Annotated in this window: 83 protein-coding genes, 5 tRNA genes and 1 pseudogene; 48 read left to right on the forward strand and 41 right to left on the reverse strand. The window is 35.8% G+C overall.

From position 1 onward, the window contains the following. Nucleotides 1–3,627: pseudogene (locus tag PXC01_RS17490) on the reverse strand (hypothetical protein); the annotation flags it as partial. A gap of 368 nt (nt 3,628–3,995) precedes the next feature. On the opposite strand from PXC01_RS17490, the gene PXC01_RS17495 reads away from it, so the two are divergent. Then, nucleotides 3,996–5,585: a peptide chain release factor 3 gene (locus PXC01_RS17495; RefSeq protein ID WP_276473577.1), complete on the forward strand. Its 1,590-nt coding sequence runs from the start codon at nt 3,996–3,998 to the stop codon at nt 5,583–5,585. Nucleotides 5,586–5,617: 32 nt separating this feature from the next. Here the strand turns inward: PXC01_RS17495 and PXC01_RS17500 are convergent, their stop codons facing one another. The 25 genes from PXC01_RS17500 to PXC01_RS17620 form a co-directional block, all read right to left on the reverse strand. Next, entirely contained in the window at nt 5,618–5,932 is a 315-nt protein-coding gene (locus PXC01_RS17500) for a DUF3467 domain-containing protein (protein WP_073247363.1), read from the reverse strand. 56 nt (nt 5,933–5,988) lie between these two features. Further along, on the reverse strand, nt 5,989–10,287 hold the full coding sequence (gene rpoC, locus PXC01_RS17505; protein WP_276473578.1) for a DNA-directed RNA polymerase subunit beta': 4,299 nt from the start codon (nt 10,285–10,287) through the stop codon (nt 5,989–5,991). Nucleotides 10,288–10,349: 62 nt separating this feature from the next. Further along, entirely contained in the window at nt 10,350–14,159 is a 3,810-nt protein-coding gene (gene rpoB, locus PXC01_RS17510; RefSeq protein ID WP_276473579.1) for a DNA-directed RNA polymerase subunit beta, read from the reverse strand. A gap of 132 nt (nt 14,160–14,291) precedes the next feature. Then, nucleotides 14,292–14,669 (reverse strand): 50S ribosomal protein L7/L12, encoded by a 378-nt coding sequence (gene rplL, locus PXC01_RS17515; protein WP_276473580.1) that lies wholly within the window; start codon nt 14,667–14,669, stop codon nt 14,292–14,294. Nucleotides 14,670–14,720: 51 nt separating this feature from the next. Beyond that, nucleotides 14,721–15,236, reverse strand: a complete 516-nt coding sequence (gene rplJ / locus PXC01_RS17520; RefSeq protein ID WP_276473581.1) for a 50S ribosomal protein L10 — start codon at nt 15,234–15,236, stop codon at nt 14,721–14,723. A gap of 25 nt (nt 15,237–15,261) precedes the next feature. Beyond that, complete coding sequence (rplA, locus tag PXC01_RS17525; protein WP_276473582.1) at nt 15,262–15,951, reverse strand: 50S ribosomal protein L1; 690 nt, start codon at nt 15,949–15,951, stop codon at nt 15,262–15,264. A gap of 18 nt (nt 15,952–15,969) precedes the next feature. Further along, entirely contained in the window at nt 15,970–16,407 is a 438-nt protein-coding gene (gene rplK, locus PXC01_RS17530; RefSeq protein WP_133688828.1) for a 50S ribosomal protein L11, read from the reverse strand. Nucleotides 16,408–16,486: 79 nt separating this feature from the next. Then, nucleotides 16,487–17,038: a transcription termination/antitermination protein NusG gene (gene nusG, locus PXC01_RS17535; RefSeq protein WP_276473583.1), complete on the reverse strand. Its 552-nt coding sequence runs from the start codon at nt 17,036–17,038 to the stop codon at nt 16,487–16,489. A gap of 7 nt (nt 17,039–17,045) precedes the next feature. Further along, nucleotides 17,046–17,234, reverse strand: coding sequence for a preprotein translocase subunit SecE (secE, locus tag PXC01_RS17540; protein ID WP_276473584.1), 189 nt, complete (start codon nt 17,232–17,234; stop codon nt 17,046–17,048). Between the two features lie 55 nt (nt 17,235–17,289). Further along, a tRNA-Trp gene (locus tag PXC01_RS17545) sits at nt 17,290–17,365 on the reverse strand. 100 nt (nt 17,366–17,465) lie between these two features. Further along, the gene (tuf, locus tag PXC01_RS17550) at nt 17,466–18,653 is read right to left on the reverse strand and encodes an elongation factor Tu (RefSeq protein ID WP_276473585.1); all 1,188 of its coding nucleotides are present in this window, start codon (nt 18,651–18,653) and stop codon (nt 17,466–17,468) included. Between the two features lie 55 nt (nt 18,654–18,708). Further along, nucleotides 18,709–18,780, reverse strand: a tRNA-Thr gene (locus tag PXC01_RS17555). Nucleotides 18,781–18,851: 71 nt separating this feature from the next. Continuing rightward, nucleotides 18,852–18,924 (reverse strand) — tRNA-Gly (locus PXC01_RS17560). 47 nt (nt 18,925–18,971) lie between these two features. Then, nucleotides 18,972–19,053 (reverse strand) — tRNA-Tyr (locus tag PXC01_RS17565). Nucleotides 19,054–19,080: 27 nt separating this feature from the next. Beyond that, a tRNA-Thr gene (locus tag PXC01_RS17570) sits at nt 19,081–19,154 on the reverse strand. 103 nt (nt 19,155–19,257) lie between these two features. Beyond that, a complete protein-coding gene (hpf, locus tag PXC01_RS17575) occupies nt 19,258–19,560 on the reverse strand; it encodes a ribosome hibernation-promoting factor, HPF/YfiA family (RefSeq protein ID WP_276473586.1) in 303 nt (100 codons plus the stop codon). Between the two features lie 45 nt (nt 19,561–19,605). Then, nucleotides 19,606–20,499, reverse strand: a complete 894-nt coding sequence (locus PXC01_RS17580) for a tyrosine-type recombinase/integrase (RefSeq protein WP_276473587.1) — start codon at nt 20,497–20,499, stop codon at nt 19,606–19,608. 88 nt (nt 20,500–20,587) lie between these two features. Then, nucleotides 20,588–20,782 carry a 30S ribosomal protein S21 gene (rpsU, locus tag PXC01_RS17585; protein WP_036155953.1) on the reverse strand — a complete coding sequence of 65 codons (195 nt, stop codon included), beginning with the start codon at nt 20,780–20,782 and terminating at the stop codon, nt 20,588–20,590. A gap of 99 nt (nt 20,783–20,881) precedes the next feature. Further along, a complete protein-coding gene (locus tag PXC01_RS17590; protein ID WP_276473588.1) occupies nt 20,882–22,051 on the reverse strand; it encodes an acyl-CoA dehydrogenase family protein in 1,170 nt (389 codons plus the stop codon). Nucleotides 22,052–22,061: 10 nt separating this feature from the next. Beyond that, nucleotides 22,062–22,931 carry a ComEA family DNA-binding protein gene (locus tag PXC01_RS17595; protein ID WP_276473589.1) on the reverse strand — a complete coding sequence of 290 codons (870 nt, stop codon included), beginning with the start codon at nt 22,929–22,931 and terminating at the stop codon, nt 22,062–22,064. Between the two features lie 8 nt (nt 22,932–22,939). Next, the gene (locus tag PXC01_RS17600) at nt 22,940–24,628 is read right to left on the reverse strand and encodes an alanine/glycine:cation symporter family protein (RefSeq protein ID WP_276473590.1); all 1,689 of its coding nucleotides are present in this window, start codon (nt 24,626–24,628) and stop codon (nt 22,940–22,942) included. Between the two features lie 86 nt (nt 24,629–24,714). Next, nucleotides 24,715–25,722 (reverse strand): potassium channel family protein, encoded by a 1,008-nt coding sequence (locus PXC01_RS17605; protein WP_276473591.1) that lies wholly within the window; start codon nt 25,720–25,722, stop codon nt 24,715–24,717. A gap of 3 nt (nt 25,723–25,725) precedes the next feature. Continuing rightward, a complete protein-coding gene (locus PXC01_RS17610; protein ID WP_276473592.1) occupies nt 25,726–25,953 on the reverse strand; it encodes a PspC domain-containing protein in 228 nt (75 codons plus the stop codon). 10 nt (nt 25,954–25,963) lie between these two features. Beyond that, nucleotides 25,964–27,238 (reverse strand): DUF2851 family protein, encoded by a 1,275-nt coding sequence (locus tag PXC01_RS17615; RefSeq protein ID WP_276473593.1) that lies wholly within the window; start codon nt 27,236–27,238, stop codon nt 25,964–25,966. Between the two features lie 57 nt (nt 27,239–27,295). Beyond that, nucleotides 27,296–27,604, reverse strand: a complete 309-nt coding sequence (locus PXC01_RS17620) for a rhodanese-like domain-containing protein (RefSeq protein WP_276473594.1) — start codon at nt 27,602–27,604, stop codon at nt 27,296–27,298. Nucleotides 27,605–27,746: 142 nt separating this feature from the next. On the opposite strand from PXC01_RS17620, the gene PXC01_RS17625 reads away from it, so the two are divergent. The 14 genes from PXC01_RS17625 (at nt 27,747) to PXC01_RS17690 (ending at nt 41,260) form a co-directional block, all read left to right on the forward strand. Then, a complete protein-coding gene (locus tag PXC01_RS17625) occupies nt 27,747–28,193 on the forward strand; it encodes a MarR family winged helix-turn-helix transcriptional regulator (protein WP_276473595.1) in 447 nt (148 codons plus the stop codon). Nucleotides 28,194–28,203: 10 nt separating this feature from the next. Next, the gene (locus PXC01_RS17630; protein WP_276473596.1) at nt 28,204–28,839 is read left to right on the forward strand and encodes a nitroreductase family protein; all 636 of its coding nucleotides are present in this window, start codon (nt 28,204–28,206) and stop codon (nt 28,837–28,839) included. A 25-nt stretch (nt 28,840–28,864) separates the two neighbouring features. Then, nucleotides 28,865–29,446 (forward strand): YceI family protein, encoded by a 582-nt coding sequence (locus tag PXC01_RS17635; protein WP_276473597.1) that lies wholly within the window; start codon nt 28,865–28,867, stop codon nt 29,444–29,446. A gap of 262 nt (nt 29,447–29,708) precedes the next feature. Next, nucleotides 29,709–31,106 (forward strand): anthranilate synthase component I family protein, encoded by a 1,398-nt coding sequence (locus PXC01_RS17640; RefSeq protein WP_276473598.1) that lies wholly within the window; start codon nt 29,709–29,711, stop codon nt 31,104–31,106. Nucleotides 31,107–31,149: 43 nt separating this feature from the next. Next, the gene (locus PXC01_RS17645) at nt 31,150–31,773 is read left to right on the forward strand and encodes an anthranilate synthase component II (RefSeq protein WP_276473599.1); all 624 of its coding nucleotides are present in this window, start codon (nt 31,150–31,152) and stop codon (nt 31,771–31,773) included. 101 nt (nt 31,774–31,874) lie between these two features. Next, entirely contained in the window at nt 31,875–32,870 is a 996-nt protein-coding gene (gene trpD, locus PXC01_RS17650) for an anthranilate phosphoribosyltransferase (protein ID WP_276473600.1), read from the forward strand. A gap of 51 nt (nt 32,871–32,921) precedes the next feature. Continuing rightward, a complete protein-coding gene (gene trpC, locus PXC01_RS17655; protein WP_276473601.1) occupies nt 32,922–33,701 on the forward strand; it encodes an indole-3-glycerol phosphate synthase TrpC in 780 nt (259 codons plus the stop codon). Nucleotides 33,702–33,706: 5 nt separating this feature from the next. Then, complete coding sequence (locus PXC01_RS17660) at nt 33,707–34,333, forward strand: phosphoribosylanthranilate isomerase (protein ID WP_420828598.1); 627 nt, start codon at nt 33,707–33,709, stop codon at nt 34,331–34,333. Further along, nucleotides 34,330–35,514, forward strand: a complete 1,185-nt coding sequence (gene trpB, locus PXC01_RS17665; RefSeq protein ID WP_276473603.1) for a tryptophan synthase subunit beta — start codon at nt 34,330–34,332, stop codon at nt 35,512–35,514. Before PXC01_RS17660 ends, trpB begins: the two co-directional genes overlap by 4 nt. Nucleotides 35,515–35,521: 7 nt before the next feature. Beyond that, nucleotides 35,522–36,286, forward strand: coding sequence for a tryptophan synthase subunit alpha (gene trpA / locus PXC01_RS17670; RefSeq protein WP_276473604.1), 765 nt, complete (start codon nt 35,522–35,524; stop codon nt 36,284–36,286). Between the two features lies 1 nt (nt 36,287). Next, on the forward strand, nt 36,288–36,518 hold the full coding sequence (locus PXC01_RS17675; RefSeq protein ID WP_276473605.1) for a hypothetical protein: 231 nt from the start codon (nt 36,288–36,290) through the stop codon (nt 36,516–36,518). A gap of 279 nt (nt 36,519–36,797) precedes the next feature. Then, nucleotides 36,798–38,291 (forward strand): M20/M25/M40 family metallo-hydrolase, encoded by a 1,494-nt coding sequence (locus tag PXC01_RS17680; RefSeq protein ID WP_276473606.1) that lies wholly within the window; start codon nt 36,798–36,800, stop codon nt 38,289–38,291. 103 nt (nt 38,292–38,394) lie between these two features. Next, the gene (locus PXC01_RS17685; RefSeq protein ID WP_276473607.1) at nt 38,395–38,832 is read left to right on the forward strand and encodes a hypothetical protein; all 438 of its coding nucleotides are present in this window, start codon (nt 38,395–38,397) and stop codon (nt 38,830–38,832) included. A 388-nt stretch (nt 38,833–39,220) separates the two neighbouring features. Further along, a complete protein-coding gene (locus PXC01_RS17690; RefSeq protein ID WP_276473608.1) occupies nt 39,221–41,260 on the forward strand; it encodes a hypothetical protein in 2,040 nt (679 codons plus the stop codon). 71 nt (nt 41,261–41,331) lie between these two features. On the opposite strand, the gene PXC01_RS17695 is transcribed toward PXC01_RS17690, so the two are convergent. After that, nucleotides 41,332–43,878, reverse strand: a complete 2,547-nt coding sequence (locus tag PXC01_RS17695) for a phosphoenolpyruvate carboxylase (RefSeq protein WP_276473609.1) — start codon at nt 43,876–43,878, stop codon at nt 41,332–41,334. A gap of 297 nt (nt 43,879–44,175) precedes the next feature. After that, entirely contained in the window at nt 44,176–44,844 is a 669-nt protein-coding gene (locus PXC01_RS17700; protein WP_276473610.1) for a uracil-DNA glycosylase family protein, read from the reverse strand. Between the two features lie 83 nt (nt 44,845–44,927). Between PXC01_RS17700 and PXC01_RS17705 the strand changes: the two genes are divergently transcribed. After that, entirely contained in the window at nt 44,928–45,056 is a 129-nt protein-coding gene (locus tag PXC01_RS17705; protein WP_276473611.1) for a 30S ribosomal protein THX, read from the forward strand. Between the two features lie 2 nt (nt 45,057–45,058). Here PXC01_RS17705 and PXC01_RS17710 read toward each other — a convergent pair whose 3' ends face one another. The 4 genes from PXC01_RS17710 to PXC01_RS17725 form a co-directional block, all read right to left on the reverse strand. Then, entirely contained in the window at nt 45,059–45,424 is a 366-nt protein-coding gene (locus PXC01_RS17710; RefSeq protein WP_276473612.1) for a hypothetical protein, read from the reverse strand. Nucleotides 45,425–45,470: 46 nt separating this feature from the next. Further along, nucleotides 45,471–46,232 (reverse strand): peroxide stress protein YaaA, encoded by a 762-nt coding sequence (gene yaaA / locus PXC01_RS17715; protein WP_276473613.1) that lies wholly within the window; start codon nt 46,230–46,232, stop codon nt 45,471–45,473. Between the two features lie 91 nt (nt 46,233–46,323). Then, nucleotides 46,324–47,355: an RluA family pseudouridine synthase gene (locus PXC01_RS17720; RefSeq protein WP_276473614.1), complete on the reverse strand. Its 1,032-nt coding sequence runs from the start codon at nt 47,353–47,355 to the stop codon at nt 46,324–46,326. After that, a complete protein-coding gene (locus tag PXC01_RS17725) occupies nt 47,356–47,946 on the reverse strand; it encodes a PASTA domain-containing protein (RefSeq protein WP_276473615.1) in 591 nt (196 codons plus the stop codon). 174 nt (nt 47,947–48,120) lie between these two features. Between PXC01_RS17725 and PXC01_RS17730 the strand changes: the two genes are divergently transcribed. The 6 genes from PXC01_RS17730 to PXC01_RS17755 all read left to right on the forward strand — a co-directional run bounded on the left by PXC01_RS17730 (nt 48,121) and on the right by PXC01_RS17755 (nt 55,814). After that, nucleotides 48,121–49,095 (forward strand): D-alanine--D-alanine ligase, encoded by a 975-nt coding sequence (locus PXC01_RS17730; protein WP_276473616.1) that lies wholly within the window; start codon nt 48,121–48,123, stop codon nt 49,093–49,095. Nucleotides 49,096–49,220: 125 nt separating this feature from the next. Further along, a complete protein-coding gene (gene coaD / locus PXC01_RS17735) occupies nt 49,221–49,673 on the forward strand; it encodes a pantetheine-phosphate adenylyltransferase (protein ID WP_276473617.1) in 453 nt (150 codons plus the stop codon). Nucleotides 49,674–49,796: 123 nt separating this feature from the next. Beyond that, nucleotides 49,797–51,644, forward strand: coding sequence for a PAS domain S-box protein (locus PXC01_RS17740; RefSeq protein ID WP_276473618.1), 1,848 nt, complete (start codon nt 49,797–49,799; stop codon nt 51,642–51,644). 27 nt (nt 51,645–51,671) lie between these two features. Next, nucleotides 51,672–53,612, forward strand: a complete 1,941-nt coding sequence (locus PXC01_RS17745; RefSeq protein WP_276473619.1) for a PAS domain S-box protein — start codon at nt 51,672–51,674, stop codon at nt 53,610–53,612. Then, the gene (locus PXC01_RS17750; protein WP_276473620.1) at nt 53,599–54,003 is read left to right on the forward strand and encodes a response regulator; all 405 of its coding nucleotides are present in this window, start codon (nt 53,599–53,601) and stop codon (nt 54,001–54,003) included. Before PXC01_RS17745 ends, PXC01_RS17750 begins: the two co-directional genes overlap by 14 nt. Nucleotides 54,004–54,071: 68 nt before the next feature. Further along, a complete protein-coding gene (locus tag PXC01_RS17755; protein WP_276473621.1) occupies nt 54,072–55,814 on the forward strand; it encodes a M14 family metallopeptidase in 1,743 nt (580 codons plus the stop codon). A 3-nt stretch (nt 55,815–55,817) separates the two neighbouring features. Here PXC01_RS17755 and PXC01_RS17760 read toward each other — a convergent pair whose 3' ends face one another. Continuing rightward, a complete protein-coding gene (locus tag PXC01_RS17760) occupies nt 55,818–56,408 on the reverse strand; it encodes an NUDIX hydrolase (protein ID WP_276473622.1) in 591 nt (196 codons plus the stop codon). A gap of 7 nt (nt 56,409–56,415) precedes the next feature. Between PXC01_RS17760 and pyrE the strand changes: the two genes are divergently transcribed. Beyond that, nucleotides 56,416–57,060, forward strand: coding sequence for an orotate phosphoribosyltransferase (pyrE, locus tag PXC01_RS17765; RefSeq protein ID WP_276473623.1), 645 nt, complete (start codon nt 56,416–56,418; stop codon nt 57,058–57,060). 2 nt (nt 57,061–57,062) lie between these two features. Next, the gene (locus PXC01_RS17770; protein ID WP_276473624.1) at nt 57,063–57,455 is read left to right on the forward strand and encodes an SRPBCC family protein; all 393 of its coding nucleotides are present in this window, start codon (nt 57,063–57,065) and stop codon (nt 57,453–57,455) included. Here the strand turns inward: PXC01_RS17770 and PXC01_RS17775 are convergent. Then, nucleotides 57,452–58,183 carry a biotin--[acetyl-CoA-carboxylase] ligase gene (locus PXC01_RS17775; RefSeq protein WP_276473625.1) on the reverse strand — a complete coding sequence of 244 codons (732 nt, stop codon included), beginning with the start codon at nt 58,181–58,183 and terminating at the stop codon, nt 57,452–57,454. The genes PXC01_RS17770 and PXC01_RS17775 overlap by 4 nt on opposite strands. Nucleotides 58,184–58,276: 93 nt before the next feature. On the opposite strand from PXC01_RS17775, the gene rsfS reads away from it, so the two are divergent. The 6 genes from rsfS to PXC01_RS17805 are packed head-to-tail and all read left to right on the forward strand — an operon-like array spanning nt 58,277 to nt 63,033. Then, nucleotides 58,277–58,651, forward strand: coding sequence for a ribosome silencing factor (rsfS, locus tag PXC01_RS17780; protein WP_276473626.1), 375 nt, complete (start codon nt 58,277–58,279; stop codon nt 58,649–58,651). A gap of 12 nt (nt 58,652–58,663) precedes the next feature. Further along, the gene (gene ftsH / locus PXC01_RS17785) at nt 58,664–60,667 is read left to right on the forward strand and encodes an ATP-dependent zinc metalloprotease FtsH (protein WP_276473627.1); all 2,004 of its coding nucleotides are present in this window, start codon (nt 58,664–58,666) and stop codon (nt 60,665–60,667) included. 41 nt (nt 60,668–60,708) lie between these two features. After that, on the forward strand, nt 60,709–61,320 hold the full coding sequence (locus PXC01_RS17790; RefSeq protein ID WP_276473628.1) for an LUD domain-containing protein: 612 nt from the start codon (nt 60,709–60,711) through the stop codon (nt 61,318–61,320). 1 nt (nt 61,321) lies between these two features. Beyond that, nucleotides 61,322–62,125, forward strand: a complete 804-nt coding sequence (locus PXC01_RS17795) for a phosphatidate cytidylyltransferase (protein ID WP_276473629.1) — start codon at nt 61,322–61,324, stop codon at nt 62,123–62,125. Next, the gene (locus tag PXC01_RS17800) at nt 62,115–62,798 is read left to right on the forward strand and encodes a phosphatidylserine decarboxylase family protein (protein WP_276473630.1); all 684 of its coding nucleotides are present in this window, start codon (nt 62,115–62,117) and stop codon (nt 62,796–62,798) included. Before PXC01_RS17795 ends, PXC01_RS17800 begins: the two co-directional genes overlap by 11 nt. Next, entirely contained in the window at nt 62,779–63,033 is a 255-nt protein-coding gene (locus PXC01_RS17805; protein ID WP_276473631.1) for an acyl-CoA-binding protein, read from the forward strand. Before PXC01_RS17800 ends, PXC01_RS17805 begins: the two co-directional genes overlap by 20 nt. Nucleotides 63,034–63,233: 200 nt before the next feature. Here PXC01_RS17805 and PXC01_RS17810 read toward each other — a convergent pair whose 3' ends face one another. From PXC01_RS17810 to PXC01_RS17825, 4 genes are all read right to left on the reverse strand, one after another. Continuing rightward, complete coding sequence (locus PXC01_RS17810; protein ID WP_276473632.1) at nt 63,234–63,998, reverse strand: creatininase family protein; 765 nt, start codon at nt 63,996–63,998, stop codon at nt 63,234–63,236. Between the two features lie 82 nt (nt 63,999–64,080). Continuing rightward, entirely contained in the window at nt 64,081–64,248 is a 168-nt protein-coding gene (locus PXC01_RS17815; protein WP_027067903.1) for a lmo0937 family membrane protein, read from the reverse strand. 140 nt (nt 64,249–64,388) lie between these two features. Further along, the gene (locus PXC01_RS17820; protein WP_276473633.1) at nt 64,389–65,273 is read right to left on the reverse strand and encodes a dienelactone hydrolase family protein; all 885 of its coding nucleotides are present in this window, start codon (nt 65,271–65,273) and stop codon (nt 64,389–64,391) included. A 124-nt stretch (nt 65,274–65,397) separates the two neighbouring features. After that, nucleotides 65,398–68,028 (reverse strand): valine--tRNA ligase, encoded by a 2,631-nt coding sequence (locus PXC01_RS17825; RefSeq protein WP_276473634.1) that lies wholly within the window; start codon nt 68,026–68,028, stop codon nt 65,398–65,400. 193 nt (nt 68,029–68,221) lie between these two features. Here PXC01_RS17825 and PXC01_RS17830 point away from each other — a divergent pair, with 193 nt between their 5' ends. Further along, nucleotides 68,222–68,614, forward strand: a complete 393-nt coding sequence (locus PXC01_RS17830; protein WP_082643031.1) for a DUF1573 domain-containing protein — start codon at nt 68,222–68,224, stop codon at nt 68,612–68,614. 57 nt (nt 68,615–68,671) lie between these two features. Here the strand turns inward: PXC01_RS17830 and PXC01_RS17835 are convergent, their stop codons facing one another. After that, entirely contained in the window at nt 68,672–70,006 is a 1,335-nt protein-coding gene (locus PXC01_RS17835; RefSeq protein WP_276473635.1) for an aspartyl protease family protein, read from the reverse strand. 146 nt (nt 70,007–70,152) lie between these two features. On the opposite strand from PXC01_RS17835, the gene PXC01_RS17840 reads away from it, so the two are divergent. From PXC01_RS17840 to PXC01_RS17880, 9 genes are all read left to right on the forward strand, one after another. Continuing rightward, nucleotides 70,153–71,343, forward strand: coding sequence for a pyridoxal phosphate-dependent aminotransferase (locus PXC01_RS17840; RefSeq protein WP_276473636.1), 1,191 nt, complete (start codon nt 70,153–70,155; stop codon nt 71,341–71,343). Then, nucleotides 71,343–72,359: a UDP-N-acetylmuramate dehydrogenase gene (gene murB, locus PXC01_RS17845; RefSeq protein ID WP_276473637.1), complete on the forward strand. Its 1,017-nt coding sequence runs from the start codon at nt 71,343–71,345 to the stop codon at nt 72,357–72,359. The genes PXC01_RS17840 and murB overlap by 1 nt, the downstream gene beginning before the upstream one ends. Before the next feature lie 204 nt (nt 72,360–72,563). After that, the gene (locus tag PXC01_RS17850) at nt 72,564–73,127 is read left to right on the forward strand and encodes an RNA polymerase sigma factor (protein ID WP_276473638.1); all 564 of its coding nucleotides are present in this window, start codon (nt 72,564–72,566) and stop codon (nt 73,125–73,127) included. Next, the gene (locus PXC01_RS17855) at nt 73,124–73,882 is read left to right on the forward strand and encodes an anti-sigma factor domain-containing protein (protein ID WP_276473639.1); all 759 of its coding nucleotides are present in this window, start codon (nt 73,124–73,126) and stop codon (nt 73,880–73,882) included. Before PXC01_RS17850 ends, PXC01_RS17855 begins: the two co-directional genes overlap by 4 nt. Nucleotides 73,883–73,956: 74 nt before the next feature. After that, entirely contained in the window at nt 73,957–74,160 is a 204-nt protein-coding gene (locus PXC01_RS17860) for a membrane or secreted protein (protein ID WP_276473640.1), read from the forward strand. Between the two features lie 42 nt (nt 74,161–74,202). Continuing rightward, complete coding sequence (locus PXC01_RS17865) at nt 74,203–74,760, forward strand: RNA polymerase sigma factor (RefSeq protein ID WP_276473641.1); 558 nt, start codon at nt 74,203–74,205, stop codon at nt 74,758–74,760. Nucleotides 74,761–74,868: 108 nt separating this feature from the next. Then, nucleotides 74,869–75,744: a lipoyl synthase gene (gene lipA, locus PXC01_RS17870; RefSeq protein ID WP_036156039.1), complete on the forward strand. Its 876-nt coding sequence runs from the start codon at nt 74,869–74,871 to the stop codon at nt 75,742–75,744. Nucleotides 75,745–75,845: 101 nt separating this feature from the next. After that, nucleotides 75,846–76,856, forward strand: a complete 1,011-nt coding sequence (gap, locus tag PXC01_RS17875; RefSeq protein WP_276473642.1) for a type I glyceraldehyde-3-phosphate dehydrogenase — start codon at nt 75,846–75,848, stop codon at nt 76,854–76,856. After that, nucleotides 76,853–79,072, forward strand: coding sequence for a hybrid sensor histidine kinase/response regulator (locus tag PXC01_RS17880; RefSeq protein ID WP_276473643.1), 2,220 nt, complete (start codon nt 76,853–76,855; stop codon nt 79,070–79,072). The genes gap and PXC01_RS17880 overlap by 4 nt, the downstream gene beginning before the upstream one ends. Here PXC01_RS17880 and lpxK read toward each other — a convergent pair. Beyond that, complete coding sequence (lpxK, locus tag PXC01_RS17885; RefSeq protein ID WP_276473644.1) at nt 79,053–80,054, reverse strand: tetraacyldisaccharide 4'-kinase; 1,002 nt, start codon at nt 80,052–80,054, stop codon at nt 79,053–79,055. The two genes, PXC01_RS17880 and lpxK, sit on opposite strands and share 20 nt — an antisense overlap. Nucleotides 80,055–80,104: 50 nt before the next feature. Here lpxK and PXC01_RS17890 point away from each other — a divergent pair, with 50 nt between their 5' ends. From PXC01_RS17890 to PXC01_RS17900, 3 genes are all read left to right on the forward strand, one after another. Continuing rightward, a complete protein-coding gene (locus PXC01_RS17890; RefSeq protein WP_276473653.1) occupies nt 80,105–81,199 on the forward strand; it encodes a Nif3-like dinuclear metal center hexameric protein in 1,095 nt (364 codons plus the stop codon). Between the two features lies 1 nt (nt 81,200). Next, nucleotides 81,201–81,980, forward strand: coding sequence for a zinc ribbon domain-containing protein (locus tag PXC01_RS17895; protein ID WP_276473645.1), 780 nt, complete (start codon nt 81,201–81,203; stop codon nt 81,978–81,980). A gap of 70 nt (nt 81,981–82,050) precedes the next feature. Beyond that, a complete protein-coding gene (locus PXC01_RS17900; RefSeq protein ID WP_276473646.1) occupies nt 82,051–82,464 on the forward strand; it encodes a DUF4174 domain-containing protein in 414 nt (137 codons plus the stop codon). Here PXC01_RS17900 and PXC01_RS17905 read toward each other — a convergent pair whose 3' ends face one another. Continuing rightward, nucleotides 82,465–83,808 carry an FAD-dependent oxidoreductase gene (locus PXC01_RS17905; protein WP_276473647.1) on the reverse strand — a complete coding sequence of 448 codons (1,344 nt, stop codon included), beginning with the start codon at nt 83,806–83,808 and terminating at the stop codon, nt 82,465–82,467. It abuts the gene before it with no gap. Nucleotides 83,809–83,964: 156 nt separating this feature from the next. Between PXC01_RS17905 and PXC01_RS17910 the strand changes: the two genes are divergently transcribed. The 5 genes from PXC01_RS17910 to PXC01_RS17930 form a co-directional block, all read left to right on the forward strand. Further along, the gene (locus tag PXC01_RS17910) at nt 83,965–84,600 is read left to right on the forward strand and encodes a flavin reductase family protein (protein WP_276473648.1); all 636 of its coding nucleotides are present in this window, start codon (nt 83,965–83,967) and stop codon (nt 84,598–84,600) included. Then, a complete protein-coding gene (locus tag PXC01_RS17915) occupies nt 84,600–84,743 on the forward strand; it encodes a DUF2256 domain-containing protein (protein WP_276473649.1) in 144 nt (47 codons plus the stop codon). The genes PXC01_RS17910 and PXC01_RS17915 overlap by 1 nt, the downstream gene beginning before the upstream one ends. 3 nt (nt 84,744–84,746) lie before the next feature. Continuing rightward, nucleotides 84,747–86,045 (forward strand): DASH family cryptochrome, encoded by a 1,299-nt coding sequence (locus PXC01_RS17920; RefSeq protein WP_276473650.1) that lies wholly within the window; start codon nt 84,747–84,749, stop codon nt 86,043–86,045. 25 nt (nt 86,046–86,070) lie between these two features. Continuing rightward, entirely contained in the window at nt 86,071–87,603 is a 1,533-nt protein-coding gene (locus PXC01_RS17925) for a cryptochrome/photolyase family protein (RefSeq protein WP_276473651.1), read from the forward strand. Between the two features lie 982 nt (nt 87,604–88,585). After that, a partial coding sequence (locus PXC01_RS17930) for a Calx-beta domain-containing protein (RefSeq protein ID WP_276473652.1) occupies nt 88,586–100,919 on the forward strand: 12,334 nt, incomplete at its 3' end.

Here is a 100,919-nt window from a genome sequence, read left to right on the forward strand (position 1 = left end):
GGGCGTACCCCCATCATTGATTTCAACCGTTCCATTTGATGGATCCGTTACCGTCAACGTACCATCACTAGGAATACCTAAATCATTATTTAAAATATCTATTTCAATCGGGGTATCCACCGGTGTCGAAACCATATCATCAATGGCATCTAAGTCTTCCATTGGCATTGTATCCGGATCAAGGTAATCAGGAACACCATCGTTATCGCTATCATCATTGGTAGGGTCACCGTCATTGTTGGCGTCCTCGTCCGGGGTGTCTATCCCGTCACCATCATCATCAAGGTCACGATAGTTTACGTCCTCTGTACCATCCGTATCAGGTAGGTCGCTTGCCGGGTCGTCTATCTCATCGTTCACATCGAAACCATCGTTCACATCTGAACCTTCGTAACCGTCGTCAAGCCCGTCACCATCCGTATCAACACCGGTGAAGGCCTGATCAGGAATCCCGTCGAAATTGAAATCGTTGCCTTCGTTGTTATCGAAAACCAGATCGTTGTCACTATCCAAATCTATATAATCCTCCGTATCGGTACCATCAGTATTCACAGGGGTTAGCCCATCGGGATAAGCACTATTGACCCCATCATTAGAAGCATACGTTGCGGCATCGTCATCGTTAGGGGCAATATAACCATCGGTGGTCTGTGCCTCTACGTTATCAGGAATACCATCGTCATCGCTATCGATATCAAGACGATTAGGTATGCCATCTCCATCAGTATCATTTTCTTCACATCCGATCCTAAAATCAGCCAGCCCGTAATACTCTCCATTGTCACAGTTCCATCCCGCAGAAAACTCCCTACCGTTTATAGACTCTATCTGTAGCTCGATTTTATCCAAATCTTGTAAAACCTGGACCAAATCGCTTTCACTTCCGCTCCATACATTATCAATCAACTCAAGTTCAATCAATTCCCACTGACCAGAATTGCTAAGACCCTCGACATTAAACGTGCTTTCAACTGAAATACCCGAACCGTGAAGTATTATCTGCATAGAACCGGCAACAGCTTGTTGTGGACCATTTCCGTCAGGTGTCCCATCTATCCAATAAAAGGACAATTTCTTCCCTAAAGGATCAGAAACTTGCAAGTTAAGGTTGTCAGGGCTTTCTACGAACATATCCCCTCCTACAGGATCACTCATTATTATAAAGTTACCATTGAAAAACCTTGGCACAATGTCCATTGAACATCCCTCGTTTGTAAATGCCTCCGAAGAATGGACCATTGAAGGGCCCAGGCTCGTACCATTATTAAGATTATCTCCTATCCACCCTTCGTTATCAGCTTCGAAACTTATTCTGACACCAGTGTCACAGCTATCTTCCAAAACATCCAAAATACCGTCATTGTCATCATCAAGATCTACACTGTCAGGAACTCCGTCACCATCGGTATCCAATTCACTATCAGGTCCAGAACTATCTGGATCAAGGTAATCGGGAACACCATCGTTATCGCTATCATCATTGGTAGGGTCACCGTCATTGTCGGCGTCCTCGTCTGGGGTGTCTATCCCGTCACCATCGTCATCAAGGTCACGGTAGTTTACGTCCTCCGTACCATCCGTATCAGGTAGGTCGCTCGCCGGGTCGTCTATCTCATCGTTCACATCGAAACCATCGTTCACATCTGAACCTTCATAACCGTCGTCAAGCCCGTCACCATCTGTATCAGCACCGGTGAAGGCCTGATCAGGGATCCCGTCGAAATTGAAATCGTTGCCCTCGTTGTTATCAAAAACCAGATCGTTGTCACTATCCAAATCTATATAATCCTCTGTATCGGTACCATCAGTATCCACAGGCGTTAGCCCATCAGGATAAGCACTATTGACCCCATCATTAGAAGCATATGTTGCGGCATCGTCATCGTTAGGGGCAATATAACCATCGGTAGTCTGTGCCTCTACGTTATCAGGAATACCATCGTCATCACTATCGATATCCAAATGGTTAGGAAGTCCATCATTGTCGGTATCCAAAGAATCGGTCAAGGGATCGTTGTCCCCATCTAAATTTGGATCCTCAACACTGTCCAAAATTCCATCGTTATCATCATCAAGGTCTGCACTATCAGGAACTCCATCTCCATCGGTGTCAGGTCCAGAACTATCTGGATCTAAATAATTGGGAATGCCGTCATTATCGCTATCATCATTGGTAGGGTCACCGTCAGTGTTGGCGTCCTCGTTCGGAGTATCTATACCGTCACCATCGTCATCAAGGTCACGGTAGTTTACGTCCTCTGTACCGTCCGTATCAGGTAGGTCGCTCGCTGGGTCGTCTATCTCATCGTTAACATCGAAACCATCATTCACATCTGAACCTTCATAACCGTCGTCAAGACCATCACCATCCGTATCAACACCGGTGAAGGCCTGATCAGGAATCCCGTCGAAATTGAAATCGTTGCCCTCGTTGTTATCCGGTACAGAATCATTGTCGCTATCTAAATCCCTATAATCAGGCTCCGCGTCACCATCTGTATTAATCATATCAATACCTTGATTCCCAGAACCTTCATATGCATCATCAAGACCATCTTTATCACTATCCAAACCAGAAGGAGGAATATAATCATCAGTTAACTGACCTTCTACATTATCCGGAATACCATCATTATCAGAATCTATATCGCGATAATCTGGTTTTGTATCTCCATCAGCACTATACTGAGGTTCTATACCTCCTTGCCCATAGACTTCGTCTAGTCCATCTCGAGTACTATCAATTCCATCAGGAGCAATATAACCAGCTGTAGATTGTGCTTCATAATTGTCTAGAATACCGTCATTGTCAGAATCTATATCATGAAAATCAGGAATACCATCGCCATCAGTATCAATTGGACTTAAACCATTTTCATAAGAATCGTCAATTCCGTTATTATCATTATCACCAACGGGGGGAATATAACCTTCGGAAGTCTGAGCTTCAACCTTATCTTTAATTCCATCATTGTCTGAATCAAAATCCCTATAATCAGGATATGAATCTGAATCTGAATTAATTGGAATTATTCCAAAACCAAAACTGCCTTCGTAAGCATCGTCCAAACCATTTTGATTTGCATCAACACCTGAAGGAGCAACATATTCTAAATAAGGTTGTGATTCTATATTATCTCTAATACCATCAATATCAGAATCAAAATCCAAAAAATCCACAATTGCAGCTTTATCAGAATTTATAGGTATAATTCCAAACCCATAAGACCCTTCATAAGCATCATCAAGACCATTATTGTTATTATCTATCCCTGACGGCGCAACATAGCTTGAAGTACGTTGACCTTCATAGTTATCAAGAATACCATCTCCGTCAGAGTCTATATCCAAATAATTTGGAATACCATCCCCATCCCTATCCGAAGGATTGGTCAAATAGTTACCATCTCCATCTTCGTTCTGGTCTTCAACTGTATCTAAAATACCATCATTATCTTTATCAACATCTTCAACAGACTGCTGAAAAATTTCTAAAGTTGTAGTATTCAATTTGGACCCAAACGCAAAAGACTGAGTTCCGCAAAGAAAAATGATAGATATACTAAATAGAAAAGTAAGCTTTACGGTACGAAAACCGTTAATTTTTAAAAAAGTAATTTTACCCATAAGTGTTAGTGTTTTACTAAGCACCATGGCATTTGGTAGTGTTTTTGCTTGTTCGTTATAAGAAAGTGGGGCTGTCTTATTTAACGATGCTAAGATATATTATTAATGAATGAACTCAAATTCTTTTTCGATTAACCATGTAAATAAAGGGGTAATCGGAATAGAAAGCGCTATATTATATTAAGAATATTTAACATTTCAATAGTATCTACGAGCAATTCTTAATAAAAGACTATCAAATTTAAATTATATGTGGACACAATTTACCCAATAATTCACAATGCTCATAAAATCAGCATTATACACCTTAAAGAATCAACATAAATATTAAGAATCGAATTTGTATTACTTTTGCACAAATTTTAAATATGACCTTTAAGCAAGAAATAGCACGCAGAAGAACTTTCGGCATAATTTCTCACCCCGATGCAGGTAAAACTACATTAACTGAAAAATTATTATTATTTGGAGGAGCGATCCAAGAAGCAGGAGCTGTTAAAAATAATAAGATCAAAAAAACTGCTACCAGTGATTTTATGGAGATTGAAAGGCAAAGAGGAATTTCTGTGGCCACTTCTGTTCTTGCTTTTAATTATAAGGATAAAAAAATTAATATTCTAGACACACCTGGTCATAAAGATTTTGCCGAAGATACTTTCAGAACTTTAACTGCTGTCGATAGTGTTATAGTTGTAATAGATGTTGCTAAAGGTGTTGAAGAGCAAACCGTTAAATTGGTAGAAGTTTGTAGAATGAGAAAAATACCAATGCTGGTATTTATTAACAAGTTAGACAGAGAAGGGCAAGATGCTTTTGACCTTCTTGATGAATTAGAACAAAAATTAGGACTTTCAGTTACTCCTTTGAGCTTTCCTATTGGTATGGGTTACGACTTCAAAGGCATTTACAATATTTATGAAAAAAATATAAACCTCTTTAGTGGCGATAGTAAAAAAAACATTGAAGAAACTATTGCTTTTGACGATGTAACCAATCCAGAATTAGATAAAATTATAGGAAGCAAAGCAGCCGGTGACCTTAGAGATAATTTAGAATTAGTTTGGGGAGTTTACCCTGGTTTTGACAAAGAACTTTACCTTAAAGGCGATCAACAGCCCGTATTCTTTGGATCTGCTCTTAACAATTTTGGTGTACGGGAGTTATTGGATTGTTTTGTACAAATTGCCCCAACACCCCGCTCCAAACATGCCGAAGAACGATTAGTTGAAGCCAATGAAAAAGATATGACAGGGTTTGTCTTTAAAATTCACGCAAATATGGATCCTAAACACAGAGACAGATTAGCTTTTATTAAAATTGTATCTGGCACATTTGAAAGGAACAAACCTTATTTGCATGTAAGAAATGGCAAAAAGTTAAAATTTTCAAGTCCAAACGCATTCTTTGCCGAAAAAAAAGAGATTGTAGACATTTCCTATCCTGGTGATATTGTAGGGTTACACGATACCGGCAACTTTAAAATTGGTGATACACTAACAGAGGGTGAAAGCTTACATTATAAAGGTATTCCAAGCTTCTCTCCTGAGCATTTTAGATATATAAACAATGCAGACCCAATGAAGTCTAAACAGCTCTACAAGGGTATTGACCAATTAATGGACGAAGGTGTTGCTCAATTATTTACTCTAGAATTAAATGGAAGAAAAGTTATTGGTACAGTAGGTGCATTACAATTTGAAGTTATTCAATATAGACTTGAACATGAATATGGGGCTAAATGTAGTTATGAAAACTTTAATGTATATAAGGCTTGCTGGGTAGGAACGGAAAACAGAAAATCCGATGAGTTTAAAGAATTTGAACGTGTGAAACAAAAGTTCTTGGCCAAGGATAAAAAAGGGCAATTGGTATTTCTAGCAGACTCTCAATTTTCTCTACAAATGACCCAACAAAAATACCCTTCGGTAAAACTACATTTTACTTCTGAATTTGAATAAAAAAAAAGCCCACCTAGAAAGGTGGGCTTTTTTTATGCTTCTCCGGTCGGACCAAAATTCATGGGTATCGAAGGTTGCTCATAATCTTTGATAGTTCCATTGGCTTTTTCAAACCTCTGAACGTTATCGTTTAAAGCCTTTAAAAACTTTTTTGCATGTTGCGGGGTTAGTATTATTCTACTTTTAACCTTTGCTTTTGGCGCCCCTGGCATCATACTAATAAAATCAACTACAAATTCTGAAACTGAATGATTTATAATAGCCAAATTGGAATAAATTCCCTCTGCCATCTTCTCATCCAATTCGATATTTATTTGCTTTTGATTCGGATTTTTATTGTCACTCATACTTAAATATTATTGAAAAAATAACCCCCAAATAAAATTTGAGGGTTATTATAATTTTAGAATCTTAATGCCTCTTTTCTGGCCATTATTTCATCATATTCTTCTTTTGATCCAACTATAATGCTATCATAGTCTCTCATACCGGTACCTGCCGGAATCTTATGACCAACAATAACATTCTCCTTAAGACCTTCTAACGTGTCAATTTTACCGCTAACAGCAGCTTCATTTAATACTTTAGTTGTTTCTTGGAACGATGCAGCAGAAATAAACGATTTCGTCTGCAATGAAGCTCTAGTAATACCTTGTAGTATTGGAGTTGCGGTTGCCGAAACAGCATCCCTAGCTTCGACCAAAGTTTTATCTCCACGTCTCAATAGAGAATTTTCATCCCTTAACTCCCTAGGAGTTACGATCTGACCTGGTTTAAGATTCTCAGAATCTCCTGCTTCCATTACCACTTTCTTGCCAAAGATTTCATCATTCTCCCTAATAAAATCATCTTTGTGAATCAATTGATTCTCTAAGAAAATAGTATCACCTGGATCTTGAATTCTTACTTTACGCATCATCTGTCTAACAACGACCTCAAAGTGCTTATCATTGATTTTCACCCCTTGCAGTCTATAAACTTCCTGAACTTCATTTACCAAGTATTGCTGAACAGCAGATGGACCTTTAATAGCCAAGATATCTTCTGGAGTAATAGAACCATCTGACAATGGCATACCCGCCCTAACATAATCGTTTTCTTGTACTAAGATTTGATTAGAAAGTTTTACTAGATATTTCTTCACTTCACCTAATTTAGATTCAATGATGATTTCTCTATTACCTCTCTTGATCTTTCCAAAAGAAACTACACCGTCAATTTCAGACACTACAGCAGGGTTTGATGGATTTCTTGCCTCGAACAACTCAGTAACTCTTGGTAGACCACCAGTAATATCTCCTGCCTTAGCAGATTTACGTGGAATCTTAACCAATGTTTTACCTTCCTTAATTTTATCACCGTCGTCTACCATGATATGTGAACCTACCGGTAAATTGTATGAACGTAGCGTCTCGCCCTTTGCATCTTGAATCAATAATGTTGGTATCAACTTCTTGTTTCTAGACTCAGAAATCACTTTCTCCTGGAAACCAGTCTGCTCATCAATCTCTACTTGATAAGTTACACCTTGCTCAATATTTTCATAAGCTATCTTACCCGGGAATTCTGAAACAATAACACCATTATAAGGATCCCAAGAACAAATAACATCTCCTTTGGTCACCTTTGCCCCGTTTTCAACGAATAATTGTGAACCGTAAGGTATATTGTTTGTACTTAACGTAATTCCTGTTTTGGCATCTACAACTTTTATTTCACTTGTTCTAGATATTACAATTTCAGCAGGATTACCGTCTGAACCTTCTCCAGTTACCGTTCTTAAATCTTCAATCTCGGCAATACCAGAGAAACGAACCTCTAATTTGTTATCCTCAGAAATGTTACCTGCAATACCCCCTACGTGAAATGTTCTAAGCGTAAGTTGCGTACCTGGCTCACCAATTGATTGAGCTGCAACAACACCAACTGCTTCACCCCTTTGTACCATCTTATTAGTAGAAAGATTTCTACCGTAACATTTAGCACAAATTCCTTTTTCGGCTTCACAAGTAAGTGCAGAACGAACCTCGATTTTTTCAATCGGAGACGCTTCAACTCTCTTAACATCGGATTCCATAATTTGCTGTCCCGCCTCAAGAACTAATTCTTCGGTCATTGGGTTGTATACGTCATGTAAAGAAACACGACCTAATATTCTTTCACCTAAGCTTTCAACAATCTCTTCATTCTTCTTAAGCGCCTGAACTTCTACACCTCTAAGTGTTTCACAATCTTCAGTGTTGATAATAACATCTTGTGAAACATCTACCAATCTTCGTGTTAAGTAACCTGCATCAGCCGTTTTTAAAGCGGTATCCGCAAGACCCTTACGCGCACCGTGAGTAGAAATAAAGTACTCAAGGATAGAAAGACCTTCTTTAAAGTTAGAAAGAATTGGGTTTTCAATAATTTCACCACCACCGGCAGTAGATTTTTTAGGCTTAGCCATCAAACCACGCATACCTGTCAACTGACGAATTTGCTCTTTAGAACCCCTTGCACCAGAATCAAGCATCATATATACCGAGTTGAAACCTTGCTGATCCTCACGGATACGTTTCATAGCCAACTCCGTCAATTGAGCGTTAGTAGATGTCCAAACATCAATAACTTGATTATATCTTTCATTGTTAGTAATAAGGCCCATATTATAATTGGCCATAATACCATCAACTTGAACATTGGCTTCGCCAATCATGTCCATTTTTTCTGCAGGAATAATAATATCTCCCAAACTAAAGGATAATCCACCTTTGAAAGCGAATTCATAACCCATAGTCTTAATCTTATCCAAGAATGCAGCTGTTACAGGTACACTTGTTACGGCCAAAATATCCCCAATAATATTTCTTAGAGCTTTCTTATTCAATACTTGGTTTATATAACCTGCTTCCTCAGGTACGTGATTATTAAATAATACACGACCTACGGTTGTAGGTATAATTTTATAAACCAATTCACCTTCTTCATTGAAATCTTTGGCCCTAACTTTAATACCGGCATTAAGGTTTACCTTACCTTCATTAAAGGCAATCTCAACCTCTTCAGCAGAGTAGAATGTTAAACCTTCACCAATAATTGGAACTTCTGGTGTTGATTTACGCTCTTTGGTCATATAGTAAAGACCCAAGACCATATCCTGCGATGGTACCGTAATAGGAGAACCATTAGCTGGGTTTAATATATTTTGAGAAGCAAGCATCAATAATTGCGCTTCTAAAATTGCCTCTGGTCCTAATGGCAAGTGAACTGCCATTTGATCCCCATCAAAATCCGCATTAAATGCAGTACAAGCCAATGGGTGAAGACGAATTGCTTTACCTTCTATTAATTTAGGCTGGAATGCTTGAATACCTAAACGGTGTAAGGTAGGTGCCCTGTTCAATAATACCGGGTGACCTTTCAATACATTTTCTAAAATATCCCAAACAACAGGCTCTTTTTTGTCTATTATTTTCTTAGCGGACTTCACTGTCTTAACAATCCCTCTTTCAATTAGCTTTCTAATTACAAAAGGTTTGTATAATTCAGCAGCCATATCTTTTGGTAGACCACATTCAAATAAGTTCAATTCTGGTCCAACAACAATTACCGAACGTGCAGAATAATCAACACGTTTCCCTAGTAAGTTTTGACGGAAACGACCTTGCTTTCCTTTCAAAGAATCTGAAAGTGATTTCAATGGTCTATTAGATTCTGTCTTTACTGCAGATGCCTTTCTAGTGTTGTCAAACAAAGAATCTACCGCCTCTTGAAGCATACGTTTTTCATTACGTAATATTACTTCTGGCGCTTTTATCTCTACCAATCTTTTCAAACGGTTGTTACGTATAATAACCCTTCTATAAAGATCATTTAAATCTGAAGTTGCAAAACGACCACCATCTAATGGCACTAACGGACGTAATTCTGGCGGTATAACCGGAATTACCTTCATTATCATCCATTCTGGCTCGTTTTCTCTATTTTCTTGAGACTCCCTTAAAGCTTCTACTACTTGCAAACGCTTTAACGCTTCTGTTTTACGTTGCTTAGAAGTTTCCGTATTCGCCTTATGCCTAAGCTCAAAAGAAAGTTCTTTTAGATTAATTCTTCCAAGTAAATCAATCAAACACTCTGCACCCATTTTGGCAATGAACTTATTTGGGTCAGAATCTTCTAAGTATTGATTTTCTTGAGGAATAGTATCAATAATATTTAAATACTCTTCTTCGGTCAAGAAATCCATCTTCTGAATTTCCTCTCCTTCAGGACCTTTAGCTATACCTGGTTGAATTACTACATAACGCTCGTAGTAAATAATCATATCCAATTTCTTGGAAGGTAAACCTAATAAATATCCTATTTTGTTCGGTAAAGAACGGAAATACCATATATGAGCAACCGGTACTACCAAGTTAATATGACCTACACGGTCTCTACGAACTTTTTTCTCCGTAACCTCTACACCACAACGGTCACAAACGATCCCACGGTAACGAATACGCTTATATTTACCACAAGCACACTCATAATCCTTAACAGGACCAAAAATACGCTCACAAAATAAACCGTCACGTTCTGGTTTGTGAGTTCTATAGTTAATTGTTTCAGGCTTTAAAACTTCCCCTCTAGACTCTGCCAAAATAGACTCTGGCGAAGCTAATCCTATTGAAATTTTATCGAACCTTTTTACTGGGTTATTATCTTTTATTCTAGCCATAATAGCGTGCTGATAATGTTTTAATTTGTTTTACTTAATAGTCTTCAATATAAAATATTGAACTATTCCTCAAGTCTAATATCCAAACCTAATCCCTTAAGTTCGTGCATTAAAACGTTGAAAGATTCTGGTAAACCAGGCTCTGGCATTGTCTCTCCTTTTACAATAGATTCATAAGTTTTGGCCCTTCCGATTACATCATCAGACTTAACTGTTAAAATCTCACGTAATGTGGCAGATGCACCATATGCTTCTAACGCCCAAACTTCCATTTCTCCAAAACGTTGACCACCAAATTGAGCTTTACCACCCAACGGTTGTTGCGTAATTAGAGAGTATGGTCCTATTGAACGAGCATGCATTTTATCATCTACCATGTGACCAAGTTTCAACATGTAGATTACACCTACAGTTGCAGGTTGATCAAAACGCTGGCCAGTTCCACCATCATATAAGTAAGTATGCCCAAATCTAGGAATACCTGCCTCATCAGTATAAGTATTGATTTGATCCAAAGTAGCACCATCAAAAATTGGTGTTGCGTACTTTCTACCAAGTTTAAGACCTGCCCAACCTAATACAGTTTCATAAATTTGACCAATGTTCATACGCGAAGGTACACCCAGTGGATTAAGAACTATATCAACAGGAGTTCCATCTTCCAAGAATGGCATATCTTCATGACGTACAATTCTAGATACAATACCTTTGTTACCGTGTCTACCTGCCATCTTATCACCAACTTTAAGCTTACGCTTTTTAGCAATATAGACTTTAGCCAACTTCATAATACCAGCTGGTAGTTCATCACCAACAGATATTGTAAACTTATCTCTTCTTAAGTTACCTTGTAAATCGTTAAGTTTAATTTTATAGTTATGAAGTAAATCAGCTACTAATGAATTAGTATCACTATCGGTTGTCCAACTTCCACCCACTAAGTGAGCAAAATCGTCAACAGAATTTAACATTTTCATGCTATACTTCTTTCCTTTAGGTAATACCTCTTCTCCTAAATCATTAAGAACACCTTGAGAAGTTTTACCATTGACTATGGTAAATAATTTCTCAACAAGAATATCTTTCAATTCTTGGAATTTTACTTCGTATTCCAATTCTAATTTAGAAAGTTCCTCTTTATCCTCTGAACGTTTTCTCTTATCCTTTACAGATCTAGAGAACAACTTCTTATCGATTACCACACCTCTTAATGAAGGTGAAGCTTTCAATGAAGCATCTTTTACATCACCAGCCTTGTCACCAAAAATAGCGCGTAATAATTTTTCTTCTGGAGTTGGATCAGATTCTCCCTTAGGAGTAATTTTACCAATTAGAATATCACCAGGTTTTACCTCGGCACCAATTCTAATCATACCATTTTCGTCAAGATCTTTTGTAGCCTCTTCTGATACATTAGGTATGTCATGTGTTAGCTCTTCAGCACCCAACTTAGTATCCCTTACATCCAAAGAATATTCATCTACATGAATAGAGGTAAAAATATCATCACGTACAACTTTTTCAGAAATTACGATCGCATCTTCAAAGTTGTATCCTTTCCATGGCATAAATGCCACTGTCAAGTTTCTACCTAAAGCTAATTCTCCTTTTTCAGTTGCATAACCTTCACAAAGAACTTGACCTTTTTTAACTCTATCACCAACTTTTACAATTGGTTTCAAGTTAATATTTGTTCCTTGGTTCGTTTTTCTAAACTTAACCAAGAAATATGTTTTACTATCTTCTTCAAAACTGATCAATCTTTCTTCATCAGTTCTATCGTATTTAATAGTTACTTTTTGAGCATCTACATATTCAATTACACCATCACCTTCAGCATTGATCAATACTCTAGAATCTGAAGCTACTTGACGCTCTAAACCTGTCCCCACAATTGGAGATTGAGGTTTTAATAAAGGTACCGCTTGGCGCATCATGTTTGACCCCATCAAAGCCCTGTTCGCATCATCATGTTCCAAGAAAGGAATTAGAGATGCAGATATAGATGCAATTTGATTAGGAGCAACATCTGTATATTGAATTTCTGATGGATCAACAACCGGAAAATCACCTTCTTCTCTTGCAATAACCTTTTCAGCATCAATAGTACCGTCTTCTTTCATTGGAATGTTTGCTTGAGCAATCTTCATTCCTTCTTCCTCCTCAGCACTTAAATATGCGAAATTCTTATAGTCAACTACAGAATCCGTAACTTTTCTATACGGTGTCTCCAAGAAGCCCATCGGATTTACTTTCGCAAATACGGACAATGAAGAAATCAAACCAATATTTGGACCTTCAGGAGTTTCAATAGGACATAAACGACCGTAGTGCGTATAGTGAACATCACGTACTTCAAAACCTGCACGTTCTCTAGATAAACCTCCAGGCCCTAGCGCCGACAATCTTCTTTTGTGCGTAATCTCCGCTAATGGATTCGTTTGATCCATAAACTGAGATAACTGATTTGTACCAAAGAAAGAATTAATAACTGAAGACAATGTCTTAGCGTTAATCAAATCTATAGGTGTAAACACCTCATTATCACGAACGTTCATACGCTCACGGATCGTTCTCGCCATACGTGCTAGACCAACACCGAACTGAGAAGACAATTGCTCACCTACCGTTCTAACACGACGGTTAGATAAGTGATCAATATCATCAATCTCTGCTTTTGAGTTAATTAACTCAATTAAATATTTAATAATAGTTATGATATCTTCTTTGGTCAAGACCTGCTTGTCCATTCCAATATCCAACTGTAATTTTTTGTTCATTCTATAACGACCAACTTCACCTAAGTTGTAACGTTGATCCGAGAAGAATAACTTATCTATAATACCACGCGCTGTTTCCTCATCTGGCGGCTCAGCATTACGTAATTGACGATAAATATGTTCAACTGCCTCTTTTTCAGAGTTCGTTGGATCTTTTTGTAATGTATTATGAATAATAGCATAATCAGACTGTGCATTATTCTCTTTGTGCAAAAGAATAGTTTTAACATCTGCATCTATAATTTCAGCTATATGCTCTTTTTCAAGAATAGTATCCCTATCAAGAACGATTTCATTACGTTCTATCGATACAACCTCACCAGTATCCTCATCAACAAAATCCTCGTGCCAAGTGTTCAATACTCTTGCCGCTAATTTACGGCCAAGTACTTTTTTAAGACCGGCATTAGAAACTTTAACTTCTTCCGATAGGTCGAAAATCTCTAATATATCCTTATCACGCTCAAAGCCGATAGCTCTAAACAAGGTAGTAACCGGTAATTTTTTCTTTCTATCAATATAAGCATACATAACGCCATTTATATCGGTAGCAAATTCTATCCAAGATCCTTTAAAAGGAATTACCCTAGCAGAATATAATTTTGTTCCATTTGCATGGAAAGACTGTCCAAAGAATACACCAGGAGAACGGTGTAACTGAGAAACAACAACCCTTTCAGCACCATTGATAACAAAAGTACCACTAGGAGTCATGTAAGGAATGGTACCTAAGTACACATCTTGTACAATTGTTTCGAAATCCTCATGCTCGGGATCGGTACAATATAATTTTAAACGTGCTTTTAAAGGAACGCTATAAGTAAGACCACGCTCTATACATTCTTGAATAGAATATCTTGGCGGATCTATGAAATAATCCAAAAACTCCAATACGAACTGATTTCTTGTATCAGTAATCGGAAAGTTTTCCATGAAGGTGTTATATAGCCCTTCATTACCTCTTTCATCTGATTTAGTCTCTAGTTGAAAAAAGTCTTGGAAAGATTTAATCTGAATATCTAAGAAATCCGGGTAATCCGGTGTGTTTCTTGCGGAAGCAAAGCTTATTCTTTCAGTATTATTTGTGAACATCTACGGACAGTGTTTTGATCGTGAGTACTAAATGAGTAGTATACCTCTTAATATACCTAATTCTATAAAATGGCTTAGGTCTAAACGCAAAAAGCGCAAAGACCTAAACCAAAAGTAATATGGTTGTTGCTATTATTTAAGCTCAACTTCTGCTCCAGCTTCTTCCAATGATTTTTTGATACCTTCTGCCTCATCTTTAGTAACTGCTTCTTTAACAGCTTTTGGTGCGCTATCAACGATATCTTTCGCATCTTTCAAACCTAAACCAGTTAATTCCTTAACCAATTTAACTACTGCTAATTTAGAAGCACCTGCTGCTTTCAATATTACATCGAATTCAGTTTTCTCGTCTGCTGCTTCACCAGCTTCACCACCACCACCGGCAGCTACTGCTACTGCTGCTGCTGCAGGCTCAATACCGTATTCATCTTTTAATATATCAGCTAACTCGTTTACTTCTTTAACTGTTAAGTTAACCAATTGTTCTGCGAAATCTTTTAAATCTGCCATTTTCTATCGTTTAATAAAATTTTTAAAATATACTTAGTTTATTGTGCGTACTTATCTTTCAGATAATGTTTTAAGGATACCAGCGATTTTTCCACCACCAGATTTAAGTCCAGAAATAACATTTTTGGCAGGAGATTGTAACAATCCAATTATTTCTCCAATCATTTCTTCTTTAGACTTAATGCTAACTAAAGCATCCAAGTTTTCATCACCTATATAAATTGCTTCTTCTACAAAAGCGCCTTTTAACAAAGGCTTATCTGACTTCTTTCTGAAGTTCTTAATTAATTTTGCAGGAGCATTGGCTACCTCAGAAAACATAAGAGAAGTATTTCCCTTAAGTGTTTCAGGTAATTCACCAAACTCTTTTTCAGAAGCTTCCATTGCCTTTGCAAGCAATGTATTCTTAACCACAGCTAGCTTAATATTAGCCTTGAAACAAGCCCTTCTTAAATCAGAAGTTGTACCTGCATCTAAACCTGAGATATCAGCCACATATATTGTGTTGCTATCTGCCAACTGCGTAGTCAAATCTTTTATAACCGTTGCTTTTTCTTCTCTTGTCATACTTTTAATTTTTAACTACCAGTTGTTAAACTGACTTTGGATCTAATTGCAAACTAGGACTCATTGTGCTAGACATGAAAATTGTTTTCATATAAACACCTTTTGCCGCAGTTGGCTTCAACTTATTTAAAGTATCTAACAACTCTTTTGCATTATCCGCTATTTTATCAGCAGAAAAAGATGCCTTACCTATCGCAGCGTGTACGATACCGGTTTTATCAACTTTAAAATCTATTTTACCTGCCTTAACTTCAGATACAGCTTTAGCCACATCCATAGTAACAGTTCCAGTTTTTGGATTAGGCATTAAACCTCTTGGCCCTAATACTCGACCTAAAGGACCCAATTTACCCATAACACTTGGCATTGTGATAATTACATCAACATCTGTCCAACCGCTTTTAATTTTCTCCAAATACTCATCTAAACCAACGAAATCAGCACCAGCTTCCTGAGCCTCTGCTTCTTTATCTGGTGTTACCAAAGCCAAAACCTTTACATCTTTACCGGTACCGTGAGGTAATGTTACAACACCACGAACCATTTGATTTGCTTTTCTTGGATCTACACCCAAACGTACAGCCAAATCTACAGATGCATCAAATTTTGTATTGGTTATCTCTTTAATTAAAGCCGAAGCATCCGAAATAGAGTACAATTTATCTTTCTCTATCTTGGAATGTGCTTCCTTTTGCTTCTTAGTTAACTTTGCCATTTAATTACTTTTAAGATTTTAAAAAGGTTTTTTTCCTGCAACCTTCATACCCATAGAACGTGCAGTACCCGCTATCATACTCATAGCAGATTCTACTGTAAATGCGTTAAGGTCAACCATTTTATCTTCGGCTATTGCCTTGATTTGGTCCCAGGTAACACTACCTAATTTTACTCTGTTAGGTTCGCCAGATCCTTTTTTAATCTTAGCCGCTTCCAATAGCTGAATTGCCGCCGGTGGAGTTTTTACAACGAAGTCAAACGACTTATCCTTGTAAACGGTGATAACAACTGGTAATACTTTACCTGGTTTATCCTGTGTACGAGCATTAAACTGTTTACAGAATTCCATAATGTTAACACCAGCAGCTCCTAAGGCAGGTCCAACCGGTGGCGATGGATTCGCTGCACCTCCCTTAACTTGTAGTTTAACTACTTTACCTATTTCTTTTGCCATTGTTTAAAATTAAATTGAAAGTGTGTTTACGGAAGCAACACTACTTTAATTATATGTATGTAACACTTACTTTAAATACTTATATTTTTTCTACTTGCATGTAACTAAGCTCAAGCGGTGTTTTTCTGCCGAAAATTTTAACCATAACCTCTAGCTTTCGTTTTTCTTCATTTATTTTCTCCACAGTACCATTGAAACCATTAAATGGACCATCAATTACTTTTACCGTCTCGCCAAAAACAAATGGGATTGCAACACTATCTGTATTCACTGTCAACTCGTCTACCTTTCCAAGCATTCTATTGACCTCATTTTTCCTTAAAGGGACCGGATCACCGCCTTTAGTCTCACCCAAAAAGCCAATTACATTAGTAATAGATCTTATAATATGAACCATTTCACCACCTAAATTGGCTTTGATCATAATATACCCAGGAAAATAAACTCTTTCTTTATTTATTTTCTTACCATTTCTAATTTGAACGACCTTTTCAGTAGGGACAAGAACATCTTCCAAATAGTCGGAAAAACCATGACGTTCTACTTCGCTTTCAATGTATCCCTTGATTTTATTCTCCTGACCACTTACAGCTCTAACAACGTACCACTTTTTATCCAATACCTCTGACATAGTCCTATTAGTTTAATACGAAGTTGAAATAAGATTTAATCACTTTACTAAAGACCGTATCTACCCCCCAAGTCGCCAAAGCAAAAAGGATTGAAAACACAGCTACAACAACCATCAAATTAGATGATTCTGCACGTGATGGAAGAGTAACATTATTCCTCAACTCTTCAACGGATTCTTTTATATATGTGAACATTTAAATTCTTTTTACAATTTCAATAAATAGGATACCTCTATTCCAAATTCTATTGTGGCACGGGAGGAGAGACTCGAACTCCCGACACCTGGTTTTGGAGACCAGTGCTCTACCAACTGAGCTACACCCGTATAAATGATGATTTTACAATCACCTATTCTATTATTTGCATGTAAAGGTGTCCTGCTCAAGCGGGACACCCTTATATACAATACTTATTCTAGATTGAAATTAATCTATAATCTTAGTTACCTGACCAGCACCAACTGTTCTACCACCTTCACGGATAGCGAAACGTAAACCTACGCTCAATGCGATTGGCTGAATCAATTCAACTGTAATCGTTAAGTTATCACCAGGCATAACCATTTCAACTCCTGAAGGAAGTGCAATGTTACCTGTTACATCCGTTGTTCTTACGTAGAACTGTGGACGGTAGTTATTATGGAACGGTGTATGACGACCACCTTCTTCTTTTTTCAACACATAAACCTCAGCCTCAAACTTAGCATGTGGCTTAACGGAACCTGGCTTACAGATTACCATACCACGGCTAATTTGTGATTTCTCAATACCTCTCAACAAGATACCTACGTTATCACCAGCTTCACCTCTATCCAATATCTTACGGAACATTTCAACCCCTGTAATAGTAGAGTTCAATTTTTCAGCACCCATACCAATGATCTCAACAGGATCTCCAGTGTTGGCAATACCAGTTTCTATACGACCTGTAGCAACAGTACCACGACCAGTAATAGTGAATACATCTTCAACAGGCATCAAGAAATCCTTATCAACATCTCTTTTAGGAAGCTCGATCCAATCATCAACAGCAGCCATCAATTCCATAACAGTATCAACCCACTTTTGCTCACCGTTCAATGCACCTAATGCAGAACCAGCAATTACAGGCCCGTTATCTCCATCATACTCATAAAAAGAAAGTAATTCTCTTACTTCCATTTCAACTAGCTCGATCAACTCCTCATCATCAACCATATCCACCTTGTTCATGAATACAACGATTCTTGGAATACCAACCTGACGACCTAAAAGGATATGCTCACGTGTTTGTGGCATAGGACCATCCGTAGCAGCAACAACTAATATAGCACCATCCATTTGAGCAGCACCAGTAACCATGTTCTTCACATAATCCGCGTGACCAGGACAGTCAACGTGTGCATAGTGACGATTAGCTGTAGAATACTCTACGTGAGAAGTGTTAATTGTAATACCTCTTTCTTTTTCCTCAGGAGCGTTATCGATAGAATCGAAACTTCTCAATTCAGAAAGACCTGCATTTGCCAAAACAGTAGTAATAGCAGCAGTCAATGTAGTTTTACCGTGATCCACGTGTCCAATAGTACCTATATTTAAGTGCGGTTTGGAACGATCGAAAGTTTCCTTTGCCATGTTTAATGTATTTTATTCTTAGTTTATATTAGTGTACAAATTTATACCTTAATTGAGCCAATGACGAGAATTGAACTCGTGACCTCTTCCTTACCAAGGAAACGCTCTACCCCTGAGCTACACCGGCGTAAAGTGTCGAACCCACCCAAAAGATAGATTCCTGCCTTCGCAGGATGACATTACTGTCAAAATTTATAGAGCGGGAGACCGGGTTCGAACCGGCGACATTCAGCTTGGAAGGCTGACGCTCTACCAACTGAGCTACTCCCGCTTATAATATTACAATATTTCAATAAAAATTCCTTAAAAAAAGTTTAGTGGGGAGAGCAGGATTCGAACCTGCGAAGACGTAGTCAGCAGATTTACAGTCTGCCCTCGTTGGCCGCTTGAGTATCTCCCCTCAAACTAATATTTTAAAGAACTTAAGAGCCGATGGAGGGACTCGAACCCACGACCTGCTGATTACAAATCAGCTGCTCTAGCCAGCTGAGCTACATCGGCTTATTTTACAACTTTTTCTGTCATAAAAAAGCCCGCTATTTCTAACGGACTGCAAATGTATAGTATTTTTTGTTTATTCAAAACAAATTTTAAAAAATTTTTATCAAGCTTGTAATCTTATTTTTTCTTTTTGCTTTATTAGTCTGCGTTCCAGAGAACTACAGGCAGAGTCTACAGCCTCTTCAAAAGATTTACATTGCTTTTTTACTACAAATTTATCTTTAGGAACAGAAATTTTAATTTCCACTATCTTATTCTCCTTTGCACTGGTATTCTCAACTTTCATATAAACATCTGAGCTAATTACCTTAGAATAAAAGGTTTCCACTTTATCAAGTCTATTTTGAAGAAAATTGATCAACTTTTGGTCTGCATTAAAATTTACCGATTGCGCATTTACTTTCATAGTCAGAAATTTTATGGCCTAATGAGATTTAGCCAGATTAAACATTTATTTTTTATTTCCCCGCGGATGGGCTTTAGCATGCACTTTCTTTAACTCGGCAATACTATTATGCGTATAAACTTGAGTAGAAGCCAAACTAGAATGACCCAACAACTCTTTTACCGCATTTAAATCTGCACCTTTGTTTAAAAGATGAGTAGCAAAGGTGTGCCTAAGAATATGCGGACTAGTCTTCACCTTTGAGGAAACCTCTCTAAAATACTTTTTTATTAATCTATAAACAAGTGTTTCATACATTTTATTGCCTGATTTAGTTAAGAACATAGTTTCAACATCTACCACTTCATTAAGGTGTGAGCGAACTTCTAAATACTCCTTAAACTTATCTCTAGTCTCCGTAAACATAGGAATTAGCCTTTCTTTATTTCGTTTGCCCAAAACCTTAATGGTCATTGTTTCAAAATCAACATCTGATACCTTTAACGTAATAACCTCTGCCCTACGCATACCCGTAACATACAACACATGAATTAACAGCTCATCTCTTTTACCTTCAAAATCTTCTTTATAATCTATTTGAGACAGAACATTTTTCATCTCAATTTCAGAAAAAGGAATTCCCACTTTTTTCGCAGTCTTCAATGCCTTGTGCTTATTTAAAGGATTAACATCTGTCACCCCTATTTTCTGAAGAAATTTGAAATATGCTTTTAACGATGCTATTTTTCTATTGATAGACCTATTATTGATTTTATTTTCCGATAAATCAACTATCCAGAAACGAACAATATTGTATTCTACAGTATCAATATCCCCTACATCATAATTAGACAAGCAAAATCTGCCAAATTCAAGTATATCGTTCTCATACGCTTTAATGGTATGTAAAGAATAATTTTTCTCTAACGAGAGATAAGAAATAAATTCGCTTAAATACATTACCTAAAGGTATTAAAGTTTAGAGTCTGTCAAAATTTGAGCAAAAAAAATCCCGCAAATTGCGGGATTTAATATTTATCTTAAAAAACTAAACTTCTTCTTGATCTCTTAGACCTTGAATGTATTCTGCTTTTTGTATCTGTGCTCTACGAACAACTGACGGCTTGTTGAACTGTTGACGCTTACGTAACTGTCTCATTGTACCTGTTTTGTCGAACTTACGTTTAAAACGCTTTAAAGCTCTATCGATGTTTTCTCCTTCTTTTACTGGTATTATTAACATGGGCTAAACCTCCTCTCTTTTGTGATTAAGGCTGCAAATATACTAACTATATTTAAATAGACAACCAATTATATACTTTTTAAACCAATATCCGCTTAACTATACCGTAGCAGGCTTGTATTCTTTTTTATCGATTATGATTTTGGAAATTATTTCACGCAATATTTCTGAAGTACCACCACCGATCGGTCCTAATCTACTATCCCTAAAATTGCGAGCCATAGGATAATCTTCAATATAACCATAACCCCCTAAAAATTGCAAACATTCATAGGCCACTTCATCGGCTACTTTTGTAGATTTTAATTTAGAGATTGTCGCTTCTTTAACTACATACTGACCTTTATCCAAACGATAGGCGACCGAATAATTATATTCTTTGCACATGTCAATATCCGCATGTAAATCTACTACACGATGCCTTAGTGCCTGAAACTTATTAATAGACCTTCCAAAAGCTTCCCTTTCAGACATATATTTTAATGCATAATCCAAAACATGCTCTGACCTTGCATGAGCATTCACACCCATTATCAATCGTTCAAGCGCAAAATGTTCCATTATATATGAAAAACCCATGTTTTCAACGCCCATTAAGTTCTCTACCGGGATCTTAACATTGTCAAAGGCTAGTTCTGCGGTATCGGAAGCTCTCCAACCTAATTTGTTCAATTTATTTGCAGTAACTCCTTCACTACTTCTATCTACAGCAAAAATGCTAATTCCTTTATTACCCAATTCAGGATTGGTTTTTGCAGCCACTATCATGTAATCTGCATAAACACCATTTGTAATAAACGTTTTAGAACCATTTAGTACATAATGATCACCTTGCTTAACCGCAGTTGTCCTCATAGCAGCTACATCACTACCCCCAAAAGGCTCTGATATACAAAGACAACCAATCTTATCTCCATTTACACTTGGTCGTAAGTACTTTTCCTTTAAAAAAGAATCTGCTTCTTTATTTAAATGAGTCATTGCCAAATAAGCGTGCGCCCACATTGCCGCTGCGAATCCACCGGAATTTATCTTTTGTAATTCCTCTAAAAAAATAATAGTATAAAATAAATCTAGACCTAGACCACCATCTTCTTCAGGAGTTGCCAGACCAAAATAGCCCATATCCCCAAATTTTTTCCATATAAACCTTTCTATAGTTCCAGTTTCTTCCCATTTATCTATATGTGGGACTACTTCTTTATGTAAAAAATCTTTTAGACTTTCCCTAAATAATTGATGTTCTTCTGTGAAGTACATACTTTGCATAGCGTTTTTTTTATAATGACAAATATAATGCAATTCTGTTAATACGCTCTGCCGGAAATTTATCAATTTCTACTAATTCGTTCAAAGATTTGATACTTCCGTTGAGATTACGATAATTTACAATGCCCTCAGCAACGTATTTTTGCAGATATATCAATTTAGACAATTCTTCTACCGTTGCAGTATTTACGTTAATTTTTATAACATTTGGCTTCGTTAAAACTTTAAACCGCTCTAAGGCTCTTTCTACAACCTCAGGCTCAAGACCATAAACATCATTTAATTGATCATCAATTAAAAAACCACCCAAGCGATCTCTAAATTTTATAATTCTAGCGGACAACTTCTCCCCTATTCCATTTATCGTTTTTAAATCTTCAGCTGTTGCTGTATTCAGATCTTTCCAAATTATTTCGTCTACTTTATTATTAGATGTAGATGTATTAAAAGTTTTCCCCCTCTTACCTTGAGTCCATTCTGGAAATTTAAAAAACGGAGCAAGAGCTTTAAGCAATGAATCTGAAATTTTTGTAACATCCTGAAATTCTTTTGCCGAGTTTACATATTTATCTTTCTTTCTAAACTTGTGTAATCTATCTATTTCCTCTACAGACATACCAATTGTATAGCCTTTAAAGTCAGTAATAAAATTTGGATTAAAAGGATATATACGAACGGAATCTTTTATTGAAGCTAAAATCTTTAAGGAATCAATTTCTGCCTGTAAACCACTTTCAAACTGTAAAGGAGCAGCTTGACTTAACGTATTTTTATTATAGAAATAATAACCTAATTGCACAGCAATGAGAAAAAATAAGAAAAAGAAAATCCCACTTCGTTCTTCTTTATTGAACTTAAAGTGGGATTTAAATGAATTCATGATGTTTCTTAATCTTCTATAGCATCATACTTTAACTTAATTGCGCCCAAGTATCTATTCAATTGTTTTTTAACAATTGGGAACAAGAAGAATAGACCAACCATATTAGGGAATACCATTGCAAATATCATTGCATCAGAGAAATCCCAAATAGATTTCATACTTGCCGCAGCACCGATAACGATGAATGTACAGAACAATAATTTATAAACAATATCAGCCGTTCTACCACGTCCGAATAAATATTTCCAAGATTGTAATCCGTAATAAGACCATGATATCATTGTTGACACAGCAAATAATACCACTGCAATAGTTAAAAATACATTAGAATAAGGAATATATTCAGCAAATGCTACAGCAGTAATACCAGCACCTTCATAAGCAACACCGTCAATTAAAACTGATCCGGAACCATCACCACCATAAGTAAACGCGCCACCAAAATTGAAAATAATTATTACTATTGCCGTCATTGTACATATAACAACGGTATCAATAAAAGGTTCCAGTAAAGCTACCAAACCTTCAGATGCAGAATATTTTGTTCTTACCGCAGAGTGCGCAATAGATGCCGAACCTGCACCGGCTTCATTTGAGAATGCCGCTCTTTTAAATCCTACCAACAGAACTCCAATAAGACTTCCTACACCAATGGCAGTTGGCTTAAATGCTTCTGCAACTATTAAAGAAATTGCATCATCTACAAGTGTAATGTTGCTAAGTATAATATACAAACATGCAACAATATACATTACCGCCATAAACGGCACCACTTTTTCCGTTACCTGTGCAATACGCTTAATACCGCCAATAATAATTACCCCAACAAGGATTGCAAGTACCAGACCTACAATAGCACCTGCAGCAGTACTCTGCCAGTTAAAAAGTTCTTTTATTACAATTGTAGCCTGGTTTGACTGAGCAGCGTTACCACCCCCAAATGAACCACCAATACAAAAAATTGCAAAAATTACCGCAGCAACTTTACCTACGGTTTCAAAACCTCTTTCTTTAAGACCTTTACTTATATAATACATTGGCCCACCATAAACGGTACCATCTTCACCAACATCTCTATATTGAACCCCTAAAGTACATTCAACGAATTTTGAAGACATACCCAAAAGACCGCAAACGATCATCCAAAAAGTAGCACCAGGACCACCCAAGGCAATAGCCAAGGCTACACCTGCAATATTACCGTTACCTACCGTACCGGATACGGCAGTAGCCAATGCCTGAAAATGACTTACCTCTCCTTCTGAACTTTCATCTCTAATAGTATCTATAATATCGCCATCAACGGCCAAATCATTTTCTAAACTAACAAGATGATCCTCAATATCAACATTTGTTAAATCTTGACCTTGTGCAATACCATCTTCTCCATAAAGATTTTGTGCACCATGCTTTTCAATATCCTCATATTTACCACGAACGGTATTGATAGCCTTTCCAAAAAACCTTATGTTAGGGAAACCAAAATAGACCGTAAAAAACAGTGCACTACCTACCAACAGTACCAATACAAAAGGTATGTCCGGATCGTGCCAAATATTAAAGAAAATTACCGCTGAGAAGAAATCTGAAATAGGCTTGAACGCTTGATCTATTTGCTGATCTAAACCTTGTTCTTGAGAATAAATTAAAAATGGAAATAAAAAGGTAAACAGGGTTAGAAGTTTATACTTCATAAGTTTGTATTTATTTTTTGAGTTAGTTTGTCTAGCAATATCCTAAAAATAATGGATGCAATCAAATATATATGGTAGAAAGATGATTATTCTATATTAAACATTTCGTTCAATTTCTTAATTTGTTCTGGTCTACCCAATACAATAACCTTACTTTTAGGCTGTAATTCCATATCGGCTTCGGGGTTGATGGTATACTGGCCATCAGGTGAAATGTAACCTATTATCGTACAACCCGTTTTTCTTCTTAAATCTAAATCTCTTAACGAATTACATTCGATCTGATCAGCAAAATCCTCTATGGCGACCTCTTCTAGATTTGTTGTATGCTCACCTTCCATAGAAAGCTTGTCCATAAATGTGATAAGATCTGGCATAACAACCAAGGACGCCATGTGATCGCCTCCGATCTTATCCGGCATGATTACCTTATTGGCCCCTGCCAAAAATAATTTCTTTTGAGAATTTACCAAGGAAGCCCTACTGATAATAAATAGATCCTTTTTCATTTGTCTTGCCGACAAAACGACAAAAAGGTTAGCGGCATCATCTGGCAATGTTGCAATTAAATAACGTGCCTTTTCAATTCCTGCCTCAAGCAATACATCATCATCATTGGCATCACCTTCAATAAACAAAATATCATCCTCATAGCGTTCTATCACCTCTTTTTCTTTCTCTATAACCACAAACGGTCTTTTATACGCTTTTAGCCTTTCAGCAGCTTGCATACCATTTCGCCCAAAACCACAGACGATAACATGCTGATTTAAATTTGCGATTGCATTTTTCATTTTCTTCTTTTTTAGCAGTTCTACTGAATTTCTGGAAAGTAGATAGTCTGTAACTATTGTTATAGCGAAACCAACTATAAATACACTCGTGACTATTAAGATTATTGTAAAGATTTTACCTTCGGGGCCCATAGGTCTCACCTCTGAAAAACCAACAGTGGTTACCGTTATAATGGTCATATAGAAAGCATCTACCCAAGAATAATCTGCCACCAAGCGATATCCTAAAACCCCAAAAGCCAAAACCATTAGCATTAAGGTCAATGCTAAATATATTTTAGACTTAAATAATTTCATCATATCCTAAAGATCAAAAACTGAATTACGTTTCGTATAAATCAAATCTTTTATTCTAAGCCAAAATGCCAGGAACAAATAAAGTGCAAATCCAAAACCTACGGTGACAAAGGTGAGATAAATAAACGATGTTCTTACAATCCTAGCCCTTATACCCAATCGTTCTGCTATTCGACCACATACTTCATACCCTCTTTTCTGAAAATAATGCAGTAATTTGTAAAATACGCTCATGGGTATAAAATTAGACTTTTATATTCATTAATAAAGCTCCCACAGCACAATCCAAACATTTATCCTTTGCACAATAATTGGAATATAACTGTAAATATGCCTGAGAGTCCTTAGCATTATCAAGTGTTTCGCCCAGCTTACCAAAGTTAGCTATAATACTATTTTCTTCCTTTTTTATTTCTGACATCATTTTTAAAAAACTCTCATTTACAAGCCCACCTTTATAACGACTGTAAGCAAATTTTAAAGGAATAATAGTATTAATCATCAATAAGTTTAAAAATGAAGATGAAATTCTCTTTTTGCTCTTTTTTGAAATTTTTCCGAAATTAAAATGGGTCTCCCAATATTCAGAGGTTGTTATTGTTAGAATTTTAGCAAAATCAGCCCGTTCGTTTTCTATCAATAAATGAAAAAGGTTATTGTTTTCAGTATAAAGAGCACTCAATTGCGCTAACCTTACGGTTGGAAAATTTGATGGTCTAAGGCGAAAAAATTCTGGCGATTTAAATATTGGGGTTAAGCTAAATTTATGTTTTAAAAAGGCATATTCGGCTTTCAACTTATTAAAATAAGCATCATCATTTGTATTATTCAACAAATTTGCCTGACCTAACAACAGGCTTTCCATTAAAAGAGGTTTATGGTATAATTTTCTTATAATTGAAAAGTCAATTGATTTTCCCAATTCAACAAAAGATTCTCCATTTATTTTAGACCCAAAGGTTTTCAATAGCATTAAGAACAATACATGTTCCCAATCATTATTGGTTTCTTTTAATAGTTTTTCAATAAAAATCGATTTTTGCTCTAACCGTTCTATAAATAAACGATCTAGCCAATTATTCTTTATAAAATCATTGACTGTATTAAATTCATTTTCACAATTAATGAACTTATAATTTTTACTATCAAACAATTGTTGATAGGTATGCAAAATTTGTAAGGGTATAAATTCTTTTAAGGATAAGGTAGGGATTTCAGTGCCGTTTTTTCTAAAAACGGCTACATCATCTTCCCAGACCACATGTAAAATTACATTATTATAATTTTCATCTTCTTGATGATTATGCGCATACCAATCAGAAGATTTTAAATGAATTTCTACATTGCCCGCCCACAATTGTCCACTCAACTCTATCTGGGCATTAAAAAAATCAGGACCACTAAAATGATTATGCATACCTACGGATACCACATGCACTACTTCACCAGATGTAGATACGAGACCGTTCAAGGGATACTTTTTATACTTCCAAATAAAATGAAGCAGATCTTCCTTCATTTTATAAAAATAAAAAACCCGCCGTTAAGCGGGTCAATTTTCTCAAAAGAAATTATATTATGCCGTTTCCCCTTCCCAATTCATGAATCCTCCTTGAAGGTTATATGTCTTATCAAAGCCTAAATTGTTCATAATTGCACATGCTTGACCACTTCTGGCACCTGATCTACAATACACATAATAATTTTTTGTTTTATCAAGCTTCTCAAGCTCAGCTACAAATTCTTGACCTTTATATATATCAATATTAATTGCATTCGGTATAATCCCGTCCTCTACTTCTTCCTCTGTTCTTACATCTAGTATTACTGCATTAGAATCTTTCTCTAATTGCTCTTCCCAATCTTGTTGTGATAAATCTGCCATTGTCTATATAAATTTATGAAACAAAAATACTTGTTTTTTATTTATTTGGATAACTCTCAAGGATTTAACAAATAATTAATCTAAGGGACATCGTAGTCATTAAAAATAACCATACATTTGTATATACAATTATTGTATCAACATGAATGTAGAAGAAATCATTAAAACAAACCAAAAGATGCCGTTAGAAAAACGGACGCTTATTCATTTGGCATTGGTTATCAATAAAATTGACGAAGAAATAGCAACTGTTCTAAAACCTTTTGATATATCTATTCAACAATTTAATGTTTTAAGAATTCTAAGGGGGCAGAATGGAAAACCAGCTAATCTCTCTACTATTAATGATAGAATGGTTAAAAAAAGGAGCAATACAACCCGCTTGGTCGATAAACTAATTCTTAAGGGTTTTGCTCAAAGAACCATCTGCTTAAATAACAGACGTAAGGTTGAAATTGTAATTACGGAAGGTGGTTTACATATCTTAAATGAAATTGATGGAATACTTTTTGAAGCCGAGAAGAGAATACTTAAAGAATTTGACGAAATAGAGTTACACCAGCTCAATGAACTTCTAAATAAATTTTAAACTATTTTTAATGAAAACTATATTAGACAATTTAAACTGGCGCTACGCCACCAAAAAATTCGATAGCACCAAAAAATTAAGCAATGAGAATTTAAACACATTATTAGAAGCCGCAAGGTTAACAGCTTCTTCATACGGTCTTCAGCCTTATCATATTTATGTTATTGAAAATGAGGAAATCAGAACTCGCCTAAGGAAAGTATCTTATGACCAACCTCAAATAACGGATGCGTCCCATCTTATTGTTTTGGCCAACAAACCTACATTTAACGATACTTTGATAGATGATTATATAGAAAACATCATGGTAGTAAGGGGTTTATCCAAAGATGACCTCAAAGAATTTTCACAAACCATGAAATCTACATTATTAGACTTACCGGACGCACAAAAAGGTGCATGGACTTCAAATCAAGCATACATTGTATTGGGTAATTTAATGACCGTAGCGGCAAATATGCAAATAGACGCTTGCCCTATGGAAGGTTTTGACAATGAACAGTACAATGAAATTTTAGGCCTCTCTGACATAGGTTTGAACGCTGCGGTAGTTTTAGCTGTAGGCTATAGATCTAAAGAGGACGAAACACAAAATTACCGCAAGGTAAGATACTCTAAAGAGCAAATTATTACACATATAAATTAAACACAATCATTTTAAAATTAGACACATGAAAAAATCATTATTAAGTTTAGTATTCGTTGCCGTTTTCGGATTTACAGCAACAGCTTCAACCCCTATCGACTCTGAAAAAAAAGAGGTAAAGGTTAGCGAAAGTAAAGTAACTTGGAAAGGTTATAAGGTTACAGGATCTCACGAAGGTACCATCAATTTAAAATCCGGTCATTTGGAAATGAAAGGTAAAAAATTGATAGGAGGTGAATTTGTTATAGACATGACCTCTATTTCTTGCTCTGACCTACAGGCCGGGCAAGGTAAAGAGAAGTTAGAAGGTCATTTACAATCCGCAGATTTCTTTGGTGTTGAAAACAACCCGACTTCTAAATTGGTTTTCACATCCGTTAAGGCAATGAACGACAGCTCATATACGGTTACAGGAGATTTGACCATTAAAGGAATTACAAAACCCGTTACACTTGTTGTATCAATGTTTGAAAACAAAGCTTCAGCAACCATGAAGGTAGATAGAACCAAATTTGATATTAAATATGGTTCAGGAAGCTTTTTTGACAACCTAGGCGATAAAGCCATCTATGATGACTTTGACTTAGTGGTAGATTTAGCTCTATAATAGTATTAAATGGCATTTTAATATTGCTATTACAACAATTTAAAATCCCTTTGAGATATTTTCAAAGGGATTTTAATTTTTGATTAAGTAAAGTTTGAAAGTTTAAATTTCCTTTTTATATTTGAGCTCAATGAAAAATTTAAACGTGAATACTTGGTGGTGGAGCAACTTACGAAAAACATCGTGAGCACAGCATCATTGTAGTAAAACTATATAAAGGCTTGTCATCACGACAAGCCTTCTTTATTTTATAAAAGTATCTATGACCTATCAATTTAAGACCTATCATAAAAAAATTCTTGCCGATACGGTTACCCCGGTAAGTGTTTATCTAAAAATAAGAGACCGTTTTCCCAATAGTATACTTTTGGAAAGCAGCGACTACCATGCAAACAACAACAGTTTCTCATATATCTGTTGTAATCCTATTGCCTCTATTAAAGTAGAAAACGAAGTTATAACCAAGCAATATCCAGATGGTGTCAATGAAGAAATAAAAATTACACCACAAACAAACGTGGTAGATATTATAGATTCTTTTAGTAAAGCATTTAAAGCGGATGATAATGACTATAAGTTTATTAACAATGGATTGTTTGGCTATATGGCCTATGACGCTGTTCGCTATTTTGAAGATATAGACATTTCCGTAAAAGATGACTCTGTTCAAATTCCAGATATTTACTATGCGGTTTATCAAAATATCATTGCTATCAATCATTATAAAAATGAAGCCTATCTATTTGCGCATTGTTACAATACCGAGAATAACATACCAGAATTAGAGCAACTTTTAAGTACCAGAAACTTCGCTACCTATAATTTTAAAATAGAAGGTGAAAGAAAATCAAATCTTGCAGATGCAGAATATAGGGAGCATGTAAAATTAGCTAAAAAGCATTGCCAACGTGGCGATGTATTTCAACTGGTACTGAGCCGTCGTTTTTCACAAGGTTTTAAGGGCGACGAGTTCAATGTGTATAGAGCATTACGTTCTGTAAATCCATCACCCTATTTGTTCTATTTTGATTATGGCGACTTTAAAATTTTTGGTAGTTCTCCAGAAGCACAATTAATCGTTAGCGATGGTAAAGCTGAAATTCACCCAATTGCCGGCACTTTCAAAAGAACAGGTAATGATGAGCAAGATGCACAACTTGCAAAAGAATTGAAGACAGACGATAAGGAGAACAGTGAGCATGTAATGTTAGTAGATCTTGCCCGTAACGATCTTAGTAGAAACGGTAGTGTGGTACAGGTAGAAAATTATAGAGAAGTGCAATTTTTCTCTCATGTAATTCACTTGGTCTCCAAGGTTACCGGAATGAAAAAAAGTGATATCCCTACCATGAAAGTGGTAGCCGACACTTTCCCTGCCGGTACCCTAAGTGGTGCACCTAAACACATGGCCATGCAACTTATTGAAAGATACGAGAAAACAAGTAGAGGATATTACGGCGGGGCTATCGGTTTTATGGATTTTTCAGGCAACTTCAATCATGCCATTATGATTAGAACTTTTTTGAGCAAGAACCACCAATTACATTATCAGGCCGGTGCAGGATTGGTAGCTGCATCGAACCCAGAAAATGAATTACAAGAAACATACAATAAATTAGGTGCTTTGACCAAGGCACTGGAAATAGCTGAAGACATATAAAGCCTCCCCAACCCCTCCAAAAGAGGGGCTTTAAAATGATATTATGATTAAAAATATAAAAATTGAAGAGCAACAAAATTCCTCCCCTTCGGGAAGGTCAGGTGGAGCTACTGTTTTGGTTATAGACAATTACGATAGTTTCACTTATAATCTAGTACATTATTTAGAGGAATTAGGTTGTGAAGTTATCGTAAAACGTAATGACCAACTTAAGTTAGAAGAGGTAGCTACTTTTAATAAAATTGTTCTATCCCCAGGACCTGGCATTCCTGATGAAGCCGGCCTGCTAAAACAAATTATCAAAGAATACGCACCTACCAAAAGTATTTTTGGCGTCTGCCTAGGGCAACAGGCCATTGCCGAAGTATTTGGTGGTTACTTAATAAACCTGGACAAAGTCTATCACGGTATTGCCACAAGCATTAAAATAATTAAAGAGGATATCATTTTTGAAGGAATCCCAAATGAGATAGAGGTAGGCAGATACCATTCATGGGTAGTTGATTCTGATTTACCGGAAGTTTTGGAAGCAACTTCAGTAGATGAAAACGGACAGGTAATGTCTTTACGTCATAAAACCTATGATGTACGTGCCGTACAGTTTCATCCAGAATCTGTTCTTACACCAAATGGAAAAAAAATGTTAGAGAATTGGCTACGCCCCTAGCCCACAAAGGGAGAATCTAAAACAAATGACTGAAATTAATACGAATAAAATTAAATAAGGAGACCTTTATTCTTCCCCTTTGGGGAGGTTAGGTGGGGCCTATGAAAGAGACATTAAATAAACTTATAAATCACGAAATACTTTCTAAGGAAGATGCTAAACGTATTCTCGTGAATATTGCAAAAGGTGATTACAACACTAGTCAGATTGCGGCATTTTTAACCGTTTACATGATGCGTAGCATTACTATTGAAGAACTTGAAGGGTTTAGAGACGCACTATTAGATTTGTGTTTGGCGGTAGACTTATCGGCCTATAACCCTATTGATCTTTGTGGTACAGGTGGTGACGGTAAAGATACCTTCAACATTTCTACCTTGGCTTCTTTTGTAACCGCAGGTGCAGGCGTAAAAGTTACCAAACACGGAAATTACGGTGTATCATCTAAGTGTGGCAGTAGTAATGTAATGGAATTTTTAGGAATAAAATTCAGTAATGAATCAGACTTTTTAGAAAAATGTATTGATGAAGCCGGTATTTGTGTACTACACGCCCCGCTGTTTCACCCTGCTATGAAAAACGTAGCACCTATTCGTAAAGATTTAGCGGTAAAGACATTCTTCAATATGTTAGGTCCTATGGTAAATCCTGCTTTTCCTAAAAACCAAATGGTAGGTGTTTTCAATTTAGAATTAGCTCGCATGTACGGATATCTGTATCAGAAAACCGATAAAAACTTTACTGTTCTTCATGCATTAGATGGATATGATGAAATTTCCCTTACAGGAAATACCAAAACCATTTCTAATCATACTGAAAGCATGCTAAAACCATCTGATTTTGGTGTAAAGCAAATAAAGCAAAGCGATATTGTTGGCGGAGATTCTATAGATTCTTCGGCACAAATTTTCCTTAATGTTTTACAAGGTAAAGGTACAGAACCGCAAAACAATGTAGTGTGTGCCAATGCAGGTATTGCAATTGCTACGGTAAAGAATTTAACACCTCTTGAAGGTTTTGAAAAAGCCAAGGAATCTTTATTAGGAGGACACGGACTAGTGGCATTGAAGAAAATACAAGAACTAAGCAAAAATTAAGCATATTACTTCATACCTTGAAATGACGAGGTAATAAAGAACATATATTTCATGAATATTCTAGATAAAATAGTAGCCGATAAACGCAAAGAGGTTGAATTGAAAAAATCGATCATTCCGGTGTCGCAATATGAAGCATCTGTACTTTTTAATCGAAAAACTAACTCTTTAGCTCAAGCACTTAAAAATAGTAATACGGGTATTATTGCTGAATTTAAACGTAGGTCTCCGTCTAAAGAAAGTATTAACCAGAACGCAAATGTTGGGCAAGTTGCCAAGGGTTATAGAAAAGCGGGTGTTTGTGGAATGAGCGTACTAACCGATATTAAATACTTTGGAGGGTCTATTGAAGATCTTGTTTTGGCACGTGCATCGGTTCAGCTTCCTTTACTTCGTAAAGAATTTATCATTAGCGAATATCAGATTATTGAAGCGAAAGCTTATGGCGCAGATGTTATTTTACTGATTGCAGCAATTCTAACAAAACAAGAAATAAAGACCTATTCGGAATTGGCAAAAAGCTTAGGTCTGGATGTATTGTTAGAGGTTCATAATGAAGAAGAACTTCATAAATCTATAATGCCAAGTTTAGATATGCTAGGCGTAAACAATAGAAATCTGAAGACTTTTGAAGTTAGCTTGGATACCAGTAAATCATTATCAGAATTGATACCCAATGATTTTGTAAAGGTTTCTGAAAGCGGAATCAGCTCTGTTGATGCCATTAAAGAACTAAAACCGTATGGATATGAAGGTTTTTTAATTGGCGAGAATTTTATGAAAACGGATGACCCTGGTAAAAGCGCTATTGAATTCATTAAAAACCTTTAAAAGTAATGAAACTTAAAATTTGCGGAATGAAGCTGAATACTTCCGAAGTCGCACAACTGCGACCAGACTATTTAGGCTTTATTTTCTGGGAACCTTCTTCTAGATTTTTTAAAAGTGAAATACCAGAACTTCCGCATACTATTAATAAAGTAGGTGTATTTGTTGATGCAGAGATTGATTATGTTAAAGACATGGTCAGCAAACATCAATTACAAAGCTTACAATTACATGGACATGAGAGTCCTGAATATTGTACTAAAATTGCAAGTGAATTAAAAAAATTAAATCATAAAGTAGACATCATAAAAGTGTTCTCTATAAAAGACGAATTTAACTTTGAAGAATTGAAACCCTATGAAAATGTGTGCGACTATTTTCTCTTTGACACCAAAGGAAAACTACCTGGCGGTAACGGATACACCTTTAATTGGTCTGTTTTAAAAAACTACCCATCTAACAAACCTTTCTTTTTAAGTGGTGGTATTGGTTTAAATAATCTGAACAAGATTAATGAGTTTATGAAAACGCCTGAATCTAAATATTGCTATGCCATTGATGTGAATAGCTCTTTTGAAATAGAACCAGGATTAAAAAATATTGAAGAATTACAAAAGTTTAAAGAAGCGCTATGAATTATAATGCTGACGAAAAAGGATACTACGGTGAATTTGGTGGTGCCTACATACCAGAAATGCTATACCCAAACGTTGAAGAGCTACGACAAAATTATTTAAAACTGATGTATGAAGATTCTTTTCAAAAAGAATTCAATCAGCTTTTAAAAGACTATGTTGGTAGACCTTCCCCCCTATATTTTGCCAAACGTCTTTCTGAAAAACATGGTTGCAAAATTTACCTAAAAAGAGAAGATCTTAACCATACTGGTGCACATAAAGTGAACAACACCATAGGTCAGATTCTAATGGCTCAAAAGTTGGGCAAAACAAGAATTATTGCCGAAACCGGTGCCGGACAACACGGTGTGGCAACGGCAACCGTTTGTGCCCTCATGGGTATGGAATGTATTGTTTACATGGGGGAAATAGATATTGCACGCCAAGCGCCAAATGTTGCCCGTATGAAAATGTTGGGTGCTGAAGTAAGACCTGCAAAATCTGGCAGTAGAACACTTAAAGATGCTACCAACGAAGCCATTAGAGATTGGATCAACAATCCGGTAGACACCCATTATATCATTGGTTCCGCCATTGGTCCGCACCCATACCCAGATATGGTAACACGTTTTCAATCCGTAATTTCCGAAGAAATAAAATGGCAGTTAAAAGAGAAAGAAGGTCGTGAAAATCCAGATTACGTGGTAGCTTGTATTGGCGGTGGCAGTAATGCCGCTGGTACCTACTATCATTTTCTACACGAGCCTGAGGTTGGCATTATTGCTGTTGAAGCTGCCGGTAAAGGCGTAAATTCTGGTGAGAGTGCCGCAACGTCCGCTTTAGGTAAAGTAGGAATCATTCACGGTTGTAAAACTATGTTGATGCAAACCATTGATGGGCAAATTACCGAACCTTACTCTATTTCTGCCGGATTAGATTATCCTGGCGTTGGTCCTATGCATTCTCACCTTTACAAATCTGGTCGTGCAGAGTTTTATTCGGCCACAGATGATGAAGCCATGGCTGCAGGATTGGAATTGTCAAAGTTAGAAGGTATTATACCCGCTATAGAAACAGGACATGCATTTGCCATTTTTGAACATAAAAAATTTAAAAAAGACGATGTGGTCGTCATTAGCCTTTCTGGCCGTGGAGATAAAGACCTGAACACATATATTGATTACTTTAAGTTAGCATAACCTTATTATGAGCAATAGAATAACATTAAAATTAAAAGAAGACAAAAAGCTTCTATCTATATATTTTACGGCAGGTTACCCATCATTGAACGATACGGTAAAAATTATTGAAGATTTAGAAAAGAACGGTGTTGATATGATTGAAATAGGATTACCGTTCAGTGACCCTTTGGCAGACGGACCAACAATTCAGGAAAGTTCTACCGCCGCCTTAAAAAATGGAATGACCACCGAAATTCTTTTTGAACAACTAAGAGATATTCGTAAAACAGTTTCAATTCCTTTAATTATCATGGGATATTTTAACCCTGTATTACAATACGGTGTTGAAGCATTTTGTAAAAAATGCCAAGAGATTGGGATTGACGGACTTATTTTACCCGACCTTCCATTAGATGTTTATCAAGATGACTATGAAACTATATTTAAAAAATACGGCTTAATAAATGTTTTCCTGATTACACCACAGACAAGTAATGGCCGTATTGATCAGATCGACAGTGCTTCAGACGGATTTATCTATATGGTTAGTTCAGCAAGCGTTACGGGATCAAAATCTGGCTTTGGTCAAGAACAAGAAAATTATTTTGAGCGCATTGCCAAAATGAATTTAAAGAATCCACAAATAGTAGGTTTCGGTATTAAAGACGAAGAAACTTTTAAGCAAGCGACCAAAACCGCTAAAGGTGCCATTATAGGTTCTGCTTTTATTAAGCATTTGACAGCTTACGGAACAGATAAAACAAATGAATTCATTTCATTAATACGCTAAGTTGAAAGAATTTTTAAATAATTGGAAACTGATTATTCTTTTATGCCTAACCTTAGGTTTAGCCCCATTTTTCCCTGAACCTCATATTTTAGGTAAATTAAAATGGATTTTTGGTGGCGCAGATGGAATGGTATTTATGGATTGGTTCGATGTCGTTTTACACGGCTTTCCTTTTATACTTCTAATTAGATTAATTATAATGAAAATATTCAGCTCAAAAACTTCAGATTAACTTTCAGTTATCTAAATAGGTGTTGAATACACAAAGTATTTTGAAATAATGAAAAAGGTTGCCCAATAGGGCAACCTTTTTTTAGTCTATACGCTACAAAAAGAATATAACTACTTCACTTTGTATGGGTAACACCAATAAAAACCAACCAACTACCCACCTACACTTTTGAGCATATTTATTTCTAATATAGAAAACCTTAACAATTGCCATAATCTAATTGAGACTTAGTTCTCTGCATTTTCCTTACTTTTAAAGAATATATCCACGAGAACGAACATGAAAAAATTTCTAACACTTACATTCCTTTTATCACTTTTCGCCACCCATTCCCAAGACTCCATCTTAATAAAATCTAAAGTAGCGAATGCTATTGGCGAATTAAGGGAATTTGTAGCTATACCTAATGATGCATTGAATGCAGACGACATAGATTCTAACCTTTTTTGGCTGAGAAAAAAATTCACTGAACGCGGATTTAATAGTACCATTTTAGAAACCAAAGGCCTACCCTTATTTTTTGCCGCTCTACCCATGGACGACAACAAGCCAACTATTTTGTTCTATATGCATTTAGATGGGCAATCTGTAGACGCTAAAAAATGGGACCAACCTGATCCTTACAAAGTGGTGCTAAAATCTAAATCTGATAACGGTTGGAAGACCGAATCCTTTTCAGAATTAGATGATGACATCAACTATGATTGGCGACTTTTTGGAAGATCTACATCAGATGACAAAGGACCTATTGTTATGTTTTTAAATGCTATTGACGCACTTAAAAAAGATGGTATTGACATACCTTATAATGTAAAGGTGATTCTAGATAGCGAAGAAGAAAAAAGCAGCGCTCCGTTACCGCAAGCGGTACGCACCTATAAAGATTTATTGAAAGCTGATTTTTTGGTAATAAACGATGGGCCGGTTCACGTTTCCGGGAAACCAACAATAGTTTATGGCTGCAGAGGAATTACAACATTATCAATTACATCTCACGGACCTATAAAACCTCAGCATAGTGGTCATTACGGAAATTACGCTCCAAACCCAGGTTTTCAATTAGCACAACTTCTAGCAACTATGAAAGATGCAGATGGCAAAGTTCTTATTAAAGGTTACTATGACGGAATCACCTTAGATGATGCAACATTAGAAATTCTAAAGAGTGTACCTGATAATATTGAAGAAATAAATAAGAACCTAGCAATAGCAAATCCTGAAAAGGTAGGTAGTTTTTACCAAGAATCTCTTCAATACCCTTCCCTAAACATTAGAGGCCTAGGTTCTGGATGGATCGGCGATCAGGCAAGAACTATACTTCCTGCTACCGCTACAGCAGAATTAGATTTAAGACTTGTTCCAGAAACTGATGGTAACAGACTTAAAAAATTGGTAAAAGAACACATCAAAAATCAAGGCTATCATATATTGGACACGGAACCCACTATGGATGATCGTTTGAAATATGATAAAATAGTAACGATTAAAGAAGGCACGGTTACAGATGCGTTTCGTACGAATCTAAATAATCCGTTTGGGAACAATATTGTAAAAACAATGGAAAACAAATTTGGAGAAAAGCCCGTTCAAATCCGTATAATGGGCGGTACGGTTCCTATTTCACCATTTATCAATGAACTGAAAATTCCTGCATTCATAATTCCTATGGTAAACCCAGATAACAATCAACATAGCCCCAATGAGAATTTAAAAATAAGGCAGATTGCCTATGGTATAGAAACCTTTTATGCACTTCTAAGTTCCAAATTGTAATATGCCGGCATATTGGAAATTACTAATAGTCCTTCATATAAATTTCAATTCAAATGTCTTAAACCTGCAAAATTATCGGCATAATAATTGAACTAAGTTCATTATGATATTTAAACTGAACATATTTCTTTTTTCGATCTTTAGCTTGTTTACCGCATTTACTTTAGACGTTTCTAAGTCAACAGAAGAATTTAAAAACTCATTAAAGCGATTTCCGACTATGGTAGAATCGCTACAACATGGAGAACAGTTTACTATTCAAATTACCTCTATAGGCTGTTTTCATGGCGAACGCCAAATTATAACCGTATTGAACAAGGACGATGTATTAATTGCCCATTTTAAGGATAAGAGAAAAGTTTTATCTCCTTCGGATATTGATAAGTTCATAAGTTTTGAACTTCAATTAAGAAACATAGAATTTGGAGGTTGCACAACCATAGACACCTATGTTCTAAGCAACGACTTTGAATCTTTAAAATTTAGCGATAGCACGTGCAGTTGGTCTGGCTATAAAAGACTTCTAGCGCTATTCAAATAAAAAAAGTGCCAAATTAAAAAAATCAAATTTTCAAATCACTGGCTTCAATTAAACTTGCGTCAAATGTGTGGTAACAATACATATTATTGAATAATCTTTAAGAAATGTAAGCAAAACATCGCTCTAAAAATTTAAATACGGGCTACCGAACCGAGAAACTATTTATTAAATTACCGACCAAGCACTTGACAATCAATACACTAATCCTACAATAAGTTTAAACCGCAATTCATATAATTATCACAAAAACATCACGGAAGTTATCACAACTTGTTGATATTCTTGTGACTACCCTGTTACATCAATTTCATTCATTTGTCTGTAACCAAAAAAAACAGGACATATGAAACATTTTAACTTTTTATCGATTTTAACACTCTTGCTAATTATGGCAAGTTGCTCAGATGACGACAATGCCGTTGCAGATATCATTGTTCCTGCATCTGGCGATATTGCCGGTGGACCGTTCACTATTTGTGTTGATGGAATACCGGATATGGTAAGTGGCATTACCTTGAACAGTGATACCTCTGCAGGCAGCTTAAGCAGTTGGGTCATAACAGATGATCAAAATAATATTTTAGGACTTCCTCCTACTTTAGATGCCGTATATGGTGTTGACTTCGACGCTGCAGGGGCAGGAACTTGCCTTATTTGGTATCTACGCTATGAAGAAGGACTTGTAGGTTTAGAAATGGGCCTGAACACTAACAACCTTGAAGGCTCTTTTGATTTATCTAACTCAATTGAGGTACAACGAAATGAAACCGCTGCCGGTGTTCTTTCTGGCGGACCATATGAATTTACCGTTGACGGAAATGCAGATTTTGTTACAGATATTTCTTTGAACAGCGAAAACGCAATAGGTACTAATAGCACTTTTGTCATTACCGACGATGAACTGAATATTCTTGGGTTACCGCCTACCATAGATGCTGTTAAAGAAGTTGATTTTGATATGGCCGGAAGCGGAGTATGCCTGATCTGGTATCTTCGTTTTGAAGATGGTCTAATTGGCGCAGAAGCCGGTATGAACGCAGGTGAACTTGAAGGTTGTTTTAGCCTATCCAACTCCATTCAGGTAACAAGGTTAGATGCCGCTAATGCGGGTACAATTTCCGGAGGACCGTTTAACTTTTGTGTTGATGGCGAAGTAGATAATGTATATGGTATTACCTTAGACAGTTCTAATGCAAAGGGAAGCAATAGCAGCTGGGTCATTACAGATGACCAAGGAAAAATCTTAGGATTGCCTCCAACATTAGATGCTGTTGAAGGAGTAGATTTTGATGACGCAGGTGCAGGCACTTGTCTAATTTGGTATTTACGCTATGAAGGTGAATTAACAGGACTAGCCATTGACATGAACGCCAATGATCTTCAGGGAAATTTCAACTTATCCAATTCTATAGAAGTAATACGCAGTAGAACAGAAGCTGGGCAGTTGACCGGTGGTCCATACAAATTTTATGTTGATGGCGAAGCAGATTATGTTACAGACATAATGCTAGATGCATCTGATGCTTCCGGCACCAATAGCACATGGGTCATTACGGATGAGGATTTAAATATTTTGGGACTTCCACCAACATTAGATGCCGTAAGAGGTGTTAACTTTGATGCTGCAGGTGCGGGTACATGCCTAATATGGTATTTGAGATATGAAGACGGATTGGAAGGTGCAACAATGGGGAGCAATGCAGCAGATTTATCCGGTTGTTTTGATCTATCCAACCCAATAGAAGTTCAAAGGATACAAGGTGTAAATGCCGGTACGCTAGAAGGTGGTCCGTTCAGTTTTTGTGTTGACGGCGAAGTTGACAATGTTTACGGTATTTCTTTGGACAACTCTACCGCTACAGGTTCACAAAGTACATGGATCATTACCGATGATCAAGGAAAAATATTAGGTTTACCTCCTACACTAGAAGCTGTTGAAGGAGTTAATTTTGACGGAGCGGGTGCCGGAACTTGCCTTATATGGTACGCACGTTATGAAGGTGAAATCAGCGGATTACAAGTTGATATGAATGCAAATAACGTTTCCGGAAACTTTGCCTTATCAAATCCGTTAACGGTGGTAAGAACGGAAACGCACGCAGGAACGCTAACCGGTGGTCCTTTTGAATTTATAGTTGATGAAACTTCTGATTACGTAACCGGTATTTCCGTTAACAACGAAAATGCTTCGGGTGCCAATAGTTCTTTTATAATCACTGACGAAACAGGTAGAATACTAGGCTTACCTCCTACTATTGAAGATCTTAACTCAGTAGACTTTAATGCAGCTGGCGAAGGAACTTGTTTTATCTATTATATAAGATATGAAGACGGACTGACCGGTATGGAACCCGGTTGGACATTTGATGAATTCAATGGTTGCTTTGATATTTCCAATTCAATAGAAGTAGTTCGAAAGGTTCATTAATCTTAATAGCTTTAAATAAAAAAGGCTCTGCAGTTTTATTGCAGAGCCTTTTTACTTTCTATTATTGACTATTATGCCGAATTTCTACTGGCATTGATATTACCATAAAGAGATCTTGTTACAATCTTCTCATACAATTCTTTATACTGGGTACCCTCGCCAATTCTTTGAAGAGCATATTGTTGAATTACCAATAGTGGCAATACAATATTCTCACGAATTTTGATAGACTCTCTAGAAATTGCTTCTTTCTTCATCAATATTTCCATACCTGAAAGTTTTAAAAGCATTGCTTTTGATAATTCATATTCAGCATGGAGAATTTCCCAAAACGCACCATATTCTTTATTCTCTTTCATATAACTGGTCAATTCAAAATAGCATTTGGTAAGACTCATCATACTATTCATCATCAATGCCTGAAAGAACGGTACATCCTTATATAATCTTTTAGCCTCTTCCAATCTACCATCATCTTCCAATGTCTTTAACGCGGTGCCAATACCGTAGTATCCTGGTACATTCTGCTTTAGCTGACTCCAAGAACCAACAAAGGAAATAGCTCTTAAATCTGAAAGTTCCAGTTTTGCCTTATTTCCCCTTTTACCTGGCCTACTCCCAATATTTGCTTTGGTATAGTATTTTAAGGTGCTCATGTTCTCTAAGTATGGCATGAACTTATTATGGTGTTTTAGGTCATCATACTTTTTAAAACTTAATTCTGACAGCTCTTCAATCAACTCTCTATCAGCATCAGATATAACAATTTCTTTTCCTAAGATAGTATTTGACAGTCCTGCGGTCAATAGTTGCTCACTATTATAGATAAACTGTTCTTTTGTACCGTATGTACTGGTTATGGTCTGACCTTGAATGGTCAATTGAATTTCGTTGTTGGCAACCTTATTGGTCTGTGCCGCATAAAAACGATGTGTTTTACCACCACCCCTTGCCGGTGGTCCTCCTCTACCATCAAAGAAAATGGCCGCTATATCATTTTCATCACAAACCTGTGACAACTCTTCCTTCGTTTTTAAAATAGACCAGTTTGCCTTTAAGTAACCACCATCTTTGGTACCATCAGAAAAACCGAGCATGATAGTCTGCTTGTTATTTCTATTTTCTAAATGTGCTTTATACTCCGGTAAACCGAATAAAAATCTCATAGTATCTTGAGCAGTATCCATGCCGTTCATAGTTTCGAACAACGGTACAATATCAAAAGTAATTTTCTTATCTGCCCAACCGCACCATCTAAACAATGCGTAAACAAAAAGAATAGAGAACTTATCTTCAGAGTTACTAATAATATATCTATTACAACCTTCTTCGCCGTTCTTATCCTGTATAGTCTGTAACTGAAGTATGTTCTTGATCGTATCTTTTACAATATCCTCCTCATAATCATCTGGCACTAACTGCAATTTCTCGTGCAGTAAAATATCGATCAATTTCTCTTCAGATAATTCACTAAGCTCCTCCTTGATTAAACCGTTCTTTTTCAAGACCTCTATCATGACCTTAGTATGCATACTATGGTCTTGACGAATATCTATAGTTGCAAAATGTACTTTAAAGATTTTTACTTTATCAATAAATTTCTCTAGATCTTTTAAGTAAAGGCTTTGATATTTATCAATTAAAATTAATCTGATTTCTTCTAAAGGCACAATTAAATCTTCATAGCCTATATCCTTGGAACTATCGAACATTGCCGTATACAGATTGGACCTTAATTTTTCTATAGGTCCTTGTACATCTTTAAAAGTCAATTTATGCACCAACCCTTTTAAATCATTGTAATAGCACTTCATTAAGGTTAAACGAAGCTCGTTCATGACGTCTCTTGTAATATCCGCAGTTACAAACGGGTTACCGTCACGGTCACCACCGGGCCAGAAACCTAATTTTACAATATCATGATTTTCAAATTGTTTAGAACCGGTACTGCCTTTTATATATGCGTACATATCACCAATAGCATCATAGTATACATGCCTTAGTGTGTAAATAATATTTTTTGCCTCATCTAAAGGGGTAGGTTTCTTGGCATTGATCAATGAAGTTAACCCTAATTGTTGCAAGCCTACATCGATCTCATCGATTTTATCTTCTAAAATTAATGTTCTTAGGTTTGTAATAATATCTAAAACTGCAGGCGTATAAAATTGAGTTGGGTGCGCCGTAAGAACAATACGAGCGCTAAATGTGCTTAATTTGTCCCATATGGTGTCCCAGGATTTATTTTTTTCAACTAATTGAAAATAATCTTTTAAGGACAAGGAACTAGAGTGTTTATGCAGTTTTGGGAAAGCGGCATCTTCTACACTATCATAAAGAACTACTTGGCGCTCTACATACTGTATGATGCGAAACATAAAATCTATCTGCTCTTTTTCAGATTTTATGGCTACAAAATTTTCGAAAAAATTCTCTAGTATTTCTTTTGGGTTAAGACCATTGCTCAATCCCTTTTCAGATTGATTGAGCAATAGTGGGATTAACATACCCACATTCTCAATATTCTCATAAGGTAGGTTTAAGAATAGACTATTATAGACATTGAATTTATTTTGGACAGACTTCTTAAATTCTGCCAACCTTTCTTGTTGTTGCATATATCAAAAAACTTTACGCCGTACCATTACGGCAAACTTTCTAAAATTCGAACATAAATATCGCTATTCCTAGATAATTTAAAGCATCCTTTTCGTGAAATATCATATTCGTAGAAGTATACCACAAAATTGTCTGTATTGACAACAAATAATTCAAAATACGTTACAAGCTATCTATCTTTACAGTGTAAATAAGTAATAAAATTTTTCATTTTCATATAGTGTTCTCGTAAAAGAGTCTTGTCTTAAAAGCAAGACTCTTTTTAGTTTGTAGAAATTTTAAAAACATTTTTACATCTAAAAGTGAACTTGGTATTGAAGAACCCTAAAATCCAAGGTATTGAACCTAGGGTTTTCCCTTTTCATTCTCTTATAACTTTCAAGACTACCCACAGCCCTATTGGCGGCACCAGAAGGAGCTATCAAAGAAACTGTCTTAATGATAGTTTTGGTAATGGGATGCACAAACTTATGAATTCGTGGCACGTCATTGGAAATAATATGCAGTGCAACATTATTTTCGCGCAAATGTTTTCTGAACAAAAACTCAGGACCATTTTTACTGTTCCCTCCTGTAAACAATAAGGTTGTTACCTTAGGATACTTTTCTAGATAGCCCAATACATTTCGTAATTTAACATTCTGCATACCAATATCCGAGGCATCTATTTTTTCTCTTTCGGCAGAAGCTACAATATCACAAACACCAATTTTTCTTGCTTTTAAAAATGATTTACGTTGCTCTATGGCCTCATAGGTTGTTTCATATTTAAGATGTAAATTGAATATTCTGTCTAAAATGGGCCAAAGCTGACCATCACGGCTTCCGTAACAAAAATTTACATCGCCCTCTTTTAAATCTCCAGTGGTAAAACGTGGGGGCGGCAACGTACCTACAATTAATTTTTCAGTAGATTCATTAATAAACGGCTCATACGGATGCGTGTGTTGAAATTTCTTTTGCATTAGTGTTTTATTCTCTTGAGCTTATTTTACAGCCAAATCTTCTCTAATTTACCAACTTAAACAGAAATCAAAGAAAACGAGATATGGGAAAAGGAGATAAGAAATCTAGAAAAGGAAAAATATCCAATAACTCTTACGGGACTAGAAGACCCCGTAAAATTAAAAAGAGACCTACGGTAGAAGAAAAAATAAAAATCAATAAAAAGAAATAAACTTAATTATCAATTTTGAAGGTCAAGTTTACTTGGTTCTCTTCATCTAAAGAAATCTCATACGTATAAAAACCAATTGGCAAAGTATCCATAGACATTTCTACAGGTACATAATTTAAGCTAGTAGAATCTGTAAGTATTGATAATGCAGTATACGCATAAGCCCTTTCAAACTCCATGTATTCTGAAAATTCACCTGCCTCAATATTCTCATAAACGGTATCATTTTCTACAATGCGTACTTCGCTAAAAAAAACTTCCGTACTGTTTTGAACGCGAATATTGACCAAGTTAACTTCATCATCCCTATCTGTACAAGAGAATAGAACACCAAGACATATAACAGCAAACAAAACAACCCTTTTCATAGACGTATTTTTATATACTAAAGAACGAAAAAGCAATGATTATATTTTATCTAATAAAGACAGGTTCATTTTCTTTTAAAGTATGTTCTTTACTAAATTGGTAATCATCTAAATTGAACCCTTTTATATCTTCTAAAGTTCTGGCATCAGCATCTATGATATATCTTACCATTGCTCCCCTAGCTTTTTTAGCAAAGAAGCTTATAATCTTCAATTTATCGTTCTTCCAATCTTTGAATACGGGAGTAATTATTTCTGCCTTTATTTTTTTAGGTTTCAAGGCACTGTAATATTCATTACTAGCTAGGTTCACTAAAAGCTCGCCATCTGCCATCTCATTGTTTAAATGATCGGTAAGTCTCTCTCCCCAATATTCGTACAAGTTTTTCTTTCTTCCTATTTTTAAGGAAGTACCCATTTCTAAACGGTAAGGTTGCATTAAATCTAACGGTTTTAAGATACCGTACTGCCCAGACAAAATTCTTAGAGTCTTTTGTAGTTTCTCTATTTTTTCTTCTGTCAACGTATATGCATCCAAACCTTGATAAACATCTCCGCTAAAAGCATAAACCGCTGGTCTTGCATTTTGTGGTGTAAAGGGTACGGTAAAATCTTGATTACGTTGCCAATTCAATTCTGCCAAATTATCTGAAATGGACATCAGCTCAGCAAGTGCTTTTGGTTTCTTTTTCTTAAGAACTTTGTTCAGCTTTTCGGCATCATCAATAAATTCTGGAGAAGTATATTTGGTTGTTGGCAACTCACTTTCATAATTTAATGACTTGGCCGGAGAAATAACAATTTTCATAGTACAATTTTAATATTCCCAAAAATAAACAGGATAATCTGTAAGACCTACAAAAGATAAAAAAGAGTTTAAATAGTGGTATTGGCCAAACTTATTCTGTACTGTTCTTACTGTAACTTCTCCATTTTTCTATGGCCAGCGTCATATCCTCCGGCACTTCAGAATCAAAACTCATTTGCTCTCCCGTAACAGGATGAACAAAGCCTAATGTTTTGGCATGCAAAGCTTGTCTTGGTAGTAATTTAAAGGTATTTTCAACAAATTGCTTGTACTTTGTAAAGGTTGTCCCCTTTAATATCTTTTCACCACCATAGCGTTCATCATTGAACAAAGTGTGACCAATGTATTTCATATGCACGCGTATTTGATGTGTTCTTCCGGTCTCTAATTTACAGGATACCAAAGTAACGTAACCTAATCTTTCCAATACCTTAAAATTGGTTACCGCTTCCTTACCTTCTTCCCCTTCTGGAAAAACATGCATCTGTAAGCGGTTTTTAGGATTTCTACCTACATTGCCAACAATGGTGCCTTCGTCCTCTTCTATATTTCCCCAAACTAAAGCAACATACTCACGCTCAGAAGTTTTATCAAAAAATTGTTTTGCCAAATGTGTCATGGCCGCTTCTGTTTTAGCAACTACCAACAGACCTGAAGTATCTTTATCTATACGGTGTACCAAACCTGGTCTTTCATTACTGTTAGATGGCAGATTATCTGTATGATAAATCAATGCATTGATCAACGTTCCTGAATAATTACCATGACCCGGGTGCACTACCATGCCGGCGGGCTTGTTTACAACCATTAAAACATCATCTTCATACACAATATCTAACGGTATATCTTCCGGAACCAATAAAAATTCATGTGGCGGATGTTCAAACAACACCTTTACCTCATCACCTGCTTTTACCTTGTAATTAGATTTTACAATTTTATCATTGACCCAAACATGACCGTCTTTGGCAGATTGTTGTATTTTATTCCGTGTGGCATTTTCAATGAAATTCATTAAAAATTTATCTACTCGCAAAGGAACTTGACCTTTAGATGCTATTACTTTATGATGCTCAAAAAGTTCGCCATCTTCATTTTCTGGGCGCTTAATATTCTCCTCCATCTAATCTTCAGATTCCGCTTTAATTATCGCTCTTTCAGTAATACTACCATTACCGCAAACCAACTCTATCTTGGATGTTTTAGGTAATTTATCACCAGGCTTTATATCTTTTCCCTTATACTTTATACGATATACCATATCCTTGCCCAATTCATCTACGTAGGTAACGCGCTGCACATCAAGACCTACAGCTTTCAACATAGAAGAGGCATTTCGCTTGGTTACCTGAATAATCTTTGGAACGGTTACTTTTTTGTATCCTGAGGGATTTACGGTGAAATATATTTTTCTATTCTCCTTAACTTTTGATCCCGCACTAGGATTCTGTTCAATAATTGAAAACCTTGGGTAATCTGGATTATAGTTTGCCGAGTCCAAAACTTCATATCGTAAACCGGCTTCTTCTATTGATTTTCTCATGTCCATCACAGATTTTTTAGAAAAATCCGGTACTTCCACAAACTCGCCATGATTGGTGGTACTATTTAAATATCTTAAAACGAGAAAAATCGTAATAATTAATACCAAAACTGCAAGACCTAACTGAATAAAGAAGGTTTTGCTTTTTAAAAAATTGAAAAAATTCCTCATACCTATTATTTGACCCGACAAATATAGTAAATGCCCCCATACCATTTTGCAGCATTGGTTTATACTTGTTGGGATCATAAAAAATTCTTGTTATTTGTTGAATGCCCAATGTTTTCTTTTTTATTTTATTTCAATGCTTCATCTTTGCTTTAACATTCTTAATAGACCATACATATGAAAAAAAATATAGCAATTATCATGGGCGGTTATTCTAGCGAATATAAAATATCGCTTAAAAGTGGAAATGTGGTCTATGATTTTCTTAATAAAGATAAATTCAATCTGTATAGAATACATATCTTTAAAGATAAATGGGTCTATATTGATGAAAAGGACAATGAGACACCTATAGACAGAAATGATTTCTCCATTCCTTTAAAAGGAGCATCTATTACTTTTGATTGTGTTTTTAATGCCATACATGGCTCACCGGGGGAAGACGGACTCATGCAAGCTTATTTTGAACTATTGGGCATTAAGCACACTTCTTGTAATTTCTACCAAGCCGCCCTTACTTTTAACAAGCGCGATTTATTGAGTGTTTTAAAACCTTATGGAATTAAAGCCGCACCATCTTACTACCTAAATCTAGGTGATGAAATAAATGAATCCGAAATCATTGACAAGGTCAAATTACCCTGCTTTGTAAAGGCAAATAAATCTGGTAGCAGTTTTGGCATTACCAAAGTCTATAAAGCAGAAGAGCTTAAAGGCGCCATTGAAACAGCCTATAAAGAAGATGATGAAATTATTATTGAAGGTTTTCTTGATGGCACAGAGGTTTCTGTAGGCGTATTAAAATTAAATGGGAAAACCACCGTATTTCCTATTACAGAAATAGTATCGGAAAATGATTTCTTTGACTATCAAGCAAAATACGAAGGCAAATCTCAAGAAATAACTCCGGCAAGAATAAGTGCTGAACAATTAGAAAAAGTAACCAAAGCATCTAAAAGAATATATGATGTGCTTAAAATGACAGGTTTTTCTAGAAGTGAATTTATATTCATTGGTAACGAACCATATTTATTGGAAATGAACACAACACCAGGTTTAACTACTGAGAGTATTTTACCGCAGCAAGCTAAGCAGGCCGGTATTGAATTAAGTATGTTATTTGAGTACGCCATTAACGAGGCATTGTCATAATTTGACTATATTTAAGAATTAAATTACCCGCAGGCAAAGCCTGCGAGGTATTGATAAAAAACAACAAATAATTTGACCAAAACATCGGATTATTTTAAATCTCGATTATCCAGTAAAATACACATATGAGACGCGCAATTTTTCCAGGTTCTTTTGACCCTTTAACTTTAGGACATCATGATATAATTATGCGTGGCATAACTTTATTTGACGAGGTCATTATTGCCATTGGAAAAAATGCCGATAAAAAGTACATGTTCAGCTTAGAACAGCGTATACAATTTATAGAGGAAGCCTTTAAAGATGTTCCTTCAATTACTGTGAAATCATATGTAGGACTCACTGTAGATTTTTGTAAGAAAGTCGATGCCAACTTTATTTTAAGAGGATTACGAAATCCGGGCGATTTTGAATTTGAGAAGGCAATTGCACATACCAATAGAAAATTATCTGAGATAGAAACCGTGTTTCTATTGACCTCATCGGGCAAATCATACATAAGCTCGTCTATAGTTAGAGACGTTATACGCAATGGAGGTGACTATACAGGTTTAGTACCCAATTCTGTAAGAAAATGAGTGTATTTCGTCGGCCTGACAACAGATAAACCACTTTCAACCACAACTTTTCGCAAAAACACAACAATTTAGGTGGGCAAACTACAATTTTCCTATAAATTCGTAAGAAAATTCTTTCCACCAATGATTAGATCAAAAAATAGTTCATCGTTTTCTTTAGATTGGATCAAACAAATTCCATCATCTATTGTTATTGTAGATACTAACTTTAAGTTAATTAGTGCATCGCCAAGATGGGAGGCTGATTTTCAACTCGATCTAGAGCCAATAAAGGGTAAATATTTTGTTGACTTGTTTCCTGAGTTGGCACAAGAACTTAAAACAAGATTAAAATATAGTTTAGACGGCCTTCGTGATATAAAGTTTAAATACAATGCCAATAAATGTAAGTATGCATCAAAAGATTCTATTTGGCATTTAAACCCTTGGAAAGATGGTTATGGCAATATCATTGGCGTAATCATAAAAATTGACCCCATAACCAAGACCCAAGAACTGGAATTGGAACTACATAGAACCAAACTAATTCTTAATAATAAAACTACAGTCGCTAAGATTGGTAGTTGGGAATTGGACACTATAAATAATTCTTTGCTTTGGACACCTATAGTCAACAAAATCTATGGTCTTCCGGCAAATTTTGAACCAACTTTGGAAACGGCTATAGATTTTTATGAAGATGAATCTAAAAAAGTAATACAAAAAGTTGTTGATGAGGCAACCACCTTAGGTAAACCTTGGAATGTAAAAGCACAATTAATACAAAAAAACGGTACGGTAATATGGGTCAATACTATTGGAAGACCTAAGTTTAAAGACGGTGTTTGCACTAGAATAATTGGTACCATACAACAAGTAGACCAAGAAAATAAAATTGAGGTCAAAAATACAATACTTGAGACAGAGCTTAGCGAATATCCTTTATTTGAAAAAGTTCCTTTTGGCCTTGCCATTATAGATTTTAAAAACGGAAAATTTTTAAATGTAAATGAACAATTTGCAAAACTCTCAGGTTTTGAAAAAGAATATTTTATCAATAAAAACTTTAAGGAATTTATAGGTAAAACATTTCTAAAAAAAGAAACGGACATTGTAAATCAATTAAAGGAAAAAGAATCTTTTGATCCTATAGATTTTACTTTTATAAATAAATTAGGCCATACGTTAAACCTTAAGGTAACCGGAAATCTTGTAAACGGGCTGAATAATAGGACAAGTATTTTATGTACTATTCAGAATATTACCACGCAAACCCAGTTAGAAAAAAAGTTAAAAAACACCATTAATGCAGCTAAAGAAAAAAATGAGCAGCTTTTAAACTTTGCCCATATGGTATCACATAATTTAAAAACACACGCAACAAATTTTTCGTTGTTGTTGAATTTTTTAAATGATGAGACAGGTTTGGTTCAACGTAACAAATATATGAACATGCTATTCAGCGCTTCGGATAACTTATCTGAAACCATCAAGGGACTAAGAGAAATAGTAGCCGTAAAATCTAGTATTAATGAAGAGAAAAAATTACTGTCTCTCAACGAAAGTCTATTTGTAGTTGAACAGAATGTTGCCGGTCTATTGAAAGAAACCAATGGTAAAATCATTAACGAAATACCGGAAACAACCCAGGTAAAAGCCCTACCCGCCTATCTAAATAGTATTTTGACCAATTGTATTACAAATTCCATTAAGTATAGATGTGAGGAAAAGAAACCGATAATAATACTTAGCGTAGAAGAAGATAAAAACTACACGATACTAAATGTTGAAGATAACGGACTAGGTATTGACATGGAAAAATATGGAGATCAAATTTTTGGACTATATAAAACCTTTCATAGGAATAAAGATTCTAGAGGAATTGGGCTGTACATAACCAAAAATCAAATGGAAGCAATGAACGGAAAAATTACCGTTGATAGTATTCCTAACCAAGGAACTACTTTTAAGTTCTATTTCAACAAAAAGTAAAAATTCATCATTTAAAAAGAATAATAATTGTTATACAACGTAAATGACAACATTCACAACAATAATATAGCCAAATACGACATTCCCACTACCTTTGTAAGAAATTACATCGGTATGATAAAAGTTCCCCAAATATCAAATGCTTCGTACCTAATTAGACAATTGCCAACACCAACGGCGTTTATTGACACTAATTACAATATTGTTCAGACATCTGACAAGTGGTCTAGCATTTTTGACAAGAATGAAGCGTGTAGCGACTCCAAAAGCTTATTTGCTGTATTCCCCAATTTAAGCCATAAATGGAAAATGGTATTAAATAATTGTTTTAAAGGAAATCCGCAACCCATGGGCATTCATCAATCTATTGACTGTACAGGTCATGAACAATGGTTTGAATGGACAAATGCACCATGGTATGATACGGACGAAAATATAGTAGGCGCAATAATTCAATTAAGCAATATTACCGAAGCTGTCAACAATGAGCTAGAACTCAACAAAAAGGAATTACTTTTAGAGCAGCAAGCAGAAATCACCAAAATTGGTCGATGGGAATATAATATTGCCGAGAACAAATTATTCTGGTGTTCCACTACAAAATCTATTCATGAGGTTTCACCGGGTTTTGTACCAAATATTGAAACAGCCCTATTTTACTATAAAGAGGGCCATAGTAGAAACGCAATATCCATGGCGCTGTTTGAAGCTCAGAACAATGGTAAAGCCTGGAGTAATCTAAAACTGCAAATTATAACGAGTTCAGGAAAAGAAAAGTGGGTTATGGCCGGGGGAAAACCTATTTACAATAAAGGTAAAATGGTGGGTCTCATAGGTACTTTTCAAGATATTCACGAGCAAGTAGAAGCGGACATCAAGACTATAGATAACGAAAAATTATTAAGAACCTTGATCGACAATTTACCGGTCAATGTTTATATTAAAGATACCGAATCAAGAAAAGTCTTAATCAACAAAGCAGAATGTGAATATTTAGGTGTCAACAACCCAAAAGACATCATTGGAAAAAATGATTTTCAACTGTATTCATATGAAGTTGCCAAAAAGTCAAGAGAAGAAGATTTAAAGGTTATGAACACCTTAAAACCAGTTATTGGCAAAGAAATAGTTAGAACCACTTTAAGCGGCAAGGAAACCTCTTTTTTAAGCTCTAAAATTCCACTTTTAAACAACAAGGGTATTGCATATGGTATAGTAGGCATCAGTTTGGACATTACCCCTTTAAAAGAAAAGGAAAAAGAACTTAGAAATATTATAAACATTGCCTCTGTACAAAATAAAAAGCTTTTAAATTTCGCTCATATAGTTTCACACAACCTTCGTTCACACTCTGCCAATTTCTCAATGTTACTGAGCTTTTTAGAAAGCGAAAGTGATGAAAACGAAAAAAAGAGTATAATTAAAATGCTAACCAAAGCATCTAATAATCTTTTGGAGACACTAGATAATTTAAACGAAGTGGTATCAATTAATACCAATACCAATATTGCCATCAAAGAAATGAACTTGAACAATAAGGTAGTTGATGTTTGCAAAAACCTTTCTCCTTTTATTTTAAACAGTAAAAGTAAAATTGAAAATATTATTCCTACGGATTTTGAAATAAAAACGGTACCGGCATACTTAGACAGTATTCTAACCAACTTTATTTCTAATGCAATAAAATATAAACACCCAGAGAGACAAGGGCATATCATTCTAAGCGCTGAGAGAAAAGCGGGCTATGCAATTCTTTCCATAAAGGATAACGGCCTAGGCATTGACCTGGAAAAATATGGAGAAAAGTTATTTGGAATGTATAAAACCTTTCATGACCATAAAGATGCCAGAGGAATAGGTCTATACTTAACAAAGAATCAAATAGATGCCATGAACGGTAAGGTAGAAGTTAGTAGCGAAGTAGGTAAAGGAACAGAATTTAAAATTTTTTTTAATGAAAAAAATTAATGATATCACTATAATTGATGACGACGCTATTACCGTGTTCGGTTTACGAAAATTAATATCATCAAGTGTTGACTGTAGCTCAATAGAATCATATGATAACGGCAAAATAGCATTAGACGCAATGACGGAGTTTTTTAAAAATGGACAAAAAATTCCACAAGTCATTTTTTTAGATATCAATATGCCTATAATGGATGGATGGGAGTTTTTAGAAGCTTTTATTAAAATTCCTATTAAAGATAAAATTAGAATAAATATCGTTACTTCTTCAATTGACCCTTTTGATAAAAAGCAATGGGAAAATTATAAAAGTAAAAGCCATCATTTAATTACTTTCAATCAAAAACCTATTGATAGAAATAAAATATCAGAAATTACACAAGTAGCTTAAGGCAATAAAAGTATTGATTATTTTTACATTCAGTTCATGGTATTAATTGCCTTTGTAATTGTCTGTTTATGAAAAATATATCATTCATCTTTTTAGCACTATTAATTTTCTCTTGTGAAAGTAAAGTTGAGAATACTAAAACAGATTTTCTTACTCCTTTTGAAGTTTCAAACAAAAAAGAGACTGCAACCTACAACGAGGTCATAGATTTTTACATAAAACTATCCAAAGAATTTTCTTCGATCAATATACAAACCATTGGCAATACTGACAGCGGTGAGCCTTTGCATGTTGTCACCTATAGTCCAAAAGGAGATTTTGATTACAAAAAACTTAGCGAGACCAATACCATGATGTTAATCAACAATGGTATACACCCTGGTGAAAGTGACGGTATTGATGCTACAATGCTTTTATTTAGAGATTTGGCCGGCAATGAAATTAAAACACCACAGAAAACTATAATAGCTACAATTCCTATCTATAATGTAGGAGGGGCGCTCAATAGGAACAGTACTACTCGTGCCAACCAAAACGGACCATTGGAATATGGTTTTAGAGGCAATGCAAAAAACTACGATTTAAATAGAGATTTCATTAAAACCGATACCAAGAACGCCAAGACATTTGCAAAAATTTTTCATCTCATAAATCCTGATATTTTTATAGACAACCATGTAAGCAATGGTGCGGATTACCAATACACACTTACACATTTATTTACGCAACATAATAAATTGGGCGGTGAATTAGGTGAATACGTTCATGGCTCATTAATGCCTCAACTACAAGATTCTTTATCAAAAGCCAATTGGGATATTACCCCATATGTTAATGTATTCAATAGTCCACCTGAAAATGGTTTTCAACAATTTATGGACCACCCAAGATATTCTACAGGTTATACCACATTGTTCAATACCGTAGGCATGATGGTAGAGACACATATGTTAAAACCATACCACATGCGTGTAGAAGGTACCTATCAACTAATGAAAAACATGATTTCCATTACCGATAACGATGGCAGCAAAATAAAAAACTTAAGAAATGCGGCATTTTCAAAGAACAGCAAAAAAGAACATTACCCTATTTCCTGGACAGTTGACGCTACCAAAAATTCCAAGTATATATTCAAAGGCTATCGGGCAGATACGATTATTAGTGATGTTACAGAATCAACTAGACTTAAATACAACCGAAATTTTCCGATTGAAAAAGAAGTAATCTACCAAGATTATTATATGGCTACAGACTCCGTTAAAATTCCTAAAGCGTATGTATTGGGCAAACAGTGGGAAAATATTATAGAAAAATTAGATCTGAACAAAATTACGTATTCCACGCTTAAAAAAGACTCGGCCATAACAGTAGAGAGCTATAGGATAAATGAATACCAGACTTACACATCACCTTATGAAGGACATTACCCACATTACAATACAACCGTAACTAAAACCGAGGAGAATAAAGTATTCTTGGCAGGAGATATTATTATACCAACAGGTCAGCCAGGTTTTAGATATATTTTAGAAACTTTAGAACCTTCTGCCGTAGATTCATTTTTTAATTGGAATTATTTTGACACCATTCTTCAACAAAAAGAAGGTTTCTCTCCATATGTTTTTGAAGATACCGCACTAAAACTTTTAGAGACAGATTCTATTCTTAAGGCAGAATTTGATCATAAAAAAATGCATGAACCAGATTTCAACCAAAACTGGTACATGCAATTAGATTGGCTTTTTAAAAAAAGTAATCTTTATGAAAAGGCACATTTACAATATCCGGTCTATAGAATAAAGCAATAGACGTTAATCTCTCCCAAATAAAATTTTGATGTTGGCATAAGAATTTTCTAGTGCTTTTTCTATTTTATCAGGCCCTTTCCATCTTACCTTAAAGATACCCTCCTTTTTTTCAGGTTTTAGTTTACCCTCAAAATTGGTACGCATCTCATACCAATAAACCTGCTTTAGTTTATTAACGCCATTACGCTTAAAAATGTGATATGTTGTTCTAATGTAACGATCTATAACAAGACCTTTTACACCGGTTTCTTCTTCTACTTCACGAACGGCACATTCCTCAATAGATTCCCCTTTGTCCAATTTGCCCTTAGGTAAATCCCATTTATCGTTTCGGTAAATAAAAAGTACTTTCCCCTCTCTATTTTTAACGACACCGCCACCGGCAATTACCAAAGGAACGACTTGAGTGAATTTTTTTAAAATTTCATCGTAATTAGGATGATAAATAAACGCTTCCCTCAACTTCTCCTTTCTCAATGAAGTAATTGCCTCCTCAATAGATTCTTGATTTAAAGAATAATACTCCCCATTTGTTGTATCAGAGAGTTTATTTGTCAAAATCAAAGGCAATTCATTAACAAAAACTTTATACATTTGCGTTATGGTTTTAGACAAAAACACTGCAAAAAAAACAGCAGAGCTTCTCTTGCAAATTAATGCAATAAAATTGAAACCCGAAAATCCTTTTACATGGGCCTCGGGCTGGAAATCTCCTATATATTGCGATAATAGAATTTTACTTTCTTATCCTATTATAAGAAACTACGTTCGTGATGAAATGGCAAAGCAGGTAGAGCAACTTTACGGCAAGCCAGATTGTATTGTAGGCGTAGCTACAGGTGCAATTGGAATTGGAGCTTTAGTTGCCGACAAACTTAATTTACCGTTTGTTTACGTTAGGCCTGAACCTAAATCACATGGTCGACAAAATCAAATAGAAGGTCATTTAGAAGCCCACCAAACAGTAGTGGTTATAGAAGATTTGATCAGCACCGGAAAAAGTAGCCTTAACGCTGTAAAAGCACTAAAGGCGGTAGATGCCAAAGTAAAGGGTATGTTGGCAATTTTCACATATGGTTTTGAAACTGCCGATTCTAACTTTAAAGAAGAACATACAGAGTTGCATACTTTAAGTAGTTATGATTATTTAATTGAACAGGCATCTGACACAGGCTACGTCAAAGAAGAGCAACTAATTACATTAAAGCAATGGAGGAAAGATCCTTCAAAATGGACAAATAAATAACTATGTTTATAGAAACACCAAAGGCAGAAATATCAAAAAATAAAGAAGAAACATTTAACTTCTTGAACGACCTGCCTAATTTTAGATTGTTAATGCCTGAAAATATTGACAAATTCGAAGTTTTAAATGAAAATAGATTTCTTTTCGCACTAAAAGGAATGCCAGAAATTGTATTGGAGAAAAAAGAGCAAACACCGTTCAACCAAATTGTTTTAGGTGCTGCAAGTGAAAAACTACCATTTACCTTAACTGCGGATATTATAGAAATAGATGCCGATAAAAGCGAGGTTGTTCTAAGTTTTAAAGGTGAATTCAATGCAATGATGGCCATGATGATCAAAAAACCGATAACAAATTTCATCAATACCCTATCAACAAATTTGGGCAAAGTCTAATACAACAAACGTATTTCCTTTAACCCATATTCCAATAAATTACCATTTTCATGTTTTACCACTAATTTACCGCCAATAGAAACTTCTTCTATTGTGCCGGTAAAGCGTGAATCATCTTCTTTTACAAAAGTACTGACCTTACCTATTCTGAACAGTTTAGTATGATACTGAGCATATAATTCTTCCTCTAAACTATCTATAGGTTTGTTTAAATACAAATACAACTGTTCAATTATTGAATAAAATACCGAATCTAGATTAAAATCAGTGCCCACAATATTTTTCATAGAAGATGCATTTGGTGCATTTCTAAATACTTCTTGGTTAACATTTAATCCAAATCCTATAATTGTGCGCCTAATTTTTGAACCCGACAAAATATTTTCTATCAAGATACCTCCTATTTTAGAATTACCTGACAGAATGTCGTTAGGCCATTTTATACTTAAATCAGGTATTGCCAACCGGTTTAAAGCATCTATTATTGCAAGTGACACACAAACACTTATTAAAAAAACACGTTGTAAGGGCACATTGATATCATTTTTCAATACGCTGAAAGCTAGATTCTTATAAGGTTCAGACTCCCATTTAGCACTCATTTGCCCCCTACCGGAAGTTTGGTTTGCAGTACTAATTACAGTAAAATCTTCCAATACTTTATTAAATGATAAATCTTTTAAATAGGTGTTCGTAGATTGCGTGGCATCAAGTTTGATTATTTGCATTTACTGTTCTTATTGTGAATCTTTAATGTATTGTTAAAAACTAGTCCTAAAAGAACAAAAAAATAATAACTTTGTAAAAACTAAAATTTTTGAATGCAGGAAAATAAAACTAGCAAAGATGAGTTAATTGCATTAATAATTCAGGGAATTGACGAAGTAAAAGGTCACAACATCAACCTATTAGATTTAAGAGAAATTGAGAATACCGTTTGTGATTACTTCATAGTTTGTAACGGTACTTCGAATACGCATGTAAATGCTATTGTAGGTTCTATTCAAAAAACAGTAAGTAAAGCGATTCAAGACAAACCTTGGCACGTAGAAGGCGAAGACAATGCCGAATGGGTACTTATGGACTACGTTAATGTAGTTGTTCATATCTTCCAAAAGCAAGTAAGAGAATTTTATGATATAGAAGGTTTATGGGGAGATGCAAAATTCACAACTATAGAAAGTAGCGTAAATTAATAAAAAATTAAAATGGCAAAAGAAAACAAAACAAATCCGAAAAAACCAAAGTTTAGTTCTTGGTGGATTTATGGATTGGTAGCAGTATTACTTATTGGATTTCAATTATTCAATAGTGATGACCTAGCTAGCACACAAAAAACGACTACTTCAGAATTACAGCAGTATTTAAGAAATGGTGATGTCAAAAAAGTATTGATCATTACCAACACCAATCAAGCAAAGGTTTTTTTAACCGATGATGCTATTGCAAAAGAAGTTCACAAAGATGTGAACGAGAAGTCTTTTCTTCCATCATCCGGCAATGTACCTCAGTACACTTTAGATTATGGTGACCTTCAAATATTTCAGAATGAAATCACTGAAATCAAAAAAGAAAACAATTTAGATACAATCATTGAATTTGGTAAGGAATCTACTGCTATTTTAGATTTCTTGTTATCGCTTTTACCATTTGTATTGATTATAGGTATTTGGATCTATTTAATGCGTAGAATGTCTGGCGGCGGCGGCGGCGGTGCCGGAGGTCAGATTTTTAATATAGGTAAGTCTAAAGCAAAATTATTTGACGAAAAGACAGATACAAGAACTTCCTTTAAAGACGTTGCCGGATTAGAAGGCGCAAAAGAAGAAGTAGAAGAGATCGTAGAATTTTTAAGAAACCCGGACAAGTATACATCATTAGGTGGTAAAATACCAAAAGGTGCATTACTTGTAGGACCTCCAGGTACTGGTAAAACACTATTGGCCAAGGCCGTTGCAGGTGAAGCTAAGGTTCCTTTCTTCTCGTTATCCGGTTCAGATTTCGTTGAAATGTTCGTAGGTGTAGGTGCTTCTAGAGTACGTGACCTGTTCAAGCAAGCTAAAGACAAATCACCGGCCATTATATTTATTGATGAGATCGATGCCATTGGTAGGGCAAGAGGTAAAAACAATTTTACGGGATCTAATGATGAGCGTGAAAATACGTTGAACCAATTACTAACAGAAATGGATGGTTTTGGCACCAATACAAACGTAATTGTACTTGCAGCAACCAACCGTGCAGATGTATTGGATAAAGCATTAATGCGTGCCGGTAGATTTGACAGACAAATCTACGTGGATCTTCCAGATATTCGTGAGCGTAAGGAAATTTTTGAAGTTCATTTAAGACCTATCAAAACTGCAGAGACGTTAGATTTAGATTTCTTGGCAAGACAAACGCCTGGTTTCTCTGGTGCAGATATTGCAAATGTTTGTAACGAAGCTGCGCTAATTGCAGCTCGTAATGAGAAAAAAGCGGTTACAAAGCAAGATTTCTTAGATGCGGTCGATAGAATCGTTGGTGGTCTAGAAAAGAAAAATAAAATTATTACTCCTGGTGAGAAAGAAACCATTGCTTATCATGAGGCTGGTCACGCAACCACTAGTTGGATGTTGGAGCACGCCGCTCCTTTGGTAAAAGTTACCATTGTACCAAGAGGACAATCATTAGGTGCTGCATGGTATTTACCGGAAGAGCGCTTAATTGTTAGGCCAGAACAAATGTTGGACGAAATGTGTGCAACTATGGGCGGTAGAGCTGCTGAAAAAGTGATTTTCAATAAAATTTCTACAGGCGCCTTAAGTGACTTGGAGAAAGTAACCAAGCAGGCTAGAGCAATGGTTACTATTTATGGACTTAATGATGAAATTGGTAATATCACCTATTATGATTCATCTGGTCAAGATTCGTACGGTTTCTCAAAACCTTACAGTGAAGACACTGCGCGTAAAATAGATGCAGAAATTTCAAAAATAATTGAAGAGCAGTATCAACGTGCTATCAAGGTTTTAACTGAGAATAAAGATAAACTTACCACTTTAGCTGAAAGATTGTTAGAGAAAGAGGTTATCTTTAAGGAAGATTTAGAAAAAATCTTTGGCAAGCGAAATTTCGAAAAGGATATTTTAGCTTTAGAAAACGAGAAGAAACTTAAGGAAGAAGAGGACAACAAATCTACGGAAGAGCAAGAAATTACAGAGAATAAGTAAAATTGCAGTACTTTAGATTAGCAATTATTTCAATAACGTAAATGGGGTTTTTAGATATTTTATTTGGTGGTGGCAAGAAGAAGGTTTCGAAAGAAACTACAGAAACGCGCGGAGATCATATGCCAGATTTGAATATTCCTGTTGACGAAAAATTTACTATTCATTTTAAGCAAAATGGCGGAAAGTTTATTTATTGCGATTCTGATGCCGAAGTTTCAAAAGCAATTCAAAATATAATAACTGAAAATAATTGGGAAAGCGAGCCTTTCTTCGTTCTAGATGAAAGGCTAGCCCAAAAATTTTCAAAAGAGCCAATTACTTTTACGGACCAAGCAAGATCAAGCGAAGTATTCTTTACTACTTGTGAGCACTTAATTGCACAAAACGGCAGTATACTTGTTTGCTCCAATCAATTATTGGAGAAAAAAGTAAACGAACTACCTAGTAATGTAGTAGTTTTTGCAACCACAAGTCAGCTGATCGAGTCTATAGGCGAAGGACTAAAGACCATAAAAAAGAAATACGGTCAAAAAATACCGGCTAATATAACTACACTAAAACACTTTAAAGCTACCCCAGAAAACTCAGATGATTTTCTAACATATGGTAGTAGTACTAAAAATCTTTATCTTTTACTTTTGGAAGATTTATAGTATGAAAGAAATTCTAAGAAGGTCACTAACTGGGGCTGTGTACATAATCTTATTATTGTCAGCAGTCTTTTTAAGTTCTGATGCCTTTGACTTTTTATTTATGACCTTTGGGTTGGCTTGTTTATATGAGTACAAAAAATTAGTTCACTTAAGAGGATATCATATTTTTGCTGCTTATTTAGCCATATGGTGGGCATTTATATATTTGGTAAAAAATCAACAGGTCATTAATATATTAATGGTAATTACCATTGTTGTAGATATTTATTTGCTCATTAACCTATTCACGAAAAAGCCTATTAAATTCAATACTCCAATGAAATTTATTGTCGGTCTTTTCTATATTGGCGGAGGGTGTATTTTTTTAACTATGATACCTTATAAAAATGATGCTTTTGCCAAACTGTTGATAATGGGTATTTTCATTTTAATTTGGGTAAATGACTCATTTGCATACCTAGTGGGCAAAAGCATAGGAAGAACTAAACTTTTTCCTTCAGTTTCTCCTAAAAAAACTATTGAAGGTACTCTTGGAGGCTTTATATTTGCACTGGCTGCAGCTTATTTAATGGCTACTTTTGAAGCGCTGATCAGTCCAATACAATGGATGATTCTAGCAACTGTAATTGTCGTTGCAGGTAGCTTGGGCGATTTAATTGAATCTAAATTAAAAAGGGCGGCCGGCGTTAAGGATAGCGGAGCCATTTTACCAGGTCACGGAGGCATGTTAGACCGTTTAGATAGCTTGGTCTTTGCCGCACCATTTGCATATTTAACTTTAAATATATTCAGTTATGTTTCATAGGGAGGGACAAAAAATTATATTACTTACTTTTTGTTTAGTTGGGATTAGCGTATTGCTAGCTCATTTTTTTATTGATATAGCATGGTTGAAATTAACAGTTCAATTGTTAGGCTTAGTGCTATTGATCATAATTCTCCAGTTTTTCAGAAACCCAAAAAGATTAGCGGTGAAGAACTTTGATGAAATTTTATCTCCGGTAGATGGCAAAGTCGTTGTTATAGAAGAGGTTTTTGAAAAAGAATTTTTTAAGGAAAAAAGAAGACAGGTTTCTATATTCATGTCTCCCGTGAACGTACATGTTACCAGATACCCGGCTAGTGGTAGTATAACATTTTCCAAATATCACCCTGGAAAATTCTTAGTTGCTTGGCACCCAAAATCCAGTGAAGAAAACGAAAGAACTACAGTTGTTATCAAAACTCCTAAATTTGGTGAAATTCTATATCGCCAAATTGCAGGTGCCCTGGCTAGGCGTATTGTCAATTACGCCGAAAAAGGAGAAAGCGTTCAACAAGGTGATGACGCAGGATTCATAAAGTTTGGCTCTAGAGTAGATTTATTTTTACCTTTAGATTGCCAGATAAATGTCAAGTTAAATCAGAAAGTTAAAGGCGCGGAAACTTGTATAGCTACTTTTGTCGATCCAAACGAGCATGAAGAAATTACGTATTGAATTTGAGGAAAAAGTTGCTTTGGTCAATAGCTTTACCGAACCAATACCTGCGGACATTTTACTAAAATTGTATGCCTACTACAAAATAGCCAATGCAAATTTTGACAACCCAGGTAGCAAAACCCCTCTAATCAATGCCTTTAAGGCAAATGCTTTGATTCAAGCTAAAAACATGAGTAAGAAAAAGGCCATGCAATCTTATATTGATTTGGTCAACAAAGAACTAAAAAAATAACCTTAGATTGATTAATGGGTAAATCATGTTATTACTTCTTCCTAAGACACAACTCTTTATCAATTTACAGATTATTAGGTTAAATTAACATTGGGGCTATTTCATTTAAATCTGCAAATCACTTATCATTATATTTATATGCTAATTCTTATAGAATGGCCGTAAAACAATATTCTAGTTAAATTGATTGCCATTAAAAATCAATGATATAAATCTTCTAAATTCGCATCACAAAGGGAACAGATAAGATCCTCCAATTTTTCACATACATCTTTAAAATAACGTTCTCCCTTTTCAGCAGTAGCATACTCCGGATTACCTATACCTGTGTCACTACTAACTTTAGACCATTGGCGTTCTGCCCAAGCCCAACCCTCATTATAAGCTTTGATCTTAAATTTTTTAGCACTACCACTACCCCATGTTTCTTTCGCCAATACCAGTTCTGGTCTTAAATAAAGCATGAGGCTAGTCTCCATCTCATCTGCATGATCACCTTTTTCCTTAAAATATTTAGATTTATCTAACATTGGTGGAAAAAAGCAGAAGCTGATGAACATCTTTGGAAACATTAAACCCAGTTCCCTAACAATCGGTTTAAAGTTATTTCCACCATGCCCATTGAACAATAGTAGCTTTCTAATTCCCTGTCTATCCAAAACAGTTACCAAGTCTTTCAATATTGCCAATTGGGTAGACGGATTTAAATTCATATCCAAATAAATATCCTTTTGCCCTGTATTGACACCGTAAGGTATGGTGGGCAAAATAATTACTTTTTTACCCTTTTCCCATGCAATCTTACCCGCAGCTTCAACCATATTTTCAGCTTGGTAGTTATCTGTGCCATATGGCAAATGATAATTATGCGCTTCTGTTGCACCCCACGGTAATACCGCCAGTTCTATATTTTCATCCTTTAAATGATTCCAATTTGTTTCTGCTAGTATATATGGTCGTATCATAGTATTAAAGATACTATATACGCAAAAAAAAACCCTTGAATAAATTCAAGGGTATGTATATTATTTACATAATGTAATGTAATTACAGGACTTTTTTACCAGATATAATGTTGTATAGAATTACAATAACTGCAATCACCAATAAAATATGTACTAAACTACCGGTTGCAAGTCCAGGAACAATTCCTAACATTCCCAATAACCATATAATTATACAAATAACTGCTACTAACCATAATAGACTTCTCATAATGTGTGTTTTTTAGATTGTTTATATGACAAAGTTAAAGGCATTACCCCTATACCCTTAACTCAAACGAATTGATTACTAGCTCTAAATCAGCGCCATACTATCAACACACTTCACTACAAGTATTAAAAACCAACCACTTACATTAAATTTTCCTTAAAAAAATCAATGGTTCGCGACCATGCCAGTTCTGCTGCCGGTTCGTCATATCTTGGAGTAGACGTATTATGAAAACCATGATTAACATTTGGATAGAAATAGGCTGTATTTTCTTTACCCAGCTCATTAAGCTTTTTTTCATATTCAGGCCATCCGGCATTTACACGTTCGTCCAGACCTGCGTATTGCAGTAATAAAGGAGCGTTTATATCTTCTATTCCTTCCGTAGGTTGACCACCATAAAATGGAACCGCAGCTGCCAATTCCGGCACTTTTACTGCCATCATATTAGAGATCCATCCACCAAAACAAAAACCTACAACCCCTATCTTACCTGTACACCCTTCATGATTCTTTAAATAGTTGAATGCCGAAATAAAATCCTCAAGCATTTCATTTCTGTCTCTTTTCCGTTGCATTTCCCTACCTTCATCATCATTTCCTGGATAACCACCTAACGGACTCAAGGCATCTGGGGCAATCGTGATAAAACCCGCTAGAGCAGCTCTTCTTGCCGTATCCTTAATATACGGATTCAAACCTCTATTTTCATGTACCACCACTATACCCGGTAACTTATCATCAGCTGATTTTGGTTTTGAAAGTAGTGCTTTAATCTCACCACCGCCTTTTGGCGAATCATAGGTGATAAAACCAGAATCAAGATCAGGATTGTTTTTATCGACCAATAACGTAGTTTCGTAATTAGGCATTAAAAAACTCATTAACGAAGGTACCGTAATACCTCCTACCGCATACATTGATAGTTTTTGCACAAAGTCTCGTCGTTCTAGTTTATTATGGGCATAGGCATCGTAGAGATCAAACACTTCTTGTTTAATATCCTCTTTTCTTAATGATTTCATTTTCAAAGCTTTTTGGTTCTATTTAAAATTACAAAAAGCACTTGAGTGCGTCCATGGTTTTAACAATAGAAAAAGCCTCACTCCCAAAAAATGGGAATGAGGCTTTGTTATTTATTAAAGAATATTAGCCTAAACTTGCTAAACTCTTTTCTAAAGTTTCAATTTTAGCCTCGGCATCAGCTAATTTTTGACGCTCAATTGCTATTACCTTTTCAGGGGCATTATTGACAAAACGCTCATTAGATAATTTCTTCTGAACAGACTGTAAGAATCCTTTGGTATATTTCAACTCTTCATTAATCTTCACAATTTCAGCCTCAATATCTATAGCTCCTTCCATAGGTACAAAGTATTCGTTACTCTTTACCCTAAATGTTAATGCACCTTCTAACTGCTCTTCTGTATAAGCAATATCAGAAACATTGGTAAGTTTTGATATAACAACATCAAAACGATCGCTCACCTTTTCAGTATTCAAAACAGATAATTCCAATGCTTCTTTCATAGGAATATTCTTGTTCTTTCTTATAGTTCTAATCCCGGCAATAACCTCAGCGGCAAAATCGAACTCTTCCAATAATTGTTCATCTATTTTACCTATTGTTGGCCACTTTGCAATCACCAATGCTTCGCTCTTGCTCCTTTTTGAAATATGCTGCCACACCTCCTCGGTCAAAAATGGCATGAACGGATGTAACAATTTCAAGTTCTGCTCAAATAGCTGAATTACCTTATCAAAAGTAATTTTATCAATAGGTTGTTGGTATGCAGGTTTAATAATCTCCAATAAAGAAGAACTATAATCATCCCAAACCAATTTATAAATTGACATTAAAGCATCGGAAATACGGAACTTGCTAAAATGATCCTCAATCTCTACCAAGGTCTTGTTCAATTTAGACTCGTACCACTCTAAACCAAGTTTTGATGCTTCGGGCTGTGGTATATCTGCAACTTCCCAACCTTTAACCAATCGGAAACCGTTCCAAATTTTATTGGCAAAGTTTTTTCCTTGCTGACACAGATCTTCATCGAACATTAAATCGTTACCTGCCGCCGAACTTAACAATAAACCAACACGTACACCATCCGCTCCATAATCTTCAATTAATTTTAATGCATCTGGCGAGTTCCCCAAAGATTTAGACATCTTGCGGCGTTGCTTATCCCTTACCAAGCCTGTGAAATAAACATTCTCAAAAGGTTTTTTACCTCTAAACTCATACCCGGCAACTATCATTCTAGCTACCCAGAAAAATAGAATATCCGGACCCGTAACCAAATCGTTGGTAGGATAGTAATAATTCACCTCTTCATTATCCGGCTCCATAATGCCTCCAAATACACTCATTGGCCACAACCAAGATGAAAACCAAGTATCTAGCACATCGGCATCTTGCCTTAAATCACTTTCCTGTAAATCTGAATTGCCAGATTTCTCCTTTGCCAGTTCTAAGGCCTCCTTTAAATTAGCGGCAACCACAAAATCTTCTTGACCGTCACCAAAATAGAACGCCGGTATCTGTTGTCCCCACCACAATTGTCTAGAGATGTTCCAATCACGAACGTTCTCCATCCAATGGCGATATGTATTTTCAAATTTCTTTGGATGCAGTTTTACATCTCCACTTTCCAACACTGCTTCTAAAGCGGGTTTTGCCAAATCTTCCATTTTTAAAAACCACTGATCAGACAGTTTAGGTTCAATGACAGCTTTGGTTCTTTCTGAGGTACCTACTTTATTGATATGGGTTTCGGTTTTTACCAAAATACCCTTTTCCTCCAATTCTTTTGATATTTCTTTTCTAACTACAAAACGATCTTTACCCTCGTAATGCATACCAAAACTATTTAAGGTGGCATCATCATTAAAGATATCTATAGTCTCCAAGTTATGCTTTTCGCCTAGCGCTTTGTCATTTATGTCATGCGCAGGTGTCACCTTTAAACAACCGGTACCGAACTCTACATCTACATACTCGTCTTCTATAATAGGTATTACCCTATTACAAATAGGCACAATAACGTTTTTACCTTTTAAATGGGTAAAGCGCTCATCGTTAGGGTTAATACATATAGCAGTATCACCCAAAATAGTCTCTGGTCTTGTGGTAGCAATGGTCACTTTTTCATCTGAACCTTCTATGGCATATGACAAATAGTACAACAAACCTTGTTTTTCTTCATACACCACTTCTTCATCAGACAAGGTTGTTTGCGCCTCTGGATCCCAATTTACCATACGATAACCGCGATAAATCAATCCTTTATTATAAAGGTCTATGAACACTTTTATAACACTATCATATCTTTCTTGATCCATAGTGAACGCGGTACGGTCCCAATCACAAGAACAGCCCAACTTCTTTAACTGCTCTAGTATGATACCTCCATACTGGTGTGTCCAGTCCCAAGCATGTTTCAAAAACTCTTCCCTTGTCAGGTCATTTTTATTGATACCTTGCTCTTTTAGTTTAGCCACCACTTTTGCCTCTGTAGCAATAGATGCGTGATCCGTACCAGGTACCCAGCATGCATTTTTACCTAATAAACGAGCTCTTCTGATCAATACATCTTGTATAGTATTGTTCAGCATATGCCCCATATGAAGAATACCGGTTACGTTTGGTGGTGGTATTACAATACTATAAGGTTCCCTATCATCGGGAACCGAATGAAAATATCCGTTTTTCATCCAATACTCATACCATTGAGATTCTGTGGACTGCGGATTATATTTTGAAGGAATTTCCATATTTGGAACAGTTTTTGAATAAATAAATATGTGGTTATTAAAAATAAAGCCGAACTGACATTCTAACGGTCATTTCAGCTAAATTTTACCTAAAATTAAATACGAAACAAAAATAAGTAACGTTAGAGTATAACAAAAGGATTTTGAGGTTGATCTGAAAAGATTTAATTTTGAAATCCACCCAAAATTAAAAATGATGAAAAAAATAGTACTTGTATTATTTGTAGGCTTACTAGGATTTAGCTTGACCGCTCAAGACACTGCGGCCAAGATAGAGTTTAAGTCAGAAACGGTTGATTATGGTGAAATAGCAAAAGGTTCTGACGGAGTTAGAGTTTTTGAATTTACCAATACCGGTACTGCTCCGCTTATTGTAAGTAAAGTAAGTTCTAGCTGTGGATGTACAATTCCAAAAAAACCGGAAGACCCAATTTTACCAGGTAAAACAGGTGAAATTCAAGTTAAGTATGATACTAACAGAGTTGGACCTATTCGTAAAGCGATTACGGTAATATCTAACGCAGATACACCAACAAAAGTTTTAAAGATCAAAGGGGAAGTAAAAGCTTCTACCGGTACCAAATAAAAATTACTGTTGTAAAATTAAAAGCCTAACTGAAAAGTTGGGCTTTTTTTTGTCTTATTAATCATCGAAAAGGGGTTTTAACTCAAAGCTGAACAACAAATCATTGTCATAACGCTCTACCAAAACTTTTATCCTTTTATCTTTCTTTACATTAAGCATGTGCATGATCTCTTGTAATTTGTATCTATGAATACGCTTACCATTTACAGCTAAAATTACATCACCCTCCCGTAAACCTGCTGAATGTGCCGGACTCCCTTGACGAATTCCCGATACAATTATCTCTGGCACCAAACTCAACCTTGTAGCTCCTTGAAGCAAGATTTGAACATCTCCATAGGATTTTGCATTACTATTTACAACACCGTTAGCATCGGTAATTCTTTCTGAAACATACCGCATACCGGCATGTTGAAGATCAATACCACTTATATTATACTGAAATAGTTTACCAAAGTTTGAATTCTTGGTTAGTATGAGCTTTTCATTAGCATAATCAAACACCACATGAAAGCGCTTTATAATCTCTCCGCCAAGACTGCCATTTCTACCACCAAAATCAGCAATAGTATTAAATGTTTCCATATCAGGAAATGCTGCCTTGGCATCGCTCAAAATAAAATCAGAAATCTTTAAATGATTTATTTTAGTTCTCTTTCCAAAAATATCTCCTGCCAAACCTTTGCCAAGAAAATCCTGATAATGTTTTTTTGGAAGTTGAATTCTCTCATCTTCAAACAACCAAACCGCATCACTACTACCCGTATCCAACAATAACTTAACAGGAATTTCATCGGTTTTATTGATCATCACATGAGCATCTAAATATGCTTTTCTTCTAATTACCGACATGTCCACTACCCTAGTATGCTTAGACGTTCTATATGTATAAAGCGCTGGATCATAAAACTTAATGGTCTTTTTAACATAATTGACATCCACAACAAAATCCCTAAACAAATCATACCCAATAATACCATGCACAGGAATACCTAGACTTGGAGAAAAATTAATTCCCGCATCCATCACTACATAAATATTTTGATAAAGGTTCTTTACACCACCCAGTTCCACCCTATTATTGGTAGACTTTAATGCGTTAATGGGATCACCTTCCCCCAAACCGTTAATGGTTATCTCAGTAACATTATTTAACTGAATGGAATCTTGATCCGCCAAATTGAACAGTATGGGCGTGCCCACACCAGAATCTAACACAAAAGATAATTCAGTTCCGTTCACCTCTACAGGAACAATCATAAGATTATTAATGAGCTGAAATTTTACTTTTTGAAACTTCTTGCCCATTGGCAATTGGTATGTTTGTGCATTTACAGATAAACCTGCACAACCGGCAAAGAGAATCAAAAAAAGGATATATCTACGTAACATAATCTATATGAATTAGTTAAGCCTTTTTAAGATACGTAATTTTTTAATATGATCGCTATATTTAACAGCACACAGAAGTTTAAATAAAATACAATTTTATTGTAAGTACCATTATCATTTATCACTTTTGCGTAAAATATAATTATATGCCATCTGTCTCAAACAAAGGGCTTACCATGCCCCAATCACCCATTAGAAAACTAGTTCCTTTCGCAGAAGGGGCTAAAAAGAAAGGGATTAAAGTCATTCATTTAAATATTGGACAACCGGACATAAAGACTCCTCAACAAGCATTAGATGCCGTAAAGAACAACAACATTAATGTCTTGGAATATAGCCGTACCGAAGGTTCTGAAGAATTTAGAAGCAAAATTGCCCAGTATTACATTAAAAATGATATTCCGGTAAATGCCAATGAAATTATAGTGACCACTGGTGGATCTGAAGCTTTGTCCTTTGCCATGAATACCATTGCAGATACTGAGGATGAAATTATAATTCCAGAACCTTTTTATGCAAATTACAATGGCTTTGCAACTGCCTGTGGCGTAACTGTGGTTCCTGTCGTTTCTAAGCTTGAAGATAATTTTGCCCTTCCTCCAATCGAGGAATTCGAGAAATTGATTACCTCAAGAACCAAGGCTATTTTAATTTGCAACCCAGGTAACCCTACAGGATATCTATATAGCAAAGAAGAAATACAAAAATTAGCAACACTGGTTAAAAAGCATAATATATTCTTGGTTGCCGATGAAGTTTACCGAGAGTTTACATATGACAACAAGACACACACTTCTATTTTAAAGGAAAAAGGCTTAGAAGAACACGCCATTGTCATTGATTCCGTTTCAAAAAGATATAGTATGTGCGGAGCTAGAATTGGTTATTTAGTTTCTAAAAACAAAGACTTTATTGCAACGGCTCTCAAATTTGCACAAGCGCGATTATCACCACCAACCTATGCACAAATTGCTAGCGAGGCAGCTTTGGACACTCCTGATAGTTATTTTGCCGAAGTTAAAGAAGAATACGTTGCCCGAAGAAATCTTCTTATTACTGAACTTGAAAAAATAGAAGGCATTAAGATTGCCAAACCTCAAGGTGCGTTTTATTGTATTGCCGAATTGCCTATTGAAGATGCCGACCATTTTGCGCAATGGCTATTAGAAGACTTTAGCTTAAATAATGAAACTGTCATGGTAGCACCTGCAGCTGGATTTTACGCTACAGAAGGTCTGGGTAAAAAACAAATTAGAATTGCTTACGTTCTGGATAAAGAAAGTCTAAAACGCGCAGTACACATTTTAAGCGAAGCACTTAAAAATTACAAGGGTTAATGATCATTTATGACCGCTTTTCTTTAAAGAACTACAATACTTTTGGTATTGATGCCACGGCTAGATACTTTGTGGAAGTAACCACTATTGAGGAATTACAGGATATTTTAGAGAATAACTCGTATCCAAGAAAAATTCTTATTGGTGGTGGTAGTAACATGTTGCTTACAGACTATATTGATGCTCTTTTTATACACGTTAATTTAAAGGGCAAGCAGATAGTTTCACAAGATGACAATAATGTGATCGTCAAAGTAATGGCCGGAGAAAATTGGCACAATATGGTAATGTGGGCAATTGACCATGATTTTGGCGGATTGGAAAATATGTCTTTAATTCCTGGTAATACCGGTACGGCTCCTATCCAGAACATTGGTGCCTATGGGGTAGAATTAAAAGATTGTTTTGTAAGTTGTGAAGCTGTTAGAATAGAAGATCAACAATTGGTAACTCTTTCTAAGGAGGAATGTCAATTTGGCTATAGAGATTCGTTCTTTAAAAATGAAGGAAAAGACAAGTACGTAATTACATCGGTCACTTTCTCCTTTACAAAAAAGAACCATAATATTAATTCTAGTTACGGTGCTATAGAAAATCAATTGCTTAAGGAGTCTATTTCAAATCCTACAATAAAAGATATTTCCAATGCCGTAATAACAATTCGCCAAAGTAAGTTGCCAGACCCAAAAGAATTAGGAAATAGTGGTAGTTTTTTTAAAAATCCGATTGTCACAAAAGAAATTTTCACCCGGTTCAGCACAACATATCCAGAGGCACCTTTTTACAAAGTATCAGAGGACTATTATAAAATTCCTGCAGGTTGGTTAATAGAACAATGTGGCTTTAAAGGAAAACGTTTTGGCGATGCCGGCGTACATAAAAATCAAGCGTTGGTACTGGTCAATTACGATAGTGCTACCGGTAAAGACATTCTAGATCTTGCAGCAAAAATTATTAAAGAGGTCAAAAGAAAATTCGAAATTGAAATTAGTCCAGAGGTCAATCTAATAAAATAACCCCTGTAAAATTTACAGGGGTTATTACCAAACCAAACCAACCAAAAACAAAGTGGGCAGTTACCAGCTGACCACTTATTCAATATATATTTTTAGAAAACGCCACTTTAGCAATCAATTTTATAATTTAGCGTTTAAGCATATACGGTTCAATCTTAGCATTTGGATGTCCATTATAAAAAAATATGTACATCTTTTTAAATTATGAGCACTCTATTAGAAAATCATATTGTTGAATTATTACAAGAGCGAAACGAAAAAGCGATTTCCCTTTTGTACGATAACTATGCTGATACCCTATTGGGTGTTGCCAATAAAGTAGTGCGTGACCCGGATCTGGCACAAGATGTAGTTCAAGAATCTTTTGTAAAAATTTGGAAGAAAGCAGATTCTTACGACCCTAAAAAAGCAAAACTTTTTACTTGGCTTTTTAGAATTACACGTAACACTGCAATCGATAAATTAAGAAGTGTAAACACAAAAAGCGACAAAGAAATCCAAATAGATGTTTCTGACGTATATACTCTAGGTGTTGAAAGCACAAGACCAGAATTAATGGATGTAAAAGAACATCTAGACAAAATTGAAGAAAAATATCAAATTGTACTAGAAGCTCTTTTCTTTCAAGGCATGACCCAACAAGAAGCTAGTGATGAGTTGGATATACCATTGGGAACCATTAAATCTAGATTAAAGATAGGATTGCGCGAATTAGGCAAAATCTATGGTCCTGCCGTAATAGCCATGGTATTAAATATTATATTATGAAAGACAAAATAAGAATTTTCCTTGATTCTGATTTATTAGAAAAGTATCTTTTGGGAACGACTACCGAACTAGAAAGTCTTCAGGTAGAGCGTTACATTGCCATGTACCCAGAAGTAAGGGAAACCTATAGCGAATTACAGAGCAATCTTGAAATATTCGCTAAACTTCACGCTATTGAAGCTCCACAAGGTCTAAAGGACAAAATCAACTCAAGAATAAAAGCTGAACGCAAGGGCAGAAAAAGATTTTACAGCTATGCTATTGCCGCTAGTATTACCGCTATCATGTTTATTGGTATCTCAACTTTTTTCTGGAACCAGAACCAGAGTTTACAAGAAGAGAACAGCGTTGTAAGTAATAAAATAAAATTACTTGAAGAGAACATGAAAGAGCAATTGGAAGATGTGCGCAATCAGTTTATTGTTCTTAACAATCCACAGACAAAAAAGTATAACGTAAAAGGTAACCAAAAAGCAAAGGAGCTTAAAGCTGTGGCATACATTAACCCTGTTAAAAAACTATCCTATATTAATGTTAGCAAATTGCCTAATATTCCTGAAAGCCAGTGTTTTCAAATGTGGGCAGAGGTTAATGGCAAAATGATCAATCTTGGTATCATTGAAGAAGCAGGAGACCAGCAAAAGTTATTGGCATTACCATACGCGGAAAATGCCGTTGGCTATATTACCATAGAGCAAAAAGGTGGTAACCAAGCGCCAAATGTAGAAAATATAGTTGCGAATATAGCATACTAAACATTCGCACATAAAGTATTCTTAAAGCCCCATTTTTGGGGCTTTATTTTTTATCTTTGCTTAAAATTTAGCATATGAAACTAGTATTACTTACCATTGGGTTGTTAGCATTGGCCTTTGCAGGGATAGCTATTAAAATATGGTCTAAAAAAGACGGGAAGTTCGCAGGTACCTGCGCCAGCCAGAGTCCGTTTCTAAATCAAGATGGGCAAGCTTGTGGTATGTGTGGTAAAATGCCAGATGAACAAGATTGCAAAAAAGATTTAATCACAGAATAAGCACAGCCACTTCTTAAAACAAGGAGTTTACAATATTGGTATTTGAACAACACGGACAAATTAGAAGAAATAATCTTTAAAGCTAAACAAGGCAATCAAATTGCATTTAGCCGTTTATTGGATATGTTTTGGAACGATGTGTATGGGTTTCAATTAAAACGTACCGAAAACGAAAACGATTCAGAAGATATTACTATTCAAACATTCTCAAAGGCATTTGACAAGATACATACGTATAATGAATCTTATGTGTTTAAAACTTGGTTGATTGCCATTTCCAAAAACATTCATATCGATTTAGTTAGAAAACGCAAAAAAAACGTATTGGACTCTAGAAGTAATTCAGACGCAATATCCAGCGCTTTAGACGCTTCTCCTTCAATGGAAGACCAATTGATTCAAGAACAGAATCTTGCAGATTTACTTAGAGATATTAAAAAGCTTAAGCCCCACTACCAAGAGGTCATCAATCTTAGGTATTTTAACGAGTTGAGTTATGCCGACATTGCCACTCAGTTGAACGAACCCATAAACAGAGTTAAAGTAAAACTTTTAAGGGCTAAAAAATTACTTTCTGAAATTATCAAGGAAAGAAAGTAAACAACAACTAAAAGAAAATTTCTCATAATTTAGAACTCATTTGTGTAGCATGTAATTCTGCTTTATCCACACTTTATTAGTTCGTATATTTGTAATAAAATTTAAAGCATGTCTACAGTTTTAAAAGAAAATGTTGCTCCACCAAAAGGTAAACCGAAATGGCTAAGGGTAAAACTACCTACAGGTAAGAAATACACCCAGCTTAGAGGTTTGGTAGATAAGTATGACCTGCATACTATTTGCACCAGCGGAAGTTGCCCAAATATGGGAGAATGTTGGGGAGAAGGTACAGCAACTTTTATGATATTAGGTAATGTTTGTACTAGATCATGTGGTTTCTGCGGAGTTAAAACCGGAAGACCGGAAAATGTTGACTGGGCAGAACCCGAAAAAGTAGCTAGATCCATAAAAATTATGGGGATAAAACATGCCGTTATTACTTCTGTGGATAGAGATGACCTTAAAGACATGGGCTCTATTATTTGGGCAGAAACCGTAAAGGCCATCCGTAGAATGAATCCCACTACGACTTTAGAAACTTTAATTCCTGATTTTCAAGGCATCGAAAAGCATTTAGATAGAATTGTAGCTGTTTCTCCCGAAGTTGTTTCTCACAACATGGAAACCGTTAAAAGACTTACTAGAGAGGTACGTATACAAGCAAAATACGAACGTAGTCTTGAAGCTTTGAACTACTTAAAAAAACAAGGTATTAACAGAACCAAATCTGGTATTATGCTGGGTCTTGGGGAACATGAAGATGAAGTTATTACCACATTGGCAGATTTGCGTAATGCAGATGTTGATGTTGTTACTATAGGACAGTACTTACAGCCTTCTAAAAAGCACCTACCTGTAAAAGAATTTATTACTCCAGAGCAGTTTAAGAAATATGAAGATATAGGTCTAGAAATGGGCTTTAGACATGTTGAAAGTGGTGCTTTAGTTAGATCTTCTTATAAAGCACACAAGCATATTTTATAAATTCTCAACAACATACTTCTTAGCAACTATGCTAAGATTATTAGATAGACCTAAATTATTGGGCATTATCTGTATTAACTGAACACATTCATCGGCAACCAATGCAAAAACTAAACATAGGCATTAATGGTTTTGGAAGGATAGGCAGAACCCTATTTCGCTTAATGCAAGCACATGAAAATTTAAATGTGGTTGCTATTAATGATCTGGCAGATACCCGTACTCTTTCACATCTTTTAAAATATGATAGTATTCACGGTACTTCACCACTCAATATCTCTCATGACGAAAAGCATATTATAGTTAATGAAAGAGCTATAGCTTTATATAATGAACCTCATCCGTCTAAAATAAATTGGTCATCTTCCGCAGTTGACCTGGTTGTAGAATGCACCGGTAAATTTAAGGATAGAGAAACATTATCTTTTCATATTAAAAATGGCGCCAAGAAAGTTATTTTGTCCGTACCCCCCACTGAAGATGATATTAAAATGATCGTTTTCGGCATCAATGAAAATACGCTGACAAAATCTGACGACATCATATCAAATGCATCTTGTACTACGAATAACGCTGCACCAATGATAAAAATAGTCAATGACCTTTGTGGTATAGAGCAAGCGTACATTACTACCATACATTCCTACACAACCGATCAAAGTTTGCACGATCAACCTCATAGAGATTTAAGAAGGGCCCGTGCAGCATCACAATCTATAGTACCTACAACAACCGGGGCTGCAAAAGCATTGACTAAAATATTCCCAGAATTGGCAGATACTATTGGGGGTTGTGGCATTAGAGTACCTGTGCCAAACGGCTCATTAACAGACATTACCCTTAATGTAAAAAGGGAAACGAGCATTGATGAAATAAACGCTACTTTTGAAAAAGCGGCCAAAAACCAGTTTAAAAATATTGTTCACTATACCAGCGACCCAATTGTTTCTATCGATATAAACAATAGTTGCTACTCTTGTACGTTTGATTCTTTGATGACCTCTGTAATTGGCAAAATGGTAAAGATTATTGGCTGGTACGATAATGAAACCGGTTATAGCAGCAGAATCATTGATTTGATTAATTTTATAAGTACTAAAAATTATATTTGAAGATTTTATTTTTAAATAAAGCACTGAAAATCTTACTAGTCCCCATTGTAATTTTGGCGACTACCACTACCCTATACTCACAAAACCCGACACCAAAAAAAGACATACAACCTTATTTTGATCAAGCAAGAAAATTTAAAAATCAAGATAAAATTGACCTTGCTTTAGAAACACTGAATACAGCGGCAAACGAAGCCGAAAAAAGCGAAGATGTCAAAGGTCTTATTGATAGCCTTCACGAACTAGCATTACTTTATTTAAAAATAGATAAAGAAGGTGACACCGAATTTTATTGGGATCGTGCTAGTGTTCTGCTAAAAGATATTGAATATCCTTACGGTGACGGTATGCATAAATATGTAGAAGCTATTCTGTTACATAGGAGTAATAGAAACTTTCAAGCTCTGTTTATGCTTAATGAGGCTAAACAACTAAATAACGACCGTAATTTTTACAATAATTTATTATTGACCGAAGCAAGAGTATATCTCAGTTTGGAGAAGTATGATAGCGCTACTAAGAATTTAAATTCACTAATTGTAAATACTGATCTTTACGAAAAGGAATACCTTACAACGCAAGCCTACTTAACACTTGCCGAATTAAATTTAAAAATCGATAATTTAACAGAGGCTGCCAAAAATGGAGAAAGCGCACTTGCTCTTGCGGTTGATAACGGATTTTTAGAAGATATCAAAAACGCCAACACCCTGTTGTCCTCGGTTTATGAAAAACTGGGACTTTACCAGAAATCGCTCGTAAACACACAAAACTTAGTGCAGCTTAAAGATTCTATTTTTAATATTGACAAAAATATTATTGAAGCTAAAACAGCCGATAAGATTAGAGATGATTATAAGACAGAAGAGATTGCACGCCAAGAAAAGAAAATTGAAGAACTAACAGAGTCTCAAAACAGGTCTGAACTTACGGCAATTTTAACTTCTGCATTTCTGATTATCATATCATTACTGGCGGTTACCCTATACAGAAACAACCAGATAAAATTAAAGACAAACGATCTTTTACAGACCAAAAATAAAGAGCTACAAATTGCTCGTGATGGTGCCGTACAAGCTATGGAAGCAAAGACCAACTTTCTTTCTACAGTAAGCCATGAGCTTAGAACTCCCCTCTATGCCGTTACCGGTCTCACTCATTTGTTGCTAGAAGAAAACCCAGAAGAGCACCAAAAAGAACATTTAAAGGCATTAAAATTTTCAGGTGACTATCTTCTTAATTTTATAAATGACATTCTGCATATCAACAAGATTGATGCAAATAAACTAGAACCCCTTAATATGGAGTTCAACCTTAACAAGGTCATTAATGAGGTAATCAACTCACTTGGTCAAAGCGCTAAATCTAACAAAACCAACCTGATTCTAGAGTATGATCAAGATATACCCAACAAGTTATTGAGCGATCCTTTAAAACTCTCTCAAATTTTCATGAACCTTATTGGTAATTCTATCAAATTTACAAAAGGAGGAGAAGTAAAGGTTATTGTTAAACTATTGAACAAAGTAGAAGATGACATTACCATTTATTTTGAAGTAAAGGATAACGGTATAGGTATCTCAAAAGAGAAGCAAAAAAGTATTTTTGAAGGATTTGAACAAGGCTCTATTCAAATTAACCGAGAATATGGCGGTACCGGTCTAGGCCTCACCATAGTAAAAAGTTTATTGAGCCTATTTGAAAGTAAAATTGAGCTTGAAAGCGAACTAGGCGAAGGCAGCTCTTTCTTCTTTGAAGTTAAAATGAAAAGCCTTGATGGTGACTCAGAAGATGTTTCTTTTGAGATTACACCAAAGGACTATGACTTTAAAGGACTTCACTTATTAATTGTGGAAGACAATAAAATCAATCAGGTTATTACCAAAAAAATGCTATCTAAAAGGGATATGACCAGTGATATTGCCAACAATGGTCATGAGGCGGTTACTGCAGCTCAAGAAAACGTATATGATGCCATATTGATGGATATTCATATGCCGGGTATTAGTGGAGAAGAGGCAACGATTCAAATTAGAAAATTTAATCAAGACACTCCTATAATTGCATTAACGGCAATTTCCTTAGATGATAGTTTGGAAAGTTTCTATGCTGCCGGTTGTAACGACGTGGTTACCAAACCATTTAAACCAGATGTTTTTTACCAAAAAATAGGTGAGAACATTTTTGACAAAAAAGCTAAGAAGTCGTTAACATAAAATTTAACAGTTCCTTTTTCATCAGCAGGCCGTTATCCTCAAAAAACTCATGTTTTACTTCTATATAGTGTAATCTGGGCAATTTAGATTTAAGACGAACGTAATCTTTCTCGGTCGTTAGTATACATTCTTTACTTTTTAGGAGATCAATTTCCTTATCACTAAAGAAATGGTGGTCACTGAATTTCAAATGTTCAAAATCCAATCCTTCTAAACGCAAAAACTTTACTAAAGGCGTAGGATTGGCAATACCGGTTACCACGGTCACTTTTTTAGTTTTCAACGCATCTAAAGATAGCGTTGAACCTTTTAACTGTTTATTATAGGACAGATAACTGAACAATACTTTTTGATACAACTTAGGACCTATACCCTTCTTAATCGTTTCTCTTTCAGATAACTGCATGCTTGCCGGGCATTTGGTAACTACAATCATATTTGCCCTATCTGCAGCACTTTTAGAATCTCTTAAATTACCTGTAGGCAAATACCAATCCTTAGTATACAAATCATCATAGGCCGTCAACAAAATGGAAAAATCCGGCTGTACCTTTCTATGCTGAAAGGCATCATCGAGCAAAATTACATCTGGAGAGATCTTTTTTTCTAGTTGAGCGATTCCGTTTCTTCTGTCCGCATCAACGGCTACCGTAATCTCAGGGAATTTGTTTTTCAGTTGAAATGGTTCATCTCCCAAATCTTCAACACTGGTATGTTCATTTGAAAGTATAAAACCTTGAGACTTTCTTTTATACCCCCTACTCAATATAGCCACCTTATAATTTTTGGCCAACTCTCTCACCAATAGTTCGATCATTGGGGTCTTACCTGTACCGCCTACACTTAAATTACCTACACAGATAGTTTTGGTTGCGAACGATTGAGAGGAAAAAACACCCCAATCATACAAGCGATTCCTAAGAAAGACAATCAATCCGTAGATTAAAGAAATTGGAAAAAGAAGTTTTCGTAACACCTGCATCAGAACGAAATTATAATAATTTATCTTTGAATATCTTATTTTCTTATAAAATGACCGTAAAAGACATCACCAGGATCTTAGAAGAATTTGCCCCATTGACCTATGCGGAAGATTTTGACAACGTAGGTTTACTTGTAGGTAACGCATCCAAAAAGGTAAGCGGAGTACTGGTTACCTTAGATACCTTAGAAAATGTGGTAGACGAAGCCATAGCCAAAAAATGTAACCTGATCATAAGTTTTCACCCTATTATTTTCAGTGGCTTAAAGAAAATAACAGGAAAAAACTATGTTGAACGTGTAGTTATAAAAGCAATTAAAAATGATATTGCCATCTACGCCAACCATACCGCACTTGATAATGCAAAAGAAGGTGTAAATGCAAAAATATGCGAAGTACTGGGCCTTTCTAATACCAAAATACTTCTTCCTCAAAAAAGCACTATCAAGAAACTGACCACTTATATACCTAAAGATAACTTAGAGGAAGTAAAAAATGAATTATTCAAAGCCGGTGCGGGTAACATTGGCAATTATTCTGACTGTAGTTTTACGGTTGACGGCACTGGAACTTACAAAGCAAACAATGATGCTACACCAGCAAAAGGAAGCATAGGTATTGCCCATACCGAAAGTGAGACTATGTTCACCTGTGTTTTTGGCAAGAACGAAGAAGCTGCCGTAATAAGAGCACTGCTTTCCTCCCACCCTTATGAAGAGGTAGCCTATGACATACAAACTATAGAAAATACCAATAAGCACATTGGCATGGGCATGATCGGTGAATTGAGCGAAGAAGTTACGGAAACCGATTTTCTGGACCATTTAAAGCTTAAAATGAACGCCGAATTGGTACGCCATTCCAATTTTTTGAATAAACCGATCAAAAAAGTAGCGGTATTGGGAGGTAGCGGGTCTTTTGCCATTGGCGCCGCAAAAGCGGCCGGAGCAGACGTATTTGTTACTGCAGACCTTAAATATCACCAATTTTACGAGGCTGAAAACCAAATAGTTTTGGCAGATATTGGACACTTTGAAACTGAGCAGTTTACAAAAAACCTTTTAGTTGATTATCTTACGAAAAAAATTCCTAATTTTGCAATCCATTTATCGGAAAGTATAACAAATCCCATCAATTATTTTTAATATGGCAAAAAAAGAAGATTCGTCTGTAGAAGCAAAGTTAAGAGCATTATATGATTTGCAATTAATTGATTCTAGGGTTGATGAAATAAGGAACGTTCGTGGCGAACTACCTTTAGAAGTAGAAGACTTGGAAGATGAAGTCCTTGGCCTAAAAACGAGAATGGATAAACTTAAATCTGATTTAGAGAATATCAATTTCGAAATCGGTGCCAAGAAGAACCTTATTGAAGAAGCAAAGGCTTTAATTAAAAAATACGGCGAGCAGCAAAAAAATGTTCGTAACAGCAGAGAATTTAATTCTATCAGCAAAGAATTAGAATTTCAAGAATTAGAAATTCAATTGGCGGAAAAGAACATAAAAGAATTTAAAGCCCAAATCGATCAGAAAAAATCTGTTATTTCTGAAACCAAAGAGCGTTTATCTGAACGTGAAGCTCACCTTAAACACAAAAAAGGGGAATTAAACGCAATTCTTGCTGAAACAGAGAAAGAAGAGAAAGCGTTACTAGAAGAGTCTATCAAATTTCAAGATAAAATCGAGGAACGTTTGGTAAAGGCCTATGCACGTATTCGTAACAATGTTAAGAACGGTTTGGCAGTCGTACCAATTGAAAGAGGTGCTTCTGGTGGTTCTTTCTTTACCATTCCACCTCAGGTTCAAGTTGAGATTGCTTCAAGAAAAAAGATCATTACAGATGAGCATAGCGGTCGTATTTTAGTTGACCCTACCCTTGCAGAAGAGGAAAGCGAGAAAATGCAAAAAATGTTCGCTAAATTATAATAGCCAACATTATACATATTTTAAAAAAGCCATCTTTAAAAGATGGCTTTTTTTGTTTACATTCATAATCATGAATTTTCTTAAAACCAGTTTTATTCTTTTTATGATGCACAGTTTACATTTGCAAGCTCAAAACATATCTGACTTTAAATGGAAGAACAGAATTATAGTGCTTTATGAGCATGAGAACAATACTGCCAAAGTGAAAAACGCTTTACAGCAAATTAATAATAGTACCAACAAATTAACCGAAAGAGATCTTGTAGTTTTCATCTACAAAAACGGGCTACTATACACTAAAGAAAACAAAGAGACTACCATTCAAAATAATAACATTGTACCATATTCTTATGACGGCTATATGTTAATAGGAAAAGATGGCGGTATAAAATTCAAAAGCCACTATCCTTTTGACATAAAACAGGTTTTTGACCTTATTGACAGTATGCCCATGCGCAGAAGCGAAATGAAATCTAAAAATTAATTATTTTAAAAGATCAAGCATATAATCTTCTACTTCTTTACTATCCCATTTTTCTGTAATACCAGGTATTTTCATAACTTCTTGCATAATTTTTTCTTGAGCATCACCCTCTGCAAGTGCTTCTACATAAGGTCTATTTGAAAAGGTTACCCTGCTGTACGCCGGCACCCATTTATCAGGATGTTTTGCCGCAAAATGTTTTTCAATTTTCTTTTGAAGCAAGAAATTTAGATCAGCTGTTTTACTGCTCATTTCCACAAAATTGCGATAACTTAATTCCGCAATGGCATCTGCATTGGGTTTTCGCTTTTCTTGATAGACTTCAAAAATACGTTGCCAGTCATCACCTAACTCCTGTATTATTTCGTCCAAGACAAAAATATCTTCAAACCCGGCATTCATACCTTGTCCGTAAAAAGGCACTACAGCATGCGCAGAATCGCCCACAAGGGCAACTTTGTCCCAATAACTCCACGGGTAGCACTTCATGGTAACCATGGCACTGGTAGGGTTCTTAAAAAAGTCTTCGGTCAAATTCTCAATATCATCTTTAACGTTAGGAAAATAAGTGTTGAAAAATTCTACCGCTTCCTTTTTAGTTTTCAAACTTTCAAAAGACACATCTCCTTCAAATGGCATAAACAACGTACAAGTAAAACTGCCATCTAAATTTGGCATTGCTATAAACATAAACTTACCGCGTGGCCAAATATGAAATGAGTTCTTATCCAATTTATGTGAGCCATCTTCATTTGCAGGTATGGTCAATTCCTTATATCCTACATCAATGAAGTCCTGAGAATAATCGAACCTGCTACGTCTTTGCATTTTATGACGTACTCTTGAGAAAGCACCGTCACAACCAAAAACCAAATCAAAAGGATATTCTATCCACTCCCCTTTTTCGGTTTCTCCCGTATAAACTTTAGCTTCGGGTAAGTTAATATCCCAAACCTTCTCTTCAAAACGAAATTCTACCCCGTTCTTTTCGGCAAGATCGATCATGCGTCTATTTAGTACGCCACGAGATATGGACCAAATTGCTTCGCCATCTTTACCGTATTTTTGAAAATATTGTTCTTTTCCAATAACATGCATTGCCCTCTTATCCAAGGGTATGGCAATCTTTTTAATTTCTTCTTCAATACCAACGGCCTTCAATGCGTTCCAACCTCTATTGCTCATGGCAAGGTTTATAGATCTGCCTGAAAATTCCACGTTTCTAATATCAGGTCTGCGGTCAAATACCGTAATCTGATGTCCGTACCTTTTAAGATAGATGGCAAGCAAGGATCCTACCAAACCTGAGCCAATTATGGCAATATTCTTTTTTTTCTGGGTCATGTACAAGGCTTTAAGCCAACATTAATTCAATGTTAAAAATAGGCAATTATACCCTAATCTCAGGTATTACTTAAACAAACTAAACAAATCATTTTATCTATTGAATTAAATTTTTGTTTAAATTTTATATACTTTTATTGAACAAAATAAAATAACTTGAAACATTTCACAAAAGAAAATCTATTAAACCTCCCAAGTAGATATAAAGCTCATCTAATTAATAGTTGTACCGGTTATAAATCTGCTAATCTCATTGGTTCAAAATCCAGCTCTGGCACAAGCAATTTGGCTATTTTTAATTCTGTAGTGCATATTGGTAGTTCCCCACCAATGCTAGGCTTTATCTTAAGGCCACTTACCGTAAAAAGAGACACTTATGCCAACTTTAAAGAGACTGGTTTTTTTACCATAAACCAGGTAAATACTACTATCATAGAAGATGCACACCATACGGCCGCAAGTTATGATGAGCAAATATCAGAGTTCTCCAAAACGAATTTGACCGAAACTTATCTTGATAATTTTCAAGCTCCGTACGTTAAAGAAAGTGCCATTAAAATTGGTTGTAGCTACGTCAATGAATATGAAATAAAAGAGAACGGCTGTTTACTTATAATCGGCGCCATTGAGCATTTATACTTACCAGAGCAAATTCTTCAAAAGGATGGGTGGCTTTCTCTTGATAGAGCAGATACTGTTGCCATTAACGGTTTAGATGCTTACACATTACCAACACTTTTAGCCCGATTTGCATATGCCGAACCCGATGTACCGGTAAAATCCATAACATAATGGCGCATAAAAAAATACATCTTGCCACTAAAATTTGCATTACCTGTAAAAAACCGTTTACCTGGCGCAAAAAATGGGAACGTAACTGGGACGATGTAAGATACTGCGGCGAAAAATGTAGGCGCAATAAACTTAAAAAATAAGAGATGAATAATCTAATTTGGTTTAGAAACGATTTAAGGGTGCAAGACAATTCTTCTATAGCTAATGCAATTAAAAAAGGTACAAAAGTCATTGGTTTCTATTGTTTTGAATCGCTTTTTTTTGAAACAGATGAATTCGAGTTTAAAAGAACAGAAAAGTATCGGGCAAAATTTTTAATTGAAACTGTTGCACAACTAAGACAAGAACTTGAAAAACTTCATATTCCGCTATTTATATATCACGGAAATTCAGCGGACCACCTACCCAATTTAATTCAGGAGCATGATATTTATTCCATTTTTTTACAAAAAGAATGGACTAGAGATGAGCAAGTTATAGTAGACAATGTAAAGAACAAGTTGGATCGTACTATTAACTTTCATGAAGTATATGATCAATTTTTATTTCATCCAGATGATATACCTTACAACAGTTTTAACACTATTCCAGATGTTTTTACAAACTTTAGAAAAAAGTGCGAAGTCAATGTAAAGGTTAGACCAGTTGTACAGGTGTTTGGCAAATTACCCTCTAAAAATTTGATTGAAACGAATTGTAAAGTGCCAACTTTAGAAGACTTAGGTTTTAAAGATTTCCTTAGAAACGCCAACACAGCATTTCCTTTTAAAGGTGGTGAACTAGAAGCAACAAAACGGATACAGCATTATTTCTGGGAGACTAAAAAACTAAAATTTTATAAAAAAACAAGGAACGGATTAATTGGTATTGATTACAGTTCAAAATTATCTGCTTGGCTTGCAAACGGCAGTATTTCACCAAGAACTATTTACTGGGAAATCTTGAAATTCGAAAAGGAAATCATTAAAAATCAAGATACTTATTGGCTAATCTTTGAATTGATCTGGAGAGATTATTTTAAGTACATATCTCTAAAATACAATGATGTCATTTTTAAATTAGGTGGCATAGTAAACCGTACTTACGATCCTGTAACCAATGAGAAAGCTAAACATACTTGGATCAATGGTTTAACTAAAGAACCATTTGTAAATGCCAATATGAAAGAGCTATTGGAAACCGGATGGATGAGCAATAGAGGTAGACAGAACGTAGCTAGTTTTTGGTCCAAAGAATTAGAACAAGACTGGCGTATGGGCGCTGCCTATTTTGAAAGTATGCTTATAGATTATGATGTACACAGTAATTGGGGAAACTGGATGTATGCTAGCGGGGTAGGCAACGATCCAAGAAACCGCAAATTCAACATTAAGTTACAAGCGGAAAGGTATGATGCTACAGGCAAATACCAACGATTATGGTTACAGGAAAAATTATTTTAGTTCAACCTAAAAAAACAAACTGAAAATGAAAATAGTACGCTTAATTTTAGGTGACCAATTAAATCAAAAACACTCTTGGTTCAAAGAGGTCAATAATGACGTTACCTACGTCATGGCCGAAATGAGACAGGAAACAGACTATGTTAAACATCATGTTCAAAAAGTAGTCGCCTTCTTTTTAGCAATGAGAAGTTTTAAAGAAGATCTGTCCGCTAAGGGCCATAATTTCATTTATTACAAATTGAACGATGATAACAACCCACAGCAATTAGGGCAAATCATATCAAATACAATACTTAACACGAAGGCCAACAAATTTGAGTATTTGCTACCTGATGAATATAGACTGGACCAACAACTAGTAGAAATTTGTAACACTTTAAACGTTGACACCGCTAGTTATGATACTGAACATTTTTATACTACCAGATTTGAGTTAAAAGATTTCTATAAAGGTAAAAAGCAGATGGTTATGGAAAGCTTTTATAGGATGATGCGTAAAAAGTATAGTATCATGGTCACCAACGACCAACCTGAAGGGGGCAAATGGAATTATGACCAAAGCAATAGGAATAAATGGAAAGGCAAGACCCCAATTCCAAAAGAAATAGAATTTCCTAAGAAGGTTGAAGATATCATTCAATTATTAAAAGATAAAAACGTTCAAACATTTGGTACTATAGATTCAACAAATTTTCCATGGCCGGTAACACGAGAGGAGTGCTTGAACACCTTAGATTATTTCTGTAAAGATCTATTGCCACATTTTGGAGATTATCAAGATGCTATGCATACTGACGAAAAATTTCTTTTCCATTCACGCTTATCATTTGCTATGAATGCTAAAATATTGGCGCCCAATGAAGTCATAAATGCAGTGTTAGATCATTTTTACGATAAAGCTAACGATATTAAAATATCTCAAGTTGAAGGTTTTATACGGCAAATTTTGGGGTGGAGAGAATATATGCGAGGTATATACTGGAAAGAAATGCCCGGGTACAAAAGTCTAAATAGCTTAAATAATAAAAATAAATTACCAGAATTCTTTTGGACGGGCAATACAAAAATGAATTGCCTTAAAAAATCTATAGGTCAAAGTCTAGATAATTCTTATGCCCACCATATACAAAGGCTAATGGTTATTGGCAATTTTGCCCTACTAACGCAGATTGACCCCAATGAGGTGGATCAATGGTACCTAGGTGTTTATATTGATGCTATTGAATGGGTAGAAATTACCAATACAAGGGGTATGAGCCAATTTGCAGACGGTGGCATTGTTGCCACCAAACCATATGTAAGTAGCGCCAACTACATAAATAAAATGAGTAATTACTGCGGTAAGTGTCATTATAGCCACACTAAAAAGTTAGGGGAAAATGCCTGCCCGTTCAACTCATTATATTGGAATTTTCTCTCTGATAAAAAGAAACACTTTAAAGACAATCAACGTATGAGCATGATGATGGCTCTTTTAGATAAAATGGAGGGCAATAAACTTGCAGAAATTCAAAAAAGGGCCTCTTATATCATTGATAATTTAGATGAGTTTTAATAGAAAATTAAAGTCAAATTAACATTGGTACCGTGGCTGATTTTTACTTTTATAGTATAAAATAACGCGAACATTCCGCAAAAGCGTCTATATATAAAAAGCACCTTTTCAATCTTATGAAAAGGTGTTTTTGATTACAGTTATTTTAAAAGATTTTATTGCTGACCAACTAATCTATTCAGTAAATAAGAATTGAGCAAACTGGCTGAAACTATAGGTTTTATCGGTGAACTGCATAGACTTAATTTTATCACTCTTTAACATCAATTTTAACAGTCTACAACAATTAAAAATTAAGTGTTAAATGCACTTTTAATGTCATTTCTTTAAATTTCCTTATATATATTTCATTTTAAATAATTGATTATCAACAATTTATGTAGAAATAGATATTTACTTAAGTTCTTGCCTGAACACATCTGAAAGAAAAGGATTACAATGCATATACCACACAATAACACCGCTACACAACAAGAATTAAATATTTGCAAGGTATCACCGTTATTTTGCCAAAGTATGTTCATCGACAAATGATGTCGTGTGGACTATAAAATTTAGTTTTTCAACAGCAACGTTCTAATTTTGTTTTAGAATTAGATCCCAAATCTGTTCTAAAACTTTTCTTAACCTACTAGCCAATAATGTTTTGCAAAGAACTTGCACACGTTATTGATAAGGTTAAGTATTAAAACTAAGAATTAAACTTAACCATTATTATGAAGTCAACTTACACTTCTAATCACATCATTGCCCACTACAGAAAATCATTTTCTGAATTCCCTATTACCGGAATGAATGAAGCATCACCTTGTTTCAACAATGTATTCTATACTTCAAATGAATGTGAATGTTATGTTGACCGCTCTAATAATAGAATTAAAGCTATGCCGATCATTGACCAAAACTCTTCGAAAAAATCACTCGTAAAAAACAGTTTTGTTTTCTCTAATCATACAATTTCAACTCACCTAAAGAACCTATAATGAAAAAATCAACTTTCATAAAATCGACGTTTTTTCTATTTGTCATTTGGTTCTTTATAGGATCTGCAAACATTTTGGCACAAACATTTTCTGTGTCGGATGCAAGTGCAAACGAGGGATCCAATATGACCTTTACCGTCACTTCCAGTACGCCATTAACAGGGAACTATACTTTTGATATAGCCTATACACCAGGAAGTGCAAGTACCGCGGACTTTAATGGACCTACTACGGTGACACTTGGCTTTTTGTTAAGTACTAGTAGAACCTTTACTGTTGAAGCCTTAAATGATGATTGGGTAGAAGAAACCCAACAGGACTTTACACTTACCCTAAGTGACCCATCTGGATCTTATTCTTTTTCAGATGCTACAGCTACAGGTACCGTTATAGATACTGATGTAGCTTATGTAACTGGTGGCAATTACGATATTACAGAAGGTGATGAAATACAATATATTTTAAGATTATCTAACGGAACAAATACGGGAGGGCAACAATATGTTGGTATTGAAGATACATACAATGTTGACTTCTCGGTAGAAACTTCACCCAGTTCAACAAGTCCGGCAACAGATGGCTCCGATTTTAACGCGTTTACAACTACGGTAACTTTTCCTGCGGGCTCAGTACCGGGAACAGAAATAGTTATACCTATACCTACAATTAACAATAATATTGTAGAACCTTCTGAAGAGTTTAACGGGGTAAAATCCACAAATGCAGCAGAAGCTACAAAATATGGTTCATCACCTTCTAGAGTAAGTATAAATACGGAACGCTCTGCTTTACGTATTCATGACAATGATGTAGCTACTATTAATTTGAGCAATAGTACAGTATTAGAATCTGTAGGTAACGCTACAATTACTTTTACACTGAACGGAGAAGTTCAAGATAATTTTAGAATTAATTACGATACTTCCGATAATACCGCCTTTGAAACTTCAGATTATGACCAAACAGATGGTTTTCTAAATTTTAACGGTTCAGACCTTCAAAACTTTTCAATAAATTTTAGCGTAATCGATGATACAGTCATTGAACCTACCGAATTTTTTACGGTAGTTCCATCATACACGCCAGATGCCAATACCATGACCAACTATGTGCCACAAAACATTGTTTTTGCTGCCAACGAAGGTCAAATAACAATTACAGATGATGATTTGGATACTGATTTTGATGGTGTTAACGATTTAGTAGATGAGGACGATGATAACGATGGTATTACTGATGTTAATGAAGGATCGGGAGATGCCGATGGAGATTCTATTATAGACAGCTTAGATTCCGATTCTGATAATGACGGTTGCCCGGATGCTGTAGAAGCTGGTCATACTGACCCTGATGACGACGGCTATTTAGGCACATCACCTTTTTCAGTAACCTCAACAGGTCTAGTAATCGGTCAAGGTGGTTATACTGGTACCGACAGTAAAGTTACAACGGCATTCCAAAATGTAACTATAACATTACAACCTAGTGATGCAGTAGCCAATTTAGGCGACACCGTAACTTACACTACCGCTGTAAATGGAACCGGACTTACCTACCAATGGGATGTAAGTAATGATGATGGAGCTACTTGGTCAGCGATTGCCAATGGCGGAGTGTATTCAGGTGCCACCACCACAACACTTACCCTAACCAATATCACTAGCACCCAGAGTGGAAATCAATACCGTTTTAGTGCTTTTGATAGTGAGAACCTGTGTACTCCATATACATACTCTAATCCAGTAGATTTATTTATTAGACCAAACATTACTATTGCAGATGCTTCTGCAGATGAAGGTAACAGTCTAAATTTTGCCGTAACTCTTTCGCATGCTGTTAATGAAGTGGTAAGCTTCAACCTAACCTACATAGATAACTCTACAACAAGTGCAGATTATACGGCATTGACCAGTTTTTCAATACCAAGTAATACCCTAACCACAAGCATAGCTATACCAGCTTTAGATGATAACACTATTGAAGTTGATGAAGATTTCACCTTGGGTATGACCAACGGGTCTTCAAATGCAGGAGATATTACGGACACCGCTATTGGAACTATTAGAAATATAAATACACCTTCTGCCGGTGACGGTATTTCAATTGCCGGTTTTTCAGTGGAAGAAAATATACCTAGCACAAGCTTTGCCCTAACCTATACAGGGCCAACTGTCCAAGACCCTTTTACCATAGATTATGCTATTACGGATATTAGTACAACAAATGGTTCTGATTACAATATTGCTACCGGTCAAATAACTTTCCCGGCTAATACACAAAATAATGATGTTGTCAACTTAACCGTTGCCATTACGGATGATACTATTGTAGAAGGTGATGAAAGTTTTAGTATAGCATTGACCACTATTTCAAATACCAATTTATCTATAGTAAATGGTAACGCTACCGGAGTTATTGAAGATAACGATACTAATACCTCTACCGGTTTATCTGTTGCAGACTTTTCAATAAACGAAGATCTTGGTACGGCAAATTTTGTGGTTACCTATAACGGTGGTAATGTAAAAGATGCTTTTAATGCAGATTATACGATCAGCAATGGTTCTGCCATAAGAGACTTAGATTACACGGTAACATCTATGACCGGCAATATTGCCTTCCCGGCAGGTACAATCTCAGGTAATTCTCAAAATATTGCCATAACACTTTTAACAGATGATATTATTGAAGGCAACGAAGACTTGACTATTCAATTATCAAATTCATCTACCCCCCTGATCAATTTAGTTGATCCAGATGCTATTGGTACTATTGTTGACCAGGATGTTAAGACTACGACTACAGGATTAAACGTAGCAGATATTACAGTTGATGAAAACGTAGGAACTACAAATTTTGCCGTTACCTATAACGGTGCGGATGTTCAAGAATCTTTTACCGTAGATTTTAATATTACCCCACTTACTGCAACAAGCGGTGATGATTATAGAGGTAACCCACAACTTAACGGTACAATTACATTTCCTGCAGGTACAGAAGACGGTGACATTGTCAATATAAGTTTTATTGTGGAAGAAGATACCATTATAGAGGATGATGAAACCTTAAATATTGAATTATCCAATTTATCTACAACACTTATAAATTTGGTAGATGGTACCGCTGTTGCCACTATTGTGGACAATGACATTAAAACAGCCACAACAGGTTTAAGCGTATCGGATTTTAATGTAATTGAAAATGCAGGTACTACTACATTTACCGTAACATATGAAGGTGCAGATGTACAAGATGAATTTACCGTAGATTATGCCATTACGGATGGTACCGCTTCTGAGGGTAAAGATTATACCACAACGCCATCAACACTATTGAGCGGACAATTAACCTTTTCCGCAAATACCACAAATGGTAACAGCCAATCTATAACTGTAGATATTTTAGAGGATAGTTTTATTGAAGCTACCGAAGATTTAAATATTCAGCTTTCAAACCTATCAACTTCTTTAATAAATATTGTAGACCCAACGGGTACAGGTACTATTACTGATAATGATAATACTGCTACAAGTGGTATTGATTTTCAAAATGCTACGGTAACAGTTGTTGAAGGAGATCCTACGGACAATGTTACCGCTACCTTTGTTGTAGAATTTATTGGAGATATTGATACTGGAGAATCTATTGAAGTTGACTACTTTGTTAACAATGGCACTGCCAATAACGCAACAGATTTCAATCCTAATGCTACCATAGAAACCCTAGTTTTTACCAATACCGCTAAAACACAAAACATTGTTGTTCCGATCATTAGTGACAATGTTATTGAAAATGAGGAAGATTTCTTTGTAAACTTGGTAGCTATACGTTCTAATGTTGGTATTAACATATTGAACAACCAAGCCAGAGGTGTCATTACCGATGATGATGGCGGTGCAGTTTCAGTTGCCGGTTTTAGTATTATAGAACAAACAAATGGCATTAATTTCGATGTTACCTATACTGGCGATAGAATTAACGGTGGTTTTACTTTAGATTATGCCATTACAGATATTTCAACTACCGTTAACGATGATTATACTTTGACCACGGACCCGTTAACGACAGGTACTTTAACTTTTACAGGTGTAAACAATGAGGTGCGTTCTGTTCAAATTAATGTTGTGGGCGATGATTTCATAGAAAACAATGAAGATTTAAGAATAACACTTTCAAATCCGTCCTCTACTAAGATTACGATTTCCAATGCTGATGCAATCGGTACTATTACAAATGATGATAGTGGTTCAATTGAGGTTACCGGGTTTACGGAAGATGAGCTTAATACGACTACTAATTTTGATGTTACCTACACCGGTAACCCAGTAAATGGTGGTTTTACGGCAACTTATGAAATCACGGATAATACCACTACTGCTGGTAATGATTATTCGGCAACCTTGACCGGAACACTTAATTTTACAGGTGCGGCAACTGAAACTATTCAAGTTCCCGTGACAATTATTCAAGATGCAATTATTGAAGGTGATGAAACTTTAAGACTTACCATAACTTCAGTTTCACCTAGTATAATAACAGCTACTACCCCAACTGCTATTGGTACAATTTTGGACATAAACCATTTACCGACTGCCGTAGATGATTCTTTTGTTGTATTCCAAAACCAGAGTACTATCAATATTACAATATTGGACAATGATGATTATGGTTTTGACGGCCCTGCCGCTACCAATGCATTACAAATAGTAAACAACCCAATAAACGGTACGGTTACACTTAGAAATAACGGTACTCCCGGTGATGCTACCGATGATTATTTTGAATACCAGCCTAGTGCTTCTTTTAATGGCAACGATTCTTTTAGATATAAAATAGTAGATTCTAACGGATCGGAAGATGAGGCCGTTGTCAACATATTCGTTAACGACACCAACCTTAAAAAGGATTTTGAAATTCGTTATTCCGGTAGTATAAATGGTGATTTCACCATGATCGCCAACAACGTTCTTTCAAGAAATTCTACAGGGAATTATAATGGAGAAGAAGGTAACCATGATTTTAATGATAACGTATTTGTCGATATAGATTCTGACCCTACCACCTTTAATTCTACCAGTGCAAATTTAGCCAACCCAGAGCCTAGCTTAAGTTGTTTAAATATTAAAAAGGCATATCTATACTGGGCGGCGGCAGACAAAGAATATGATGGTACTACCGGTGGCGGTGCAACAGAACCTTCTTGGAACTATGACCAAGTAAAATTAATGCTACCTGGGCAATCATCTTATACGACTGTATCTGCCGATGAGGTAATTTATAGAGGTAGAAACGATCATTTTCAAAACGACCCTTATGTGTGTGTTAAGGATATTACCGATGATATCAACGCACTTTCTACTCCTTTTGGATCTTACCAAGTAGGTAACATAAAGGCTACAGAAATGGATTTACGTTCTCATGGTATAGCTAACGTTACAGGTACTTCTGGTGGATGGCAAATAGTGTTTGTGTATGAAAATGTGTCCTTAGACCCTAAAAATATTACATTATATGACGGTTATGTTCACACGTTCGCGTCTAATGGTGCAGGTGAAACCGAATTTAACTTTAGTGGTTTTGAAACTATTCCTAACGGTACAATAAACGCCAATGTAATGTTAGGTGCCTTAGAAGGTGACCGTGACCTTACAGGTGACCAATTATTGATTTTTGACACCGCTAACAATTGGTCTAAACTATCTACAACATTAAGAGACGAAGATAACTTCTTCAATAGCCGTATTACTATAGACGGATTAAATTACGTAGATAGAAATGCTGCAAGTACAAACACTTTAGGTTTTGATGCTACCGTATTCCCTTTGGCAAATACTGCAAACAGATATATTGACAACGACCAAACTTTTGCCCGTTTTAAAATTACCACAGATCAAGAATCGTACGGTCTATATTTAATGGGACTAAGTGTTGATGTTTATAAACCAAGTTTAGGTGCTTTAAGTTTAACCGCTAATACAACCGGTCCATCTAATGCTGGAGATATTGTACCGTTGACTTTAAATGTTACAAATATTGGTAATGATGATATCCAAGACCTTACGATAACTACGGTTTTACCGGCAGAAGCTAATTTCTCTAGTGTTGGCTCATTACCAACCGGTATTACCCATTCATACGATCCAAGTACAAAAACATTGACGTTTACAGCTCAAAACGGTTTAACCGATATGGGCGATAACTACGACATTGATTTTAATATAGAAATTATTGAAGCTTGTTACTTTTTGGAAACTGCATGTACCGCTAGTTTTGAGCTACAGGCTACCGCCACATACAGTGGTGTTATCAATGGTGACCCAATTACAACAAATAGTTCTTCTTCTACGGATTCATGTGGTATCGGTACGCACACACCTACCATAATAGATGTTGCACAACCGGCACAGGTAAATTGGTCTACCGCACCAAATGCTTTGGACAGAACCATTGACTGTGATGATATTACCGCTCTTAACAGTGCAAACTCTTTAGTTCCTGCAACCGCATCTTGTAATTTTACATTACATAAAACGGCAGGTAGTTTTGTTCAATCTGGCGCATGTCCTACAGAAGGTACATATACAAACACATGGACTTTTACAGATGCTTGTGGCAGAGTAAGCGATACTTTCACTCAGGTTATCACGATTGAAGATGATGAGGCTCCGACTTTCAACGAGTCATTACCACAAGATTCTTACGCTGCTCATGACAATATTCCTGTAGCACCGGTACTTTCTGCAAATGATAATTGTGATTCTAATTCTACGGTTACTTTTTCAGAAACTTATGACGGTGACAATACAAGCACTGATTATACAATTATTAGAACATGGTCTACCAATGACTGTGCGGGTAATTCTACAAGCCATACGCAATACATTTACGTTAGTGAAAGTGGTAACCCGATCGGAATTCAAATTTCTGACGTTACCGTTAATGAAGATGCAGGTACGGCAACATTAGAAATAACGAATACCGGTACTGTTTCTGGCGGATTCACCGTAAACTACGCTACTGCAGATGATTCTGCTTTGAGTTCAGGTGACTATGTACCAGTAGCCTCTAACAGCGTTTCTTTCACAGGTAACAACAATGAAATCAAAACGGTTATTATTACTATTAACGATGATACCATTATAGAAACAACAGAGCAATTCTTTGTTCAACTTACAAGTGGCACAAATACACCTACTATCAACGATGATCAAGGTATTGTAAGTATTACAGATAATGACAACATACCGGGTAGTACAGGTGTAGCCTTTGCAAATGATAATGTTATTGTGACAGAAGGTACGGATACGTTTGCAAGATTTGTTGCAACATTCACCGGTAGCATTGCTCCGGGCGAAGATGTTACCGTTGATTATGCTACCACAAATGGTACTGCAATAGAACCTGGCGATTATTCATCTTATACAGGTACAGTTACTTTTAACAGTGCAACTACCTCTGTAAATATTGATGTTCCAATTAATGATGATACCATAATTGAACCAACGGAAGATTTTACGATTACATTGTCCAACATACAATCTAATATCAATGTCGGTTTCCTTGATGAACAACCAACAAATACAGCTACAGGAACCATCAACGATAATGACAATATTGCCGGTACTGGTGTTGCTTTTACTGATGATAATGTAATAGTTACGGAAGGCACAGATACTTTTGCAAGATTCACCGTTACTTTTACAGGTACTATTGCTCCTGGAGAAACCGTAACCGTTGATTATGCTTCTTCAGATGATTCTGCGAATAATCCTGATGATTATAGTGAAACGGTAGGTGTTATCACCTTTGACGAAAATACCAGCTCGGTAGACATAGATGTGCCTATTATAGATGACACATATATTGAAACTGTAGAAGTATTTAATGTAATACTTTCCAATGTGCAGTCTAATATTGGTGTAGGCTTTGTAGACCAACAGCCTACAAACACAGGAACAGGCACCATTAATGATAATGACAATATAGCCGGCACCGGTATATCTTTTCAGAATGATGACATCGTTGTTAGTGAGGCAGATGGTACAGCTACCATAAATGTGATGCTAACAGGAAGAGTACAAGGTGGAATTAGTTTAGATTATACGACCAATAATGACTCTGCAATAGAACCTGGTGATTATGTACGTACTTTTGGTACATTGAATTTTACCGGCAATAGTGATACTGAAGTTTTACCTATAACGGTTACAATTGAAGATGATACTACTATTGAGACTTTAGAAAGTTTATTTGTAGACCTATCTAATTTTTCTAACAGCCTTGTAAATATCAATGACGACCAAGGTACAATTAGCATTACGGATAATGATAATATCCCTGGAACTACAGGTATATCTATTGTTCAAACAGATGTTATCGTTACTGAAGGTCCTGCAGTTATCGCTGTGTTCGATGTAACCTTAAGTGGCAATTTCACCACTGGTTTTGACGTAGACTTCTCTACGGCTTTTGGCAGTGCAACGGCAACTGATTTCAATGCTATTACAAACGGAACTATTTCTTTTGACGGAAACGATAATGAAATAAAACAAATTGAAGTAACCATCTTAAACGATGATACTATAGAACCGCAGGAAGCATATACGGTTACATTGAACAGCACTACCAATCCTCTTGTTCCTATTAACAACGCAACAGCGAACGGTATTATCAATGATGATGATGCTCCAAACGCTGGTGAGGGTATTGCTGTTGCCGATTTCAATGTTGCAGAAGATGTAGCCGGTGGCACAACTGACTTTATAATAACCTATACCGGTCCTACGGTTCAAGATGAATTCACTGTAGACTTTACCATTACGGAAGGTACGGCCTTAGATGGTACTGACTATACGGTAGTTGTTGCTTCCGGGAATGTAACTTTCCCTGCAGGTACTGCCAATAACGATACACAACAAGTAGAAGTTACAATCATCAATGATAATTTAATTGAGCCTAACGAAGACCTAACGATAACCTTGACCGGCATTTCTACTACATTGGTAAATATTGTTGATGGTTTTGCCACAGGTGTTATACTAAATGATGATAATGCTCAACCGGGCGATGGGGTAGCATTTACACAACTTACTGTTTCTGAACTTGAAGGTAACACCACTGCTGATGCAACCGAGATCACTTTTGAAGTGACCTACACAGGTGTAATTCCTGCAGGTGAAACGGTAACAGTAGAATATACTACCACTATAGGTTCTGCAGATGCTGCGGACTTTACTCCTATCAACGGTACATTGGATTTTACCGATACCGTAAGTGCACATAACATTGTTGTTGAGGTAACGGAAGAAACCGTTATAGAGGCAGATGAAGAATTTACAGTAGTACTATCTAATATTACAACCGATAATGGATTTATTACCGGTTTCGTAGATGGTAACACAACGAATACCGCTAGCGGTATCATTCTAAATGATGACAATGCATTACCGGGCGATGGAGTTTCATTCACAGAACTTACTGTTTCTGAACTTGAAGGTAACACCACTGCAGATGCCACAGAGATTACTTTTGATGTTACTTATACCGGGATTATTCCTGCTGGCGAAACTGTAACGGTAGAATATACGACCAATATAGGTTCTGCAGATGCTGCGGACTTTACCCCTATTAACGGTACGGTCGATTTTACTGATGCTGTAAGTGCCCAAACAATTACTATAGAAGTTACCGAAGAAACAATCATTGAGGCCAATGAGGACTTTACGGTAGTACTTTCCAACATTACGACCGACAATGGTTTTGTAACAGGTTTTGTTGATGGCAATACAACGAACACTGCTACCGGTGTTATACTCAACGATGACAATGCACAACCGGGCGACGGGGTTTCATTTACGGAAATTACAGTTTCTGAACTTGAAGGTAATACCGCTGCAGATGCAACCGAAATCACTTTTGAAGTGACCTACACGGGTGTTATTCCGGCAGGTGAAACTGTAACCGTAGAATACACTACCAATATAGGTTCTGCCGATGCTGCGGACTTTACTCCTATCAGCGGTACATTAGATTTTACAGATACTGTAAGTGCACATAACATTGTTGTTGAGGTAACGGAAGAAACCGTAATAGAGGCAGATGAGAATTTCACTGTTGTACTTTCCAACCTTACTACAGATAATGGTTTTGTTACCGGTTTTGTTGATGGTAACACAACGAACACTGCGGCAGGTATAATTCTTAATGATGATAATGCATTACCTGGAGATGGGGTTTCGTTTACGGAACTTACTGTTTCTGAACTTGAAGGGGATACTGCTGCAGATGCTACTGAAATTACTTTTGAAGTAACTTATACAGGAGTTATTCCTGCCGGTGAAACGGTAACGGTTGAATATACTACTAACATAGGCTCTGCAGATGTGGCAGACTTTACTCCGGTAAATGGCACGTTAGACTTTACGGATACTGTAAGCTCTCAAACAATTACTATAGAAGTTTCCGAAGAAACGATCATTGAAGCTGATGAGGACTTTACGGTAGTGCTTTCCAACATTACGACCGATAATGGTTTTGTCACAGGTTTTGTTGATGGTGATACAACCAATACTGCAACTGGTGTAATTATTAACGATGATACATCAGATGCTAGCGAAGGTATTTCTGTGGCAGACTTTACAGTTGCAGAAGATATCGCCAGTGGTACTGCAGATTTTGTAATCACTTATACAGGTTTAACCATACAAGATGAATTTACGGTAGACTTTACGGTAACGGATGGTTCTGCCATTACTCCTGATGATTATACCGTTGTTGTTGCTTCCGGGAGTGTAACATTCCCTGCAGGAACCGCCAATAATGACACTCAAATTGTTGAGGTTACCATTATTAACGATTTGATCTTGGAATATAGCGAAGATTTAAACATAACATTAGGTACCATATCCCATCCATTGGTAAATATGATCGATGATAGTGCCGTTGGTACCATTACGGATAACGACTTACCAAATGCGAGCGAAGGTATTTCTGTGGCAGACTTTACGGTTGCCGAAGATACTGCCGGCGGAACAGCTAATTTTGAAGTGTCCTATACAGGACCTACGGTACAGGAAGAATTTACGGTAGACTATATTATAACCGATGGTACGGCAATCTCTCCAGATGACTATACCGTGGTAGTAGCTACAGGTACTGTAACATTCCCTGCCGGAACTACGGATTCAGCTATTCAGAATATAGAAATTACTATAATCAATGATGCATTGATCGAATTTAGTGAAGACCTTAATATTACATTAGGCGCTATATCTCATCCATTGTTAAACATGATCGATGATACTGCTATAGGTACTATAACAGACGACGATGCAGATCCTACTATATATGGAGTGGAGTTCGATGTCACTTCAATTGATGTAAACGAAGATGCAGGTACAGTTTCTATTGATGTTGTACTTAATGCAGATGTTCAAGATGAGTTTACGGTTGAATACTATACGGTTGATGTAACTACAACAGATGGTAGTGATTACACCGGTGTTCCTCAAGATACGCAAACATTAACATTTGGCGGTACAAATAGTAATACCCAGACCATCGTAATTCCTATTACGGACGATGAGTTAATTGAATTTACTGAAAACTTTAATATTGTACTTGAAGATATCTCCTCTCCTATTGTAGGCATTCTTTCAAATGATACAACGACCGTAAATATTATAGATAATGATGCTGACCCATCTTTATACGGTGTTCAATTTGATACTGCTTCCGTTACGGTAAATGAAGATGCAGGTACGGTTACATTGAACGTGGTACTTAACGCGGATGTCCAAGATGAATTTACGGTAGAATTCTACACTGTAGACGGTTCTGCAACAGATGCTAACGATTACACGGGTGTTCCCCGTAATTCGCAGACATTGACATTTGGTGGTACCAACCCTTACACCCAACCAATAGTTATTCCTATTATCGATGATATCCTTATTGAAGACCCAGAAACGTTCAATGTAATTCTTGAGAACATTTCAAGTGCTATTGTAGGTATCTTATCCGACAATATTGCTACGGTGACCATTATTGACAATGACGGTAACGAGGGCTGGCCTGTAGACGAGACCATTGAGGCCTGTGATACCATACCAGACGCTTTTGTAATAACTTCTGATAGCGATTGTGCCATCACTGTAGATTATACTGAATCAATTGAAGGGCAGGACGATGAATGTGCTACGGAATATACAATCACCAGAACATGGACCATTACGGACTGTGTAGGCAACGTACGTACTCATACACAGGTAATTACCGTTGAGGACACGGTAGCACCTACGTTCAACGAAACGCTGCCACAGAACATGACCGTTG

The organism is Maribacter huludaoensis, assembly GCF_029350945.1.
In the GTDB taxonomy this organism is placed as follows: domain Bacteria; phylum Bacteroidota; class Bacteroidia; order Flavobacteriales; family Flavobacteriaceae; genus Maribacter; species Maribacter huludaoensis.

Bases quoted from the DNA above. Each gene is read 5' to 3' on its own strand.
- PXC01_RS17580 (WP_276473587.1), bottom strand. From the start codon at position 20,499: ATGTATTTAAGCGAATTTATTTCTTATCTCTCGTTAGAGAAAAATTAT.
- rplA (WP_276473582.1), bottom strand. From the start codon at position 15,951: ATGGCAAAGTTAACTAAGAAGCAAAAGGAAGCACATTCCAAGATAGAG.
- PXC01_RS17795 (WP_276473629.1), top strand. From the start codon at position 61,322: ATGAAAGAAATTCTAAGAAGGTCACTAACTGGGGCTGTGTACATAATC.
- gap (WP_276473642.1), top strand. From the start codon at position 75,846: ATGCAAAAACTAAACATAGGCATTAATGGTTTTGGAAGGATAGGCAGA.
- rplJ (WP_276473581.1), bottom strand. From the start codon at position 15,236: ATGACAAGAGAAGAAAAAGCAACGGTTATAAAAGATTTGACTACGCAG.
- PXC01_RS17685 (WP_276473607.1), top strand. From the start codon at position 38,395: ATGATATTTAAACTGAACATATTTCTTTTTTCGATCTTTAGCTTGTTT.
- PXC01_RS17720 (WP_276473614.1), bottom strand. From the start codon at position 47,355: ATGGAGGAGAATATTAAGCGCCCAGAAAATGAAGATGGCGAACTTTTT.
- PXC01_RS17895 (WP_276473645.1), top strand. From the start codon at position 81,201: ATGGCAAAAAAAGAAGATTCGTCTGTAGAAGCAAAGTTAAGAGCATTA.
- PXC01_RS17500 (WP_073247363.1), bottom strand. From the start codon at position 5,932: ATGAGTGACAATAAAAATCCGAATCAAAAGCAAATAAATATCGAATTG.
- trpC (WP_276473601.1), top strand. From the start codon at position 32,922: ATGAATATTCTAGATAAAATAGTAGCCGATAAACGCAAAGAGGTTGAA.
- PXC01_RS17640 (WP_276473598.1), top strand. From the start codon at position 29,709: ATGACCTATCAATTTAAGACCTATCATAAAAAAATTCTTGCCGATACG.
- PXC01_RS17860 (WP_276473640.1), top strand. From the start codon at position 73,957: ATGAAACTAGTATTACTTACCATTGGGTTGTTAGCATTGGCCTTTGCA.
- PXC01_RS17630 (WP_276473596.1), top strand. From the start codon at position 28,204: ATGAAAACTATATTAGACAATTTAAACTGGCGCTACGCCACCAAAAAA.
- PXC01_RS17740 (WP_276473618.1), top strand. From the start codon at position 49,797: ATGATTAGATCAAAAAATAGTTCATCGTTTTCTTTAGATTGGATCAAA.
- secE (WP_276473584.1), bottom strand. From the start codon at position 17,234: ATGTTCACATATATAAAAGAATCCGTTGAAGAGTTGAGGAATAATGTT.
- rpoB (WP_276473579.1), bottom strand. From the start codon at position 14,159: ATGTTCACAAATAATACTGAAAGAATAAGCTTTGCTTCCGCAAGAAAC.
- lipA (WP_036156039.1), top strand. From the start codon at position 74,869: ATGTCTACAGTTTTAAAAGAAAATGTTGCTCCACCAAAAGGTAAACCG.
- hpf (WP_276473586.1), bottom strand. From the start codon at position 19,560: ATGAAAGTAAATGCGCAATCGGTAAATTTTAATGCAGACCAAAAGTTG.
- ftsH (WP_276473627.1), top strand. From the start codon at position 58,664: ATGGCAAAAGAAAACAAAACAAATCCGAAAAAACCAAAGTTTAGTTCT.
- PXC01_RS17850 (WP_276473638.1), top strand. From the start codon at position 72,564: ATGAGCACTCTATTAGAAAATCATATTGTTGAATTATTACAAGAGCGA.
- PXC01_RS17660 (WP_420828598.1), top strand. From the start codon at position 33,707: ATGAAACTTAAAATTTGCGGAATGAAGCTGAATACTTCCGAAGTCGCA.
- PXC01_RS17855 (WP_276473639.1), top strand. From the start codon at position 73,124: ATGAAAGACAAAATAAGAATTTTCCTTGATTCTGATTTATTAGAAAAG.
- PXC01_RS17600 (WP_276473590.1), bottom strand. From the start codon at position 24,628: ATGAAGTATAAACTTCTAACCCTGTTTACCTTTTTATTTCCATTTTTA.
- PXC01_RS17615 (WP_276473593.1), bottom strand. From the start codon at position 27,238: ATGAAGGAAGATCTGCTTCATTTTATTTGGAAGTATAAAAAGTATCCC.
- PXC01_RS17830 (WP_082643031.1), top strand. From the start codon at position 68,222: ATGATGAAAAAAATAGTACTTGTATTATTTGTAGGCTTACTAGGATTT.
- rpsU (WP_036155953.1), bottom strand. From the start codon at position 20,782: ATGTTAATAATACCAGTAAAAGAAGGAGAAAACATCGATAGAGCTTTA.
- PXC01_RS17775 (WP_276473625.1), bottom strand. From the start codon at position 58,183: ATGCAAATAATCAAACTTGATGCCACGCAATCTACGAACACCTATTTA.
- PXC01_RS17810 (WP_276473632.1), bottom strand. From the start codon at position 63,998: ATGATACGACCATATATACTAGCAGAAACAAATTGGAATCATTTAAAG.
- rplK (WP_133688828.1), bottom strand. From the start codon at position 16,407: ATGGCAAAAGAAATAGGTAAAGTAGTTAAACTACAAGTTAAGGGAGGT.
- PXC01_RS17825 (WP_276473634.1), bottom strand. From the start codon at position 68,028: ATGGAAATTCCTTCAAAATATAATCCGCAGTCCACAGAATCTCAATGG.
- PXC01_RS17495 (WP_276473577.1), top strand. From the start codon at position 3,996: ATGACCTTTAAGCAAGAAATAGCACGCAGAAGAACTTTCGGCATAATT.
- PXC01_RS17690 (WP_276473608.1), top strand. From the start codon at position 39,221: ATGGCAAGTTGCTCAGATGACGACAATGCCGTTGCAGATATCATTGTT.
- PXC01_RS17610 (WP_276473592.1), bottom strand. From the start codon at position 25,953: ATGAGCGTATTTTACAAATTACTGCATTATTTTCAGAAAAGAGGGTAT.
- murB (WP_276473637.1), top strand. From the start codon at position 71,343: ATGATCATTTATGACCGCTTTTCTTTAAAGAACTACAATACTTTTGGT.
- PXC01_RS17700 (WP_276473610.1), bottom strand. From the start codon at position 44,844: ATGCAAAAGAAATTTCAACACACGCATCCGTATGAGCCGTTTATTAAT.
- PXC01_RS17695 (WP_276473609.1), bottom strand. From the start codon at position 43,878: ATGCAACAACAAGAAAGGTTGGCAGAATTTAAGAAGTCTGTCCAAAAT.
- PXC01_RS17645 (WP_276473599.1), top strand. From the start codon at position 31,150: ATGATTAAAAATATAAAAATTGAAGAGCAACAAAATTCCTCCCCTTCG.
- lpxK (WP_276473644.1), bottom strand. From the start codon at position 80,054: ATGCAGGTGTTACGAAAACTTCTTTTTCCAATTTCTTTAATCTACGGA.
- PXC01_RS17755 (WP_276473621.1), top strand. From the start codon at position 54,072: ATGAAAAATATATCATTCATCTTTTTAGCACTATTAATTTTCTCTTGT.
- PXC01_RS17840 (WP_276473636.1), top strand. From the start codon at position 70,153: ATGCCATCTGTCTCAAACAAAGGGCTTACCATGCCCCAATCACCCATT.
- PXC01_RS17595 (WP_276473589.1), bottom strand. From the start codon at position 22,931: ATGAATTCATTTAAATCCCACTTTAAGTTCAATAAAGAAGAACGAAGT.
- tuf (WP_276473585.1), bottom strand. From the start codon at position 18,653: ATGGCAAAGGAAACTTTCGATCGTTCCAAACCGCACTTAAATATAGGT.
- PXC01_RS17710 (WP_276473612.1), bottom strand. From the start codon at position 45,424: ATGAAAAGGGTTGTTTTGTTTGCTGTTATATGTCTTGGTGTTCTATTC.
- PXC01_RS17725 (WP_276473615.1), bottom strand. From the start codon at position 47,946: ATGAGGAATTTTTTCAATTTTTTAAAAAGCAAAACCTTCTTTATTCAG.
- PXC01_RS17620 (WP_276473594.1), bottom strand. From the start codon at position 27,604: ATGGCAGATTTATCACAACAAGATTGGGAAGAGCAATTAGAGAAAGAT.
- nusG (WP_276473583.1), bottom strand. From the start codon at position 17,038: ATGTCAGAGGTATTGGATAAAAAGTGGTACGTTGTTAGAGCTGTAAGT.
- trpD (WP_276473600.1), top strand. From the start codon at position 31,875: ATGAAAGAGACATTAAATAAACTTATAAATCACGAAATACTTTCTAAG.
- trpA (WP_276473604.1), top strand. From the start codon at position 35,522: ATGAGCAATAGAATAACATTAAAATTAAAAGAAGACAAAAAGCTTCTA.
- PXC01_RS17920 (WP_276473650.1), top strand. From the start codon at position 84,747: ATGAATAATCTAATTTGGTTTAGAAACGATTTAAGGGTGCAAGACAAT.
- PXC01_RS17890 (WP_276473653.1), top strand. From the start codon at position 80,105: ATGACCGTAAAAGACATCACCAGGATCTTAGAAGAATTTGCCCCATTG.
- PXC01_RS17605 (WP_276473591.1), bottom strand. From the start codon at position 25,722: ATGATGAAATTATTTAAGTCTAAAATATATTTAGCATTGACCTTAATG.
- PXC01_RS17805 (WP_276473631.1), top strand. From the start codon at position 62,779: ATGAAGAAATTACGTATTGAATTTGAGGAAAAAGTTGCTTTGGTCAAT.
- PXC01_RS17900 (WP_276473646.1), top strand. From the start codon at position 82,051: ATGAATTTTCTTAAAACCAGTTTTATTCTTTTTATGATGCACAGTTTA.
- trpB (WP_276473603.1), top strand. From the start codon at position 34,330: ATGAATTATAATGCTGACGAAAAAGGATACTACGGTGAATTTGGTGGT.
- rsfS (WP_276473626.1), top strand. From the start codon at position 58,277: ATGCAGGAAAATAAAACTAGCAAAGATGAGTTAATTGCATTAATAATT.
- pyrE (WP_276473623.1), top strand. From the start codon at position 56,416: ATGGTTTTAGACAAAAACACTGCAAAAAAAACAGCAGAGCTTCTCTTG.
- PXC01_RS17820 (WP_276473633.1), bottom strand. From the start codon at position 65,273: ATGAAATCATTAAGAAAAGAGGATATTAAACAAGAAGTGTTTGATCTC.
- PXC01_RS17680 (WP_276473606.1), top strand. From the start codon at position 36,798: ATGAAAAAATTTCTAACACTTACATTCCTTTTATCACTTTTCGCCACC.
- rpoC (WP_276473578.1), bottom strand. From the start codon at position 10,287: ATGGCTAGAATAAAAGATAATAACCCAGTAAAAAGGTTCGATAAAATT.
- rplL (WP_276473580.1), bottom strand. From the start codon at position 14,669: ATGGCAGATTTAAAAGATTTCGCAGAACAATTGGTTAACTTAACAGTT.
- PXC01_RS17590 (WP_276473588.1), bottom strand. From the start codon at position 22,051: ATGCAAAGTATGTACTTCACAGAAGAACATCAATTATTTAGGGAAAGT.
- PXC01_RS17815 (WP_027067903.1), bottom strand. From the start codon at position 64,248: ATGAGAAGTCTATTATGGTTAGTAGCAGTTATTTGTATAATTATATGG.
- coaD (WP_276473617.1), top strand. From the start codon at position 49,221: ATGAGACGCGCAATTTTTCCAGGTTCTTTTGACCCTTTAACTTTAGGA.
- PXC01_RS17730 (WP_276473616.1), top strand. From the start codon at position 48,121: ATGAAAAAAAATATAGCAATTATCATGGGCGGTTATTCTAGCGAATAT.
- PXC01_RS17760 (WP_276473622.1), bottom strand. From the start codon at position 56,408: ATGTATAAAGTTTTTGTTAATGAATTGCCTTTGATTTTGACAAATAAA.
- PXC01_RS17915 (WP_276473649.1), top strand. From the start codon at position 84,600: ATGGCGCATAAAAAAATACATCTTGCCACTAAAATTTGCATTACCTGT.
- PXC01_RS17835 (WP_276473635.1), bottom strand. From the start codon at position 70,006: ATGTTACGTAGATATATCCTTTTTTTGATTCTCTTTGCCGGTTGTGCA.
- PXC01_RS17625 (WP_276473595.1), top strand. From the start codon at position 27,747: ATGAATGTAGAAGAAATCATTAAAACAAACCAAAAGATGCCGTTAGAA.
- PXC01_RS17800 (WP_276473630.1), top strand. From the start codon at position 62,115: ATGTTTCATAGGGAGGGACAAAAAATTATATTACTTACTTTTTGTTTA.
- PXC01_RS17790 (WP_276473628.1), top strand. From the start codon at position 60,709: ATGGGGTTTTTAGATATTTTATTTGGTGGTGGCAAGAAGAAGGTTTCG.
- PXC01_RS17750 (WP_276473620.1), top strand. From the start codon at position 53,599: ATGAAAAAAATTAATGATATCACTATAATTGATGACGACGCTATTACC.
- PXC01_RS17635 (WP_276473597.1), top strand. From the start codon at position 28,865: ATGAAAAAATCATTATTAAGTTTAGTATTCGTTGCCGTTTTCGGATTT.
- PXC01_RS17705 (WP_276473611.1), top strand. From the start codon at position 44,928: ATGGGAAAAGGAGATAAGAAATCTAGAAAAGGAAAAATATCCAATAAC.
- PXC01_RS17770 (WP_276473624.1), top strand. From the start codon at position 57,063: ATGTTTATAGAAACACCAAAGGCAGAAATATCAAAAAATAAAGAAGAA.
- PXC01_RS17925 (WP_276473651.1), top strand. From the start codon at position 86,071: ATGAAAATAGTACGCTTAATTTTAGGTGACCAATTAAATCAAAAACAC.
- PXC01_RS17905 (WP_276473647.1), bottom strand. From the start codon at position 83,808: ATGACCCAGAAAAAAAAGAATATTGCCATAATTGGCTCAGGTTTGGTA.
- yaaA (WP_276473613.1), bottom strand. From the start codon at position 46,232: ATGAAAATTGTTATTTCTCCGGCCAAGTCATTAAATTATGAAAGTGAG.